This is a genomic window from Luteimonas sp. YGD11-2 (genome assembly GCF_004118975.1).
GTDB lineage: Bacteria > Pseudomonadota > Gammaproteobacteria > Xanthomonadales > Xanthomonadaceae > Luteimonas > Luteimonas muca.
Genome location: NZ_CP035376.1, coordinates 451,647 through 566,989 on the forward strand (window position 1 = coordinate 451,647; position 115,343 = coordinate 566,989).

At 70.4% G+C, this 115,343-nt stretch carries 91 protein-coding genes and 1 riboswitch (2 of these 92 cut by a window edge); of the genes, 56 read left to right on the forward strand and 35 right to left on the reverse strand.

Features of this window, described 5'->3' with window-relative positions:
- The 8 genes from ERL55_RS02075 to ERL55_RS02110 form a co-directional block, all read left to right on the forward strand.
- Window positions 1-275 carry the final stretch of an ABC transporter ATP-binding protein gene (locus tag ERL55_RS02075; protein ID WP_129137161.1) on the forward strand. Its footprint begins 637 nt before the window's first position, so the window shows 275 of its 912 coding nt (coding positions 638-912); its start codon lies beyond the left edge, outside the window; the stop codon is at window positions 273-275.
- Entirely contained in the window at window positions 275-1,051 is a 777-nt protein-coding gene (locus ERL55_RS02080) for an ABC transporter permease (protein WP_129134950.1), read from the forward strand. The genes ERL55_RS02075 and ERL55_RS02080 overlap by 1 nt, the downstream gene beginning before the upstream one ends.
- A 23-nt stretch (window positions 1,052-1,074) precedes the next feature.
- Window positions 1,075-2,913, forward strand: coding sequence for a CIA30 family protein (locus ERL55_RS02085; protein ID WP_129134951.1), 1,839 nt, complete (start codon window positions 1,075-1,077; stop codon window positions 2,911-2,913).
- Window positions 2,914-2,948: 35 nt separating this feature from the next.
- Window positions 2,949-4,160 (forward strand): sensor histidine kinase, encoded by a 1,212-nt coding sequence (locus ERL55_RS02090; protein WP_129134952.1) that lies wholly within the window; start codon window positions 2,949-2,951, stop codon window positions 4,158-4,160.
- Between the two features lie 72 nt (window positions 4,161-4,232).
- Entirely contained in the window at window positions 4,233-4,838 is a 606-nt protein-coding gene (locus tag ERL55_RS02095; protein WP_129134953.1) for a response regulator transcription factor, read from the forward strand.
- An 81-nt stretch (window positions 4,839-4,919) separates the two neighbouring features.
- Complete coding sequence (locus ERL55_RS02100) at window positions 4,920-5,135, forward strand: zinc-finger domain-containing protein (RefSeq protein ID WP_129134954.1); 216 nt, start codon at window positions 4,920-4,922, stop codon at window positions 5,133-5,135.
- 22 nt (window positions 5,136-5,157) lie between these two features.
- Window positions 5,158-6,273 carry a glycosyltransferase gene (locus tag ERL55_RS02105; protein WP_129137162.1) on the forward strand — a complete coding sequence of 372 codons (1,116 nt, stop codon included), beginning with the start codon at window positions 5,158-5,160 and terminating at the stop codon, window positions 6,271-6,273.
- Window positions 6,270-7,595 carry an O-antigen ligase family protein gene (locus ERL55_RS02110; protein WP_129134955.1) on the forward strand — a complete coding sequence of 442 codons (1,326 nt, stop codon included), beginning with the start codon at window positions 6,270-6,272 and terminating at the stop codon, window positions 7,593-7,595. The genes ERL55_RS02105 and ERL55_RS02110 overlap by 4 nt, the downstream gene beginning before the upstream one ends.
- A gap of 199 nt (window positions 7,596-7,794) precedes the next feature.
- Here ERL55_RS02110 and lpxL read toward each other — a convergent pair whose 3' ends face one another.
- Window positions 7,795-8,724 (reverse strand): LpxL/LpxP family Kdo(2)-lipid IV(A) lauroyl/palmitoleoyl acyltransferase, encoded by a 930-nt coding sequence (lpxL, locus tag ERL55_RS02115; RefSeq protein WP_129134956.1) that lies wholly within the window; start codon window positions 8,722-8,724, stop codon window positions 7,795-7,797.
- A 59-nt stretch (window positions 8,725-8,783) separates the two neighbouring features.
- Between lpxL and waaA the strand changes: the two genes are divergently transcribed.
- Complete coding sequence (gene waaA / locus ERL55_RS02120; protein ID WP_129134957.1) at window positions 8,784-10,139, forward strand: lipid IV(A) 3-deoxy-D-manno-octulosonic acid transferase; 1,356 nt, start codon at window positions 8,784-8,786, stop codon at window positions 10,137-10,139.
- 32 nt (window positions 10,140-10,171) lie between these two features.
- Here the strand turns inward: waaA and ERL55_RS02125 are convergent, their stop codons facing one another.
- The 3 genes from ERL55_RS02125 to ERL55_RS02135 all read right to left on the reverse strand — a co-directional run bounded on the left by ERL55_RS02125 (window position 10,172) and on the right by ERL55_RS02135 (window position 13,065).
- On the reverse strand, window positions 10,172-11,548 hold the full coding sequence (locus ERL55_RS02125) for a TolC family outer membrane protein (protein WP_129134958.1): 1,377 nt from the start codon (window positions 11,546-11,548) through the stop codon (window positions 10,172-10,174).
- A gap of 83 nt (window positions 11,549-11,631) precedes the next feature.
- Window positions 11,632-12,294, reverse strand: a complete 663-nt coding sequence (locus tag ERL55_RS02130; RefSeq protein WP_129134959.1) for a protein-L-isoaspartate O-methyltransferase — start codon at window positions 12,292-12,294, stop codon at window positions 11,632-11,634.
- A gap of 111 nt (window positions 12,295-12,405) precedes the next feature.
- Window positions 12,406-13,065: a TetR/AcrR family transcriptional regulator gene (locus tag ERL55_RS02135; RefSeq protein WP_129134960.1), complete on the reverse strand. Its 660-nt coding sequence runs from the start codon at window positions 13,063-13,065 to the stop codon at window positions 12,406-12,408.
- 69 nt (window positions 13,066-13,134) lie between these two features.
- Here ERL55_RS02135 and ERL55_RS02140 point away from each other — a divergent pair, with 69 nt between their 5' ends.
- Window positions 13,135-14,250, forward strand: coding sequence for an efflux RND transporter periplasmic adaptor subunit (locus tag ERL55_RS02140; protein ID WP_129134961.1), 1,116 nt, complete (start codon window positions 13,135-13,137; stop codon window positions 14,248-14,250).
- A 188-nt stretch (window positions 14,251-14,438) separates the two neighbouring features.
- Window positions 14,439-17,600, forward strand: coding sequence for an efflux RND transporter permease subunit (locus tag ERL55_RS02145; RefSeq protein WP_129134962.1), 3,162 nt, complete (start codon window positions 14,439-14,441; stop codon window positions 17,598-17,600).
- Window positions 17,601-17,705: 105 nt separating this feature from the next.
- Here the strand turns inward: ERL55_RS02145 and ERL55_RS02150 are convergent, their stop codons facing one another.
- Window positions 17,706-18,671 carry a homoserine kinase gene (locus ERL55_RS02150; protein ID WP_129134963.1) on the reverse strand — a complete coding sequence of 322 codons (966 nt, stop codon included), beginning with the start codon at window positions 18,669-18,671 and terminating at the stop codon, window positions 17,706-17,708.
- A gap of 209 nt (window positions 18,672-18,880) precedes the next feature.
- Window positions 18,881-18,980, forward strand: a riboswitch (TPP riboswitch).
- A 71-nt stretch (window positions 18,981-19,051) separates the two neighbouring features.
- Between ERL55_RS02150 and thiC the strand changes: the two genes are divergently transcribed.
- The 5 genes from thiC to ERL55_RS02175 all read left to right on the forward strand — a co-directional run bounded on the left by thiC (window position 19,052) and on the right by ERL55_RS02175 (window position 28,147).
- The gene (gene thiC / locus ERL55_RS02155; RefSeq protein WP_129134964.1) at window positions 19,052-20,929 is read left to right on the forward strand and encodes a phosphomethylpyrimidine synthase ThiC; all 1,878 of its coding nucleotides are present in this window, start codon (window positions 19,052-19,054) and stop codon (window positions 20,927-20,929) included.
- A gap of 116 nt (window positions 20,930-21,045) precedes the next feature.
- Entirely contained in the window at window positions 21,046-21,645 is a 600-nt protein-coding gene (locus ERL55_RS02160) for a DUF4136 domain-containing protein (protein ID WP_129134965.1), read from the forward strand.
- A gap of 154 nt (window positions 21,646-21,799) precedes the next feature.
- Window positions 21,800-24,121 carry a winged helix-turn-helix domain-containing protein gene (locus ERL55_RS02165; RefSeq protein ID WP_129134966.1) on the forward strand — a complete coding sequence of 774 codons (2,322 nt, stop codon included), beginning with the start codon at window positions 21,800-21,802 and terminating at the stop codon, window positions 24,119-24,121.
- 143 nt (window positions 24,122-24,264) lie between these two features.
- Window positions 24,265-25,092 (forward strand): AraC family transcriptional regulator, encoded by an 828-nt coding sequence (locus ERL55_RS02170; RefSeq protein ID WP_343132721.1) that lies wholly within the window; start codon window positions 24,265-24,267, stop codon window positions 25,090-25,092.
- Window positions 25,093-25,306: 214 nt separating this feature from the next.
- Window positions 25,307-28,147, forward strand: coding sequence for a TonB-dependent receptor (locus ERL55_RS02175; protein WP_129134968.1), 2,841 nt, complete (start codon window positions 25,307-25,309; stop codon window positions 28,145-28,147).
- 371 nt (window positions 28,148-28,518) lie between these two features.
- On the opposite strand, the gene ERL55_RS02180 is transcribed toward ERL55_RS02175, so the two are convergent.
- Both ERL55_RS02180 and ppa read right to left on the reverse strand, forming a co-directional pair.
- Window positions 28,519-29,646 (reverse strand): HDOD domain-containing protein, encoded by a 1,128-nt coding sequence (locus tag ERL55_RS02180; protein WP_164972095.1) that lies wholly within the window; start codon window positions 29,644-29,646, stop codon window positions 28,519-28,521.
- A gap of 123 nt (window positions 29,647-29,769) precedes the next feature.
- Window positions 29,770-30,306 carry an inorganic diphosphatase gene (gene ppa / locus ERL55_RS02185; protein WP_129134969.1) on the reverse strand — a complete coding sequence of 179 codons (537 nt, stop codon included), beginning with the start codon at window positions 30,304-30,306 and terminating at the stop codon, window positions 29,770-29,772.
- A gap of 189 nt (window positions 30,307-30,495) precedes the next feature.
- On the opposite strand from ppa, the gene ERL55_RS02190 reads away from it, so the two are divergent.
- Together ERL55_RS02190 and ERL55_RS02195 are read left to right on the forward strand one after the other, a co-directional pair.
- Window positions 30,496-32,034 (forward strand): M91 family zinc metallopeptidase, encoded by a 1,539-nt coding sequence (locus ERL55_RS02190; protein ID WP_129134970.1) that lies wholly within the window; start codon window positions 30,496-30,498, stop codon window positions 32,032-32,034.
- A 202-nt stretch (window positions 32,035-32,236) separates the two neighbouring features.
- Complete coding sequence (locus ERL55_RS02195; RefSeq protein WP_129134971.1) at window positions 32,237-32,776, forward strand: hypothetical protein; 540 nt, start codon at window positions 32,237-32,239, stop codon at window positions 32,774-32,776.
- Window positions 32,777-33,065: 289 nt separating this feature from the next.
- Here ERL55_RS02195 and ERL55_RS02200 read toward each other — a convergent pair whose 3' ends face one another.
- Complete coding sequence (locus ERL55_RS02200) at window positions 33,066-35,093, reverse strand: sodium-translocating pyrophosphatase (RefSeq protein ID WP_129134972.1); 2,028 nt, start codon at window positions 35,091-35,093, stop codon at window positions 33,066-33,068.
- Between the two features lie 194 nt (window positions 35,094-35,287).
- Between ERL55_RS02200 and ERL55_RS02205 the strand changes: the two genes are divergently transcribed.
- From ERL55_RS02205 to ERL55_RS02220, 4 genes are all read left to right on the forward strand, one after another.
- Window positions 35,288-35,794 (forward strand): hypothetical protein, encoded by a 507-nt coding sequence (locus ERL55_RS02205; protein WP_129134973.1) that lies wholly within the window; start codon window positions 35,288-35,290, stop codon window positions 35,792-35,794.
- A 157-nt stretch (window positions 35,795-35,951) separates the two neighbouring features.
- Window positions 35,952-36,884, forward strand: a complete 933-nt coding sequence (rimK, locus tag ERL55_RS02210; RefSeq protein ID WP_129134974.1) for a 30S ribosomal protein S6--L-glutamate ligase — start codon at window positions 35,952-35,954, stop codon at window positions 36,882-36,884.
- A gap of 292 nt (window positions 36,885-37,176) precedes the next feature.
- Window positions 37,177-37,860, forward strand: a complete 684-nt coding sequence (locus ERL55_RS02215) for a response regulator transcription factor (protein ID WP_129134975.1) — start codon at window positions 37,177-37,179, stop codon at window positions 37,858-37,860.
- A complete protein-coding gene (locus ERL55_RS02220; protein WP_129134976.1) occupies window positions 37,847-39,208 on the forward strand; it encodes a HAMP domain-containing sensor histidine kinase in 1,362 nt (453 codons plus the stop codon). Before ERL55_RS02215 ends, ERL55_RS02220 begins: the two co-directional genes overlap by 14 nt.
- A gap of 21 nt (window positions 39,209-39,229) precedes the next feature.
- On the opposite strand, the gene ERL55_RS02225 is transcribed toward ERL55_RS02220, so the two are convergent.
- The 4 genes from ERL55_RS02225 to ERL55_RS02240 form a co-directional block, all read right to left on the reverse strand.
- Window positions 39,230-39,871 (reverse strand): ABC-type transport auxiliary lipoprotein family protein, encoded by a 642-nt coding sequence (locus ERL55_RS02225; protein WP_241685872.1) that lies wholly within the window; start codon window positions 39,869-39,871, stop codon window positions 39,230-39,232.
- Window positions 39,872-40,085: 214 nt separating this feature from the next.
- Window positions 40,086-41,015 carry an MlaD family protein gene (locus ERL55_RS02230; RefSeq protein WP_129134978.1) on the reverse strand — a complete coding sequence of 310 codons (930 nt, stop codon included), beginning with the start codon at window positions 41,013-41,015 and terminating at the stop codon, window positions 40,086-40,088.
- Window positions 41,016-41,017: 2 nt separating this feature from the next.
- Entirely contained in the window at window positions 41,018-41,857 is an 840-nt protein-coding gene (locus ERL55_RS02235) for an ABC transporter ATP-binding protein (RefSeq protein WP_129134979.1), read from the reverse strand.
- The gene (locus ERL55_RS02240; RefSeq protein ID WP_129134980.1) at window positions 41,851-42,954 is read right to left on the reverse strand and encodes an MlaE family lipid ABC transporter permease subunit; all 1,104 of its coding nucleotides are present in this window, start codon (window positions 42,952-42,954) and stop codon (window positions 41,851-41,853) included. The genes ERL55_RS02235 and ERL55_RS02240 overlap by 7 nt, the downstream gene beginning before the upstream one ends.
- 127 nt (window positions 42,955-43,081) lie before the next feature.
- Between ERL55_RS02240 and ERL55_RS02245 the strand changes: the two genes are divergently transcribed.
- Entirely contained in the window at window positions 43,082-44,332 is a 1,251-nt protein-coding gene (locus ERL55_RS02245) for a threonine/serine exporter family protein (RefSeq protein ID WP_129134981.1), read from the forward strand.
- 102 nt (window positions 44,333-44,434) lie between these two features.
- On the opposite strand, the gene ERL55_RS02250 is transcribed toward ERL55_RS02245, so the two are convergent.
- From ERL55_RS02250 to ERL55_RS02260, 3 genes are all read right to left on the reverse strand, one after another.
- A complete protein-coding gene (locus ERL55_RS02250; RefSeq protein ID WP_129134982.1) occupies window positions 44,435-44,815 on the reverse strand; it encodes an H-NS histone family protein in 381 nt (126 codons plus the stop codon).
- Window positions 44,816-45,091: 276 nt separating this feature from the next.
- Window positions 45,092-46,792 carry a proline--tRNA ligase gene (locus tag ERL55_RS02255; protein WP_129134983.1) on the reverse strand — a complete coding sequence of 567 codons (1,701 nt, stop codon included), beginning with the start codon at window positions 46,790-46,792 and terminating at the stop codon, window positions 45,092-45,094.
- Between the two features lie 234 nt (window positions 46,793-47,026).
- Window positions 47,027-47,443: a DUF4124 domain-containing protein gene (locus ERL55_RS02260; protein ID WP_129134984.1), complete on the reverse strand. Its 417-nt coding sequence runs from the start codon at window positions 47,441-47,443 to the stop codon at window positions 47,027-47,029.
- 108 nt (window positions 47,444-47,551) lie between these two features.
- On the opposite strand from ERL55_RS02260, the gene pssA reads away from it, so the two are divergent.
- The 3 genes from pssA to rimI are packed head-to-tail and all read left to right on the forward strand — an operon-like array spanning window position 47,552 to window position 49,130.
- A complete protein-coding gene (gene pssA, locus ERL55_RS02265; protein ID WP_129134985.1) occupies window positions 47,552-48,334 on the forward strand; it encodes a CDP-diacylglycerol--serine O-phosphatidyltransferase in 783 nt (260 codons plus the stop codon).
- Window positions 48,331-48,651, forward strand: coding sequence for a hypothetical protein (locus tag ERL55_RS02270; RefSeq protein ID WP_129134986.1), 321 nt, complete (start codon window positions 48,331-48,333; stop codon window positions 48,649-48,651). Before pssA ends, ERL55_RS02270 begins: the two co-directional genes overlap by 4 nt.
- Before the next feature lie 44 nt (window positions 48,652-48,695).
- A complete protein-coding gene (gene rimI, locus ERL55_RS02275) occupies window positions 48,696-49,130 on the forward strand; it encodes a ribosomal protein S18-alanine N-acetyltransferase (RefSeq protein ID WP_129137164.1) in 435 nt (144 codons plus the stop codon).
- An 11-nt stretch (window positions 49,131-49,141) separates the two neighbouring features.
- Here the strand turns inward: rimI and lptG are convergent, their stop codons facing one another.
- Together lptG and lptF are read right to left on the reverse strand one after the other, a co-directional pair.
- Window positions 49,142-50,251, reverse strand: coding sequence for an LPS export ABC transporter permease LptG (lptG, locus tag ERL55_RS02280; RefSeq protein ID WP_129134987.1), 1,110 nt, complete (start codon window positions 50,249-50,251; stop codon window positions 49,142-49,144).
- Window positions 50,248-51,333 (reverse strand): LPS export ABC transporter permease LptF, encoded by a 1,086-nt coding sequence (gene lptF, locus ERL55_RS02285; RefSeq protein WP_129134988.1) that lies wholly within the window; start codon window positions 51,331-51,333, stop codon window positions 50,248-50,250. Before lptF ends, lptG begins: the two co-directional genes overlap by 4 nt.
- Window positions 51,334-51,505: 172 nt before the next feature.
- Between lptF and ERL55_RS02290 the strand changes: the two genes are divergently transcribed.
- The 3 genes from ERL55_RS02290 (at window position 51,506) to ERL55_RS02300 (ending at window position 56,424) form a co-directional block, all read left to right on the forward strand.
- Window positions 51,506-52,984 carry a leucyl aminopeptidase gene (locus ERL55_RS02290; protein WP_129134989.1) on the forward strand — a complete coding sequence of 493 codons (1,479 nt, stop codon included), beginning with the start codon at window positions 51,506-51,508 and terminating at the stop codon, window positions 52,982-52,984.
- Between the two features lie 67 nt (window positions 52,985-53,051).
- Window positions 53,052-53,474 carry a DNA polymerase III subunit chi gene (locus tag ERL55_RS02295; protein WP_129134990.1) on the forward strand — a complete coding sequence of 141 codons (423 nt, stop codon included), beginning with the start codon at window positions 53,052-53,054 and terminating at the stop codon, window positions 53,472-53,474.
- 118 nt (window positions 53,475-53,592) lie between these two features.
- On the forward strand, window positions 53,593-56,424 hold the full coding sequence (locus ERL55_RS02300) for a valine--tRNA ligase (RefSeq protein WP_129134991.1): 2,832 nt from the start codon (window positions 53,593-53,595) through the stop codon (window positions 56,422-56,424).
- 161 nt (window positions 56,425-56,585) lie between these two features.
- Here ERL55_RS02300 and ERL55_RS02305 read toward each other — a convergent pair whose 3' ends face one another.
- A complete protein-coding gene (locus tag ERL55_RS02305; RefSeq protein ID WP_129134992.1) occupies window positions 56,586-57,095 on the reverse strand; it encodes an RDD family protein in 510 nt (169 codons plus the stop codon).
- Between the two features lie 114 nt (window positions 57,096-57,209).
- On the opposite strand from ERL55_RS02305, the gene xerD reads away from it, so the two are divergent.
- The 5 genes from xerD (at window position 57,210) to ERL55_RS02335 (ending at window position 73,613) form a co-directional block, all read left to right on the forward strand.
- Complete coding sequence (gene xerD / locus ERL55_RS02310) at window positions 57,210-58,190, forward strand: site-specific tyrosine recombinase XerD (RefSeq protein ID WP_129134993.1); 981 nt, start codon at window positions 57,210-57,212, stop codon at window positions 58,188-58,190.
- Window positions 58,191-58,283: 93 nt separating this feature from the next.
- Window positions 58,284-59,102, forward strand: coding sequence for a DsbC family protein (locus ERL55_RS02315; protein ID WP_129137165.1), 819 nt, complete (start codon window positions 58,284-58,286; stop codon window positions 59,100-59,102).
- A gap of 130 nt (window positions 59,103-59,232) precedes the next feature.
- Window positions 59,233-63,192, forward strand: a complete 3,960-nt coding sequence (gene purL, locus ERL55_RS02320; protein WP_129134994.1) for a phosphoribosylformylglycinamidine synthase — start codon at window positions 59,233-59,235, stop codon at window positions 63,190-63,192.
- A gap of 505 nt (window positions 63,193-63,697) precedes the next feature.
- Window positions 63,698-71,617 carry an ESPR-type extended signal peptide-containing protein gene (locus ERL55_RS15010; protein WP_206733348.1) on the forward strand — a complete coding sequence of 2,640 codons (7,920 nt, stop codon included), beginning with the start codon at window positions 63,698-63,700 and terminating at the stop codon, window positions 71,615-71,617.
- Between the two features lie 124 nt (window positions 71,618-71,741).
- Entirely contained in the window at window positions 71,742-73,613 is a 1,872-nt protein-coding gene (locus tag ERL55_RS02335; protein WP_129134996.1) for a S8 family serine peptidase, read from the forward strand.
- Between the two features lie 126 nt (window positions 73,614-73,739).
- Here ERL55_RS02335 and ERL55_RS02340 read toward each other — a convergent pair whose 3' ends face one another.
- The gene (locus tag ERL55_RS02340; protein ID WP_129134997.1) at window positions 73,740-74,261 is read right to left on the reverse strand and encodes an adenine phosphoribosyltransferase; all 522 of its coding nucleotides are present in this window, start codon (window positions 74,259-74,261) and stop codon (window positions 73,740-73,742) included.
- A 131-nt stretch (window positions 74,262-74,392) separates the two neighbouring features.
- Between ERL55_RS02340 and ERL55_RS02345 the strand changes: the two genes are divergently transcribed.
- Window positions 74,393-74,758, forward strand: coding sequence for a glycine zipper 2TM domain-containing protein (locus tag ERL55_RS02345; RefSeq protein WP_129134998.1), 366 nt, complete (start codon window positions 74,393-74,395; stop codon window positions 74,756-74,758).
- A 94-nt stretch (window positions 74,759-74,852) separates the two neighbouring features.
- On the opposite strand, the gene ERL55_RS02350 is transcribed toward ERL55_RS02345, so the two are convergent.
- On the reverse strand, window positions 74,853-76,073 hold the full coding sequence (locus tag ERL55_RS02350; protein ID WP_129134999.1) for a PQQ-dependent sugar dehydrogenase: 1,221 nt from the start codon (window positions 76,071-76,073) through the stop codon (window positions 74,853-74,855).
- A gap of 365 nt (window positions 76,074-76,438) precedes the next feature.
- On the opposite strand from ERL55_RS02350, the gene ERL55_RS02355 reads away from it, so the two are divergent.
- The 3 genes from ERL55_RS02355 to ERL55_RS02365 all read left to right on the forward strand — a co-directional run bounded on the left by ERL55_RS02355 (window position 76,439) and on the right by ERL55_RS02365 (window position 78,216).
- Window positions 76,439-76,747 (forward strand): EF-hand domain-containing protein, encoded by a 309-nt coding sequence (locus ERL55_RS02355; RefSeq protein ID WP_129135000.1) that lies wholly within the window; start codon window positions 76,439-76,441, stop codon window positions 76,745-76,747.
- A 113-nt stretch (window positions 76,748-76,860) separates the two neighbouring features.
- Window positions 76,861-77,625, forward strand: a complete 765-nt coding sequence (locus ERL55_RS02360) for an HAD family hydrolase (RefSeq protein WP_129135001.1) — start codon at window positions 76,861-76,863, stop codon at window positions 77,623-77,625.
- 177 nt (window positions 77,626-77,802) lie between these two features.
- The gene (locus ERL55_RS02365) at window positions 77,803-78,216 is read left to right on the forward strand and encodes a hypothetical protein (protein WP_129135002.1); all 414 of its coding nucleotides are present in this window, start codon (window positions 77,803-77,805) and stop codon (window positions 78,214-78,216) included.
- A 23-nt stretch (window positions 78,217-78,239) separates the two neighbouring features.
- Here the strand turns inward: ERL55_RS02365 and ERL55_RS02370 are convergent, their stop codons facing one another.
- Entirely contained in the window at window positions 78,240-78,437 is a 198-nt protein-coding gene (locus tag ERL55_RS02370; RefSeq protein WP_129135003.1) for a hypothetical protein, read from the reverse strand.
- Window positions 78,438-78,549: 112 nt separating this feature from the next.
- Between ERL55_RS02370 and ERL55_RS02375 the strand changes: the two genes are divergently transcribed.
- A complete protein-coding gene (locus ERL55_RS02375) occupies window positions 78,550-78,957 on the forward strand; it encodes a copper resistance protein NlpE N-terminal domain-containing protein (protein ID WP_129135004.1) in 408 nt (135 codons plus the stop codon).
- Complete coding sequence (locus tag ERL55_RS02380; RefSeq protein WP_129135005.1) at window positions 78,954-79,466, forward strand: hypothetical protein; 513 nt, start codon at window positions 78,954-78,956, stop codon at window positions 79,464-79,466. The genes ERL55_RS02375 and ERL55_RS02380 overlap by 4 nt, the downstream gene beginning before the upstream one ends.
- A 42-nt stretch (window positions 79,467-79,508) precedes the next feature.
- On the opposite strand, the gene purH is transcribed toward ERL55_RS02380, so the two are convergent.
- The 4 genes from purH to prmA all read right to left on the reverse strand — a co-directional run bounded on the left by purH (window position 79,509) and on the right by prmA (window position 83,752).
- Window positions 79,509-81,095 carry a bifunctional phosphoribosylaminoimidazolecarboxamide formyltransferase/IMP cyclohydrolase gene (purH, locus tag ERL55_RS02385; RefSeq protein WP_129135006.1) on the reverse strand — a complete coding sequence of 529 codons (1,587 nt, stop codon included), beginning with the start codon at window positions 81,093-81,095 and terminating at the stop codon, window positions 79,509-79,511.
- A gap of 100 nt (window positions 81,096-81,195) precedes the next feature.
- The gene (gene fis, locus ERL55_RS02390) at window positions 81,196-81,477 is read right to left on the reverse strand and encodes a DNA-binding transcriptional regulator Fis (RefSeq protein WP_129135007.1); all 282 of its coding nucleotides are present in this window, start codon (window positions 81,475-81,477) and stop codon (window positions 81,196-81,198) included.
- 113 nt (window positions 81,478-81,590) lie between these two features.
- Window positions 81,591-82,796 carry a DUF3426 domain-containing protein gene (locus ERL55_RS02395; protein ID WP_129135008.1) on the reverse strand — a complete coding sequence of 402 codons (1,206 nt, stop codon included), beginning with the start codon at window positions 82,794-82,796 and terminating at the stop codon, window positions 81,591-81,593.
- Between the two features lie 32 nt (window positions 82,797-82,828).
- Complete coding sequence (gene prmA, locus ERL55_RS02400; protein WP_129135009.1) at window positions 82,829-83,752, reverse strand: 50S ribosomal protein L11 methyltransferase; 924 nt, start codon at window positions 83,750-83,752, stop codon at window positions 82,829-82,831.
- A 138-nt stretch (window positions 83,753-83,890) separates the two neighbouring features.
- Between prmA and ERL55_RS02405 the strand changes: the two genes are divergently transcribed.
- Together ERL55_RS02405 and ERL55_RS02410 are read left to right on the forward strand one after the other, a co-directional pair.
- Window positions 83,891-84,934: a hypothetical protein gene (locus ERL55_RS02405; RefSeq protein WP_241685812.1), complete on the forward strand. Its 1,044-nt coding sequence runs from the start codon at window positions 83,891-83,893 to the stop codon at window positions 84,932-84,934.
- Entirely contained in the window at window positions 84,931-85,380 is a 450-nt protein-coding gene (locus tag ERL55_RS02410) for a hypothetical protein (RefSeq protein ID WP_343132717.1), read from the forward strand. Before ERL55_RS02405 ends, ERL55_RS02410 begins: the two co-directional genes overlap by 4 nt.
- Window positions 85,381-85,457: 77 nt before the next feature.
- Here the strand turns inward: ERL55_RS02410 and accC are convergent, their stop codons facing one another.
- From accC to cutA, 6 genes are all read right to left on the reverse strand, one after another.
- Window positions 85,458-86,825: an acetyl-CoA carboxylase biotin carboxylase subunit gene (gene accC / locus ERL55_RS02415; RefSeq protein WP_129135010.1), complete on the reverse strand. Its 1,368-nt coding sequence runs from the start codon at window positions 86,823-86,825 to the stop codon at window positions 85,458-85,460.
- Between the two features lie 6 nt (window positions 86,826-86,831).
- Complete coding sequence (gene accB / locus ERL55_RS02420; protein WP_129135011.1) at window positions 86,832-87,326, reverse strand: acetyl-CoA carboxylase biotin carboxyl carrier protein; 495 nt, start codon at window positions 87,324-87,326, stop codon at window positions 86,832-86,834.
- Between the two features lie 54 nt (window positions 87,327-87,380).
- The gene (gene aroQ, locus ERL55_RS02425) at window positions 87,381-87,824 is read right to left on the reverse strand and encodes a type II 3-dehydroquinate dehydratase (RefSeq protein ID WP_129137168.1); all 444 of its coding nucleotides are present in this window, start codon (window positions 87,822-87,824) and stop codon (window positions 87,381-87,383) included.
- Between the two features lie 132 nt (window positions 87,825-87,956).
- Window positions 87,957-88,550: a TlpA disulfide reductase family protein gene (locus ERL55_RS02430; protein ID WP_129135012.1), complete on the reverse strand. Its 594-nt coding sequence runs from the start codon at window positions 88,548-88,550 to the stop codon at window positions 87,957-87,959.
- Window positions 88,547-90,877: a protein-disulfide reductase DsbD gene (locus ERL55_RS02435; RefSeq protein WP_129135013.1), complete on the reverse strand. Its 2,331-nt coding sequence runs from the start codon at window positions 90,875-90,877 to the stop codon at window positions 88,547-88,549. Before ERL55_RS02435 ends, ERL55_RS02430 begins: the two co-directional genes overlap by 4 nt.
- A complete protein-coding gene (gene cutA, locus ERL55_RS02440) occupies window positions 90,877-91,212 on the reverse strand; it encodes a divalent-cation tolerance protein CutA (RefSeq protein ID WP_129137169.1) in 336 nt (111 codons plus the stop codon). Before cutA ends, ERL55_RS02435 begins: the two co-directional genes overlap by 1 nt.
- A gap of 131 nt (window positions 91,213-91,343) precedes the next feature.
- Here cutA and ERL55_RS02445 point away from each other — a divergent pair, with 131 nt between their 5' ends.
- The 8 genes from ERL55_RS02445 to glnE all read left to right on the forward strand — a co-directional run bounded on the left by ERL55_RS02445 (window position 91,344) and on the right by glnE (window position 102,181).
- The gene (locus ERL55_RS02445; RefSeq protein ID WP_129135014.1) at window positions 91,344-91,832 is read left to right on the forward strand and encodes an acyloxyacyl hydrolase; all 489 of its coding nucleotides are present in this window, start codon (window positions 91,344-91,346) and stop codon (window positions 91,830-91,832) included.
- A gap of 203 nt (window positions 91,833-92,035) precedes the next feature.
- Complete coding sequence (gene groES / locus ERL55_RS02450) at window positions 92,036-92,326, forward strand: co-chaperone GroES (RefSeq protein WP_129135015.1); 291 nt, start codon at window positions 92,036-92,038, stop codon at window positions 92,324-92,326.
- Between the two features lie 59 nt (window positions 92,327-92,385).
- Window positions 92,386-94,026 carry a chaperonin GroEL gene (gene groL, locus ERL55_RS02455; protein WP_129135016.1) on the forward strand — a complete coding sequence of 547 codons (1,641 nt, stop codon included), beginning with the start codon at window positions 92,386-92,388 and terminating at the stop codon, window positions 94,024-94,026.
- 154 nt (window positions 94,027-94,180) lie between these two features.
- Window positions 94,181-95,095 carry a DUF808 domain-containing protein gene (locus ERL55_RS02460; protein WP_129135017.1) on the forward strand — a complete coding sequence of 305 codons (915 nt, stop codon included), beginning with the start codon at window positions 94,181-94,183 and terminating at the stop codon, window positions 95,093-95,095.
- A 54-nt stretch (window positions 95,096-95,149) separates the two neighbouring features.
- On the forward strand, window positions 95,150-95,764 hold the full coding sequence (locus ERL55_RS02465; protein ID WP_129135018.1) for a DUF6445 family protein: 615 nt from the start codon (window positions 95,150-95,152) through the stop codon (window positions 95,762-95,764).
- A gap of 56 nt (window positions 95,765-95,820) precedes the next feature.
- Window positions 95,821-96,927, forward strand: coding sequence for a UDP-N-acetylglucosamine--N-acetylmuramyl-(pentapeptide) pyrophosphoryl-undecaprenol N-acetylglucosamine transferase (locus ERL55_RS02470; protein ID WP_129135019.1), 1,107 nt, complete (start codon window positions 95,821-95,823; stop codon window positions 96,925-96,927).
- Entirely contained in the window at window positions 96,924-98,546 is a 1,623-nt protein-coding gene (locus tag ERL55_RS02475) for an NAD(P)/FAD-dependent oxidoreductase (RefSeq protein ID WP_241685813.1), read from the forward strand. Before ERL55_RS02470 ends, ERL55_RS02475 begins: the two co-directional genes overlap by 4 nt.
- Window positions 98,547-99,340: 794 nt before the next feature.
- Complete coding sequence (gene glnE, locus ERL55_RS02480) at window positions 99,341-102,181, forward strand: bifunctional [glutamate--ammonia ligase]-adenylyl-L-tyrosine phosphorylase/[glutamate--ammonia-ligase] adenylyltransferase (protein ID WP_129135020.1); 2,841 nt, start codon at window positions 99,341-99,343, stop codon at window positions 102,179-102,181.
- A 10-nt stretch (window positions 102,182-102,191) separates the two neighbouring features.
- Here glnE and ERL55_RS02485 read toward each other — a convergent pair whose 3' ends face one another.
- The gene (locus tag ERL55_RS02485; protein ID WP_241685814.1) at window positions 102,192-102,575 is read right to left on the reverse strand and encodes a TfoX/Sxy family protein; all 384 of its coding nucleotides are present in this window, start codon (window positions 102,573-102,575) and stop codon (window positions 102,192-102,194) included.
- Window positions 102,572-103,054 (reverse strand): GAF domain-containing protein, encoded by a 483-nt coding sequence (locus ERL55_RS02490; protein ID WP_129135021.1) that lies wholly within the window; start codon window positions 103,052-103,054, stop codon window positions 102,572-102,574. The genes ERL55_RS02485 and ERL55_RS02490 overlap by 4 nt, the downstream gene beginning before the upstream one ends.
- Before the next feature lie 48 nt (window positions 103,055-103,102).
- Between ERL55_RS02490 and bioD the strand changes: the two genes are divergently transcribed.
- From bioD to ERL55_RS02505, 3 genes are all read left to right on the forward strand, one after another.
- A complete protein-coding gene (bioD, locus tag ERL55_RS02495) occupies window positions 103,103-103,846 on the forward strand; it encodes a dethiobiotin synthase (RefSeq protein WP_129135022.1) in 744 nt (247 codons plus the stop codon).
- Between the two features lie 263 nt (window positions 103,847-104,109).
- A complete protein-coding gene (locus tag ERL55_RS02500; RefSeq protein WP_129135023.1) occupies window positions 104,110-105,417 on the forward strand; it encodes an efflux RND transporter periplasmic adaptor subunit in 1,308 nt (435 codons plus the stop codon).
- 6 nt (window positions 105,418-105,423) lie between these two features.
- Window positions 105,424-108,594 (forward strand): multidrug efflux RND transporter permease subunit, encoded by a 3,171-nt coding sequence (locus ERL55_RS02505; RefSeq protein WP_129135024.1) that lies wholly within the window; start codon window positions 105,424-105,426, stop codon window positions 108,592-108,594.
- Between the two features lie 664 nt (window positions 108,595-109,258).
- On the opposite strand, the gene ERL55_RS02510 is transcribed toward ERL55_RS02505, so the two are convergent.
- Together ERL55_RS02510 and queD are read right to left on the reverse strand one after the other, a co-directional pair.
- The gene (locus ERL55_RS02510; protein WP_129135025.1) at window positions 109,259-109,657 is read right to left on the reverse strand and encodes a phasin family protein; all 399 of its coding nucleotides are present in this window, start codon (window positions 109,655-109,657) and stop codon (window positions 109,259-109,261) included.
- Between the two features lie 158 nt (window positions 109,658-109,815).
- Window positions 109,816-110,169: a 6-carboxytetrahydropterin synthase QueD gene (queD, locus tag ERL55_RS02515; RefSeq protein ID WP_129135026.1), complete on the reverse strand. Its 354-nt coding sequence runs from the start codon at window positions 110,167-110,169 to the stop codon at window positions 109,816-109,818.
- Between the two features lie 229 nt (window positions 110,170-110,398).
- Here queD and acnD point away from each other — a divergent pair, with 229 nt between their 5' ends.
- The 3 genes from acnD to ERL55_RS02530 form a co-directional block, all read left to right on the forward strand.
- A complete protein-coding gene (gene acnD / locus ERL55_RS02520) occupies window positions 110,399-113,008 on the forward strand; it encodes a Fe/S-dependent 2-methylisocitrate dehydratase AcnD (protein WP_129135027.1) in 2,610 nt (869 codons plus the stop codon).
- Window positions 113,009-113,034: 26 nt separating this feature from the next.
- The gene (prpF, locus tag ERL55_RS02525; RefSeq protein ID WP_129135028.1) at window positions 113,035-114,249 is read left to right on the forward strand and encodes a 2-methylaconitate cis-trans isomerase PrpF; all 1,215 of its coding nucleotides are present in this window, start codon (window positions 113,035-113,037) and stop codon (window positions 114,247-114,249) included.
- Between the two features lie 457 nt (window positions 114,250-114,706).
- On the forward strand, window positions 114,707-115,343 hold the 5' portion of the coding sequence (locus tag ERL55_RS02530) for a glycosyltransferase (protein WP_241685874.1). Its footprint extends 494 nt past the window's final position; 637 of the gene's 1,131 nt are visible here — the first part of the coding sequence; the start codon lies at window positions 114,707-114,709; its stop codon lies off the right edge, out of view.

The window sequence follows — 115,343 nt, forward strand, 5'->3', positions numbered from 1 at the left end:
CCAAGGGCACCATCGCGCAGGTACGCGCGCTGGTCGGTGGGCGGCGCATCCGCTGCATCACCACGCTGGATCCGGAAACCGTGGCCGGCTGGCCGCAGGTGCGCGAGGTGCGGGTCCGCAAGGGCCGGCTGGAGCTGGTGGCCGCTGCCGCCGAAGCGGTGGTGCGGCGCCTGCTCGAAGCCGACCCCGCGCTCGAGGATCTCGAAGTCACCCGCGCCGGCCTGGCCGAAGCCTTCGTCGAACTCACCCGTCCGTCCGTCCGCGAGGCCGCCTGATGAGCACCATTGCCACGTCCACCGCCAGAACCGGCGCCGCACGCGCATCGGCGCTGCGCGCCTGCATGATCGAGATCCGCTGCGAACTGCTCAGGCTGCTGCGCGAGCCGGCATATGTGCTGCCGGCGGTGCTGTTCCCGGTGCTGTTCTACGTGCTGTTCGGCGTGCTGCTGTCGGGGATGGGCGCGCCCCCTGCGTTCCTGCTCGCCGGCTACGGCGTGTTCGGCACCATCGGCGCGACCCTGTTCGGCATCGGCGTGGGGGTGGCCAACGAACGCGAGCAGGGGTTGCTGCGCCTGCGCCGTGCGCTGCCGGCGCACGCGGGTGGATGGCTGCTTGCCAAGATGGTGGCGGCGATGGCGTTCGCGCTGGCGATCAGCCTGCTGCTGGCGCTGGTTGGCAGCACCCTGGGTGGCGTGTCGCTGCCGGCATCCGGATGGGCACTGCTGCTGGTGGTCAACCTGCTGGGGGTGCTGCCGTTCGCGGCCCTGGGCCTGTTGATCGGCAGCCTGTTCGGCGGCAATGCCGCGATCGCCGTGGTCAACGTGCTGTTCCTTCCGATGGTGTTCCTGTCCGGGCTGTGGCTGCCGCTGTCGATGCTGCCGGACTTCTTCGCGCGGCTGGCGCCGGTGTGGCCGGCCTGGCACCTGGGCCAGATCGCCTTCAAGGTGGTCGGCCACGACAGCGGCGGGGCGCTGTGGCTGCATGTGCTCGCCCTGCTGGTCCCGGCCGCGGTATTCACCCACTTCGCCCTGCGCCGGCTGTCGCCGCGCTGACCTGCAACCTCTGGAGAACGCTGATGAAACGATGGATCGACATGGTGGCTGCAGGCGCGCTGGTGGCGACGGTTGCGGCATCGGTGCTGTTGCTGGCGCCGGCCACCGGCCGCAGCCCGGCCACGCAGCAGCCGCGCCCGCCGGATGCCGGCGTCGCCATCCGCGGCGCACGGGTGTTCGACGGCGAGCGCGACCTCGGCGTCGCCACGGTGCTGGTGCGCGACGGCCGCATCCAGCAGCTGGGTGCCGAGCTGCAGGTGCCGGAGGGCTACGAGGTCGTCGACGGTAGCGGTGGGACATTGCTGCCGGGTCTGATCGATGCCCATGTGCATGCCTGGGGCGATGCCCAGCGCGATGCCGCGCGCTTCGGCGTCACCACCGCGTTCGACATGCATGGCATGCCGGAACGCGCGCAGGCGTTGCGTGCGCAGCGCGAATCACTGGCCGCGACCGGGCAGGCCGACCTCTGGGCCGCGGGCTATGCGATCACGGCGCCGCAGGGCCACGGCACCCAGTACGGCTTCCCGGTGCCCACCGTGGATGCATCGACCGATATCGACGCCTTTATCGGCGAGCGCGTCGGCGAGGGCGCGGACTTCATCAAGCTGATCGTCGAGGACCTCTCGGCATACGCGATCGAACGCCGCCTGCCGACGCTCACCGCGCCGCAGGTCAGCGCTGCGATCGCGGCCGCGCATGGCCACGGGCGCATGGCGGTGGTGCACGTCTCCACGCTGGCCGATGCCCGCCATGCCATCGATGCCGGCGCCGACGGGCTGGTGCACCTGTTCGCCGACGTCGAGGCGGATGCGCAGCTGGTCGCCGCGATGCGCGACCGCGATGCGTTCGTGGTGCCGACGCTGTCGGTGCTGGCCTCGGTGGCCGGTGCCGGCGAGGGCGGGGCGCTCGCTGCCGACACCCGTGTCGGCGCCCTGCTGACCGCCGAACAGCGCTCGACACTGGATGCGCGGATGCATGCGGGCGAAGCGGATCCGGCGGTGCTGGCGCGCGCGCTGGAAAGCGTGCGGCGCCTGCATGCCGCCGGCGTCGACATCCTCGCCGGTACCGATGCGCCCAATCCCGGCACCGCGCACGGTGCCAGCCTGCACGGTGAGCTGGCACTGCTGGTGCGTGCCGGGCTGAGTCCGTCTCAGGCGCTGTCGGCGGCCACCGCGGTGCCGGCACGTCGTTTCGGCCTGAGCGATCGCGGGCGCATCGCACCGGGTCTGCGCGCCGACCTGGTGCTGGTGGATGGCGACCCGCTCGCCGACATCACCGCCACGCGTGCGATCGCCGCGGTGTGGAAGAACGGCCACCGTGTCGAACGCGATGCGGCCGCCGGTGCCGTGGCCTCCGCAGCACCGGCGCAGACGCTGGTCGGCGACTTCGATGGCGACGTGCTCGCCGCGGCGTTCGGCAGCTGGCAGCCCAGCACCGACCGCATGGCCGGCGGCAACTCCGACGTCGCCCACGAACTGGTGCTAGGCGGCGCACAGGGGACGGCCGGTGCACTGCGCATCCACGGCGAGGTCCGCCCCGGCTTCGCGTTCCCGTGGGCGGGGATGACCTGGCTGCCGGCCGCCGAGCCGATGCAGCCAGTCGACATGTCAGCGCGCGAGGCGCTGGTGTTCCACGTGCGCGGCGACGGCCGCCGTTACAGCGCGATGCTGTTCTCGGGCCCCAGCATGCAGGGCATGCCCAGTACGCAGACCTTTGTCGCCGGGCCGGAGTGGACCGAGGTCCGGCTGCCGCTTGCGGATTTCCCCGGTGCCGATCCCGCACTGCTGCGCGCGGTGGCGTTCACCGCCGGGCAACCGGCCGGTCGATTCGAGTTCTTCCTCGACGAGGTCGAGCTGCGCTGATAAACGTTGCGTCGAGCACGGCCGGAAGTCCCCGCATGTCCACGTTGCGATCGAAATGGTTCACCCCGGCTGCCGATTCGGTGATGGCCTATACGCTGCGCCGCGGCCGGCCGGCATGGTCGGAAGCGGTGCACGTGCTGTGGTCGGCGTGGGTGTTCGTGACCCCGGCCTTCTCGCCGCAGGGTTACGACGCGCGCTGGTGGCTGCTCACGCTGCTGTCCTATCCGCTTTTCCTGGCCCTGTACGCCCGCGTGCTGCTGGCACCGGCGCGCATCGCGTGGCGATCCGCGCTGGGCATGGTCGCGCTGTGCCTGGTGTTGCTGCCCTGGTACCCCTCGGGCATGAGCTACTTCGTGTTCGGCTGCGTGTTCCTGCTGGCGTCGCGCAAGCGCGCTTCGTGGATGGAGGCGGCCGGGCTGCTGCTGCTCAACCTGGTGTTCCTCGGCTGGGCGGCGCTGCTCGGTTATCCGTGGCAGGCGATGGTGTGGATGCCGGTCGTGACCCTGATCGTCGGCCTGGTGGTGCATGTCGAGCGCGTCAACGAAGCGCGCGACGCCGCCCTGCAGCTGTCGCAGGACGAGGTGCGCCGGCTGGCCGCGACCGCCGAGCGCGAACGCATCGGCCGCGACCTGCACGACCTGCTCGGCCACACGCTGTCGATGGTGGCCCTGAAGTCCGACCTCGCCGCGCGCCTGGTGGACCGCGACCCGGCCGCGGCACGGCGCGAGATCGAGGAGGTCGCGCGTGGTGCGCGCGAGGCACTGGGACAGGTACGACGGGCGGTCAGCGGCATCCGCGCCGCCGGGCTTGCCGCGGAACTCGCATCGGCGCGGCTGCTGCTGGAGGCCGATGGCGTGGCCTTCGACTACAGCCTGGATACCGACATGGCGCAGGCGATCCTGTCGCCGCTGGTCGAGACCACGCTGGCGCTGACCGTGCGCGAGGCGGCCACCAACGTCCAGCGCCATGCCCGCGCGTCGCATGCGCGGGCGACGTTCGCGATCGAGGACGGACACGCGGTGCTGTGCATCGAGGACGACGGCCGCGGTGGTGCGCTGAAAGCCGGCAACGGGCTGGCCGGCATGCGCGAGCGCGTGCAGGCGGTCGGCGGCCGCCTGGTGGTGGATGGCAGCAGCGGTTGCCGGATCCAGGCACGGGTTCCGTTGGCGCAGCCACCGGCAGAGGCGATTCCGACGGCGCAGGGCGAGCCGGCGCGGTCGCCGCCGGGGCCGCACGCGGCGGTGTAGCCGCGCGGCCGACGGATCCACCACGGACACGACGTTCTACACTGCACCGCGTACGTGTCGCCGGTGCCCGCCATGCCCATCCGCATCCTGCTCGCCGAGGACCAGGCCCTGTTGCGCGGCGCGCTTGCCGCGCTGCTGCGCATGGAGCCCGACTTCGAGGTGGTGGCCGAATGCGCGGACGGCGAATCGGCCTGGGTGGAACTGCAGCGCCACCGCCCCGATGTGCTGGTGACCGATATCGAGATGCCGGGCCTGACCGGCCTGGAGCTCGCCGCACGGGTGCAGCGCCAGGAATTGCCGGTACGGGTAGTGATCGTCACCACGTTCGCGCGTGCCGGCTACCTGCGCCGCGCGCTGGATGCGGGCGTGGCCGGCTACCTGCTCAAGGACGCGCCGGCCAGCGAGCTCGCGCAGGCGTTGCGCCAGGTGCACCGCGGCGGCCGCGCGATCGACCCGCAGCTGGCGCTGGAGGCGTGGTCGGAGCCGGATCCGCTCGGCGAACGCGAACGCCAGGCGTTGCGGCTGGCCGGGGAGGGCCTGTCGGCCGGCGAGATCGCGTCGCGGATGCACCTGTCCGCCGGCACGGTGCGCAACTACCTGTCCGAGGCGATCGGCAAGCTCGGCGTCGGCAACCGCATCGAGGCGTACCGGCTGGCGCGGCAGAAGGGCTGGCTGTAGGCCCGCGCGGGCGAACCGGGCGCGACCGGCGATGCGCGCCGCGGTAGACTGGGCGCCGGTTCCGTCGTCGATGCCGCCATCATGTCCGCAGCCCACGCCCCGACAGGGCAACCTCTTCCCGAGCAGGCCAACGCCGAGCGCCGTTACGAAGTCAGCCGCAGCGAGCTGCCGCTGAGCTGCCCGATGCCGGCGATGGGCGTGTGGGATTCGCATCCGCGCGTCTACCTGCCGATCGAGTCGGAAGGCGGCAAGGCGGACTGCCCGTATTGCGGCGCGCACTTCGTCCTCGTCGACTGACCGCGGCGTGCCGTCCGGCCCGATGCGCCGGCTGACCGTGGTCCAGCTGCTGCCGGCGCTCAATGCCGGTGGCGTCGAACGTTCCACGCTGGAGATCGCCCGCGCGCTGGTGGCCGCGGGCCACCGTGCGGTGGTGGTGTCGGCCGGTGGCCGGCTGGTACCGGCGCTCGAGGCGTCGGGTGCGGAGCACATCACCCTCGATATCGGCCGCAAGTCGCTGCTGACCCTGCGCCATGCGCGCGGCCTGCGGCGGCTGTTCGCCGACCTGCGGCCGGACATCGTCCACGCCCGCTCGCGGTTGCCGGCATGGCTGGGCTGGCGCGCGTTGCAGGCAATGCCGGTCGCCGCGCGAGCCCGTTTCGTGACCACCGTGCACGGGCTGAACTCGCCGTCGCGCTACAGCGCGGTGATGACGCGCGGCGAGCGGGTGATCTGCGTGTCGGAGACGGTGCGCCGCTATGTGCTGGCGCACTATCCGGCCACCGATCCGGCCATCCTGCGGGTGATCCCGCGCGGCATCGACCCGGCGGCGTTTCCGCGCCGCGCCTGGCCCGACGCCGACGCGCGGGCAGCGGTCGCGCGCGAGCATCCGGCACTGGCCGGCGGCGGGCCGTTGCTGCTGCTGCCGGGGCGCGGTACCCGGCTGAAGGGCCATGGCGATGCCATCGAGCTGCTGCGCCGGCTGCGTGGCAGCGGCAGCGACGCGCGCCTGTGGATGCCCGGTGCACGCGAGCCGGGGCGCGAGCGATACGTCGAGGAACTCGAACAGGCGGCGGCTGCTGCCGGCGTCGGCGGTGCGCTGGTGCTCACCGCACCCACAGATGCCATCGCCAGCGCCTATGCCGCGTCCGACCTGGTCCTGCAGCTGTCGCGCAAGCCCGAGGCCTTCGGCCGCACGGTGCTGGAGGCGCTGTCGGTCGGGCGTCCGGTGCTGGGCTGGGCGCATGGCGGTGTCGGCGATCTGCTGGGCACGTTGCTGCCCGCCGGCGCGGTGTCGCCCTTCGACGCGGACGCGCTCGCGCGCGCCGCCACCACCCTGCTCGACCCGGCCGCCCGCCCGCCGATTGCTACGATGCCCGACACGCTCGCGGCCATGCAGGCCGCCACGCTCGCCGTCTATTCCGAACTCTGCCCATGACCGACGCCGTCACCGATTCCCGACCCGACACCACCGATACCCCGGGCTGGCGCTGGGCGCCGCACTGGGTGCTGGCCTTCGTGGCCCTGTGGCCGATGCCGGGCTATGCGGAAGGGGTGATGGTGCTGGGCGCGCTGATCGCCATCGGCCGCCTGCTGATGGCGCGCTTCCGCGGGGGCAAGGCCCTGCTGAGCGTGCAGGCCTGGGCACTGACCACGGTGCTGTTCGCGGCGTACTGGCTGCCGGAGGTGTTCTCGGTGGTGGGTGCGGTGGATCCCGCACGCAGCATGCGCGAGGCGCTGGTGGACATCCGCTACCTGCCGTTCCTGTGGCTGGTCGCGGCCGCGGTGGCCGATACGCGTGGGCTGCGCATCACCCTCACCGGGATGGCGGTGATCGTCGCCGTGTGGACGCTCGATGCGTTGGCCGAGGGCCTGTTCGGCACCAGCCCGCTGTTCTGGGGCCTGGACGCGGCCAAGCAGCTGGTCAGCTCGCGGCCGATGTGCAGTGCCGAGGACGTGGCCGCGGTCGACCGCCTGAGCGGCGTGCTCGGCCCCTGCAATCTCAAGATCGGCGTGGTGCTGGCCAGCCTGTCGCCGTTCCTGCTGTACGTCGCCGGTCGGCGCTTCGGCGCGACCGGGTGGATCGTGACCGCCGCGGCGGTGGGCGTGGTGATCGTGCTGGCCGGTGCGCGTGCGGCCTGGATCACCTACACCCTGGTGCTGGTGTTCTCGGGCTGGAAGCTGCTGGGCTGGAAGCGGCTGCTGCTGGTGCTGGCGGCCGGCGCGGCCACGCTGGTGGTACTGGCCGCGGTCTCGCCGCAGGTCCGCGACCGCGTCGAGCGCACCTCGCACCTGCTGACCGCCGACGAGTCGGGCGTCGACATGGCGCTGTCGGGACGCGCGCGCATCTGGCAGGCGGCGGTGTGCATGGTGCGCGAGTCGCCGGTGAACGGCGTCGGCGTGCGCGGCTTCCGCCGTGCCTTCGACGATTGCGATGCGGCATCGGGCACCACGGCGGCCTGGGGCAAGGGGCCGGCGCTGCATGCGCACCAGATCGTCCTCGAGGTCGGTGCGGAGACCGGCATCCTCGGGCTGCTGCTGTGGCTGGCCGGTGCGGCGATGGCATGGCGGGCCTGGCGGTATGCCGACGCTGCGGCGCGGGAACGCGCGCGTCCGGCGATGCTGGCGCTGGCGGTCACCGTGTTCCCGCTCAACACCCATCTGGCGTTCTATTCCACGTTCTGGGGTGGCCTTACCCTGCTCCTGGCCGCCCTGTATGCCGGCAGCCTGCTGGCACGGCCGCAGGGCGACCCGGCCTAGCGTCGCCAGCGGTGTGTCAGGCGCCGTTCGAGCGCGCCAGCGCCCAACGCGCCACGGCACGGATGCGGAGAAGATCTCGCGAGCGCTCCTGCAGCGCGCGAACACTGCGGAAGCGGCCTCGGGCCTCGGGCCTCGGGGGGCCCGGCGTGAAGCGCGGCCAGGGCGCCTCATGCGTGCAACAGCAGGTACCCGCCGGCGCCTAGCCCGCGTCCCGATACACGTCGCTGCCATCCGGCTGCCGCTTGAAGCGGCGGTGGATCCACAGGTACTGCGCGGGTGCCGTTCGCGCCATCGCCTCGATGCCGGCCATCACCCGCGCGGTGTCGGCGTGCGGATCGGCGGACGGGAAATCCGCAAGCGCCGGCGACAGCCGCAACGTATAGCCACCATCCGCGCGGCGCTCGTGCTGGAACAGCACCACCGCCGCGCCGGCCATGCGCGCGAGCTGGTGGGTGGAGGTCAGGCTGTGCGCGGGCTGGCCGAAGAACGGCACGTACACCGCATCGCCGCGGCTGGGGTCCTGGTCGGGCGCATACCAGAGCACGCCGCCGCGCTTGAGGTGACGCACGCTGCCGCGCAGGTCGTGCTTGGTGAACATCGCCTCGGCATAGCGCAGGCGGCCGCGCCGCACCGCCCATTCCATGGCGCCGGCGGCATGCGGCCGGTACATGCCGGCGAGTGGCACGTGGTCGCACAGCAGGCGCCCGCAGATCTCCAGCGTGGTGAAGTGGCCGGACACCAGCAGCACGCCGCGGCCATCGGCGCGCGCCGCCTGCAGGTGCTCGAGGCCCTCGATGACCACGTCGCGCCGCATCGGCGCGACGGTGCCCCACCACGCGCGGGCGAACTCGAAGAAGCCGGTGCCGAGCGCATGGAAGTGCGCACGCAGCAACGTAGCGCGCGCGTCGTCGTCGAGCGCGGGGAAGCACAGTTGGAGGTTGCGCCGGGCGATTCCGCGGCGACTGCCCAGCGCCACCCGTAGCAGGTCGCCCAGCAGGCGGCCGAGCGCGCGCTGCAGTGGCCACGGCAGGCGCGCGGCGAGCGCGGCGAGGCCGATGCCGAGCCATGCCGGCCACTGTCGGGGGCCCAGCGGCGGACGCGCGTCGGCGCTGGAGGATGGAGCAGCCATCGCGCCATTCTACGACGGCCCGCCGGCGCGGCCGCGGCGCGCAGGTATCCTTGCACGCTATGTCCGTCGACCGCACCGAGCGCATCCTGCGCGTCCTGTATTCCGCGCTGCTCTGCGTGCTGGTGCCGGTCACGGTCTACCACCTGATCTGGCGCGGCTTCCGCCAGGCCGAATACCTGCACCGCTGGAGCGAGCGCTACGCGGTGTACGCCACGCCGCCGCTGGCGGGCACGCTGTGGGTGCACGCGGTGTCGGTGGGTGAGGTCAACGCCGCCGCGCCGCTGATCGACGCGCTGCTGCGCGAGCACCCGCACCAGCGCCTGCTGGTCACCACCATCACCCCCACCGGCTCGGCACGGGTGCGTGCGCTGTGGGGCGACCGTGTCGAGCACGTCTACCTGCCCTACGACCTCGGTGGCATGGTGCGCCGGTTCCTCGATCACTACCGGCCGCAGCTCGGCCTGATCGTGGAGACCGAGCTGTGGCCGAACCTGCTGTTCGCCTGCCGCGACCACGGCATCCCGGTGTATGTGGTCAACGCGCGGCTGTCGGCGCGGTCGCTGCGTGGCTACCGGTTGCTGCGGCCGCTGGTCGGGCGTGCGCTGCGCACACTGGGTGGGGTGGCCGCGCAGTCGGCGGATGACGGCCGCCGCTTCGTCCACCTCGGCGCCCGTGCCGACCAGGTCAGCGTGACCGGCAACCTGAAGTTCGAGATGTTCGTCGACCCGGCCTGGGCGGAATTCGCCGGCGACTTCCGCCAGCGCGTGGGTGCGCGACCGGCCTGGATCGCCGCCAGTACGCATCCGGAGGAGGAGGCGGTCGTGGTGGCACTGCACGCGCGCCTGCGCGAGCGCTGGCCGGACCTGCTGCTGCTGTGGGCGCCGCGCCATCCTGAGCGCTTCCGCGCGGCGGTGCAGGCCGCGATCGACGCCGGCTTCGCCACCGCGACGCGCACGCTCACCCGCTGGCCGGATGCAGGCGATGCCGTGTTCGTCATCGACACCCTGGGCGAACTGATGCGCTATTACGGCTGCGCGAAGGTGGCGTTCGTCGGCGGCAGCCTGCAGGACATCGGTGGCCACAACCTGCTCGAGCCCGCGGCCACCGGCACCGCGATCGTCACCGGCCCGCACCTGCACAACTTCGCCGACATCGCCCGCCAGCTCGGCCGTGCCGGCGCGGTGCGGGTGGAACAGGATGCAGCCGGCGTCGGCAATGCCCTCGAAGCGCTGCTCGACGACGCCGCGGCGCGCACCGCGATGGCATCCGCGGCACGCACCCTGGTGGAGGAGGGTCGCGGCGCGCTGCGGCGCACGCTGGAACTGGTGGCCGACGACCTTGCAGCGCTGGATGTGCCGCCGGCACCACTCGGCCCGCCGCGGCCAGCGGCCCGGATACGCAAAGGCCCCCGGTAACGGGGGCCCTGCGGTGTCGCGCGACGCGGCGGTTACTGCTGCGAGCTGTTGATCGGCGCGGTGGGGGCGGTGGTGGGGCTCTCGGCTTCGACGGTCAGCAGGCGGTTGATGTCCTGCAGGTCGTCGATGTCCAGGGTGCCCACGGCTTGTTCCAGCAGCAGCCGGTTCTGCAGGAAGTTGTAGCGTGCCAGCGCGAACTGCTGCTCGGCCTGGAACAGGGTCTGCTGGTTGATCAGCACGTCGACCACGGTGCGGGTGCCGACTTCAAGGCCCACCTGCGACGCGTCGTAGGCGCTGCGCGCCGACAGCACCGCCAGCCGGCGGGCCTCGACCTCGGCGACACCGGCCACCACGGTCTGGTAGGCGTTGCGGGCATTGCGCTCGAGCGCGCGGCGGGTCTGGGTCAGCTGGTCCTCGGCGATGTCGCGGCGGGCGATCGCCTCGCGCACGCCGGACTGGGTCGCGCCGCCGTTGAAGATCGGCACGGTCAGGGTCAGGCCAACGCTATGGCCCTCGTTGCGGCGGGCGCCGGTCGGGTTCTCGGGATCGCTCACGCCGGCGAGCTCGCCCCAGTACGCCTGGTTGTTGTAGCCGGCGCCCAGCGACAGCCGCGGCAGATGGCCGGAACGGGCGCCGGTGACGCCGATCTCGGCCGCACGCACCGCGTATTCGGCGGCGCGCAGCGACGGGTTCTGCGCGATCGCCGCGTTGACCCAGCTCTCGGCGTCGCCACCGGCCGGGACCTCCGGCTGGAAGTCCTCGGGCAGCGCGCGCAGGTTGCGCACCGGCGTGCCGGTGATCTCGGCCAGCGCCTGGTAGGCATCCTCCAGCGAATTGCGGCTCAGGATCACCTGGGCGCGGGCGGCGTCGTACTGCGCGCGCGCCTCGTGCACGTCGGTGATCGGCGCCAGGCCGACTTCCAGCCGGCGGCTGGCGAAGTCGAACTGCTTCTGCAGCGCCTCTTCGGCGGCTTCGGCGGCGGCCAGGGTCTCGATCGCGACCAGCACGTTGAAGTAGGCCGCCGAGGTGCGGGTGATCAGGTTCTGGTTCGCGGCCTGCAGGTCGAAGCCGGCGGCGGTGTCGAGCTGGCGCTGCGCGCGCAGGTTGGAGATCTGGCCGAGGTCGAACACGGTCTGGTTGAGGCTGGCGCCGATGCTGCGCGAGCGCTGGTCGCCGTCGGTACCGGCCACGTAGCGACGCGAAAGATCCACGCTGCCGCCGATCTGCGGCAGCAGTTGCGCGCGTGCCTGCACCGCGCCCTCGCGCGAGATGTCGCGCTGCGACTCCGCGATCGACAGCTGCGGATCGCCGGCGCGTGCCAGTTCATAGGTCTGCACCAGGTCCTGGGCGAACGCCGAGGCGGGCAGCAGGACGAGGGACAGGGCAAGGGCAAGGGGGCGGCGCAGCATGGGAGTTCCTTGGCGTCAGTGGAGGGCCGGCGCCTTCGGGCGCCGGCGCTGCAGTCCGCGCCGGTGTGGCGCAGGCTGCTGGATCAGAACTGGAATTCGGCCACCGGCTCGGTGCCGGCGAGGTAGTCCAGTTCGGTTTCGAACAACGATTCGATACGCGGCGCGTTGACGTCCTCGCCCTGGCGATGGACCAGCACGGCCTCCATCACCGGCGCGCGGCCGCGCACGATGAACATGCGACCACCCGGACGCAGCCACTCGATGAAACGTGACGGCACCTGGTCGACGGCCGCGTTGACGCAGATCGCATCGAAGCGGCGCTCGCTGTTCCAGGCGAAGGCGTCGGCATGGATCACGTCGATGTTGGCGAGGCCGGCCTCGCGCACCCGCGCCTGCGCGGCGACGGCGAGGTCGGCATGGCGCTCGAGCGAGATGACGTCACGGCCGAGCTGGCCCAGGCAGGCGGAAACATAGCCGCTGCCGGTGCCGATCTCGAGCACGTCCTCGCCGGGCTGCAGCAGCAGTGCCTGCAGCGCACGCCCGGCGACCACCGGCTTGAGCATGCGCTCGCCGTGCGCCAGCGGAATCTCGAAGTCGGCATAGGCCACCGACTGCCACGGCGCCGGCACGAACAGCTCGCGCGGCATCGCGGCGAGCACGTCGAGCACCCGGCGGTCGAGCACGTCCCAGGGACGGACCTGCTGTTCGACCATGGCGGCGCGGGCGGAGGCGTAATCGATCGTCATCTCAGGGGCTCTGGAGCGCGGGGACCGCGCATTTTAGCGGTTGCGGGTGGTGGAAGGAGGATCGCCGCGGGTGGACGGGGCACCGAGTGCCGGAAGTCACCACGACCGGCGTCACGGCCGGGTGCCGTATGCGCGCAGGAACATGTCGACCGCCGAGGCGACATGTGCCTCGCACTCGTCGCGCTCGGCGTCGCCGGTCACCCCGAACACCATCCGCTGGTACAGCTCGCCACGCAGCAGCGCGAAGAACTGTTCGGCGGCGCGTGGAACGTCGTCGATGGCGAGGTCGCCGGCGGCCATCCGGCGCTCGAGCAGCGCGGTGAACTTGTCCTGCACCCGCTGCGGGCCGCTTTCCCAGAACAGCCGCGCCATGCGCTTCTCGACCATCTGCGCCGAACACAGCAGGCGGTGGCCGGAAATCGCCTGCGGGGCGCTGATCATGGCGAAGTACGCGCGGCCCACGGCCAGCAGGCGCTGGCGCAGCGGCACCGCGGGGTCGGGGTTGAAGGCCGAGGTCGGCAGCTGCTTCTCGCAGTAGGCGCGCACGGCTTCGGCGAACAACGCATCCTTGTCGCCGAAGTGGCTGTAGACGGTGAGCTTGGACACGCCGGCGTCGGCGGCGATCTGGTCCATGCTGGTGCCTTCATAGCCGTGCTCCACGAACAGCGATTCGGCGGCGTGGAGGATCGCCGCGCGCTTGTTCATGTCCTTGGGGCGGCCGGGGCTGGCGGGGGTCTTCACCGCCGGCGGGCTGGAAGCGGATTGGGGCATCGGATAAATACTAGACCAATCGGTTCGGTATTTATACTCTACGCGCCAGTTCATTAATGGCGGCGGCCGATGGGTTCGCGATACCTGCGGTGTTCGATGGTGCTGGTGCTGGTGCTGTCCGGATGCCGGTCCGAAGTGCCGCCGGAGCCGCCGCGCCCGGTGCTGGTGGATACCGCACCGGCGCAGGCCGGCGCTGGGGCCCTGGCACTCGCCGGCGAGATCCGTGCGCGCGAGGAAGCGGCATTGTCGTTCCGCGTCGGTGGCCAGCTGGTGCGGCGGCTGGTCGATGCCGGTGACCGCGTGCACGCCGGCCAGGTGCTGGCCGAACTCGATCCCGCGGACCTCGCCCAGCAGGCCCGGGCGACGCGTGCGCAGGCCGCCGCGGCGGAAGCCGAACTCGCGCGTGCGCGCTCCGAACATGCGCGCTACCAGGCGCTGGCGGCCGGGCAGCTGGTCAGCCGCTCCGCGCTGGAGGCGCAGGCCACCGCCCTGCGTGCCGCGGAGGAACAGGCGCGTGCCGCCCGGGCGCAGGCGGCGGTGGCGGGCAACCAGTCCGGCTATGCGCAGCTGCGGGCGCCCGCCGATGGGGTGATCGCCACGCGCGAGGCCGAGGCCGGGCAGGTGGTGGCCGCCGGTCAGACCATCTACCGTTTCGCCGGCGACGGTGCACGCGAAGTCGCGATCGCGCTGCCCGAGGCACGCGCCAGTGCATTCGTCATCGGCCAGCCGGTCGAAGTGGAGTTGTGGGCGCGACCCGGTGTGCGGATGGCCGGCCGCATCCGCGAGATCTCGCCGGCGGCCGATCCGCAGTCGCGCACCTATGCCGCGCGGGTCGAGCTGGACGCCTCCGCGGGCGAGGTGTCGCTGGGCCAGAGCGCGCGGGTGCATCTGGCCGCGGGCGACGCGGGCCACCGCAGCGTGCCGCTTTCGGCGGTGCAGCGGGGCGAGGACGGCAGCCCGCGGGTGTGGATCGCTGCGGATGGCGTTGCGCGACCGGTCGCGGTGACCCTCGGCGGGTACGGCGAATCGCGCGTGGCGGTGTTGTCCGGCCTGCCCGACGACGCGCTGGTGATCGCCGCCGGTGGTCATCTGCTGCGCGACGGCCAGCCCGTCGTCCCAGTGGATCGCGACAACGCCCCCGTGGAACCGGTCCAGCCGAAGCCAGCGACGGACGCCGCGCCGTGACCCCACCCACACCACTCCCGCATGGCACGACCGCTGCTCTCCCGCCCGCGGGGGAGGGCATGGGGTGGGGGCACCGTGGCTCCGTCCGCGATTGCGCGCACTCCGCTGTCTCCCGTTGCCACGCATTGATGGGGTGGTGGACGCGATGACTCCTTCTCCCACCTGCCAGTGACGGGCCGGGCATCCCGATGAGCCGTTTCAACCTTTCCGAATGGGCGCTGGCCAACCGCGGGCTGGTGCTCTACGCGATGCTGGTCGTGGCCATCGTCGGCGCGTGGTCGTACATGCGCCTGGGCCAGTCCGAGGATCCGCCGTTCACCTTCAAGGCGATGGTGATCCGCACGGCGTGGCCGGGCGCGACCGCGGAGGAGGTCGCGCGGCAGGTCACCGAGCGCATCGAGAAGAAGCTGATGGAGACCGGCGACTACGAGTTCATCCGCTCGTACTCGCGGCCGGGCGAATCGCAGATCGTGTTCATGGCGCGCGACTCGATGCGTTCGCAGGAGATTCCCGCGCTCTGGTACCAGGTGCGCAAGAAGGTCGGCGACATCCGCGCGACGCTACCGGCCGATGTCATCGGCCCGTTCTTCAACGACGAGTTCGGCGACACCTTCGGCAACATCTATGCGCTGACCGGTGCCGGCTTCGACTACGCGGTGCTCAAGGACTATGCCGACCGGCTGCAGCTGCAACTGCAGCGCGTGCCCGACGTCGGCAAGGTCGAACTCATCGGCCTCCAGGACGAGAAGATCTGGATCGAGATCAGCAATACCCGGCTGGCGACGCTGGGCATTCCGCTGGCCGCGGTGCAGGACGCACTGGCGCAGCAGAACGCGGTGGCGCCCGCCGGCTTCTACGAGACCGGCAGCGAACGCGTGCAGCTGCGCGTGGATGGCGCCTTCGATTCGGTGGACGCGATCCGCGCATTCCCGATCCGCGCCGGCGACCGCACCATCCGCCTCGACGACGTGGCCACGGTGCGCCGCGGCTTTGCCGATCCGGCGGCGCCGCGGATGCGCTTCATGGGCGAGGACGCGATCGGCATCGCGGTGTCGATGCACGACGGCGGCGACATCCTGCGCCTCGGGCGCACGCTGGAAACGGAGTTCGCCCGGCTCGAACAGACGCTGCCGGCCGGCATGCAGCTCAGGCGCGTGGCCGACCAGCCGCAGGCGGTACGCGATTCGGTCGGCGAGTTCGTCAAGGTGCTCGCCGAGGCGGTGGTCATCGTGCTGCTGGTGAGCTTCGTGTCGCTCGGGTTCCGCACCGGGCTGGTGGTCGCGGTCTCGATCCCGCTGGTGCTGGCGATGACCTTCGCGGTGATGCACTACTTCGGCATCGGCCTGCACAAGATCTCGCTGGGCGCGCTGGTGCTGGCGCTGGGGCTGATGGTCGACGACGCGATCATCGCGGTGGAGATGATGGCCATCAGGATGGAACAGGGCTACAGCCGGTTGAAGGCCGCCGCGTTCGCGTGGACGAGCACCGCGTTCCCGATGCTCACCGGTACCCTGGTCACCGCTGCAGGCTTCCTGCCGATCGCCACGGCTGCATCGAGTACGGGCGAATACACCCGCTCGCTGTTCCAGGTGGTGACCATCGCGCTGGTGGTGTCGTGGATCGCGGCCGTGCTGTTCATCCCGTATCTCGGCGAGAAGATGCTGCCCGACCTCGCCAATCCGCAGCCGCCGAAGCCGGGCTCGCTGGCCGCGCGCGTGCGCGCCTGGCGCGAGCGCGCGGCGGACCGCCATCCGGCGTTCGCGGACATGCTGGCGCCGAAGCCGGTTGGCGCGCACGACCATGACCCCTACCAGCGCCCGTTCTACCGCCGCTTCCGGCGCTGGCTGGAGTGGTCGCTCAGCCACCGCTGGCTGGTGATCGGTGCGACCGCGGGCATGCTGGTCGCATCCATCCTGCTGTTCCGCTTCGTGCCGCAGCAGTTCTTCCCGGATTCCACCCGCCTGGAGCTGATGGTGGACCTGGAACTCGCCGAGGGCAGTTCGCTGCGTGCCACCCAGGCCCAGGCCGAGCGGCTGGAAGCGATGCTGGAAGGCCGACCCGGCATCGCCAACTACGTGGCCTATGTCGGCACCGGTTCACCGCGTTTCTACCTGCCGCTCGACCAGCAGCTGCCGCAGGCCAACTTCGCCCAGTTCGTGGTGATGACCACCGACCCGGATGCGCGCGAACAGGTGCGCAGCTGGCTGATCGACGACATCGCGCCGCGCTTCCCGGAACTGCAACTGCGCGTCACCCGGCTGGAAACCGGCCCGCCGGTGGGCTATCCGGTGCAGCTGCGCGTCTCGGGCGAGCACGTCGAACGCGTACGTGCGATCGCGCGGGAGGTGGCCGAGCGCGTGCGTGCCAATCCGCACACCACCAACGTCAACCTCGACTGGGACGAGCCCAGCAAGGTGGTGCGGCTGGTGATCGACCAGGACCGCGCCCGCGCGCTGGGCGTGAGCTCGCAGCAGGTCGCGCACTTCCTTTCCGGTTCGCTGTCGGGCCTGCGGGTGAGCGTGTATCGCGAAGGCAACGAGCTGGTCGAGATGCTGATGCGCGGCAGCGGCGACGAACGCGCCGACCTCGACATGCTGGGCAGCCTGGCGGTGCCGACACCGTCGGGACAGCCGGTGCCGGTGTCGCAGATCGCCACGCTCGAATACGGCTTCGAGGACGGCATCATCTGGCATCGCGATCGCCTGCCCACGGTCACCGTGCGCGCCGACATCCGCGATGCGACCACGCCACCGACGGTGGTCGCGCAGATCCTGCCGACCCTCGACGGCATCCGCGCGGAGCTGCCGCAGGGCTATCTGCTCGAGACCGGCGGCACACTGGAGGATTCCGAGCGCGGGCAGGAATCGATCAAGGCCGGCCTGCCGCTGTTCCTGTTCGTCGTGGTCACGTTGCTGATGATCCAGCTGCGCAGCCTGTCGCGCAGCCTGCTGGTGCTGCTGACCGCACCGCTGGGCCTCATCGGCGTCACCCTGTTCCTGCTGCTGTTCCGGGTGCCGTTCGGCTTCGTGGCGATGCTCGGAACGATCGCGCTGGCCGGCATGATCATGCGCAATTCGATCATCCTGGTGGACCAGATCGAGCAGGACATCGCCGCCGGCCACGAGCGCTGGGACGCGATCATCGATGCGACGGTGCGCCGCTTCCGCCCGATCGTTCTGACCGCGGCGGCCGCGATCCTTGCAATGATCCCGCTGTCGCGCAGCGTGTTCTTCGGGCCGATGGCGGTGGCGATCATGGGCGGCCTCACCGTGGCCACGGTGCTGACACTGATCTTCCTGCCGGCGCTGTACGCCGCGTGGTTCCGGGTGCCGGTGCCGGAGCGGCGTTGATACCGGCGACACGATGGTCGCGTCGCCCGCACAAGGCCTGAACCGTCATCCGGAGCCGCCGGATATGGCGCCGGCCACGGCTCCCACACACCCACGTGCTGCCTGCTAACCCCCGGTCCAGCTGCGGACCAGTTCCGCGCGTGGCCCGTTGACCGGCCCGACCCAGCCTTGGCTGTCGAGGCCGGCGTCGGCGAACGCGCCTCGCATCGCCTGCAGCGCGCGTGCCGCGTGGTCGCGGGTCGCGAACCAGCCGAACACGCTCGGGCCGGCACCGGACAGGCTGGCGCCCAGCGCGCCGTGATCCATCGCCGCGGCCTTGACCGCGGCGAAACCGGGCACCAGCGGCGCACGTCGCGGCTCGACCAGGATGTCCTGCAGGCCGGCGGCGATCAGCTCATGGTCGCCCCGTGCCAGTCCGGTCAGGAACAGCGCCAGGTGTGTGCCATGCCGGACCACCTGGGCAAGTGGGTAGGGCTGGGCGAGCACCGCGCGCGCGTGGCGCGTCTCCAGCACGAAATGCGGATGCACGACCGCGCACCACAGCTCGGGTGCGTCCAGCCGCAGCAGGCGGTCGGGGGTGGCCAGCGCGATGCCGCCGGTCAGCATCGGGCCGACGTTGTCGCCCTGCACGCTGTCGGTGGCGACCGCCTCGCCGGCGAGCGCATGCGGGTAGAGCGCCATGCGCGGCAGCGGTGCCTGCAGCAGCGCGTTGCCGGCAACCACGGCGGCAACCGCGGAGGCGGCGGAACCACCCAGCCCGGAACCGAGCGCGATCCCCTTGTGCAGCTCCAGTTCGAAACCATGCGCGGCGCCGGTCGCCTCCAGCAACGACAGCAGCGCGCGGCCCGCGGTATTGCGTGTGGCGTCCAGCGGCAGCGTGGACGCGCCATGGGCATCGCCATGGACCCCGGTGATGTGCACGCCCGGTGCCGGCACGCGCTGCACGATGGCGCGGTCGCCGGGGCCGTGGATGGTGTGGCCGAGCAGGTCGAAGCCGACGCCGATATTGCCGACGCCACCAGGCGAAAAGGCTTCGGCGTGCGTGGGTGCATGGGATGCGCTGGATGTCATGCGCACATTCTGAAGGTCACGGGGCGGGTCCGCAGCAGGACTGGCTCGGCGCGTGATACCACTGCGCAATCCGCAGGACCGCCGGCGCCAGCGCGACGGCCGTCGTGGTGTGATCCGTTCGGCGTCCCGGTTGCACACCGCGTTGCGGAAGGAGCGCCCTCGCATCCGTCCTGCGTGCTGGCCTTTGCGCGGTCGCCATGCTCCAATCGCCGCCGAAGCGGGGGTACCGGCGCCATGGCGCCGGTTGAGACAGACCCTTCGAACCTGATGCGGTTGATACCGCCGTAGGGAAGCTTCGCGCGACCTCCGTGCCGGGGGTCCGTGTGCTCCTGCTTCGTGCGTCCGCGATCGCGGCCATCCCTTCGAAGCAGGACCCCGCCATGAATGCAGCGTCATCCGAACTGGCCCGCCAGGCCGAACAACTGTCCGCCGACGTCGTGCGCCCGATCCCGGGCTCGCGCAAGATCCATGTGGCCGGCCCGTACGCCGACATCCGCGTGGCCATGCGCGAGGTCGTCCTCGAGCGCACTCCGACCCTGTTCGGCGGCGAGGACAACCCGCCGCTGGCCGTGTACGACACCTCCGGCCCGTACACCGATCCCGACGCGTCGATCGACCTCACGCGCGGATTGCCGCGACTGCGCGAGGGCTGGATCGCCGCGCGTGGCGACACGCTCGAATTGCCCGGCCCGAGCTCGGATTTCGGCCGCCGCCGCGAGACCGATCCGAAGCTCGATGCGATCCGCTTCGGCAACCGCCCGCGCCCGCGCCGCGCGCTGCCGGGTGCCAACGTGACGCAGATGCATTACGCGCGCCGCGGGATCGTCACTGCGGAAATGGAGTACATCGCCGTGCGCGAGAACCAGCGGCTGGACGTGCTCGCCGATGCGGGCCTGCGTGCGCAGCACCCGGGCGAGTCGTTCGGTGCGTCGATCCCGGCGCGCATCACCGCGGAGTTCGTGCGCGACGAGGTGGCACGCGGCCGCGCGATCATCCCCTGCAACATCAACCATCCGGAAAGCGAGCCGATGATCATCGGCCGCAACTTCCTGACCAAGGTCAACGCCAACATCGGCAACTCCGCGGTGTCCTCGGGCATCGCCGAGGAAGTGGAGAAGCTGGTCTGGGCGATCCGCTGGGGCGCGGACAACGTCATGGACCTGTCGACCGGAAAGCACATTCACGAAACCCGCGAGTGGATCATCCGCAATTCGCCGGTGCCGATCGGCACGGTGCCGATCTACCAGGCACTGGAGAAGGTCGACGGCCGCGCCGAGGAACTCACCTGGGAGCTCTTCCGCGACACCCTGATCGAGCAGGCGGAGCAGGGCGTGGACTATTTCACCATCCACGCCGGCGTGCGCCTGGCCCATGTGCCGCTGACTGCCAGGCGCGTGACCGGCATCGTCAGCCGCGGCGGCTCGATCATGGCCAAGTGGTGTCTGGCCCACCATCGCGAGAGCTTCCTCTACGAACGCTTCGAGGAGATCTGCGAAATCATGAAGGCCTATGACGTCGCCTTCAGCCTCGGCGACGGCCTGCGACCCGGGTCGATCGCCGATGCCAACGACGCCGCCCAGTTCGCCGAGCTCGAGACCCTGGGCGAACTGACGAGGATCGCGTGGTCGCACGACGTGCAGACCATGATCGAAGGGCCCGGCCATGTGCCGATGCAGCTGATCAGGGAGAACATGGACCGCCAGCTGGCCTGTTGCGGCGAGGCGCCGTTCTACACCCTCGGACCACTGACCACGGACATCGCGCCGGGCTACGACCACATCACCAGTGCCATTGGCGCCGCCCTGATCGGCTGGTACGGCACCGCGATGCTCTGCTATGTCACGCCGAAAGAGCACCTCGGCCTGCCCGACAGGCACGACGTGCGCGAAGGGCTGATGGCCTACCGCATCGCCGCGCATGCCGCCGATCTCGCCAAGGGCCACCCGGGCGCGCAGGCGCGCGACAACGCGCTGTCGAAGGCACGCTTCGAGTTCCGCTGGCAGGACCAGTTCAATCTCGGTCTGGACCCGGAGCGCGCCCGCGAGTACCACGACGCCACGCTGCCGAAGGACGCGCACAAGGCGGCGCACTTCTGCTCGATGTGTGGCCCGCAGTTCTGCTCGATGAAGATCACCCAGGACGTGCGCGACTATGCGGCTGCGCAGGGGGTCGATGCACAGGCTGCGCTCACCGCCGGCATGCAGGCGAAGGCCGACGAGTTCCGGGCCGCCGGCGGCGAGGTGTACCAGCCGGGCTGACGGCAAACCGGCGCTGAACGTCGCATGCCGCCGTCGCATGCAGTCGACGGCGGCACCGGTACGGTCATGCCACGGAGCGGCGTGGCCGCCCTGCCAGTCACCGAGGAGAACCTGCCATGCGTACCTCCCGTCGTCTCGCCGCCTGGCTCTTCGGCCTGTGCGCGCTCGCCCTGCTCGCCGGTTGCGCGACCGGCCCACGCGTCAGCACCGAAGCCGATCCGCGCGCCGACTTCTCGCAGTACCGGACGTGGGCCTTCTACACGCCGCTCGCGCTCGAAAGCCATGGCTATGAAACCGCGACCAGCGAAGTCGCGAAGGCGGCGATCCGGGCGCAGATGGAAAGCCGCGGCTACCGGTACCAGCCGCAGGACCCGGACATCTGGGTCAACGTCAACGCCTACCTGCAGCGTCGCACCGACGTCTCGACCACGCCCACCGTGGACTACGCCTACTACTACAGCTATCGCGGCCGCGGCTACGTCGCGGTGCCGTACTGGAACGAGCGTACCCACGTGCACCGCTATACCGAGGGCACGATGAACGTGGACATCGTCGATCGCCGGCAGAACCGTCTGGTCTGGGAGGGGATTGCGGTGGGTCGGGTCGGCCGGAACACGCCGGCCGAGCGCGACGCCCGGATCAACGCGACGCTTGCGGAGATCTTCGCGCGCTATCCGCATCGTGCGGGCATGGGTGCATCGTCTCTGCCGCAGTGACCTGGGTGGTGCGGCGGGTGTGCAGGTGAGGGCATAGCGGCTCACCGAACGCAAGTGTTGAATGTGCAGGATCGGTCCATTGACTTGCCAGCGTTCAGTCGCGCGGCGCGATCATCGCGGACCCCCGGAACAAGATTGAACGCAGTTGGATGTAGTGCGCCCTGTCGATCTCGATCGCTGGCGTGTGGGCGATGCCTCGGTCGATGCGCTCACGCGCGAGATCTCGATGCCGGGCGCACGCCGGGCGGTCCGCGTCACCCCCAAGGCGCTCGCGGTGCTGCGGGTGCTTGCAGCCCAGCCCGGGCAGGTGGTCACGCGCCGCGCGCTGTTGGACGAAGTCTGGTCGGAAACGATGCCGACCGACGACGTCCTGACCCAGGCGATCACGCAGCTGCGCAAGGCCTTCGGAAGCGGGCCCGGCGGCGCGGACGAGGGGCGCGCCTATATCGAGACCATCGCCAAGAGCGGCTACCGGCTGCTGCGCGATGTGACTGCAATCGGCGACGACGCCGTGGCCACCGATGTGGCCGCGGCCCCGACGCCGCATGCGCCGACAGACGCGGCCGCACCCACGGACGCCCGGCAGGAGCCGTCACCCGTCGCCGCCACGGCGCGGCACCATGCGGCGGGAGCGGCTCCTGTACGGCGCTGGTGGGCGGCGGTCGCGGTGACCTGTCTGACGCTTGCCGTGGTCGGCGCGATGTTCTGGTCGCACGCGCGTGACAACGATGGCCCGGAGGCGCCGGTGGGGTCGCAGGCCGCCCGCCTGATCACCTCCAGCATGGGGTTCAAGGGCTCGCCCTCGCTGTCACCCGACGGCCGCCAGGTGGCCTACGCCGCGGCCGATGGCATGGCGGGATCGACGGGCAGCGTGATCCTGGTGCAACCCACGCACAACGCACCGGCACGCGTGCTCGCACCGGCGCCCGCCGGTACGGCGGTGACCGACTCGGTGCCGCGCTGGTCACCCGACGGCCGCGACCTCGCCTTCCTGCGCCGTTCCGGCGGCAAGGCCTGCGCGGTGATGGTGGCCGACGTGCGCGGGAACGATGCACGCGAGGTGGCGCGGTGCGACGGCGCGCGGACGGTGAGTTTCGACTGGACCGCCGACGGCAGCGGCTTGCTGTTCGGCACCATGGACGGCGAGTTCGCGGCGCCCGGCCTGCGTGTGCTGGATCTGGGGTCCGGAGCCTGGCAGCCGCTCGCCTACGACCATGTGCCGGGCGCCATCGACCATGCGCCGCGGGTCTCGCCGGACGGCGCGTGGATCCTGTTCGCGCGCAACCCGCAGCTGGGCGACCTGTGGCGGGTGCCCGCAGCCGGCGGGCGCGCCGAGCAGCTGACCACGCTCAACAGCGAACTGCGCGGCTGGGCCTGGGCCGACGGCGGGCGCGTCGTATTCGGGCGGCGCGTCGACTCCGAGGTGCGGCTGTACGCGCTCGACCCGGTGAGCGGTGCGATCTCCGACCTGGGTTTCGACGACGCGCAGGCGCCTTCGATGGTGCCGGCCACCGGGGCGCTGGCGTTCGTGCGCCGCAACCTGCGGTTTGGCCTGTTCCGCATCGCCGTCGATGGATCGGGCGGCATCGACAAGCAGCGCCTGTTCGCGTCCAACGGGCGTGACAACACGCCGGCGGTATCGCCCGATGGCAGCCGCCTGGCGTTCGCGTCCGACCGTGCCGGCCCATACGAGCTGTGGCTGGCGGAGCTGGCCGATCCGTCAGCGGCGCCGGTGCCGGTGCCCGGGATCACCCCGATCGGCAGCCATGCACCCACCTGGTCGGTCGACGGCCGGCACCTGCTGGTGGCCGGTGCCACCGATCCCGTGGATCTCGGGGCCACCGCACTCTACGAAGTGGATGCCGCCAGCGGCGCCGTCCGCCGGCTCGAGGTGCCGGTGCGCAATCCGGTGCAGGCCCTGCGGCTGGATCCACGACAACTGGTGGTGGCCGCGCAGGCAGGCGATGGCACCTTGCAGCTCGCGCTGCTGATGGCCGACGAGCGCGGCTGGCGGCAGCTGCGTGCGCTGGACGACGTCTCGCATTTCCTGCACGACCCCGCGTCCGGGCGGCTCCTGTTCTCGCGACTGTCCGCCGACGGGCTGTGGGAGGCGTCGCTCGATCTGCGCCCGGACAGCGTGCGCCAGGTGGATCCGCATCACCCACGGCGTGTCCATTACCGCGGCTGGTCGCCCTCCGTGGGTGGCGCCATCGACTACGTGGTCGCCGCGCCGGGGTGCCGCACCCAGCTCAACCGCTTCGGCGGCTCCGATGGTTCGCGCCAGCTGTGCCTGAGCGTGGAGCGGCGTGCCGCCACCAGCGGCTTCAGCAGCAGCACGCGCGACGGCACGGTCTACCTGTCGATGGTGATCGACGACGGCATGGAAATCGGCTTCACCCACCTGCCGAAGCGGCGTCCGACATCGACACTCGGGATCGTCAACCTGTTGAAACCGAAGGGAAAACCGGTTTCGTAAGGGTTTCGGAAAAGCTTCCGCCCGATTTCGCACAGGATTCGGACGGATTTCCGGCAAGCCGCGGGCAGAGCCGGCACAAGGGAGGCTCCCCCACGCCGGATGCCTCCATGACCACGATCAATGACTGGGCCGACCGCGGCCGCATGCTGCAGATCGATCTTGACGATGCCACCGTTCCACGCCCGCACTGTATCGGCCTGTCACGGATGGGTGGCGCGCGCGTCGCCGCCGCGGCCTGCTCGGCCTGGGTGGTGTTGCGCGGGAACGCATGGGTGGAGTGCAAGGAAGGCCGCTTCCGCCTGCGCCGCGGCGAATGGATGGTGTTCGAACGCGATTCGGTGCCGGTCCTGCACACCGACGAGAGCAGCCTGGTCATCGGCGTCGTGCTGCGCGCCCCGGATCTGAAGCTGCTGGAGCAGGTTGCCGACACCGCGCTGTATCCCGGACGTGGCAGCCTCCCGGCCAGCGAGCTTCGCGTTGCGCTGCAGTTGTGGCGCGCGGCCCGTGCCGATGGCAACGCGGATGCGCTGCGGCCGGTGCTCCTGCATATCGCGCGTGCCCAGCGCGACCTCGCCACGCGGGTGCAGCTGTGCCCTGGCCGCTCGCGCAGCCGCAAGCGCCAGGTGTTCGGTCGCATGCAGCGTGCGCGCCTGTACCTCGAGGGCCACAACGACCGGGTGGTGCGCATCGGGGAACTGGCCGACCTCACCAACTTCTCGAGCTGGTACTTCTCCAAGGCGTTCCAGAGCCTGTACGAGGAGAGCCCGCAGGCGCTGTCGGCGCGCCTGCGTCTGGAGCGTGCGGCCGAACTGCTCACCTCGACGTCGATGACGGTGGGCGAGGTGGCCGCGTCGTGCGGATTCGACAACTGCTGCAGCTTCGCGCGCGCGTTCCGCGCCCGGCACGGCACCACCGCCACCGACTATCGCGCGCGCCATGCCGGATATCCGTCGGAGCAGGTCGCGGCCTGACGCGTCGCCGGCCTGCGTGTTCGCCATGCAGGTCGGGGCACTGGCAGGCCAGCCCGTCTGTATGGCGCATCGCGGATGTCGGCAGGGTGACAAATCGCGGATCGGACAGATTGCGCAAAGTCATACGGCCGCCGTCGCAAAGCAAGCGCCGACACACCGCCGTAACGTTCGGATGCGTCTTAACGCATCACTAATGCAATTCTGGAGAGAATTAATGAAAGCTCGCATTCCAGCGATGCGGCCGGGCCTGCTGCCTGCTGCCATCCTGACGGCGCTGCTGCCGGTCGCCGCCTCCGCGCAAGCGCAGGACGCCGCCGATGGGGCGACCACCCTCGACCGCATCTCGGTGACGGGCTCGCGCATCCGTGGCGTCGAGATCGAGAACCAGCAGCCGATCCTGACGGTCAGCCGCCAGGACATCGAGCGCAGCGGCCACACCTCGGTTGCCGACCTGCTGCAGAACATCCCGTCGGCGGGTTCGCCGGCGATCTCCCGCGCTGACGCCCTGGCGTCGGGCGAGAACGTCGGTGGCTACTACATCGACATCCGCAACCTCGGTGCCAACCGCACGCTGGTCCTGCTCAACGGCGTGCGCCTGGGCGCCACCACCGGCGGCTACCAGGACCTGAGCCAGATTCCGATGGCGGCGATCGAGCGCATCGACGTCCTCAAGGACGGCGCCTCGTCGATCTACGGCTCCGACGCGATCGCGGCCGTGGTCAACGTGATCACCCGCAAGCGCTTCGAAGGTGCGGAAGCCTCGATCCAGTACGGCCAGTACGGCCAGGGCGATGGTGCCGAAACCACCTATTCGGCGACCGTTGGCGTCGCCAACGACCGCAGCGGCATCACCGTCAGCGCCGAAGTGATGGAAGCCGATCCTGTCTACGGTGGCGACCGCTTCTTCAGCCGCTATGGCAACGCCGGTCCGGATTACCCCGGCTCGGGCTGGAGCCCGGTCAGCCAGTACGGCTCGTGGCAGCGCGGCAGCGAGTGGGTGACCCTGCGTCCGGGCGGTGACCCGTCCAATGCTGCGGACTTCGTTCCGCTGACCCCGGAGCAGTACGCCAACTCCAACGAGCAGATGCTGGTGTCGACCGGCATGAAGCGCGAGTCGGTGTTCTCCAACATCAACTACGACCTGACCGACCGCATCACGCTCAACGCGGACCTGCTGTTCAACAAGCGCACCACCGACCAGATGATCGCGGGTTACCCGTACCAGTCCGAGTCGCGTGCGATCAACACGCCGCTTTCGGCCGACAGCGCGTTCAACCCGACGGGCGAGCAGATCCAGTTCCGTCGTCGCCTGTGGGAAGTGCCGCGCACCACCACCAGCCAGCTCAAGACCACCCGTTTCTCCGGTGGCGTCAGCGGTTACTTCGACATCGCCGACAGGCCGTGGGACTGGGACGTCAACTACGCCTACAACCGCAATGAAGTGACCAAGACCGGTCATGGCGACGCCAGCCTGATCGCCACCCGGCAGGCGCTGGGTCCGTCCTACGTTGACGCCAATGGTGTCGCGCGCTGCGGCGTGGCTGGTGCCGAGAATCTCGGTCTGGAATCGTGCCGCCCGTGGAATCCGCTGCTGCCGTACGGCGTTGCAGGCCAGGGCTCGCTGGGCAACCAGGATGTGCAGGACTTCCTGTTCCCGTACTACACCGATACCGGCGAGACCAAGACCAAGATCCTCTCCGCCAACCTCAGCGGCTCGCTGTTCGAGCTGCCGGCGGGTGACCTGTCGATGGCAGTGGGCATCGAGCACCGCAAGGACGAAGGTCGCTTCGTTCCGGACGCGTTCGCGCAGAGCGGTCAGTACACCGGTCTCGCCGCCAGCACCACGCTGGGCGAGTACGAAGTCGACGAGGCCTACATCGAGTTCAACGTGCCGATCCTGTCGGACATGGCGTTCGCACGCGAGCTGACCGTCAACGTGGCTTCGCGCTACTCCGACTACAGCAACTTCGGCGACACCATCAACAGCAAGTTCAGCGTGCTGTGGCGTCCGAGCGACGCGCTGGCCGTGCGTGGTACGTGGGCCGAAGGCTTCCGCGCCCCGAGCATCGACAACCTGTATGGCGGCACCGGCGCCAGCTTCGAGCAATACACCGACCCGTGCTCGGTCGGCGTGCCGGGCAGCGTCAACGGCAATGCGGCGTGTAATGCGGCCGGCGTGCCGGTCGGTTACGTGCAGCTGGGCCAGGGCTACCAGGCTTGCACCTCGTGGCCGTGCCAGACCCCCGACCAGTTCATCTCGGGCTCCAATCCGAACCTCGGCCCGGAGACGTCGGAAAGCGTTACCGCCGGCATCGTGTACAGCCCGGAATTCGCTGACGGTCTCGACCTGAGCCTCGACTGGTACCGCTACGAGCTGGAGAACATCATCATCTCCGACAGCGTCAATCGCATCCTGCGCGATTGCTACGTCATCGGCGACTCCAGCCGCTGTGCCGGTATCACCCGTGCGGGCGACGGCCACATCAGCGCCATGTTCTACGGCCTGACCAACCTCGGCAGCATGGAAACCGAGGGCTGGGACTTCGGCGTGAAGTACCGCCTGCGCGACACCGCGTTCGGTGGATTCAACTTCAACTGGCAGACCACCTACACCAGCAAGTACGACCAGGCCGGCCAGAACGCGGATGGCGAAGACATCATGATCGGTTACGTCGGCGACCCCGGCATCTTCCGCGTGAAGTCGAACCTGAACGTGAACTGGGAAGTCAACGACGAGTGGAACATCGGCTGGACCACGCGTTACTACTCCGGCATCAACGACGGTTGCGTCGCGAACCGTCCGTGCTCGGATCCGGATCGTTACGCCTATGGCGAGACGGCCCCGCGTAACCAGCTCGGTTCGAACACCTTCCACGACTTCCAGGTGGCCTACACCGCACCGTGGAATGCGACCATCTCGGTCGGCGTGGACAACGTGTTCGAACGTGAGGCGCAGATCATGTACTCGGGCGGCAACGTGAGCACCGCGTTCCCGTACTACCCCGAGTTCGACATCGGCCGCTTCACCTACATGCGTTACGTGCAGCGCTTCTGATCCACGGATCGGAAACGTGCTGAAGGAGGGCGGGCCGCGAGGCCCGCCCTTTTTCTTTGGATCGGTGCAGGTCAGCCGCCATGCGGGATGCGGTACGCGGCAGTGCGCAGCCATCGCTGACTGCAATGGCGAACTTCGCTGGCGCCCGTGAGCGACGGTGTGCTTGCAACCCGGCGCCGGATGCGCCGCGCCGCAGCGGCGCGATCAATGCAGCTCAGCAGCAGCCACGCCGACGCGCTGAACACCAGCTGCCCGCAATCCAGACCGGCACGGCCGCAGGCAGCCGCACAGCGCGGTGCCCCCGCGGCGGACCGCCGGTTGCTGATCCGGTCGTGGAGGCGTGTACGCGGCGGGGGCCGCGGGGGGTACCGCTACGCAGGCTGCGGCGTGACGCCCATCAGCCGATCCGCCTGGGTGCGCCAGCCATCGAGGCGATCCAGCACGCCGGTGCGGCGCAGGTAATCCTCGTCGACGCCGACGCGTGCCACCAGCGAGGTGGCCACGTGCACGGCACCGGTCACCCAGAAGCTGCGCGTGCCGGCACGCGCTGGCGCGCGCTGGAACGCCACCGCCTCGATGATCGGCATCGGCAGGCCCCACAGGCCCAGCAGGTATGCCCCTGCTTCGGCATGGTCGAGCACATCGCCCTCGCCGGCGCCATCGTGTTCGCCCGCAGCGGCGTTGCGCGCGTCATGGACACCCGGCAGCAGCAGGCCGATGTCGGCCAGCAGCGCCGCGGTGGCGCCGAGCTCCGCACTCGATTCCGGCAGCAGCCGCCGAGCGAGCTGCGAGGCCAGCAGCGCACGCTGCTGCAGCGCGTGCCGGTCGACGCCGGTCTGTGCGCTCTGCCCGAACACTTCGCTGGCCAGCACCAGGTTGCGCAGGGTGCCGATGCCGAGCCGGGTAACGGCCATGCGCAGGTCGGTGATGCTGCGCCCCGCGGAAAAATACGCCGAGTTGCACAACTGCAGCACCTTGGCCGCGATTGCCGGGTCGCCGGAGATCAGTCGTGCGATCTCGGTCGCGCTGGTCTCGTCGTCGGCCTCGAGCGCGTGCATCAGCGCCAGGTAGGTGTGCGGCGGGGAGGGCAGCTGGTCGATGCGGCCGATGTGTTCGCGCAACCGCGGGTCGCCCAGCAGGTCGCGCAGTTCCTCGAGGCTGCCGATCGCTTCCAGCAGCACTTCCTCGCCCAGTGGCAGCGGCAGGAAGCGGTGGGCGAGCGACAACACGCGTGCCGGCGGTGGATCGCGGTCGCCGACCAGGGCGATGCGCGAGGTCTCCGGGCGCAGGGTGCGGATCTGCCCGAGGAGCGTTGCCGCGGGCATGTCGGGAAGCACCGGGGCGACCACCACGATGTCCTGTGGCAGGTCGGCGGCAAGCGAGGTGGCAGTGGCGCCGTCGCCGACGCACTGCACGTCCCAGCTTTCATCCATGCCGCCGACGAGATCGATCAGATCGGGCGGCAGGCTGTCTTCGCCGCCCACGAACAGGATGCGCAACTTCGGAACTCCCCTTGGCAACTGCGCGGACCCGACGGGCCCGCACGTGCGAAGGATGTTAACAACGCGACGGCAGTGGCCACCCGTGCCACAAGTCAAACTGTGACGGTGGCGCCGGAATGGTCAGGCCTGCTCGTTGGCACAGGCGCTGATGGCGTCCTCGAGGATCTTCTTCGCCTCGGCGGCATCGCCCCAGCCGTCGACCTTGACCCACTTGCCCTTCTCGAGATCCTTGTAGTGCTCGAAGAAGTGGCCGATGCGCTCCAGCCAGTGCGCCGACACCTTGTCGAGGTCATCGACGTGGGCATAGCCGGCGAACACCTTCTCCACCGGCACCGCGAGGATCTTCTCGTCGTTGCCGGCCTCGTCGGACATCTTCAGCACGCCGACCGGGCGGCAGCGGATCACCGAGCCGGGCACCAGCGGCAGCGGCAGGATCACCAGCACGTCGGCCGGGTCGCCATCGCCGCACATGGTGTGGGGCACGTAACCGTAGTTGCACGGGTAGCGCATCGGCGTGGACAGCACGCGGTCGACGAAGATCGCGCCACTGGCCTTGTCCACCTCGTACTTCACCGGCTCCGCATCCTTGGGGATTTCGATGATGACGTTGATCTCGTGCGGCGGGTTGTTGCCGGTGGTGACGCGCTGCAGTCCCATGTATCGACTCCGAAGGCGGACGTGGCGCGCGCCACGTCGGGTAGGGGAAACCGCGCATTCTACGCCGCCGGCTGTTGCGTCGCAGCAGAGCCTCGGGTCGACCCCACCTTGGGGTAGGCCCCAGCTTGGCCGGTCCCGTACTGGGGCGTATCCATATGCCCCACGCCCCCAGACGCAACGGATTCCGACATGACCCACCTCGACGCCGCCAGCCCTGCAGCCCTCCAGCCGACGCAGGGGTACTGGGACGGACAACAGGCGCAGGACGCCACCCAGAACCGTTTCAACGATGCACCGCTGCGCTCGACGGACGCGCCGGCCCAGGTGGCCGACCGCGCGGTCAACGTCGCCGACACCGCGATCCCGATCCAGGGCAACGACCGTGGGAGCAGCCTGCCCGGCCTGCAGACCCCGGATGGCAAGCGCATCACCAATTCCGAATTGCACGTGGGCGAGCAGGCCACCGTCACCCGCGAGCAGACCGTCGCCGACTACGGCATCACCAGTGACCAGGTGGTGTTCACCACGAGCACGGGCGAGGGCGACGACGACGTGCGTATCAGCCAGCGCGACGACGGCACCCTCGACGTCGAGGTCAATGGCGAGTCCTATGCCGTCCGCCTGACCGAGCGCCAGGAGCTGACCCTGCGCACCGGTGGCGGCAACGACACGATTACCGCCTCGCCCAATGTCACCGTGAACCTGGTGATCGATGCCGGCGCCGGCGACGACGTCATCCGCACCGGCATGGGCGACGACCGCATCTTCGGCGGCGACGGCAACGACACCATCGAGACCATCGGTGGCCGCAACGACATCGATGGCGGCAACGGCGATGACACCCTTATCGGCGGCAATGGCGACAACATCATCTTCGGTGGTGCCGGCAACGACGTGATCCGCGCAGGCAGCGGCTTCAACTTCATCGAAGGCGGCCTCGGCAATGACGAGATCTTCGGCGGCGCCGGCCAGAACATCCTCTCCGGTGGCCGTGGCGACGACGTCATCCATGTCGATGCAGCGGGACGCAGCTCGGCCTATGCAGGCCTCGGCAACGACACCATCAACGGTGCCGGTGCCAACGACCTCGTCTACACCGAGGTCGGCGACCTGGTGAACGCCGCCACCGGCGCCCGGCCGACCGTGGTCAACGTCGAGATCGACACCGGCGCCGGGCAGACCATCGCGGTCACGGGCTCCGAGCAGTTCCGCCAGCGCGTGGAATCCGAGCTGGACTTCCTGCGCAGTTCCGCCGCGGGCACGCAGATGCTCTCCGAGCTTGATGCCGCCGTGGAGAACAAGGGCAACCGGGTGACGATCCAGGAGCTGGCCAACGAACAGAACGGCTATGCCCAGACCTTTGGCCGCGGTGGGGCCGAGATCGTCAACGGCCGTGCCGGCGTGGGCGGTGACGTGACCATCGGCTACAACCCCTCGTTCCACATGGATGCCTTCCCGGCCCCCACCGTGGTGCTCTATCACGAGATGTCGCATGCCTATAACGGCGTCAACGGCACCTTCCAGCCGGGCAGCTACACCGGCTCCGGCCCTGATCGCGGCATCCGCAATGCCGAACGCCAGGCCGTGGGACTGGAGACCTCTGCTCCCGCCTTCGACTTCGATGGCGATCCGAGCACCCCACCCACCACCCACAACCCGATCCACCTGACCGAGAACGGCCTGCGCCGCGAGCTGGGCATGCCGGATCGTCCGAGCTACCGGCTGTAAGTGCAGCCGCCAGCACGTCCCGCTCCATGACCGGAGCTGCAGGCGGCCCGCATTGGCGGGCCGCCTGTCGTCCTTTAGGCTGCCCTGCATGAACACATCGCCGCGCCCCGCGCGAATCGTCTTCGCGACCGCCATCCTCGCCGCGCTGCCGCTGGTCGCGTGCGCACAGGCGCCCGTCGTCCCGCCCACCGGAACCGAATCCATGTCCGACTCCATCCAGCTGGCCCCCGTGGCCGACGGCCCCGTCCGCCTCGCTGCCGGCTTCGCCTACGAGCCGCGCAGCGGGACCGTGCGGGTGCGGTACCGCATCGAGAACACCGGCGCGCAGGCGGTGGCGGTGTTCGACCGCGGCCACCGGCACGCGGTCCTAATCGGCCGCCAGCAGTCCGGCGCGGTCGGCGAGCCGACCTTTGTCGAGGACCGTGCGGGTGAAGTGACGCTGCGCCATATCGCATTGCCGCTTCCCGATCCGGCGCCGACATCGCCGCCCAGCCCGATGGCCGCGCGCATCGACCCCGGCGCCAGCCTGGAAGGCGAGTTCGCCTATGCGCCACCGACCGACGCGGAACCGCGTCGCGTGCGCTGGTGCCTGGGCGTGGCGCCGTTCGACGCGGACCTGTTCGATATGCCGGAGGATTCCGCCGGCGTCAGCGTCTGGCGCGCGAGCTTCGACGTGGTCGACCGTCAGCAGCAGCTGTGCACGCCGTGGTACGACGTGGCGGCAGGCGCGTTCGAGCGTTGAAGGCGAGGGTTTGATCTGCAGCGTGGGATAGACCCTCGCGACGCGTGCCCCGGGCCAATGCCGCGCATGCTGCCCAGCTGCATCGGATATGCGGTGTAGAGGCGCCGCGGCCTGACCCCTTCCCCCGCGCGCGGGAGAAGGTGCCCCGCAGGGGCGGATGAGGGGGTTTCGCGCTTCCCCTCACCCCAATCCCTCTCCCGCAAGCGGGAGAGGGGCGTTGGTGCCGGACGGGAGGTGCTTCAGCGAGCGGCGTCGTGGCGGTTCGACGCCGGGGTCTTCGGCTTCGGTTCTATAGAAGCGGGACCATCAGCAGCGCCACGATGTTGATGATCTTGATCAGCGGGTTGATCGCCGGGCCGGCGGTGTCCTTGTAGGGATCGCCGACGGTGTCGCCGGTCACCGCGGCCTTGTGGGCTTCCGAGCCTTTGCCGCCGAAGTGGCCGTCCTCGATGTACTTCTTGGCGTTGTCCCAGGCGCCGCCACCGGTGGTCATCGAGATCGCCACGAACAGCCCGGTGACGATGGTGCCGATCAGCAGGCCGCCCAGCGCCCGCGGCCCCAGCAGCAGGCCGACCACGATCGGCACCGCCACCGGCAGCAGCGACGGCAGGATCATCTCCTTGATCGCGGACTTCGTCAGCATGTCGACCGCGCGCGAGTAGTCGGGCTTCGCGGTGCCCTGCATGATCCCCGGGATCTCGCGGAACTGCCGGCGCACCTCCTCCACCACGCTGCCGGCGGCGCGTCCGACCGCCTCCATCGCCATCGCGCCGAACAGGTACGGGATCAGGCCCCCGATCAGGAGGCCGATGATCACGTAGTGGTCGGACAGGTCGAACGCGAACGTCGTGCCCGGGCTGTTGGCCTGCAGGTTGTGGGTGTAATCGGCAAACAGCACCAGCGCGGCCAGCGCCGCCGATCCGATCGCATAGCCCTTGGTCACCGCCTTGGTGGTGTTGCCGACGGCGTCCAGCGGATCGGTGACTTCGCGCACTTCCGGCGGCAGCTCCGCCATCTCGGCAATGCCGCCGGCGTTGTCGGTGATCGGGCCGTAGGCGTCGAGCGCGACGATCATGCCCGCCATCGACAGCATTGCGGTGGCCGCGATCGCGATGCCGTAAAGGCCGGACAGCGCGAAGCACACCCAGATCGCGAGGCACACCGCGATCACCGGCCACGCGGTCGACTTCATCGAGATGCCGAGGCCCGCAATGATGTTGGTGCCGTGCCCGGTGGTCGAGGCCTGGGCGATGTGCTGCACCGGCCTGTACTGGGTGCCGGTGTAGTACTCGGTGATCCAGACGATCACGCCGGTCAGCACCAGGCCCACCAGCGCGCACCAGTACAGGTTGTCCGCGCCGTGGCTGTTGTCGGCCATCAGTTGCGTGGTGATCGGCCAGAACAGCACGGCCGCGATCACGCCGGAGACGATCACGCCCTTGTACAGCGCGCCCATGATCGAGCCGCCGGGCTTCACCTTGACGAAGAACGTGCCGACGATCGATGCCAGGATCGAGGCCCCTCCCAGCACCAGCGGATACAGCACGCCATTGGCGCCGACGGTATCGGCCATCAGGTAGCCCAGCAGCATCGTCGCGATCACGGTGACCGCATAGGTCTCGAACAGGTCCGCGGCCATGCCTGCGCAGTCGCCGACATTGTCACCGACGTTGTCGGCGATCACCGCCGGGTTGCGCGGGTCGTCCTCGGGAATACCGGCTTCCACCTTGCCGACGAGGTCGGCGCCGACGTCGGCGCCCTTGGTGAAGATGCCGCCACCCAGCCGCGCGAAGATCGAGATCAGCGAGCTGCCGAACGCCAGCCCCACCAGCGCGTGCAGCGCGGCCTCGCCGCCGATGCCGAAACGCGGCAGCAGCCACCAGTAGCCGGCCACGCCCAGCAGGCCCAGGCCCACCACCAGCATGCCGGTGATGGCACCACCGCGGAACGCGACATCCATGGCCGGGCCGATGCCACGCCGCGCGGCCTCCGCGGTGCGCACGTTGGCGCGCACCGAGACGTTCATGCCGATATAGCCGGCCGCCCCCGACAGCACCGCACCGAGCAGGAAGCCGACGCCGGTGGCCCAGCCCAGGAAGATGCCGACCAGCACGAACAGCACCACGCCGGCAACGGAGATCGTCAGGTACTGGCGGTTGAGGTAGGCGCGCGCGCCTTCCTGGATCGCGCCGGCGATCTCCTGCATCCGTTGGTTGCCGGCCGGCTGCCGGTTGATCCAGGCAGCGGAAACGATCCCGTAGAGAATCGCGATGACGGCGCAGGCCAGCGCCATCCACAAACCGTGTTGCTCGAGCATGTAACCCCTCCCAGAGTGGAATGCCTGGGACTGCCCGCACAGATGATGAGGACAGATCCCCTCGCACAGCGGTGATGCCGCCCGACTATGGCACAGCGGCATGGGGCGGTGTACGCGCCGTCGCGCCTGCCACGTGGAAGCACGATTCAGCGCCACCGTGACAGCCTGTGCCACCGCCCCCTGCGAGCCGCACCATGTCCCCCACCACCTGCCTCTCGCTTGCCCTGCTGCTGGCGGTGCCTGCCGCCGCCGCGCAACAGGCCCCGGAGATCTCCCGCGAGCCGGCGACGCCGCAGGCCGATGGCGCGGCGCATACCGTACGCACGATCCCGGAAGCCTGCGCCCGCATCGAGGGCGTGTTCACCGGCCAGGCGCAACCGCCTTACCGCTTCTCGGTCAAGCAGACCGCACCGCAATGCCAGCCACGCGCGCGGCTGGTCAACGCCGACGAGGTCGAACCCGATGCCGCGCAGGGCTGGCTGTACCACGACGAGGTCCGCATCCCCAGCGCCGCCTGCGAGGGCCTGGTGGCGGTGGCGCGGATCTGGCGCAAACCGGGCACCGATACCCTCGAACTCGATGCCCAGGGCCGCGCGCGCATCTATCTCGACGAGGCCCGCGCGGATGCCGAAGCCGGGCGCGCCCGCGACCCTGCGATGTACGCCGCGCAGCTGCGCGTGCAAGGCGACGGCTGCCGCTGAAAATCCTGCGGGGATCGGCCGCCAGGACTGCACCGCCCGGGTCGCTGCCACGCCGTGCAGGCGCGGCCATGAACCGCGTGCACGGCGCCGCGGCGACGGTCATCGTGCAACGTACCGCGGTGGGATATAACGGCCGCCCGAAAACCCGGCACGGTCGATGAAGCTCGCCATCCTCTCCCGCAACACGCGGCTGTATTCGACCCGTCGCCTCGTCGAGGCAGCGCGCACCCGCGGCCATACCGTGCGCGTGCTCGACCCGCTGCGCTGCTACCTGCGCATCGCCTGCGACGGTTTCGCGATGCACTACAAGGGCCGCCCGATCTCGGACTTCGATGCGGTGATCCCGCGCATCGGCGCGTCGGTCACCCGCTACGGCAACGCGGTGCTGCACCAGTTCGAGCTGATGGGCGCCTACACGCCGAACCCGTCCGCCGCGATCGGCGCCGCGCGCGACAAGCTGCGCGCGCACCAGATCCTCGCCGCGCAGGGCATCGGCCTGCCGGTCACCGTGTTCGGCGACAACCCCGACGACACCCACGACCTGTTGTCGATGCTCGGCCCGCCGCCGCACATCATCAAGCTCAACGAGGGCGCACAGGGCGCCGGGGTCATGCTTACCGAGAAGCCGTCGGCCTCGCGCAGCGTGATCGAAACCCTGCGCGGGCTGCAGGCGACCTTCCTGGTGCAGGAATTCATCGGCGAGGCGGCCGGCTGCGACCTGCGCTGCTTCGTGGTCGGCGACCGCGTGGTCGCGGCGATGCGGCGCGAGGCCCCGATCGGCGATTTCCGCTCCAACCTGCATCGTGGCGGCACCGGTACCGCCGACACCGCGTCCGCCGACGAGCAGGCGCTGGCGGTGCGCGCCGCGCAGGGGCTGGGGCTGCGCGTGGCCGGCGTCGACCTGATCCGCTCGGCCCGCGGCCCGCTGGTGCTCGAGGTCAACGCCTCGCCCGGCCTCGAGGGCATCGAGGGTGCAACCGGCGTCGACGTGGCCGGGCTGGTGGTCGAGCACGTCGCCGCGCATGTGGCCGCGCGTCCGGTGCGGGCGCCTCTCCGGCGCCGCCGTAACGCACGGGTATCGGTGGATTAACCGACCTGTAACCGGCGTCCGGCTATGGTCGCCACACATGGTCGGCAGCCGGACAACCGGCTCGGGCGATGGTCATCGGGGCGGTAACCTTTCGACCCAGGCGGCGTTCCCCCGCCTGGGTCTTTTTGTGTCCGGCTGCGGCGGCCATCACGAGGGCCGGGGTCCACGCGTCGGGACGTGTGCCAGAATCGGCGCTCATGTCGCGCGCCTCCCGGCGCCATGCCCGCAGCCGTTCACGGCACCGCCGTGACCTGCAGCCCAGTATGTCCGCCCCTCAACGCAACGGCCTCCCATGCGCATACTCGTGATCGAAGACAACCAGGACATCGCCGCCAACCTGGGCGACTACCTGGAGGATCGTGGCCATACCGTCGACTTCGCCGCCGATGGCGTGACCGGCCTGCACCTGGCGGTGGTGCACGACTTCGACGCGATCGTGCTCGACCTCAACCTGCCGGGCATGGACGGCCTCGAGGTCTGCCGCAAGCTGCGCAACGACGCGCGCAAGCAGACCCCGGTGCTGATGCTCACCGCGCGCGATTCGCTCGACAACAAGCTCGCCGGCTTCGATTCCGGTGCCGACGACTACCTGGTCAAGCCGTTCGCGCTGCAGGAGGTGGAAGTCCGCCTCAATGCGCTGTCGCGCCGCGGTCGCGGGGTGCAGACCCGCGTGCTGGAGGTCGGCGAGATCGAATACAACCTCGACACCCTCGAGGTGCGCCGGCTGGGCAAGCTGCTGCAGCTCAACCCGACCGCGCTCAAGATCCTGCAGGCGCTGATGGAGGCCTCGCCGGCGGTGGTTACCCGCCAGGACCTGGAAACCCGGGTGTGGGGCGAGGAGCTGCCCGATTCCGACTCGCTGCGCGTGCATATCCATGGCCTGCGCGCAGTGATCGACAAGCCGTTCGACACCCCGTACATCCAGACCCGCCACGGCATCGGGTACCGGATCGCCGCCCCCGATGGCGGCAGCTGACCGGCACGCCTCGACGGCGTCGCTGCGCGGGGCCCGCCGTTACCGGCGGCGCCTGCGCAGCCGCATCATCCTCTCGTTCCTGCTGCTCGGCCTCGGCCTGACCCTGCTGTTCGCGTTCGCCACCCAGTACGCCCGCAACCGGGTGGAGAACGCGCTGGTCGAGGACGTGATGAACCGCAACATCGACGAGTACGCGCACCTCTACTACAGCGACCCGACGCGCAACCCGGACCTGCCGGTACAGCAGATGCGCGGCTATGTGTTCACGCCCGACCGCATCGACCGCCTGCGCCGCGACTTCCCGGAATGGGTGGAGCTCGGCACCGGCATCCATACCCTGGGCGGCACCGACGAGCTGGGCCAGCCGTTCGCCTACAAGCTGGCGGTGCGCAAGACCGATGAGGAGTGGTTCTTCCTTGCCTACGACATGACCCAGACCATGCGCGGCGACGAACAGTTCCAGCGCGCCATCTACGGATCGGTGCTGGTGTTCTCGCTGCTGTCGCTGCTGGTGGGCTGGTGGGCGGCGTCGCGGGTGATGAGCCCGGTATCGGAACTCGCCCAGCGCCTGCGGCAGTCGGGCGGCACCGCGCAGCCGGTGCCGCTGGCATCGCATTTCCCCGACGACGAGGTCGGCCAGCTTGCCAGCGCGCTCGACGACTATTCCGCGCGCCTGACCGAGGTGGTGCAGCGCGACCGCGAGTTCAATGCCGACGTCAGCCATGAACTGCGCACGCCGCTGGCGGTGATCCGCGGTGCGGTGGAGCTGCTGCTGGCGCGGCCGGAACTCGACGACAAGACCCGTGCGCGGCTGCTGCGCATCCAGCGCGCCGAACAGCAGTGCACCGACCTCATCAGCGCGCTGCTGCTGCTGTCGCGCGCCGAGCGCGGGCACGGCAATACCGACATCGCGCGCGCGGCCGAGCAGCTGCTCGAAGCGCACCGCGCGCAGGTGGGCGGCAAGCCGCTGGAACTGCGGCTGGAAGGCGAGGGCGGCCTGGTCGTCGATGCGCCGGAAGCCGCGGTCGCGGTCGCGCTCGGCAACCTGATCGGCAATGCGGTGAAGTACACGCCGTCGGGCGAGGTGGTGGTGCGGGTGCTCGACGATGCGGTGCAGGTGATCGACAGCGGCCCGGGGCTGAGCGCAGAGGATGCGGCAAGGCTGTTCGAGCGCGGATACCGTGGCTCGCATGCGGAGCATTCGCAGGGCGGCGGCATCGGCCTGTCGATTGTTCGCCGCCTGTGCGACCTCTATGGCTGGAGCGTGCGGGTGGTGCCGGGAGCGACGCGCGGTGTGATCGCGACGCTGTCGTTCCGGCCCGATTCCAGCGATGCCGCCGTCGGCTGACGGCGACAGTGGCAGGCGCGGTCAGCGCTGCGTACGGGGCGCCACCACGGCAGGCGCGCGCACGTCGGCATCGCCGCTCACCAGCGTCCAGCCGGCAACGTCGTGGCCGAGTGCGGCCAGCGCCTCTTCGAACGCGGTGACCACGTTCTCCACCGCGGTGCCCGTCGCCGGCACGGTCTGCAGGAAGGTACGCGAGGCGACCACGCGCTGGTCGTGGTTGTGCAGCAGGCGCGCGCCGAGTTCGATGGTGGCCTGCGGAATGTCGCGTCCGGCGTAATCGGACTCGAAGCGACGCAGGTCCAGCACCAGCTTGTAGTCGGCGCGGATGCCCGCGCCCGAGGTTGCCACCGCGGGAATGCGGTCCGACGCCTCGAATGTTCGCAGCAGGGCCAGTTCCACCAGTTCGGTGGCCGGCTGCGCCCAGACCGATCCGGCGTAGACCTGCAGTTCCGACGGCGTGCGGCGCACCGAGATCCGCGGGCTGTCGACGACGCGCGGCGCCGTGGTCGGCACGATGGTCAGCTGCCAGTCCACCGCGGGCCACGCGGGATCGCTGCGGGTCTCCACCACCGGTGACCAGGTGGTCACCGGCTCGCGCGAACCGCCGCCGAGCAGGCTGCAGCCGGCGAGCAGGATGGGCAGAAGGCAGGCGGCGCAGAGGATCTGGAAGGCGCTTCTGGCGGGCGTGTTGCCCTCACCCCATCCTCCGCTCCGCGCCCCGGCCCTCGCGTCACCGCGAGGGCGTTCATCGACACGCGAGCCAATGGCTCGCAGGCATGCCTCTTCACCCCGCCTGCGGGAGAGGGGCGATGGTGCCGGGCGGGAGTCATTCCACTGGACACGGTGGGCTGATCCTGGGGCGCGGGCTCCCTGTTCTTCATTCATTGGGGTCGAACTCCTTGGGTGCGTCGCCGCCGAGCAGGAACCGGGTGGGGTTGCCGTTGAGGCGGTCGCTGATGCGGCGCAGGTCGCGGACCAGGCTGCGCAGCTCGGTGAGCGTCGGCCCCAGCTGCGACAGCCCGTCGTTGGCGAAGCTGTGGATGGCGGCGCGGTTCTCGTTGAGGATCGCGTCGGCGCCGCCGGTGGCGGAATCGAACTGCGCCAGCGAGTTGTTGAGGCGATCGACCATCCCCGGTAGCTCCTGCACCAGTTCGCGGTCGATGGTCTCCACCGCCTGGTTGGTGGTGGCGAGCGTCTGCTCCAGCTGGACGCTGGCCGCGCGCGCGGAGGCCAGCAGTTCACGGATGTCCTCGCGGCCGGCGGCGAGCGATCCGGTGGCCTGTTCGATATGGGTCAGCGTCTGCGAGATACGGGCGACGTTCTCCTCGCTCAGCACCTGGTCGAGGCGCTCGACCAGCCGGTTGGCCGTGTCGGAGATGTTCTGCAGCGCCGACGGCTCGGTGAGGATGATCGGGATCTCGCGGTCGGAGACGTCGACCAGCCGCGGCAGCTCCGGGCTGCCGCCGGTCAACTGGATGATCGGCGAGCCGGTCAGGCCGGTCATCGACATCCGCGCGCGGGTGTCGGTCCGCACCGGCGCACGTGCATCCAGGCGCAGGTGCGCGATCACCTGCCGCGGATCGTCCGGTGCCAGCTGCAGGCTCTGCACGCTGCCCACCGCGATGCCGTTGTACTGCACGCTGCTGCCTTCCGACATGCCGGTGACCGGCTCGTTGAAGACCACCGCGTAGTCCTGCCAGCTGCGGTCGGAGGCGTATTTCGCCGCCCATAGTGCGAACAGCAGGCCGAACGTCACCACCGCGATGGTGAAGGCGCCGATCAGGACGTAATTGGCTTTGGTTTCCATGCTCAGGCTTCCAGTGCGGGCGCGGTGGCGCCGTCGGCGGCGCGCGCCGCGCGTGCGCGGGGGCCGTGGAAATAGGATTGCACCCACGGGTGGTCGACGCGTTCGACTTCCGACAGCGGGCCGATCGCCAGCACCCTGCGGTCGGCCAGCACCGCGACGCGGTCGCAGATGGCGTAGAGGGTGTCGAGGTCGTGGGTGATGAGGAACACGGTCAGGCCCAGCGCTTCCTGCAGGGTGCGGATCAGCTCGTCGAACGCCGCCGCGCCGATCGGGTCCAGGCCGGCGGTGGGCTCGTCGAGGAACATCAGTGGCGGATCGAGCGCCAGCGCACGGGCCACGCCGGCGCGCTTGCGCATGCCACCCGACAGCTGCGACGGCAGCTTGTCGATGGCATCCGCCGGCAGGCCGGCAAGCTTCACCTTCAGCAGCGCCAGTTCGTAGCGCAGCGAAGGGCTGATGCCGGGGTAGTGCTCCTTCAGCGGCACCTCGACGTTCTCGCCCACCGTCAGCGACGAGAACAGCGCGCCGTCCTGGAACAGCACGCCGGTGTGGCGCTCGATATACGAGCGTCCGGCGGCGTCGGCGTCGATCGCATCGATGCCGAACACCTCGATGCTGCCCGCATCCGGTGTACGCAGGCCGAGGATGGTGCGCATCAGCACCGACTTGCCGGTGCCCGAGCCGCCGACCACGCCGAGGATCTCGCCGCGGCGGACGTCGAGGTCGAGGCCTTCGTGGACGACCTGCTTGCCGAACCGGTTTTCCAGCCCGCGCACGCGCACGATGATCCCGTCGTCGGCGTCCGGCGCGGTCGTGGCGTCGCGCTCGTTCGTGCTCACCATCCCAGCTCCATGAACCACAGCGCGGCGAGCGCATCGAGCACGATCACCAGCGCGATCGCCTGCACCACGCTCGACGTCGTGCGCTCGCCCACCGACTGTGCGGTGCCTTCCACCTGCAATCCTTCCAGGCAGCCGATCAGCGCGATCAGCAGGGCGAACACCGGCGCCTTCGACAGGCCCACCAGCATGTGCCGCAGCTCGAAGGTGTCCTGCATCCGCGAGAGATAGCCCTGCGGCGGGATCTCGAGGCTGAAGACGCCGACCGTCAGGCCGCCGGCGAGACCCGCCACCATCGCCAGGAAGGTCAGCAGCGGCAGCATCACCATGAGCGCGATCACCCGCGGCAGCACCAGCAGGTCGATCGGATCGAGGCCGAGGGTGCGGATCGCGTCCACTTCCTCGCGGCTGACCATCGCCCCGATCTGCGCGGTGAACGCGCTGGCGGTGCGGCCGGCGAGGATGATCGCCGTCAGCAGCACGCCGAACTCGCGCAGGAACGCGATGTTGACCAGCTCGACCACGAAGATCTGCGCACCGAACTCGGCAAGGATCGTCGAGCCGAGGAAAGCGATGACCGCGCCCACCAGGAACGACAGCAGCACCACCAGTGGCACCGCATCCAGCCCCACCTGTTCCATGTGCGCCACGGTGGGCGTGAGCCGGAAGCGCGACGGCTCCTTGATCAGGCGCATCAGCTTGATCAGGTTCTCGCCCAGGAAGCTGATCAGCGCCATGATCTCGCGGCCGTTGTCGACCATCGCGTAGCCGAGCCGGCCCAGCGCCGCGGCGAAGCCGTACTCCTTCTTCTTCGCCGGGCGGTCGTCGTGCACGTCCTCGATCGCCGCCACCAAGGCGCGGTGGTCGTCGCGGAAACGGAACTGCTCGAAATCGATGCCGCGCCGGTGGGCGAAGCGCAGCAGCTGCAGTACGCCCACCGAGTCGATGCGTTCGATATGCGTGGCGTCCACCTCGTGCGCGTCCTCGGGGGCCTCGCGCAACGCCTCGCCGATCTCGCCGGCATGGCTGAGCGTCCATCGCCCGCGCAGCACCATGCGGCCGTCGGGATCGGCGTCGAGGCTGGGCGCGGTGTCGATCATGCGGACGGAACGGGCATGCGGAGGGACGTGTCCGGGCGGCGCGGGCCGGTGCCGCATAGAGTACGCAATCGGGTCGTGAAGCTGTGCATCGCAGCAACGCACGCGCCGCGCGTGCGATCCTGTGGCGATGGATCGCCCGTCTCCGCACACCTACGGATATGCCGCCCGCATCGCCTTCGTGGTGGAGCTGGCCGAACACCTGCACGCCTACGGCACCACCGCACAGCGCCTGGAAGGCGCGGTCACCGACGTCTGCGAACAGCTGCAGCTGCACTGCGAGCCATGGGTGAACCCCACCGGCATGGTGCTGTCGTTCAACGACCCGCACCGGCCACCGGGCGACAGCGACACCACCCGGGTGATCCGTGCCGCGCCGGGTGATCTCGACCTGTCCAAGCTCAGCGAGGTGGACCGGATCACCGAGGAAGTCGTCGCCGGCCGCCTGGACCTGTCGGAAGGACATGCCGCGCTGCTGGCGCTGGACCTGCACAGGCCGGACTGGCGCGGCCGGCTGATCCATGTGCTGGCCTACGGCATGGTCGCTGCGGGCATCGCCGGGTTATGGCGGCTGCCATGGCTGGATATCGCCACCGCCTCGGCGATCGGCGTGCTGCTGGGCCAGCTCGATGCGGTGACCCGACGCAGCGTGCGCATGCGCGAATCCGCCGATGCGATCGCCGGCATGATCGCCGGCCTGGTGGCGATCGCGGTGGCCGGGTATGTCGCGCCGCTCAACCTCAATACCGTGATCATCGCGTCGCTGATCGTGATGCTGCCGGGCATGGCGCTGACCAACGCGGTCAACGAACTGACCAGCCAGCACCTGGTATCGGGAACGGTGCGGTTTGCCGGTGCGCTGACCACGGTGATGAAACTCACCGTCGGCACCATGATCGCGCTGACCGCGGCCCAGCTGGCGGGCGTGGAGCCGCAGGTGCGCGCCTGGCGTCCGCAGCCGGACTGGGTGGAGTGGGCCGCGATGCTGGTGGCCGCCTTCGCCTTCGCGGTGCTGTTCCGTGCCGCGCGCCGCGACTATCCACTGGTGATGGGTGCCGCGATCGGCGGCTACCTGATCTCCCGGTACGTGGGCCTGTCGCTGGGCGCGTCGGTGGGACTGTTCGCGTCCGCGCTGGTGGTCACCGCCGCCGGCAATGGCTACGCGCGCTGGGCCAACCGCCCCGGTGCGGTCATCCGCGTGCCCGGCATCATCATGCTGGTGCCGGGCAGCGCCAGCCTGCGTGGATTGATGAGCCTGTTCCAGCAACAGGACGTGGCCGTGGGGCAGGAGGCCATGCTCGGCGTGCTGAATATCATCCTGGCGCTGGTGGCCGGGCTGATGTTCGGAAACCTGCTGCTGCCATCGCGCAAAAGCCTGTAATCGGGCCAGCCTTCCGCGGTCTTCACCCGTGGACCGGCCGGGTCCGGGCCCATAAAGAAAACGCCGGCAATCGCCGGCGTTTTCGTCCGCTTCGCGGGTCCGTTACTGGATCAGGAAGTCCTCGATCTTCTTCCCGTTGGCAAGTTCCGCCGCCAGCCAGCGCGGATGCTTGCCGCGGCCCGTCCAGGTTTCATCCCGGTTGGCCGGATTGCGGTACTTCGGCGGCACCTTGCCGAGCTTGCGGCCAGCAGCGGACTTGCCGGCGGCCGCGGTCTTGCGCGTGCGCGGCGCGCTGCTGCCGGCGGTGCCACCGGTGCCGAACAGCTCGGCGACGGTGTATCCCTCGGTCTTCAGCAGCGCCTCCACCTTGCGGCGCACGCTCGCGGCGGGCTTGCGCTTCTGCAGGGTGGTCTTGCGCTTGCGCGCCTGGGCGATCAGTGATTCGAGTTCACGGGGAGAAAGGGTATTGAGGTCGATCGCCATGCGCTGCTCCGGAAATGGTTGTTGGAATGGGAGTCGTCCTGACAGTGTGCGCGGCGATGGTAAAGCAAGCAGGCACGGCGGGGAAACCCCGGTGCAACCCGGGTGGAATATGCGGCCGGAGGTTTCCGGAGGTAAGACGGAAAAACCGGCCGCGCCGGTTGTTCCCGTTTCCATCAGTCAGTGGCGGGCCGATGGGCAGCCCTGATGCGGTCGCGGCATATCCGGAGGTGCTGCGGAATACGCCCTGCAGACCCGCGTGGCCGCGCAGCCTCCGGACTATTCGCCCAGCCCCAGCCGTGCGCGCAGATTGCCGCGGTCCAGATGTTCCGCGTCGCCGCCACGCCGGGCGCGATATTCGAACGTGCCCGCCGCAAGCCCGCGCTCGGAGACCACCACCCGGTGCGGGATGCCGATCAGTTCCATGTCCGCGAACATCGGGCCGGGGCGCAGGCCGCGGTCGTCGAGTACCGCGTCCAGGCCCGCGGCACGCAGCTCGCGGTGCAGGGCCTCGGCGGCCTCGTCCACGTCGGGATTCTGCTTGGGATTGATGATGCACACCGCCACCTGCCACGGCGCCATCGGCTCGGGCCAGATGATGCCGGCATCGTCGTGGTTCTGTTCGATCGCCGCGGCCACGATGCGCGACACGCCGATGCCGTAGCAGCCCATCGCCGGCACCACCGCCTTGCCCTGTTCGTCGAGCACGCTGAAACCCATGGCCTCGGCATAACGGCGGCCGAGCTGGAAGACATGGCCGACCTCGATGCCGCGCGCGATGCGGATCTCGCCGCCATCCAGTGCGCGATCACCCTCGGCGACATTGCGCAGGTCCGCGACCAGGTCTGGCTCGGGCAGGTCGCGCCCCCAGTTGACACCGGCCAGGTGGAAACCGGGCTGGTTGGCACCGACAACGAAATCGGCCAATGCGGCGACCTCGCGATCGGCGACCACGCGGATCGCACGCGCAGGGGCCACCGGGCCCAGGAAACCCGGCTCGCTGCCGAGGTGATCGGCGATCTCGGCTTCCGTCGCCATGCGGTATTCGGCAAGCCCCGGCAGCTTGGCCAGCTTGATCTCGTTGATCGCGTGGTCACCGCGCATCAGCACGGCGACGAAACCGTCCTCGCCCATTACCGCCACCGTCCGCACGGTGCGCGCCAGCGGGATGCCCAGCAGTGCGGCCACGTCCTCGCAGGTTTTCTGGGTGGGGGTTTCAACCCGCCGCATGTCCTCCGCGGGCGCCGGCCGTGGCGCCGGCTCCGCGGCCCCGGCCAGTTCGACGTTGGCCGCGTAATCCGAGGCGGTGGAAAACGCGATCGCGTCCTCGCCGGAATCGGCCAGCACGTGGAATTCATGCGAGGCGCTGCCGCCGATCGCGCCGGTATCGGCCTCGACCGCGCGGAATTCCAGCTGCAGGCGGGTAAAGATACGCACGTAGGCGTCGTACATCCGCCGGTATTGCGCGGCCATGCCGGCATCGTCGATATCGAACGAATAGGCGTCCTTCATCAGGAACTCGCGCGCGCGCATCACCCCGAAACGCGGGCGGATCTCGTCGCGGAACTTGGTCTGGATCTGGAAGAAGGTGACCGGCAGCTGGCGATAGCTCGCCAGTTCCGAGCGCGCGAAGTCGGTGATGACTTCCTCGTGCGTGGGGCCGTAGCAGTACCAGGATTCCTTGCGGTCCTGGATTTTCAGCAGCTGGCCGCCGAATTTCTCCCAGCGCCCGGTTTCCTCCCAGAGTTCGCGCGGCTGTACCGACGGCATCAGCAGTTCCACCGCGCCCGCGGCCTCCATTTCCTCGCGCACCACCGCTTCCACCCGGCGCAACACGCGCAGTCCCAGCGGCGACCAGGTATAGAGGCCGGCGGCCAGCTTGCGGATCAGCCCGGCGCGCAGCATCAGCCGGTGGCTGGCGATCTCGGCGTCGGCGGGGGTTTCCTTGCTGGTATGGAGATGGAACTGCGACAGGCGCATGGCAGGCGTCGGGAATCAGGGGGCGGGCATTGTGCCACGCGACCTGCGCCGCGGCCGGAGGGCACGCGGGGGATGATTATCCGTGCCGGGCATCAGCGGCCGAGGCGGGAGCGCGCGGCGCCAGGCCGCTTCGCCCCGGCACGTCCATGGTCGACCACCCATTCGGCTGTCGAGAGCATCCCCTTCGCGGGGATGACGACCGGGAGGCTCGCGGGAATGGCGTCCGGGGATGCGTCAGCCGCAGTAGGCGCGCGCGGCGGCCTGGGCGAATTCCAGCTGCGCGGCGCGCTCGGCATCGTTGAGCGTACGCGGATTGCCACTGCCGTCGTCCTGCTGCACCGGGCCCGCGCCATTGAGCGCCTCGATATTGGCGCGCGCGGTGCGGCACTGTTCGGCGCGCGGATCATTCGTCGTGGCGGCGCTGGCGGTCGCGGTCGCTGCCGATGCGGCAGTGCTGGCCGGCTGCGCCGGGCTGGCGCCGGACTGGGTCACCCGGCGGTGGGTGTACTTCTCTCCCCCACTGGGCGGAGCTTCCGAATAATGGGTGACGCCACGCGCGTCCTTCCACTGGTAGATGTCCTGTGCGCCGGCGGCACCGGCCAGCAGCGCGGCGACAAGCCCGAGGGCGAGGCCGTTGAGCGGATGGCGCATGTGGAGCTCCTTGAGGGGTCGGTGACGTGCGCCGGATTGCAGCACCGCCCCGTCCCCGGCGCAAGCGGCACGCAGCGCGGGTGGCCCCGCAGCCGCTAGACTTGGGCGATGGATCACGATCGGGACCCCGCCGCCCCGCTGCCATCGCGCGGCCGCGGCATCTACCTGCTGCCCAACCTGTTCACCACGGGCGGGCTGTTCGCGGGTTTCTTCGCCATCATCGCCGCGTCGCAGGGGCGCTTCGGAGCCGCCTGCGTGGCGATCTTCGTTGCCGGCATCCTCGACGGCATCGACGGCCGGGTGGCGCGGCTGACCAATACCCAGAGCGAATTCGGCGTGCAGTACGACTCGCTTGCCGACCTGGTGAGCTTCGGCATGGCACCGGCGCTGGTGATGTATCACTGGGCGCTGATCGAGATGCGCATGGACGGGCCGACGCTGGGCAAGGTCGGCTGGCTGGCGGCGTTCCTGTATGCCGCGTGCGCGGCGTTGCGGCTGGCGCGCTTCAACAGCCAGGTCGGCACCGTCGACAAGCGCTGGTTCGTCGGCCTGGCGAGCCCGGCGGCTGCCGGTGTCATGGCGAGCTTCGTGTGGACCTGCCACGAGCTCGGGCTGCGTGGTATCGACCTGCGCTACCCGGCGCTGGCGGTCACCGTGGTGGCGGGCCTGGCGATGGTCAGCCGCATCCGCTATTCGAGCTTCAAGGGCGGCGGCACCGGCCCCAGGGCCGACCGCGTGCCGTTCGTGGCGCTGCCGATCGCGGTGGCGATCCTGATCGCGCTGTGGATCGACCCGCCCAAGACCCTGCTGGCGGCGAGCACGCTCTACCTGCTGTCCGGGCCTGTCCTGTGGCTGTGGCGCCGGCGTCGCAGCCCGACCGCCACGGCATGAACTGGGACGGCTTCCAGCGCGAAGCGCTTGCCGAGCTGGGTTACCGGCTCTATCGCCCGTTCGATGCATCGCAGCCGGTAGCGGTGGAAGAGGAGGTGGCTGTCGCTGCACCCGCCCCGGCGCCGGCACCGTCGGACCGCCCGCCAGCGCTGCATCCGCTGCACCTGGCGCTGTTGCGCGCCGTCGGCCGTAGTCCCGACGACCGCGACACCGCGCGCCTGTGCAGTGAGTGGCCGGCACCCGAGGCGCTGCGCACGCCGGCCGCCAAGCGCGCGCTGTGGCCGCGCCTGCGCGCATTGCGGGCACGCCGGCGGTGAACGCACCGGCGGCCGATCGTGTCGGTGCGCCGGCGCTGCGGCCGATGCGCGAGGACGATCTCGACGCGGTGATGGCGGTGGAACGGCGCGCCTATCCGTTCCCATGGACGCCCGGCATCTTCCGCGACTGCATCCGCGCCGGTTATCCCGCCTGGCTGCTGTACGAGGGCGCGCAGGTGATCGGCTACGCGGTGCTGAGCATCGCCGCGGGCGAGGCGCACCTGCTCAACCTCTGCGTCGACCCGTCCGCCCAGGGGCGCGGCCATGGCCGTCGCCTGCTGCAGACGGTGCTGCGGCTGGCGCAGGGACATGGCGCGCAACGGGTGTTCCTGGAAGTACGCCCGTCCAATCCGGCGGCGATCGCGCTCTACCACGCGCAGGGCTTCAACGAGATCGGCCGGCGCCCGCGCTATTACCCCACCGCCAATGGCCGCGAGGACGCGATCGTGATGGCGATGGAGCTGCTGGCCGACGGCTGAGCGGCGTGGGTCTAGCCGCTGCGGCGGCGGAACAGCAGGAACGAGATCGCCAGCATTGCCAGCGGCGGCACCATGTAGGCGATGCGGAAGTCGAACTGGTAGACGCTGGCCATGCGCACGAACTGGTTCTGCAGCAGCCAGAAGCCCAGTGCGAACACCACGCCGACGAACAGCCTCCGCCCCAGGCCGCCGCTGCGCAGGTTGCCGAACGCGAACGGGATGGCCGCCAGGCACAGCGCCAGCACGTTGAACGGATAGAACCAGCGCCCCCAGTAGTGTTCCTCGTACTCCGAGGCATCGAGCGCATTGCGGTGGCGGTAGTCGATGCCGCGCTTGAGGTCGGCGGCGGTCTGGTAGCGCGGCCGCCACAGGTTGCCGGCGGTTGCCAGCGCCGCGGCATCGAGCTGCGAGGCCCAGGTTTCCTCCATCGCCTCGGTGCGGGTGACCGCGCGTTCCTCGAACCAGGTGCGCTCGACATCGCGCAGCAACCAGCCGTCGCCGGTGTGCTCGGCGATCTCGGCGCGCGCCACCGACACCAGACGGCCGTTTGCATCGAACTCGAACAGGCGCACATCGCCGAGTTCGAGCCACTGGCGGCCGCCCTCGTCGCGCTGCTGGCCGACCTGGGCGTTGAGGAAGGTATTGCCCTCTCGCGCCCACAGGCCGGAATAGCGCGCGACCACCATGTCGTTGGAACGCGCCGCGGCTTTCATCGCGTCGCCCGCGCGCTGCGCCCACGGCCCGAGCGTCTCGCCGTTGAGGATCATCAGCACGGTCAGCACCGCCAGCGGCGCGGCGGCGGCCAGGCTGATGCGCCGGCGCGACAGCCCGAGCGCACGCAACGCGGTCAGTTCCGAACTCGCCGCCAGCTGGCCCAGGCCCATCAGCGTGCCGATCACCGCGGCGGTGGGGAACATCATGTAGGCGCGCCGCGGCACCGTGTACAGCACGTAGGTCAGTGCCGACACCGCGCCATACTGGCCCTCGCCGATATTGTCGATTTCCGACAGCAGGCCGCTGATGACCAGGTCCACGCCGACCAGGACCGCCCAGGTGAGCAGCACGGTGACGGTCACCACGCGGGCGACATAGAGCGTGTGGATGCGCGGAAGCAGGTTCATGCCGCGCGCCTCCGCGGACGCCGCAACCGGCCGTCACGCACATAGGCCCAGGACGCGAACGCGAGCAGCGGCAGCAGCAGCCACCACAGGCCCAGGCCCGGCGCGAGCTTGCCGTCGGCGATCCAGTCCTGCCCCAGCATCGTCAGGTTGATGGACACGAAATAGCCCAGGAAGGCCAGCATCGTGCGCCCGTAGCGCGATTGCCGTGGCGGGCTGCGCGCGAGCGGTACCGCGAGCAGGGCGAACGCAAGCGCCAGCAGTGGCGGCGCGATGCGGTAGTGCAGCTCCGCCTGCGCCTCCGGCCGGGCATCGCCGAACAGCGCCACGGTCGGGCTGGTGCCGGGATCGTCGTCGTCGCGCCGGCCTTCGGTTTCCGGCAGCTGCAGCTCGTTGCTGGCGAAGCGCATCATCCGGAAGTCCATGCCTTCGCGCAGCGGCCCTTCCACCCGGAAACCATCGCCGAGTTCGAGAAAGCGGTGGCCACCGTCCTCCAGGTGCAGGGTGCCGGTGGCCGCGGTGGTGACGTCCATGCGCTCCTCGTCCTGCTGGTAGACGAACACGCGCGCCATCTGGCTGCCGTCGTTGGACATGCCGCCCACGTACACCACGCCGCGACCGCCCGGCAGTTCCACGAAGCGTCCTGCTTCCAGGCCCGCCAGCAGCAGGCTGCGGTTGCCCTCGGCGATCATCCGCTGCGAGTAGTCGCGCGCCCACGGCCCCAGCCACAGCGAGCACAGGCCGATCACGGTGATCATCGGCACCACCAGCATCAGCACCGGGCGCAGCAGCCGCTTCGGGCCGACGCCGGTGGCGGTGAGTACCGGCATTTCCGAATCGCGGTACAGCCGGCCCACCGACAGCAGCAGGCCGATCATCAGCCCCAGCGGCAGGATCAGCGGCAGGTAGTTGAGCACCTGCAGGCCGAGCTGCGACAGCATCATCCCCGCCGGCACGCGGCCCCGGGCGATATCGCCAAGGACGTCGGCGAACACGCCGCCAAGGCTGACGACCATCAGCACCACGAGCACCGCGAAGGTGGCCTGGGTGAATTCGCGGAAGAGGTAGGTATCGAGCTTCGGCATCGTCTGGCGGGTTGCTTTAGACTACGGGGTCCATTCCGGGCGCTTTTTTCATGCGGGCCGGCCGCCAGGCCACCGGTCCTCGGCTGCGGTCAAGCGCTCCATTGTAGGGAATGCGGATAAAGAACGTGCCGAGTGCGCGGCCGGCCCCCACAACCCCCACGGAATCTCCTTGATGACCCTCGAATTCACCCTGAACCAGCAAGCGCCCACTGGCGTCGAGACCGGCTGCGTGGTGGTCGGCGTGTTCGCCGGCAAGCAGCTGTCGCCGGCCGCCCAGGCGATCGACGCCGCATCCGGCGGGCGCCTCACCCGGCTCATCGAGCGCGGCGACATCACCGGCAAGCCCGGCCAGACCGCGCTGCTGCATGACCTCGACGGCGTCGCTGCCCCGCGCGTGCTGGTCGTGGGCCTGGGCGAGGCGGACAAGTTCGCTACGCCGCAGTACCTCAAGGCCGTCGCCGACGCGGTGCGCGCGCTGCGCACCGGTCCGGTCGACAGCGCCCTGCTGACCCTCACCGAGCTCGACGTGCCCGGCCATGACACCGCGTGGCGCGTGCGCCAGGCCGTGGTCGCCGCCGGCCACGCCGCCTACCGTTACACCGCGACCCTGGGCGCGAAGAACCGCAAGCGCGAGGAAACCGGCCTGAAGGCGCTGGCGATCGCCGGTGACGACGCGGCCGCGCTCGCGCAGGGGCGTGCCATCGCCAACGGCGTGGAGTTCGCCCGCGAGCTCGGCAACCTGCCGCCCAATATCTGCACGCCGGCCTATCTCGCCGAGCAGGCGCAGGCATTCGCGGCACGCTTCGACAGGGCCGCCTGCACCGTGCTCGAGCGCGAGCAGATGGAGGAGCTCGGCATGGGCTCGCTGCTGGCGGTGGCCCGCGGCTCGGCCAACACCCCGCGGCTGATCGTGCTGGAGTGGAACAACGGCGGCGACGCGAAGCCCTACGTGCTGGTCGGCAAGGGCATCACCTTCGACACCGGCGGCGTGAACCTCAAGACCCAGGGCGGCATCGAGGAAATGAAGTTCGACATGTGCGGTGCGGCCACCGTGCTCGGCACGTTCGTGTCGGCGGTCGGCATGGAGCTGCCGATCAACCTGCGCGTGGTGGTGCCTGCGGTCGAGAACGCCATCGACGGCAACAGCTACCGCCCCTCCGACATCATCACCAGCATGTCCGGCAAGACCATCGAGGTCGGCAACACCGACGCCGAGGGCCGCCTGATCCTGTGCGACGCGCTGACCTACGCGCAGCGCTTCGAGCCGCAGGCGCTGGTCGACGTGGCCACGCTGACCGGTGCCTGCATGATCGCGCTGGGCACCCAGGCCAGCGGCCTGATGAGCAAGCACGACGACCTCGCCAACGAGCTGCTCGCCGCCGGCGAGCAGGTCTTCGACCGCGCCTGGCGCCTGCCGCTGTGGGACGAATACCAGGGCATGCTCGATTCCGCGTTCGCCGACGTCTACAACATCGGCGGCCGCTGGGGCGGGGCGATCACCGCCGGCTGCTTCCTCTCGCGCTTCACCGAAGGCCAGCGCTGGGCGCATATCGACATCGCCGGCAGCGGCAGCGACAGCGGCAAGATGGGCATGGCCACCGGCCGCCCGGTCGGGCTGCTGTCGCAGTGGCTGATGGACCAGGCCGCCTGAGGGCAGCGGAGCGGAACGGCAGGTTCGCTCGCGCCGTTCCGCTCCGGCTCCCACGCCCGGCTTCCCGATGCCACGCGCCGACTTCTACCTCATCGCCAGGCCGCGCTTCCGCGACGACCCGTTGCGGCTGGTCGCCGAGCTCGCACGCAAGGCCTACGACAGCGGCCAGTGGACGCTGGTGCTGGCACGCGACCAGGCCCAGGCCGAGGCGATCGACGACCAGCTCTGGGACATGGGCGACGACGTCTTCATCCCGCACCAGATCGCCGGTGACGAGGAGGACGACGAGTGCCCGGTCCTGATCGCCACGCCGGAGTTCGACCCGCCGCTGCGCGCGCTGGTGATCAACCTGCGCGATGCCGCGGTGCCCGACGGCTTCGAGCGCGTGCTCGAGGTGGTGCCGGCCGATCCGGCCGCGCGCGAGCCGCTGCGCGAACGCTGGAAGCAGTACCGCGCGCGCGGCATCGAGCCTGCCAAGCACGACATGTAAGTCATCCCACCGGTTGTGCCGGGAAGGCGTCCTGCGGGCCCGCCGTTCCGTGTTCCCCGGCCCAGTCCCCGGCGCCTTCCCCAGCGGGGAAGGCGGTCACCATCGCGAACCGCCAGCCATGACCGACCAGCTCCCCTCCAGCTACGACCCCCGCGCCTTCGAGTCCCGCCTGTACGCGGAGTGGGAAGCCTCCGGCGTGTTCGCGCCGCAGGGCGACGGCCCGGCCTACTCGATCCTGCTGCCGCCGCCCAACGTCACCGGCACCCTGCACATGGGCCACGCGTTCCAGCACACGCTGCAGGATGCGCTGGTCCGCTACCACCGCATGCGCGGTTACCGGACCCTGTGGCAGGTCGGCAGCGACCATGCGGGCATCGCGACCGAGATGGTGGTCGGGCGCAACCTCGCGATCGCCGGTGAGGGCGAGACCCGCGACTCGCTGGGCCGCGAGCGGTTCATCGAAAAGGTCTGGGAGTGGAAGGCGCAGTCGGGCGACACCATCGAGCGGCAGATGCGCCGGCTTGGCGCGTCGGGCGACTGGTCGCGCAAGGTGTTCACGATGGACGAGGCGCCGTCGGCCGCGGTGGTCGAGGCGTTCGTGCGCCTGCACGAGGAAGGCCTGATCTACCGCGGCAAGCGCCTGGTCAACTGGGATCCGGTCCTGCAGACCGCGGTGTCCGACCTCGAGGTGGTGAGCGAGGAGGAGGACGGCTTCCTGTGGTCGATCCGCTATCCGCTGGCCGACGGCGCGAGCTACGAGCATGTCGAGCACGATGCCGACGGCAACGAGACCCTGCGCGAGACCCGCGATTACCTGGTCGTCGCCACCACGCGCCCGGAAACCATGCTCGGCGATACCGCGGTGATGGTGCATCCGGAGGATCGGCGCTACGCCGGCCTGATCGGCAGGGCCGTGCAGCTGCCGTTGACCGGCCGCCGGATCCCGGTGATCGCCGACGACTACGTCGACCGCGCGTTCGGCACCGGCGTGGTCAAGGTCACCCCGGCGCACGACTTCAATGATTACGCCGTGGGCCAGCGCCATGGCCTGCCGATGATCAACCTGTTCACCGATACGGCCACCGTCAACGACAGTGCGCCGGAGGCCTACCGTGGCCTCGACCGCTACGACGCGCGCAGGGCGGTGCTGGCCGACCTCGAGTCCGCCGGCCTGCTGGTGGAAACCAGGCCGCACCGGCTGCAGGTGCCGCGTGGCGACCGCAGCGGCCAGGTCATCGAGCCCTACCTCACCGACCAGTGGTTCGTGCGCATGGACGACATGGGCCGGCGCGGCCTGCAACTGGTAGAGGACGGGTCGGTGCGTTTCGTGCCGCCGAACTGGATCAATACCTACCGCCACTGGCTTGGCAACATCCAGGACTGGACCATCAGCCGCCAGCTCTGGTGGGGCCACCGCATCCCCGCGTGGTTCGACGATGCCGGCAACGTGCATGTCGGGCGCGACGAGGCCGACGCGCGCGCGCGCAGCGGCCTGGGCGGCGACGTCGCGCTGCGCCAGGACCCGGACGTGCTCGAGACGTGGTTCTCGTCGGCGCTGTGGCCGTTCAGCACCATGGGCTGGCCGGACGAGGCCGTCATGCGCGAGCGCGGGTTCGCCGACTACCTGCCGTCGAGCGTGCTGGTCACCGGCTTCGACATCATCTTCTTCTGGGTGGCGCGGATGATCATGGTCACCGACCGCCTGACCGGGCAGGTGCCGTTCCGCGACGTCTACATCACCGGTCTGGTCCGCGACAAGGACGGCCAGAAGATGTCGAAGTCGAAGGGCAACATCCTCGACCCCATCGACATCATCGACGGCATCGCCCTCGACGACCTCGTCGCCAAGCGCACCGGCGGGCTGATGCAGCCGCAGATGGCGGCGAAGATCGAGAAGGCGACACGCAAGGAATTCCCCGAGGGCATCAGCGCGCATGGCGCGGATGCGCTGCGTTTCACCATGGCCGCGCTGGCCGGCCCGGGCCGCGACATCAAGTTCGACCTCGGCCGCGCCGAGGGCTACAAGAACTTCTGCAACAAGCTGTGGAACGCGACGCGCTTCGTGCTGATGAACACCGAAGGCGCGCGTTTCGCAGGTGTGCCGCAGCCGCGCACCGATGCCGAACGCTGGATTCTCGCGCAGCTGGCGCAGACCAGCGCGCAGGCCGCCGAGCATTTCGCCGCCTACCGCTTCGACCTGCTGGCGCAGACGCTGTACGAGTTCGCCTGGAACGAGGTCTGCGACTGGTTCCTCGAACTCGCCAAGCCGGCACTCAATGGCGACGATGCCGAGGCCGCGCGCAGCACCCGCCACACCCTGCTGTACGTGCTCGAAGCGCTGCTGCGGCTGCTGCATCCGCTGACCCCGTTCGTCAGCGAGGAACTGTGGCGGCAGGTGGCGCCGCGGCTGGGCATCGGCGCGGCGACGATCTCGCTGCAGGCCTATCCGCAGGCCGGCGACATCGACGCCGCGGCGTATGCGCAGGCCGCAGGGGACATCGAATGGCTCAAGCAGATGGTGTCGGCGCTGCGTCGCGTACGCAGCGAGCTGGGCGTGCCGCCGGCACGGCACGTCCCGTTGCTGGTGCAGGGCAGCGGTGCGCAGGAGGCCGCGCGCCTCGAGCGCTTCGGCGCGTCGCTGCAGTTCCTGCTGCGGCTGGAGCGCATCGATCGCGTCGAAGGCGATCCACCGCCGTCGGCAACCGCGGTGGTCGGCGAGCTGCGCCTGTTCGTGCCGCTGGAAGGTCTGGTCGATCTCGATGCCGAGCGCGTGCGCCTCGACAAGGAGCTCAAGCGCGTCGAAACCGAGATCGCCAAGTGCAACGGCAAGCTCGGCAGCGCCACCTTTGTCGCCAACGCGCCGGCCGCGGTGGTGGAGCAGGAACGCCAGCGCCTGGCCGACTGGACCATGCAACGCGACGGGCTCGCGGCACAACGCGCACGCCTCTGAAGGTTTCTCTGCCGCGGGCCTGCGCGAATGCACGAGGGCGACGGCGGTGTGTCCGTGGCACTCCGGTCGGTGCGCGTCGTCGCGGGCCGTGACGCAACGAGGCGGCCGCACCCGCCTCGATGTTCCCGCTTATCCGCGGACCTGCTACTCGCTTATCCGTTCTATCGCATTCCATCCGCGTCGATCCGCGGCAGGCCGCCTCGGCGCTTGGGCTCGCGCAGCAGCCGGGTGCCGCTGGCGCGGTCGTGCCAGGTCAGGCCATCGCGGTCGAACCACGCCCACCAGAAGCCCAGGCCGCCGGCCAGCAACGACAGCGTTCCGACCACATAACGTCGCCACAGTGCTGGCGCCTGCGCCGGGCCGCCTTCGAGCGCGACCAGCCGCAGCCGCCACGGCCGCATCCCGAGTGTCTGCCCGCCGCGGCGCCAGCTGGCGACCGCATAGAGCCCGGCCACGGTCCAGCAGCAGGCCCACAGCAGCCACTGCAGCGCGCCCAGCGGTGCGATGTTCTCGCGCGGATCGTGCTGGCCGATCACCGTGTGCCCGAGCGCGAACACGAAGCCGAGCGCGAACCACATCGCAAGCACCGGCCACAGGTCATAGAACAGTGCGGCGAGGCGCCAGCCGATCCAGGGGCGCGGGCGTGCGGCAGGGCCAGCGTGTTGATCCATTGCGAAAGGATACCGTCAGCGCGAATGCGGTTGCTGTCGCGGAGGGACGTGGAGCATGGGGTGCGCTGGCCGGAACCCCGCGGCAAAGTACGCTTCACCCGCTAACCTCGTGCCATGCCCACGCCCGCCGACCGCCGCCAGGCCTCGATGTCGCTGCCGCCACTGGCCGATGCCGATGCGCAGGCCATCGACCGCTGCCTCGATGCGGTGTGGGCCGAGCGTGGGCTCGCGCGCAGCACCCTGGAGAGCTACCGCAGCGACCTCGTGCTGCTGGCGCGCTGGCTGGATGGCCGTGGCGGTGGCCTGCCCCGGGCCGGGCGCGCCGACCTGCTCGATTACCTCGCATGGCGCGCCCGCCACGGTTTCACCGCGCGCAGCAATGCGCGGCTGCTGTCGGCCTTGCGGACCTTCTTCATCAGCCAGGTCGCGCGCGGCGAACGCAGCGACGACCCGACCGCCCTGCTCGAAGCCCCCATGCAGGGGCGCCTGCTGCCGAAGGCGCTGACCGAAGGCCAGATCGAGGCGCTGCTGGCGGCGCCCGACACCGACGACGTGGAAGGCCTGCGCGATCGCGCCATGCTCGAACTCATGTACGCCTGCGGATTGCGGGTAAGCGAGCTGGTCGGGCTGGTCGCCAATGGCGTGAACCTCCGCCAGGGCGTGCTGCGGGTGACCGGCAAGGGCAGCCGCGACCGCCTGGTGCCGCTGGGCGAGGAAGCCCAGCACTGGCTTGAGCAGTACCTCGCACGCGCGCGTCCGCAGCTGGCCGCGCGCGGTTCCGGGGGCGCGCCCACGGGCCGCGCATTGCCGGCGGATGGCGTGCTGTTCCTGGCCCGCGGCGGGCAGCCGCTGACGCGGCAGCGGTTCTGGTCGATGGTCAAGGCCTACGCCGCGGTCGCGGGCATCGACCCGGCACGGGTCAGCCCTCACGCACTGCGCCACAGCTTCGCCACCCATCTGTTGAACCACGGCGCCGACCTGCGTGCTTTGCAGATGCTGCTCGGCCACAGTTCGCTGTCGACCACGCAGATCTACACCCTCGTCGCGCGCGAACAGCTCAAGCGCCTGCACGCCCGCCACCATCCACGCGCCTGAGCGCTCAGCGGGCGTCCGGGTGGCGCATGCGACAATCCGGCCACCTTCGAGACCGCCTCCGCGCGCGGTCGGATCCGCACGATGACCCCAGCCATGAAGCTGTTGCTGCCTGCGATGCTGATCGCGTCGTTCAGCCTGACCGCCTGCGCGCAGGCGCCCGCACCCGCCGCCGGCGAGGGCGCCGCCAACGGGACGCCGCCGGCGTCCGGACCCGATGTCGACCCGGCCAGTGCCGATGGCCGCGCGGTCGATGCGATCCGCAGCATCAATCCGCGCGTCGAGGTCGATGCCGTGGGTGCGGCGCCGATCGACGGCTTCCGCGAGGTGATCGTCAGCGGCCAGGTGCTGTATGTCAGCGATGACGGCCGCTACCTGCTGCAGGGCAGCCTGTTCGACATCGAGCAGCGGCGCGATCTCAGCGAGGTCGGGCTGGCGAAGGTGCGCCGCACGCTGCTGGCCGAAGTTCCGGAGAGCGACCGCATCGTGTTCGGCCCGCCGGCGCCGACCTACACCGTCACCGTCTTCACCGACGTCGAATGCGGGTATTGCCGCAAGCTCCACCAGGAGATCGACGAATACAACCGCCAGGGCATCGCGATCCAGTACCTCGCATTCCCGCGCATGGGACCGTCGAGCGAGGACTTCCGCACGATGGAGGCGGTCTGGTGCGCGGAGGACCGCAAGCAGGCGCTGACCGACGCCAAGTCGGGCAAGACCGTGCCGTCGCGCCGCTGCACCAATCCGGTGGCGATGCATTACGAACTCGGCCAGCGCATCGGCCTGAGCGGCACTCCGCTGATCATTGCCGAGGACGGCACCCAGCTCCCGGGCTACATGCCACCGACGGCGCTGCGCGCGGCGCTGGATGACCTGGCGAAGAACGCCGATGGTGCCGTTGCGGCTGATGGCTGAGGCCAGCCATCGGCCGCAGGCCGCAGGTTGACCGCGGGCTGAGCGAGCGGCGGTGGGGCTGGAGTGCAGGGGCCGGGCCTGCGGCACCGCGTCCGCTACAATAGCGGGCCCGTCCCACCAGCTGCCGGACATGATCGTCCTCGAGGGCCTGCCGGCCCTGTCAGCGTTCCGACTGGAGCGCCTCCAAGCCCGCCTGCTCACCGCTGCCCCGGACCTGCGCCTGCTGGGCGCATGGCATGTCTACTGGGTCGATCCCGAGCCGGGCGCGATCCCGGATCCGGCGGCCCTGCAGCGCATCCTGCAGGCGCGCGACGGTGTCGAACCGCTGGCCGAAGGCGCGGTCTCGCGTTTCGTCGCCCCGCGGCTGGGCACCATCTCGCCCTGGGCGAGCAAGACCACCGAGCTCCTGCAGGGTGCCGGCCTGCCGGTGCACCGTGTCGAGCGCGGCATGCGGCTGGATTTCGCCGGCTGGCGCGACGCCGGGGCGGCCGCGATCGAGCGCCTGCTGCACGATCCGATGACGCAGTCGCTGCTGGCCGGCCACGACGAGGCTGCCGGCCTGTTCGCGGTGCCGGCACGCGGCGCGCTCGAACGCATTCCGCTTGGCGAACTCGATGCCGCCAACGACCGGCTCGGCCTGGCCCTGGCCGAGGACGAGATCGCCTACCTGCGCGAGCGCTATGCCCAGCTCGGCCGCGACCCGTCCGATGTCGAGTTGATGATGTTCGCGCAGGCGAACTCCGAACACTGCCGGCACAAGATCTTCAATGCCAGCTGGACCGTCGACGGCGAGGCGCAGCCGAAGTCGCTGTTCGCGATGATCCGCCACACCCACGCGCAGACGCCGGCGTACACGCTGACCGCCTACAGCGACAACGCCGCGGTGGTGGAAGGTTTCCCCGCGCGCCGCTTCCGACCCGATCCGCAGACGCAGGAATACCGCGCCGAGTCGCTGGCCGGCAGCGCGTTCTGCATCAAGGTCGAAACCCACAACCACCCCACCGCGATCTCGCCGTTCCCGGGCGCCTCCACCGGCGCCGGTGGCGAGATCCGCGACGAGGGTGCCACCGGCCGCGGTGGCAAGCCGAAGGCCGGACTGGCCGGGTTCTCGGTGTCGCACCTGCGCATCCCGACCCTGCCGCAGGACTGGGAACAGCCGCGCGCGCTCAATCCGCGCCTGGCGCCAGCGCTCGAGATCATGCTCGACGGCCCGCTGGGTGCCGCCGCGTTCAACAACGAGTTCGGCCGCCCCAACCTCACCGGTTATTTCCGCAGCTTTGAACTCGCGCAGCCCGATGCCGGGATCACCTGGGCCTACGACAAGCCGATCATGCTGGCCGGGGGCTTGGGTGCGATCGACCGCAACCAGGTGACCAAGCTGCCGCTGCGGCCGGGTTCGGCGGTGGTGGTGCTGGGCGGGCCGGCGATGCTGATCGGGCTGGGCGGTGGCGCCGCCAGTTCGGTCGCCGGCGGCAGCAGCGACGAGGCGCTGGATTTCGCCAGCGTGCAGCGCGAGAACCCGGAAATGGAGCGCCGCTGCCAGGAGGTCATCGACCGCTGCGTGGCGCTCGGCGAACGCAACCCGATCCTGTCGATCCACGATGTCGGCGCCGGCGGGCTGTCCAATGCGATTCCGGAACTGCTGCACGACTCCGGCGTGGGTGGGGTCATCGACCTCGACCGCGTGCCCAGTGACGATCCGTCGCTGTCGCCGATGCAGCTGTGGAGCAATGAATCGCAGGAACGCTACGTGCTGGGCATCGCGCCCGAACGCGTGGAGGAGTTCGCCGCGCTGTGCGAGCGCGAGCGCTGCCCGTTCGCGGTCGTCGGCCACGCCACCGCCGAGGAACGTCTGGTGGTCGGTTACGGCGCCACCGTGGATTCGGTTTACGGCGACGCCGCGTCCGCGGTGCCCGGTCAGCAGGCACAGCCTACCGGCGTTCGCGAAGGCGCGGACCTGTGGTCCGCCAACCCCTCCGCTCACCCCATCGACCTGCCGATGGACGTGCTGTTCGGCAAGGCGCCGAAGATGCACCGCGATGTGGAACGCCCGGCGACGGCGCGCTGGCCGGTGCTCAACGGCCGCACGCTCGATCTGCACGACGCCGGCCTCAGGGTGCTTGCGCACCCGACCGTTGCTTCCAAGCAGTTCCTGATCACCATCGGCGACCGCTATGTCGGCGGCCTCACCGTACGCGACCAGCTGGTCGGCCCGTGGCAGATGCCGGTCGCGGACTGCGCGATCACCCTGGCCGGCTACGACGGCCATGCCGGCGAGGCGATGGCGATCGGCGAACGCACGCCGCTGGCGCTGATCGATCCTGCAGCCGCCGCGCGCATGGCGGTCGGCGAGGCGATCACCAACCTGTGTGCCGCGCCGGTCGCCTCGCTGGAGCAGGTCAAGCTGTCGGCGAACTGGATGGCCGCGGCCGGCCATGACGGCGAGGACGCGCGGTTGTTCGATGCGGTGCGCGCGGTCGGCATGGAGCTGTGTCCGTCGCTCGACCTGTCGATTCCGGTCGGCAAGGATTCGCTGTCGATGCAGGCGCAGTGGCAGGGCGAGGAGGGCGCGCACAAGGCGGTCTCGCCGGTCTCACTGGTGGTCAGCGCATTCGCGCCGGTGGCCGACGTGCGCCGCCAGCTCACTCCGTTGCTGTCGGGCCGCCGCGATACCGAGCTGTGGCTGATCGGTCTCGGCGGTGGTCGCCAGCGCCTTGGCGGGTCGATCCTGTCGCAGTGCCACGGCGCCTTCGGCGGCGCCTGCCCGGATCTCGACCAGCCCGAGCGGCTGCGCGCATTCTTCGAACTGGTGCGCGACGCCCGCGAACAGGATCTTCTGCTCGCCTACCACGACCGTTCCGACGGCGGCGCCTTCGCCGCGCTGTGCGAGATGGCGTTCTGCTCGCATGCGGGTCTGGACATCGATCTCGCCGGCTGGGGCGAGGACCGCATCGACGACGTGTTCCGGGTGCTGTTCAACGAGGAACTTGGCGCCGTGGTCGAGATCGCGGCGGGCGACCGCGCCGAGTTCGCCGACCTGGTTTCGCGCCACGGGCTGGTGGAGTGCGCGCAGCGCATCGCGCGGCCGACGACGGCGCCGACCATCCGCGTGCTGGACGACGGCGACATCCTCGCCGAGTGGCGGTGGGAGGCATTGTTCGATGCGTGGTGGTCGGTGAGCCATGCGCTGCAGCGCCTGCGCGACAACCCCGAATGCGCCGACGAGGAGCGTGCTGCCGCGCGGCGGTTTGACGACCCCGGCCTCAAGCCGGTGCTCGGATTCGACCCGGCCGACGACATCGCTGCGCCGTACATCGCGCGCGGCGTGCGGCCGCGGGTGGCGATCCTGCGCGAGCAGGGCGTCAACAGCCAGACCGAGATGGCGGTCGGCTTCGACCGTGCCGGCTTCAGCGCGATCGACGTGCACATGAGCGACCTGGTCGCCGGTCGCGTGCAGCTGGGCGACTTCCAGGGCCTCGTCGCCTGCGGCGGCTTCAGCTATGGCGACGTGCTCGGTGCCGGCCGTGGCTGGGCCACCTCGATCCTGGAGCGCAACGACCTGCGCGATGCATTCGCCGCGTTCTTCGCACGCGAGGGCACGTTCTCGCTGGGCGTGTGCAACGGCTGCCAGATGATGTCCCAGCTCAGGGACATCATCCCCGGTGCCACGCACTGGCCGCGCTTCCTGCGCAACCGCAGCGAGCAGTTCGAGGCGCGCCTCGGGCTGCTCGGCGTGGAGGCGACGCCGTCGCTGCTGTTGCAGGGCATGGAAGGTTCGCGCATCCCGGTGGCCATCGCCCACGGCGAGGGTCGGGCCCGCTTCGACAGCGATGCCGATGCCGGCCAGGCCGTGGTGGCGCTGCGCTACCTCGACAACACCGGCGCGCCGGCGGCGATGTACCCGGCCAATCCCAACGGCTCGCCGGACGCGATCGCGGGCCTGACCAGTGTGGACGGCCGCGCCACCATCCTGATGCCGCATCCCGAGCGCACGCTGCGCACGCTCAACTTCAGCTGGCACCCGGCCGACTGGCCTGACGATTCGCCCTGGCTGCGGATGTTCCGCAACGCCCGCCGCGCGGTCGGCTGACCACGCGGCAGCGGGCCGGCCGCAGGTCAGGCCGGATCCCCTCCAAGCCCGCCGCAAGGCGGGCTTTTTCGTGCCGGCGGGAAAGAAGCGCCCGGTTCCTCGCGTGTCTATGCCGGTGTTCGTCCGTCTGACCTCGGGCGTGGCGCGTCGGGTCAGGTGGCTGCATGTGTGACCCGCAGCCAGTTGCCCGTAGTGACGTAGTTCCGTCGCGTCATGGCGACATCGGCCGGTCTCGTGCTGCCACGCGGTCATATTCGTGACGAATGTCGTCACATCCAGTGCCTTCATGGCTGTTCCGCGTCACGGCTTGACTCCCTGCGTCACCGGGTCGCAGTATCGAGCGTCAACAGGCCGTTGAGGGGGAGTTCAGCTTTGCATGCAGGCCGTGCACCCGTGCACGGCGGACATGCCAGCTGTCCGGCCTTGGCAGATCGTCTGCCTCTTCCTCGATTTCCAACCTGCGCGCTCTGCGCGTGGCGTCCACCACTCTCGAAGGAACGCATCGATGAACCGCATCTACCGCAAGGTCTGGAACAAGTCGCTGAACCAGCTGGTCGTGGCATCGGAGCTCGCCTCGGGCGACAGCGCCGGTGTACGGGCAGCCGATGTCGTGCTGCGCGGATACGGCATGCGGGCAGCGACCCTCGGCCTTGCGCTGGCCGGTGCATTGTTGGCGCCGGCGGCGATGGGCCAGTCGGTTTCAGTGGGCGAGAACCGCAACTGCCTGGTGCTCGATACCAGCCTGCTGGCGCGCTGCGCCGCGGCCGGGTCCGCGGATGCGAGCGGGCAGAACGCGGTCGCGATCGGCAGCCAGGCGAGGGCGAGCGGCGCGCAGGCAGTGGCGATCGGACGTGCCGCACAGGCCACCGGCGCCAACACCGTGGCACTGGGTGCGTCGTCGCAGGCCACCGCCACCAGCGCGACGTCGGTCGGCGCCAACAGCCGCGCGACCGCCACCAACGCCACCGCGCTGGGTGCGGGCGCGAATGCGCAGCAGACCGGCGCCACCGCGCTGGGCTCGAACGCGCGCGCAGGCGCACAGCAGAGCACCGCGGTCGGCTTCAACGCGCAGACGCTGGCGACCGGCGGTGTTGCGGTCGGCCGCGCGGCGATCGTGCAGGGCAGTGCGGAGAACGCGGTGGCGCTGGGTCACGGTGCGATCGCCAGCCAGGCCAATACGGTGTCCGTGGGCAATGGCACCGGTGCCGGTGGTGCGCCGGCGACGCGGCGGATCGTCAACGTGTCCGCCGGCACTGCCGACACCGACGCGGTGAACGTCGCCCAGCTCAATGCGGTGGCGGACGTCGCCGAGGAGACCAGCCAGTACTTCCAGGCCACCGGCGAAGGCCAGGCCTGGGCAGAGGGCGAGGAGTCGGTGGCCGCCGGCGCGGATGCGCTTGCGGAAGGCGACTATTCGACCGCGGTCGGTTCGACCGCGCAGGCACAGGGTGACGAGTCGTCCGCCTTCGGCAGCGGCGCGTACGCAATGGACATCGGCGCCACCGCGATCGGCTTCAACAGCGTGGGCGCGGGCATCGATTCGGTGGCGCTGGGCGCGTTTGCCGAAGCCTGGGGTGAAACCAGCACCGCACTGGGCACCGCGGCCTACGCGGGCGAAATCGGCGCGACCGCGACCGGTGCGTCGGCCACCGCCGACGGCGCCTATGCCACCGCCACCGGCACCGAGGCCACGGCCTCCGGCACCCAGGCCACCGCCAGCGGCTTCCGTTCCGAGGCCACGGCCGATGGTTCGTCGGCCTACGGCAGCTACGCCACCGCCACCAGTTTCGGCGCCACCGCGCTGGGCTACGGCGCGGAAGCCTCGGCCGATACCAGCACGGCCGTCGGTTTTGGTGCACTGGCCTCGAACTTCGACGCCACCGCGGTCGGCGCCAACGCGATCGCCAGCGGCGACAACTCCGTCGCGGTGGGCGGTGCGTTCTTCGGCCTGATCCCGACCGAAGCCGCGGGCGACTTCTCCACCGCCGTGGGTGGCGCTGCCTTTGCCGGCGGCTTCAACTCCACCGCGCTGGGCAACTTCGCTTCGGCCGAAGGCGACAGCAGCCTGGCGCTGGGTTCCGACAGCGTCGCCGCCGCCGACAGCAGCGTGGCACTCGGCCAGGGCTCCGTGGCTGATCGCGACGACACGGTGTCGGTCGGTTCGGCCGGTGCCGAGCGCCAGATCACCAATGTCGCGGCGGGTACCGAGGGCACCGACGCGGTGAACCTCGACCAGCTGGAGGACGCCACCGCCGACACCCGTTACTTCCGCGCCACCGGCGACGGCGAAGCCTTCGCGCTGGGCGAGGACGCCACCGCTGCCGGTTCGGATGCCTACGCCGAGGCCGACTACAGCACCGCGGTCGGTGCCGGCAGCAGTGCGCTTGGCGAGGGCGCGTCCGCGTTCGGCACCGGTGCACTGGCGGGCGGGCAGTTCTCCACCGCGTCCGGTTATGGCGCGGTGGCCGAGGCGACCTCCAGCACCGCCGTCGGCGGCACGCTGTACTACGTCGATCCGGCCACCGGCGAGGTCCTGCTCGACCAGGCCACGTCGGCCACCGGTGATGGTGCATCGGCACTGGGTGCCGGGGCGCAGGCGTCAGGCGCGTTCGCCACGGCCACTGGCGCCGCGGCCGTCGCCAGCAACACCCAGGCCACCGCCACCGGTTACAACAGCCAGGCCACCGGCCTGGCAGCCACCGCCAATGGCGGCTTCACCGAGGCCACCGGTGATTTCGCGACCGCCCTGGGCTATGGCGCCGCGGCCACCAACACCCGCACCACCGCGGTCGGCATCAGCGCCTCGGCTTCCGGCCTCAACGCCACCGCGCTGGGCAACACCGCCACCGCCAGCGGCAGTGCCAGTCTCGCGGCAGGTAGCACGGCGACCGCCAGCGGGCTCAACAGCACCGCGATGGGCGGTTCCGCGCGAGCCACCGCCGACAACACCACATCGCTGGGCCAGTTCGCCTGGGCCACCTCGGCAGGTTCCACCGCGATCGGCCGCGACACGTTCGCCTATGGCGGCATCAATGCCACCGCGATCGGCGTGAGTGCCTGGGCCAACGGCCAGAGCAGCGTGGCGCTGGGCGCCGGTTCGCGCGCCACCGAGGCCAACGTGGTTTCGGTCGGCAACGGCACCGGTGCCAGCGGGCATCCGGCAACGCGCCGGATCATCAATGTCGCGGATGGCATCGATGCCAACGACGCCGTCAACATGGGCCAGCTCGAGGCGGTGGCCGACGTCGCCGAAGGCACGTCGCGCTACTTCAAGGCCAGTGGGGAGGGCGAGGCGTTCGTGACCGGCGACGAAGCCGTCGCGGCGGGTTCGAACGCAGCCGCCGATGGCGACTACAGCACCGCGGTGGGTTCCTCCGCGCTCGCGCTGGAGCAGGGCGCCTCGGCGTTCGGCAGCGGCGCGTTCGCACTCGAAACCAACGCCACCGCGGTCGGCTTCAATGCCAGCGCCTCGGCGGCCAATGCACTGGCGCTGGGCGCACGCGCCGAGGCGGCGGGCGAATACTCGATCGCGCTGGGCGCCGAGAGCCTGGCGTCGGGTGAGCTGTCGACCGCCACCGGTGCAGGCGCGGTTGCCACGGGCGACGGCAGCCTGGCCTCGGGTGCGCTGGCCGACGCCTCGGGCATCGAAGCCACTGCGGTGGGCTTCTTCGCCGATGCCTCCGGCGAGGTGGCGACCGCGGTCGGTGCGGAAAGCGTCGCCAGCGGCGAATCCTCGGCCGCGTTCGGCTTCCTTGCACAGGCGACCGAGGACTACACCACCGCGGTCGGCGGTTATGCGACCGCATCGGGTTTCAACAGCACTGCGCTCGGCAACTTCAGCGAGGCGTCCGGCTCGGGCAGCCTGGCGGTCGGCTCCGACAGCGTGGCGGCCGGTGACACCAGCACCGCGGTCGGCCAGGGTGCACAGGCGACCGGCGCCAACTCGGTCGCCGTGGGTGGAGCCGGCTTCTTCGGCCTGCTGCCCACGGAGGCCTCGGGCGACTTCTCGACCGCCATCGGCGGGGCGGCCTATGCGGCCGGCTTCAACTCGACGGTGGTCGGCAACTTTGCCGAAGGCCTCGGCGACAACACCGTGGTGCTCGGCTCGGATGCCGTGGCAACCGCCGAGGGCTCCGTCGCGCTCGGCCAGGGTTCGCTCGCCGACCGCGACAACAGTGTCTCGGTGGGCTCCGACGGGGCCGAGCGTCAGATCACCAACGTGGCGGCGGGGACCGAGACCACCGACGCGGTGAACCTCGGCCAGCTCGAAGAGGCCACTGCCGACACCCGCTATTTCCGCGCCACCGGCGATGGCGAGGCGTTCGCCGAAGGCGCGGACGCCACCGCCGCGGGGTCCAATGCGCTGGCCGAAGCCGACTATTCCACCGCGCTGGGCTCGAGCAGCAGCGCCTATGGCGTGGGCTCGACCGCAGTGGGCAGCGGCGCGACGGCGTGGGGCACCTACGCCTACGCCTCGGGCTACAACGCGGTGGCAGAAGGCGATTCCAGCACTGCGCTCGGCGGCTGGCTGTACTACGAGGACGAGGCCGGCAACGTGGTGCTCGACCAGGCCACCGCGGCGACCGGCTTCGGCGCCTCGGCGTTGGGGGCGGGCGCGCAGGCCAGCGGCTTCCTCGCCACCGCCGTGGGCGCCGGTGCGGATGCCGTGGGCGGGCAGGCGATCGCGGCCGGCTACAGCAGTTCGGCGGCGGGCGACTACGGCTCGGCCTTCGGTGGCTTCAGCGAGGCCACCGGCTACCAGTCCACCGCGCTCGGCTACGGCGCCGCCGCGGCCAGCGATTACTCGACCGCGGTCGGTGTCGCCGCCAGCGCGTCCGGCATCAGCAGCGTGGCGGTGGGCGAATACAGCGTCGCCACCGGCGATGAGAGCGTGGCGGTCGGCGGCACCACCTTCTTCGGCCTCATCCCCGCGCAGGCCTCCGGCACCGGTGCCGCCGCATTCGGCGCCGGCGCATGGGCCACGGAGGACTACGCGACCGCGGTCGGCTGGAATGCCTGGGCGGATGCGACCAGCGCAACCGCCATCGGCGAGAGCGCGTTTGCACTTGCCGACAACAGCGTGGCCCTGGGCGCCGGGTCGGAAGCCGATCGCGCCGACACGGTTTCGGTGGGCAGCGCCGGCAACGAGCGCCAGATCACCAATGTCGCGGCGGGTACCGAGGACACCGATGCGGTGAACGTCGCCCAGCTCAACGAGGTGGCGGACGTCGCCGAGGAGACCAGTCGTTACTTCAAGGCCACCGGCGAGGGCGAAGCCTGGGTGACCGGTGAGGAAGCCCTCGCCGCCGGTTCCGACGCAGCCGCTGACGGTGATTACGCGACCGCGGTGGGTTCCGCGGCGCTGGCCCAGGCCGACGGCGCGTCGGCCTTCGGCAGCGGGGCATTCGCGCTGGAAGCGGGTGCCACCGCGATCGGCTTCAACAGCGTGGGCGCCGGCACAGATTCGGTGGCGCTGGGCGCATTCGCCGAAGCCTGGGGTGAGTCCAGCACCGCACTGGGCACCGCGGCCTACGCCGGCGGGATCGGTGCCACGGCGACCGGTGCCTCCGCGACGGCCGACGGCGCCTACGCCACCGCCAGCGGCAGCGAGGCCACCGCCTCCGGTACCCAGGCCACCGCCAGCGGCTTCCGCTCCGAGGCCACGGCCGATGGTGCGTCGTCCTACGGCAGCTACGCCACCGCCACCGGTTTCGGCGCCACCGCACTCGGCTATGGCGCCGAGGCCTCGGCCGATACCAGCACCGCGGTGGGCTTTGGCGCACTGGCGTCGAACTTCGACGCCACCGCGGTCGGTTCCAACGCGATCGCCAGCGGCGACAACAGCGTCGCCGTCGGTGGTGCGTTCTTCGGCCTGATCCCGACCGAAGCCGCGGGCGATTTCTCCACCGCCGTGGGTGGCGCTGCCTTTGCCGGCGGCTTCAACTCCACCGCGCTGGGCAACTTCTCTTCGGCCGAAGGCGACAGCAGCCTGGCGCTGGGTTCCGACAGTGTCGCGGCCGCCGACAGCAGCGTGGCGCTCGGCCAGGGCTCCGTGGCTGATCGCGACGACACGGTGTCGGTCGGTTCGGCCGGTGCCGAACGCCAGATCACCAACGTCGCCGCCGGCACCGAGGGCACCGACGCGGTGAACCTCGACCAGCTGCAGGAAGCCACCGCCGACACCCGTTACTTCCGCGCCACCGGCGACGGCGAAGCCTTCGCGCTGGGCGAGGACGCCACCGCGGCAGGTTCGGATGCCTACGCCGAGGCCGACTACAGCACCGCGGTCGGTGCCGGCAGCAGTGCATTCGGGGCCGGTTCCTCGGCAGTCGGCAGCGGCGCGACGGCATTGGGCGACAACGCAGTGGCCGTCGGCATGAACAGCAGTGCGGCGACCGGTTCGGTCGCGGTCGGTGGCATGGGCCAGGCCTACGACCAGTTCAACTCGCCGATCACCGACGACGAGGGCAATCCCGAGCTCGTCGCGGCCCAGGCCGGGGTGGATGCTGCCGCCGTGGGTGCCGGCGCGCTGGCCACTGGAGCTAGTGCTTCCGCGTTCGGCAGCGGTGCCCAGGCATTGGGGGGCAACAGCACCGCCAACGGCTTCAAGTCGCGCGCAACGGGTGAGTGGAGTACGGCCGTCGGCAGCAATGCATGGGCCAGCGGTGGCGACGCCACTGCGACTGGCGCCTACGCGTGGGCCACCGCCAATGGCGCAACTGCCTTCGGCACCTCGGCCTGGGCCACCGCCGCCAACGCGTCCGCCTTTGGCTACGGTGCCTGGGCGGCAGACGGCGGTGCCACGGCGCTGGGTATGGATACCTGGGCGGATGGCATCAGCGCCATCGCGATCGGACGCGGCGCACTCGCCACGGAAAACTATTCGATGGCGCTCGGTGCAACGAGCCTGGCCGACGGCACCAACGCGGTCGCACTTGGCCGCGGCACGCTCAGCCTGGCTGACAACGCGATAGCGCAGGGCTGGCGCGCCACTGTGGACCGCGATGCCATCAACAGTGTCGCGATCGGAGCGAACGCGTTTGCGGCTGCGGCAGATAGCGTCGCCCTCGGCGCAGGCTCGCTGGCCGATCGTGCCGGCACCATCTCCATCGGTGCGGCCCAGGCATGGACTGACGAATACGGTGTAGTCCACCAGCCGGTCGACCGCCAGATCGCCAACGTCGCGGAGGGCACGGAAGACACGGACGCCGTCAATGTCGCGCAGCTCAATTCGGTTGCCGAAAGCGCGGTCCGCTACGACGACGAGTCGCGTTCGGTCATCACCCTGGACGGCAACAACGGCACGCGGCTGACCAACCTCGCCGCAGGCGCCGTGACGTCCGGCAGCAGGGACGCCATCACCGGTGGACAGCTCTTCGGCGCGATGTCGAGCACTGCGGAAGCGCTCGGCGGCGGCGCAGGCGTGACGGCGTTCGGAAGCCTCGTCGCACCGGTCTACACCGTTCAGGGGGGCAACTACTACAGCGTCGGTGACGCGATCGGCGCACTCGATGCCGAGATCGGCTCGCTGACGAACCGGATGTCGTGGGCGGAGCAGGACATCGCGGGCGTCGCTGCCGCGACCTCGGCATTGCAGTCGGACGTCGCTTCCCTGCAGACATCGCAGGACGCCGCCGTGCAGGACGGGGCTGGTGCAGGCGACGCCGTATCACCGGATGCGTCCGCATCGGTGACCGGCGACACCGGCATCGCGATGGTGGACGACGGCCCGGTTTCGACCGACGCTGATTCCGAAGAAACGCCCGCAGTGGGAACGGCAACCGTATCCGGCGGGCCCCGGACGATGTCGGCCGGTGGTCCGGTGCAGGTGGGCGGTGCACAGGCCGCTGCGCCGGGGGGCAGCCAGCTCACCGCTCCGGTGAGTTCGGCGGGCACCGCGATCGGTGAAGGCGCGGTGGCATCGGGCAACAACTCGGTCGCGCTGGGCGACGGTTCGGTTGCCACCCGCGCCAACACCGTCTCGGTCGGCAGCACCGGCAACGAACGGCAGGTCACCAACGTGGCGGCCGGTACGGCTGATACCGACGCGGCCAACGTGGGCCAGGTGCGCAGCACCGCAACCCAGACGCTGGGCTCGGCGAATGCCTATACGGACGCGAAGTTCGCCGCATGGGACGACAACTTCGAGGCGTACCGCGGCGACGTGGAGCGTCGCTTCGACGATGTCGACCGTCGCATGGACCGCCAGGGCGCGATGAACGCCGCGATGCTCAACATGGCCACCAGCGCCGCGGGCGTGCGCACGCAGAACCGCGTCGGTGTCGGTGTCGGTTTCCAGAGTGGTGAGAGCGCACTGTCAATCGGCTACCAGCGTGCGATCAGCGAGCGCGCGACGGTCACCGTCGGTGGCGCCTTCAGCGGTGACGAGAAGTCGGTGGGCATCGGCGCGGGCTTCGGCTGGTGATGGACGTGGGGTGTCCGGCCCGCCGGCCGGCCGCCCGGCCTCACAGGGGTTTCCACGCGGTTCGCGGCGGCGCGACGACGGACCGCACAAGTGCAGCACCCAACTCAAGAGAGGCAGGAACGAGATGAAGCAGAGCAAGATCAGCATGGCGGTCGCCGCAGCGATCCTCGTCGGCAGCGTTGGCATGGGCGTGTCCGCCGCGGACCGCATTTCCGGCACCCGCGTGAGCGAGCCGTCGACCGCACCCGCCGTCGCCACCACGGGTGATCGCTTCGTGGTCAAGTACCGCGATACCGCCGCGCGCTCGCAGGCCGCGGCGCTCAAGAACGCGCTGGGCCGCTCCGGCCTCGACCGCCCGCTGCAGGCCACCGCCAACGCCACCGCGCGTGCGGGGGTGTCCGCGCAGGTGCTGCGCCGCACAGCAGCACCCGGCTGGCACGTGGTCACCACCTCGCGGCCGCTGAGCGCGTCGGAGTCTGCGACCTTCCTGCGCGAACTGGCGGCCGACCCGGCCGTGGTCTCTGCGGAACCGGACCTGCTGTACCGGCACATGGGCACGATGGGCCCGGCCGCGGCGCCGAACGATCCGAACTACGCGCAGTACCAGTGGAACTTCAACAATCCCGCAGGTGGCGTTGGCGCCGAGGAGGCCTGGGAGATCTCCACCGGCGAGGGCGTCGTGGTGGCGGTGCTCGACACCGGCATCGTGCAGGGGACGCTGGACCTGCAGAACAACGTGATCCCGGGTTACGACATGATCAGCGACGCGCGCGTGTCGCGTCGGGCCGAGAACGGTCGCGTTCCAGGCGGCTGGGACCTTGGTGACTGGGAGGAGGAGAACTACTGCGTCGCGCTCGGCGCACCGCCGCACGGGCCGGCATCGAGTTCCTGGCACGGTAGTCATGTCGCCGGCACCATCGCCCAGGAGACCAATAACGGGACGGGCCTTGCCGGCATTGCGCATGGTGCGCAGGTGATGCCGATCCGCGTGCTTGGTTCCTGCGGTGGCTTCGGCAGCGATATCTCCGACGGCATGCTGTGGGCCGCCGGCATCAGCGTGCCCGGGCTCCCGGACAACCCGAATCCGGCCGAAGTGCTCAATATGAGCCTGGGCAGCGGCGGACAGACCACGTGCCCGGGGCTTTACCAGGATGCGATCAACCAGGTCAACGCTGCCGGTTCGATCATCGTCGTCGCGGCGGGCAACGCCAATGGCAACGCCGCCAACTACACGATGTCGGCCTGCAACGGGGTGATCAGCGTCGGTGCGACCCGCATCACCGGCGGCAAGGCCTCCTACTCCAACTACGGCGCGCGCGTGGACATCTCGGCGCCGGGTGGCGGTGGTTCGGCCGACGGCAACCCGAACGGCTACGTCTGGCAGGTGACCAACGGCGGTGCCCAGAGCCCCGAACCGGGCAACTGGATCCTGCGCGGTTCCGCCGGTACCTCGATGGCGTCGCCGCACGTGGCCGCGGCCGCGGCGATGGTGCAGTCGGTCGTGGACGAGCCGCTGGACTGGCAGGCGATGCGCGACCTGCTTGCCGACACCGCCCGCCCGTTCCCGGTGGCGATCCCGGCCTCCACCCCGATGGGTGCGGGCATTCTCGACCTGCCGGCGCTGCTGGAACAGGCCACCGAGGAGCCCTGCGATCCGGCCGTCGAGGAATGCGGCCCGGAAGCGACCACGATCCAGAACAAGGTGCCGGTTTCGGGCCTGAGCGGCACCGCGGGTTCCGAGGTGCTGTACGCGATCGAGGTTCCGGCAGGCATCACCGGTCCGCTCAGCATCAGCACGAGCGGGGGCAGCGGCGACGTCTCGCTGTACGTCAGCTTCGACGAAGAGCCGTCCGCAGGCGACGCCGACTGGAGCTCCACGCGTCCGGGCAACAGCGAGACGGTGCGCATCCCCTCGCCGCAGGCCGGCACGTACTACATCAAGCTGGTCGGCGTGCGTGCCTACAGCAACGTGACGCTGCAGGCCCGCCACAACTGAGTCCGCAAAGCGGTATGGAAAAGCCCCGGCTGGTGCCGGGGCTTTTTTTGTGGTTCCTCTCCGGAAAAAAGAAGAACCCTCTTTCAGCTGCGGCGGGCAGTCCTGGACCGGCCGCGCATCACCCGCTCAGAAACGCAGCGCGGCGTGCAGCGCGATGCCCGCATGCGGCCAGCGTGCCCGGGCGGCCAGCGCTTCGAGTTCAACAAGCACGCCGACGCCGACCAGTTCCACGTCGAGCCGTTGCAGCAGCCGCGCGCCGGCAATCAGGGTGCCGCCAGTGGCGAGCACGTCGTCGACCAGCAGCACGCGCTGACCGGGGCGCAACGCGTCGACGTGGATCTCCAGCCGGTCGCGTCCGTATTCCAGCGCGTAATCCTCGTGCAGCGTGCGCGCCGGCAGCTTGCCGGGCTTGCGGATCGGCACGAAACCGGCGCCCAGTGAGAGCGCAAGCGCACTGCCGATGATGAAGCCGCGCGATTCGATGCCGGCGACCGCATCGATGCCGGCTGCGTGCCACGGCGCGGCCATCGCATCGATCGCGGCGGCGAAGCCGCGCGCATCGGCAAGCAGCGGGGTGATGTCGCTGAAACGGATCCCGGGCCGCGGAAAATCGGTGACCTCGCGGATCAGGTGGTGCCAGTCGTGCATGGGTTTTCTCCGGACGGCGATGCATGATAGCCACGCGGCGGGTTAAGGCCGCAGCCATGTTCGGGCTCCCGTTTCACTGCCTGTTTGCGGCGGCGTACGCACCATCGCGTCACCCCATCGCGGAGAACGACATGAACAAGTTCCGCAGCTTTGCCGGTGCGGCCGTGCTGTCGCTGGCAGCGTTCGGCACCGTGCACGCGCAGACCTACGGCCCGCAGGACGAAGGCCGGCGCTTCAATGACGGCAGCCGCGTCGTCTGCGAGGACGTCGAAGTGCAACGCGCAGGCAGTGATCCCAACCGCGTTGCCGGTACTGCCGCGGGTGCGGTGATCGGTGGCCTGGTTGGCAACCAGATCGGCAGCGGCAGTGGCCGCAAGATCGCAACCGTCGGCGGTGCCGTTGCCGGTGGCGCGATCGGCCGCAACGTGCAGGGCAACCAGCAGGAAGCCCGTGGCGAGCGCGTCGTCGAACAGCGCTGCCGACGCGTCCACAACTGACGTCCCGCTATATCCCGCGGCAAAGCAGAAGGGCCCGCAATGCGGGCCCTTCTGACGCTCCAGCTATACGCGACGTTACCGCCGCACGTGCGCGTCAGGGGCGTGCTGTCCCGGCGTCGGTCGCCGGCACCAGCCGGAACATCCGGCCGCTGGAACCACGGCCACCATCCTCGAGCAGCCATAGCGCACCATCCGGGCCCTGCTCGACTTCGCGGATGCGGGTCTGCATCGGATAGCGCTCGACTTCGCGCGCGCTGTCGCCATCGAAGGCCACCCGCACCAGTGCCTGCGACGACAGGCCACCGATGAATCCGTCGCCGCGCCAGTCCGCGAACCGGTCCCCGTCGTAGATGACGAAGCCCGCGGGGGAAATCACCGGCGTCCACACCACGGCGGGCGCGTTGAACTCGGGCCGCGTGGCATGGTCCGGAATCGGCCGGCCGTCGTAATGCTCGCCGTCGGACACCAGCGGATAACCGTAGTTGGCCCCGCGCTCGATGAGGTTGAGTTCGTCGCCGTTCTTCGGGCCCATTTCGTGCACCCACAGCCTGCCGTCGCCGTCGAAGGCCAGGCCCAGCGGGTTGCGATGGCCCAGCGACCACACCTGCGCGGCCACGCCACCCTGGTCGGCGAAGGGGTTGTCGGCGGGCACGCTGCCGTCGTCGTGCAGGCGGATGACCTTGCCCAGGTTGGAGGCCATGTCCTGCGAGGGATCGAACTTCTGGCGCTCGCCCGAGGTGATCCACAGCATGCCGTCGCCATCAAAAGCGATGCGATACGCGTAGTGGCCCTGCCCGGAGACCTTCGGGACCTGTCGCCAGATCACCGCGAGGTCCTGCAGCTCGCCACCGTCGCCATCGATCCGCAGCCGCGCGCGGGCGACCACGCCGCCCGCGCCACCATCGCCGGCTTCGGCATAGCTGATGTAGACCAGCCCGTTGTCGGCATAGCCCGGGTGCAGCACCACGTCGCCCAGTCCGCCCTGGCCACCGTAGGCGACTTCGGGCACGCCGGAGATGTCGCTGCCGCGGCCGCTGGCCGGATCGAACAGCTTCAGCGTGCCGGGCTTCTCGGTGACCAGCAGGCGGCCGTCGGGCAGGAAGGTCATCGCCCAGGGTTCCTTGAACTGCGCCACTTCCTCGGTCACGAACGGACGGCCATCGGCCGCGGGCAGCGCGATCGTGCGCGTCGGGGTGCCCGTGGCCGGAGCAGTGTCGGCCTGCGTGGGAGCAGTGGTGTCGGCACGGGCGTTGGTGTCCGCGCTGCAGGCGGCAAGTGCGGCGATGCAGGCGGCAGCAAGCAGGTGTCGGGTCATGGGAGCGTCCGGCTGGAAAGAAGCAGAAGGGTAGCGCGTACAAAAGCCCGGCAGGAATGTGTGCAGGTGCACCCACGGCGTCCACCCGCGCGTAAACGTTGTGTTGGATTCACGCTGGCGGCCGCCGGGGCCGTCCGGTCGGATCCCGGCGTTTCCACGTCGATCCCCTGATGGGATGCGACTCCGGCGCCGCACGCCAGCCGTGTCACACGTCGCGCCTAATCCATCGCCTCGCGCCTGCGGTTAAGCGCATGTGGACGATGCGGTTGCAGCGGTGCACGCGTTCATCGCGGCGTCGCCAGAGTGCGGCGCGTGGACGGCGGGCAACACAGTCGCCGACCACATCCAACCCCGAAGGAGCCCCGATGGACACCAATCGCAAACCGTTCGCCCTCCTGCTCGCCGCCGGCGCAGTGCTCACCATGCCGCTGGCCTTTGCGCAGGACACCACCACCTCCGCCGGCGCGCAGACCGGCGCATCCGGCAACCAGCTCACCTGGGCCGACCTCGACACCAATGGCGACGGCAACCTCAGCCGTGACGAGGCCACGGCGCATTCCGCACTCGCGGCGGTGTTCGACCAGGCCGATGGCGACGGCGATGGGCAGCTGACCGCCGACGAGTACCGCACGTTCGCGGCGGCCCAGGGCGCGGGCCCGACCGGCGACGAATAACGCCCGACGCGGGCAATCGCCCTGCCATCCACGCGACGAAGGCGGCTGCGGCCGCCTTCGTCGCGTCCGTGTCGCGCATGTGCGTGTTCCGGTCCAGCTCCTACAATCCGCGGATGCACGACACATCCCCCACCGACGCCACCAACGCCCGCGGGATCCACCTGGTCGGCTTCGATGCCGACGACACCCTGTGGCGCAGCGAGGACTACTTCGCCGCCGCGCAGGGCGAGTTCGAGCGCATCGTCGGCGGCTATATCGACCTCGACAACGCACGTGCACGCCAGCGCCTGCTGGCGATCGAGAAGGGCAACCTCGCGCTGTTCGGCTATGGCGTCAAAGGCATGGCCCTGTCGATGATCGAGGCTGCGGTCGACATCACCGCGCAACGCATCAGCGCGACTGACCTGCACCGGATCGTGTCGATCGCCAAGGACATGCTGCGCCACCCGGTGGAACTGCTGCCCGACGTGCGCGAGGCGGTGGAAGCCGTTGCCCGCGAACATGCGGTCGTACTGATCACCAAGGGCGACCTGTTCCACCAGGAAGCAAAGGTGCGCCAGTCGGGGCTTGCCGACCTGTTCGGCCGCATCGAGATCGTCAGCGAGAAGGATGACGCCACCTATCACCGTGTGCTCGGTGAATTCGGTCTCGGCCCGGCGCAGTTCTGCATGGTCGGCAATTCCCTGCGTTCCGATATCGCGCCGGTGCTGAGGCTGGGTGGCTGGGCGGTGCACGTGCCCTATCACCTGACCTGGGAGCACGAACGCGAAGCCGACATCGATCCGGCGGTGCAGGCGCGCTGGCGCGAACTGGGGGGCATCGGCGGCCTGCCCGCAGCGGTGCGCGGCCTGCATGAGCTCGCGTGCGAGCAGCACTGAGCCTCGTGCAACGCGCCCTTTGCAGTGCGATGCACGGTCGGGAATGCGTTGTAAGCGGTTACGTCTGAACCGATCGGCGTCGCAGGCGTCGGGTCCAGTTCCTGTTCACCGAGTGCAAGGCAGCTTGGACCTGCGCGCCGCGGCGGTCGTGGCGCGATCGCACCCAAGGAGCAGCTCATGCCCGTTATTGCCCGCTGGATCGCACCACTGGCCCTCGCATTCGGCCTGGGTGCCGCCTCGCTGATGCCGGCGCCGGCACGTGCCAGTGATGACCTCGTGCGCGTGATCGTCGATGCCGCCGACGTCATCCTGCGTGGAGGCACCCCACATTACCGCCATGGCGGCTACGACGACCGGCTGATCGTCGAACGCGACCGGTACGGCCGCCCGGTGTACTACCGCCACGCCCCACGCAATGCCCACGTGGTGCATTACCGTGGCCGCCACCCGGTTCACGGCATACCGCCGGGGCACCGCAACAACGTCCGCCACGCGCCGTCGCGCAACGTGCGTTGTGACAGCCGTGGTCGTTGCACCGCGCAGTACTACGACCCGCGTTACGACCGCAAGACGCGGGGCCGTCGCTGGTAGGACGCACCGGCGCTGCCGGGCCGTCATTCGGCCCGGTGGTGGTGATCCTCGACCGCCGGCGCCACGCGCAGGCTGGCCTCGACACCGGCGCCGACCTGCTCGCTCAGCTGATGCAGCACGATCGCGTATCCGACCCCGGCGAGCAGCAGTGCCGACGCGCCGATGGTCCAGCGGCGCAGGCGGGGGCGGATGGGGGCGGATGGGGATTCGGTGCTGGCCATGACTCGTACTCCGGGTGCTGCCGCCGCTTCGCGACATGCACCGCAAGCGTAGGCAGCGCCACGTCTCGGCGGCGTGCACGCCACGGGCGTACGCGTGCGGCACAATCGCCGCATGCGTAATCCAACGGGCATCGTCGCGGGACCGGCCATCCTTCTGCTGCTGTCGGCATGCGGATCGCCGTCGCCGGAGCCACCTGTACAGGCGGAACGCATGGAATGGCAGGGCATGCAGCACTGCGCCGACTGCGATGCCATCGATACCGTGCTGGTGCTGTCGCACGGAGACGGCGAGCAACGGTTCGAAATGATCGAGACCTATCTGCTCGACGGCGGCGGTGAACCCTTCGCCGATGCCGGCGCATGGCGGTACGACGACACCCTGGTCCGCCTGCAGGGCGACGACGGCAGCCTGCGCACCTACCTGCTGCTGGGCGACGGCCGCCTGCAGTCGCGACAGGCCGATGGTCGCGCCGAGCGCGCAGCGCATGAACTGCAGCCGGTGGCCGGAGTGACGCAATGAACATGATCCAGCGCTTCCTTGTGGCGTCCGCAATGCTGCCGTTGCTGCTGGCCCTGATGCCCGCTGCCCTGGCGCAGGATTCGGCCACAGCGGAGGCCGCCGAGGAGAGTGCATCCGTGCAGCCGGTCGCTGCCGGCCCCGCCACCGGCGACACCTGGATCGATGCCCGGCTGCTGGATATCGACCACTACGCCGCGCGCCACCGCGATGCCTTCATCGATGAGCTGGTGCGTTACCACGGGGCGCCGCGTGCGCTGGCCGCGGAACTGCTCGCACGCGAGGATGCGTGGTCCGCGGGAGAGCTGTATTTCGCCTGCGCGCTCGGCCAGGTGTCCGGACGTCCCTGCCGTACCGTGGTCACCCTGCGCGAGCGCGCGCCGGCGCAGCCCTGGTCGGAGATCGCCGGCCAGGTGGGCGCCGCACCGGGGACTGCGCCCTTCCAGCGCCTGCGCACGGAAATCGCCGCAAGCTATCGCCGCTGGGCGCGCCCCTTGCCGGACGCCGACTGACCGGTTCTGTCGCCGGCACTGCCTGCTTGACCCCGATGCCGCTCAGTGGCGGAAGTGGCGCACGCCGGTAAAGACCATCGCGATGCCGTGCTCGTCGGCGGCGGCGATCACCTCGCCGTCGCGCATCGAACCGCCCGGCTGGATCACCGCGCTGATGCCGCATTCCGCGGCGGCATCGATGCCGTCACGGAACGGGAAGAACGCATCGCTGGCCATGACCGAACCCTCGACCTGCAGCCCGGCGTCCGCCGCCTTGATGCCGGCGATGCGCGCGGAGTACACCCGGCTCATCTGACCGGCGCCGACGCCGATGGTGCGCTTGTCCTTCGCATAGACGATCGCATTGGACTTCACGAACTTCGCCACCTTCCACGCGAACAGCAGGTCGGCGAACTGTGCCTCGGTGGGCGCGGCCTTCGTCACCACGGTGAGTTCGTCGCGCGTCACCACGCGGTCGTCCACGGTCTGCAGCAACAGGCCGGAGCCGATGCGCTTCGTGTCGATGAAGCCCGGTGCCGCCGCGGCCATCGGGATCTTCAGCACGCGCACGTTGGCTTTCTTCCGCGCGTACTCGAGGGCGCCGTCGTCGTAGTCCGGGGCGATCAGCACCTCGACGAACTGGCGGTCGAGGATGGCCTTCGTGGTGGCGGCATCGAGGGTGCGGTTGAACGCGATGATGCCGCCGAACGCGCTGGTCGGATCGGTGGCGTAGGCGAGCTCGTAGGCGTCGCCGCAGGCCACGCCTACCGCCACGCCACAGGGATTGGCGTGCTTGACGATCACGCAGGCCGGCGCATCGAACTGGCGCACGCATTCCCAGGCCGCGTCCGAATCGGCGATGTTGTTGTAGCTGAGTTCCTTGCCCTGCAGCTGGCGGAAGGTGGCCAGCGAACCCGGCGCCGGATGCAGGTCGCGGTAGAACGCCGCCTGCTGGTGCGGGTTCTCGCCGTAGCGCAGGTCCATGACCTTGATGAAATTGCCGTTGGCCTGCGCCGCGAACGGGGTGCGCGTCGGCACCGCGGCCGCGGCGTCGGTGACCGCGGACAGGTAGTTGCTGATCGCGGCGTCGTACTGGGCGACCCGGTTGAACGCCGCCACCGACAGCTCGAACCGCTTCGCCGCCGACAGGCAACCGTCGTTGGCGGCAAGCTCGGCGAGCAGGCCGGGATACTGGTCGGGCGAGGTCGCCACCGCCACGCGGGCGAAGTTCTTCGCCGCCGAGCGCAGCATCGCCGGGCCGCCGATGTCGATGTTCTCGACCGCCTCGGCCAGCGTGCAGTCGGCGCGCGCGGTGACCTCCTCGAACGGATAGAGGTTCAGCACCAGCAGGTCGATCGGGGCGATGCCGTGCTCGGCCATCACCGCATCGTCGGTGCCGGCGCGGCCGAGCAGCGCGCCGTGCACCATCGGGTGCAGGGTCTTGACGCGGCCGTCCATCATTTCCGGAAAGCCGGTGACCTCCGCCACGTCCCTGACCTCGAGCCCCGCGTCGCGGATCGCCTTTGCGGTGCCGCCGGTGGACAGCAGTTCGACGCCGCGCGCGGCGAGCGCGCGCGCCAGCTCGACCAGGCCGGTCTTGTCGGAAACGGACAGCAGGGCCCGGCGCACGGGCAGGAGATCGACGGACATCGCGGGGATCTGCAGGCGAAAACGGGCGGCCATTGTACCGGTGGCGTCCGGGTGCCCGCGGTGCCCGCGGTGCGCGCGCGCTTCGTCCGCGGATGCGGCTTCAGTCGCCGACGGTAAGGCCGTAGTCGCGCAGCTTCTTGCGCAGCGTCGCGCGGTGGATGCCCAGCATCGCCGCGGCGCGGCTCTGGTTGCCCTCGCAGTGGTTCAGCACCTCGACGAACAGCGGGATCTCCAGTTCGCGCAGCGCGACCTCGTAGAGGTTGTCGGTACCGCTGCCGTTGAGATCGCCGATATAGCGCCGCACGGAATTGGCGACGTGCTCGCGCAACGGCGTGCGCTGACCAGCGCGATTGGACGGTTCTGGGCGATCGGCGGTGTTCAAGGCGGTTTCCGCAACTGCGACGGCGCCGTCGGCAGCCCCTGCCTCCCCACGGCAGCGGACCCGCGACGGGGCCAGCGAGTCTAGCGCGCCGCTCGGCCCGAAGTCCAAACCGCTCAGCCGAAGGTGAAGTTGAACGCCACCGTGTGCGGGGACGGCTCCACCACGTCGATCCGGAACGCGGCGGCGGCGCCGGGGGCCAGAATGTCGGCGGCATCGGTCGGCCGGTATTCGCCGGGTGCGAACCAGCGCGCGCCGAGCGGACGGCCGTCGACATCGGACAGGGTCAGCAGCAGCATCGGCCACGCCTGCGGGTAGGCGGCATCGTTGCGCAGCGTGGCGCTGACCTGCAGCACGCCGGATTGCGCGGGATGCGGACGCACGTCGCGCTGCACGAGAACGATCGCATCCGGCGCATGCCACGGTGGCAGCGTGCAGCGCGCCAGCGTGCATGCGGCCGCGACCCACGGCCGCCAGGTGGCGTCGCCGGCAAGACGGACGCGATCGGCAAGCAGCAGCTGCAGCACCAGCAGCACCGTGAGGGCGGGGATCGCGATACGCAGCACGCGGCGTTCGCGCGGCGACAGGGCGTGGGCGGCCGGCGATGCCGTGCGCAGGAAGCTGGGTGCCGGGCGTACGCCCGCAGCAGGTTGCGCGGATGGCGGCGCAGCGGGCGCACCGGTGGCTGCGGGCGCCGGCGCGATCGCGGGCGCCTGCGGGGCAGGCGACGATGTCGATGTCGATGTCGATGCCGCCGGCGCTGTTGCCTCCGCGACAGGCGTGTCGACATCCGCCACGGCGGACGGCGCCGGCTGCGTCGGTGGCGGCGCGGTCGCTGGTGGTGGCCGGGTGCCCGCAGCGGCCGTCGGCCGCGCTGTGGCGGGCGCCGGTGGCGCGTCGTCGCCGGGTGCCTCGTCGTCCTGATGTGGGGAGGGGTTCGCGGCTGCGTCGGTCGCGCGCCCGGCTGCATCATCGCGAGGGGGTGCGGCGGTTTCCGCAGGTTCGAACCCTGGCGACGATGGCGGCACCAGTGCCGCGCTGGGTGGCGGTTCGTGCAGCGGGATAAAACGCACCGCGGGCTTGGGACCCGGCGCGGGCGGCGTCGCCGGCATCATCGGCGCGGTCGGGGCGGCGAGCCCCGGCGGATCGGCCAGCAGCGGCGGTGGTGCGACGGCCACCGGATCGGTGGCCGTGGGCACCGTCACCTGCCGTGCCTGCATATCGCGCAGGCCGAAGTCGCAGCGTGGGCACTGCAGCGGCGGCAGGTCGGTCACCAGGTCGGTGGCGACCAGCGCATTGCAGTTCGGACAGTTGATGAACATGACGGACCGCGATCCCCCCGGAGCCGCCCTATTCAATCACGGCGACGCACTCCGTCGATGCGAACCCAGTCACCTTCGTGGGTGACGGCCAGCGACTCGAACCACGGCCGGTAGCGACGCAACAGCTCCTCCTGCTGGCCATCGAGGATGCCCGACAGCGCCAGCCTCCCGCCCGCTTCCACCCGCTCGGCGATCGGCTCCGCCAGTGCATCCAGCGCACTGGCGAGGATGTTGGCGACCACCACCGGGAACTGCCCGGCGGGTGCCGCCTGCGGGTTGGCGACCTCGAGCTGCGCGCCCACCGCGTTGCGGTCGGCGTTGTCGCGGCTGGCCAGCAGCGCCTGCGGATCGTTGTCGATGCCGAGCGCGGCGACGGCACCGAGCTTGAGTGCGGCGAGTGCGAGGATGCCGCTGCCGCAGCCGTAGTCGAGCACCCGGCGCCCGCGCAGTTCACCGGCGGCGGCGAGGCCATCCAGCCACTGCAAACACAGCGAGGTGGTCGGATGGGTGCCGGAACCGAAGGCGAGCCCGGGGTCGAGCCGCACCACCGCGGCATCGGCGCCCTCGGCCTCGGCCGGCAGCGGAGCGTTCCACGGCACGATCCAGGTGCGCGCGCCGAAACGCAGCGGCACGTACTGGTCCATCCACGCGCGCTCCCAGTCCTGGTCCTCGACGGTGCGGAAGGACGCCCGGCTCCAGTCGAGCACCGGATCGAACGCCTCCAGTGCCGCCAGCAGCACCAGCGGGTCGGCGTCGTGCGCGAACAGGGCGTTCAACACCAGCGAGCGCCACAGCGGCGTCTCGCCGACGCCCGGCTCGAGGATCGCGCGCTCGTTGCCGGTCTCGGCATCGGCGTCGAGCAGGGTGACCGCCAGCGCCCCGACATCGTCGAGCGCGCGCTCGTAGCGCGGCTGTTCGTCCTCGGTGCAGGGCAGGGTGAGTTCGAGGTACGGCATGGCGGGGGACCGGCAGGGGGCCGGGCATCTTGGGCCCCGGGCCGGGCAGGGTAAACCCCGGCGCGCCCGCGGCGATGGCGTACCATGCCGCCACGCCGGGCGCGTCGACGCCGCGCGGTCGTGACGACGGAGGCTTGCATGCGGCAGTTCGCCGCGCTGGTGGATTCCCTGTTCTCCGGGCGCGGCGCGGCACCCGTCGCCGGGCTGGCGCGGGCGCTGATGCTGGCCGTGCTGGCGGCGTTGCTGGTTGCCGGGCTGGCGCGGATGCGTGATGGCGAGGCCGCGTCGGCGGTTGTCGTGGACACCGGCGAAGCGCCCATGATGCCGGGCGGAGCCAGCGCTCCACGTCCGGTGCCGGCCGTGCGCGATCAGCCGGCCCCTGTGCAGGCGACACGGCCGGTCCCCACGGCTTCCGTGCATCGCCCGCTGGCCGCCCGCCGCGCCGATGCCCTGGCCGCCGCCTTCGAACGCGCGCCCGACCTTTATGCGCTGTCGCGTGACCTCGCGCCCGCGGTGATGGCGGGCGACGCCGACGCGTTGTGGGTCAACAGCCGCATCCACGACTACTGCGCGGGCTATGCCGCGTCGCCGGCCGGATATGCACGCGACACCGGCGTGCTTGCGCGGCTCGATGGCCGGCGTGCTGCCGCACTGCGCGCGGCGCGCGAGCGCGTCGCGCAGCGTTGCGGCCGTTTCGCGCCTGTCGATGCGTTGACCGTGGCCGGCGTCATCCGCCAGCGCGAGGACGCGGCGCTGGCCGGCCATCTCGCCGCCGAGGCCAGCCTGCTGGCGCTGGAGGTTCCGCTCGATGACAGCCCGGAATACCTGCGCGACCTGGTCGAGCGGGTGCACCGGTCCGGTGATGCCGAGGCGTTCGCCGCGCTTTCGCCCGGGATGGGCGTCGCGGCCAGTGGCCGGACGGCATTCGCCGGCCTGGTGGCCGGTACCCCGTTGGCCGAACTGGCCTGGCAGCTGGCGGCGTGCCGCCAGGGGCTCGACTGCGGGCCGCGGTCGGCGCTGATGACGCAGTACTGCGCCAGCGGAGGCATCTGCGCGCGCGATGCCACGCAGGATTTCGAGGGTTTCGTATACGACGCCGCAATTCCGCGACAGGGGGCGGAAGAGCTCGAGGACATGGTGGACGCCCTGTTGCAGGGTGCGTCCGGGAGGCTGGAGCAATGAACAGACACACGGGCAGCCGCGCACCGCGCCGGGTGCGGCGATGGGTATGGGTGACGGTGTTCGCCGCCTATTCGGTCACCGCGGCCGGGGTGATGATCGACGCGCTTGCCGACAACTACCGCGAGCTGTCGCAGGTGGCGTCGACCTCCATCGAGTCGCCGGAACACACGCGCAGCCTGGGTGCGACGCAGCTGGCGGCGGCGTATCGCGCGCAGAGCGGGGCGCCGTTCGCCACCCTGCCGCCCGGCAGCATGTTCCGGGTGGTGTGGCCCGACGGCTCCAGCGAATACGTGATGGTGGTGAGCCGGTCGTCCGGCACCGGCATCCGGCCGATTCCCGGTACCCAGCGGCCGGCGCCCGAGGATGTTGCCGCGACCGGCCGGCTGCAGCTGTTGCCCGCCTCGGCCGGCGAGGTGCGTGCCGTGCAGGGCCGCGTGCGCAACTGAGCCGCCGATGCCGACCGCGCAGCCCGCGCGCGGTCGGCATGCGGGTGCAACCGCGGCGCCCGGGCCGCGGTGCCGGCTCAGCCGATCGTCAGCGACTTGTCGCGACGCTCGGCCAGGCGCTTCTCCAGGTAGTGGATGTTCTGCCCACCGGCCTGGAAGCCCTTGTCGCGCATGATCCGCGCCTGCAGCGGGATGTTGGTGCGGATGCCGTCGATGACCATCTCGGAGAGCGCCACGCGCATCCGGCAGATCGCCTGCTCGCGGTCGGCGCCATGCACGATCAGCTTGCCGATCATCGAATCGTAGTTCGACGGCACGCGGTAGCCCTCGTAGACATGCGAATCGACGCGCACGCCCGGGCCGCCCGGGGCGTGGAAATGCTGGATCAGGCCGGGTGACGGCAGGAACGTCTCCGGATCCTCGGCATTGATGCGGCACTCGATCGCGTGCCCGGTCAGCACCACGTCCTCCTGGCGGATCGACAGCTTCTGCCCGGCGGCGATCATCAGCTGCTCGCGGATCAGGTCGATGCCGGTGACCATCTCGGTGACCGGGTGTTCGACCTGGATCCGGGTGTTCATTTCGATGAAGTAGAAGCGGCCGTTCTCGTACAGGAACTCGAACGTGCCGGCACCGCGATAGCCGATGCGGATGCAGGCCTCGGTGCACACCCGGCCGATCTCCGCGCGCTGTTCTTCGGTGATGCCCGGCGCCGGCGCTTCCTCGACCACCTTCTGGTGGCGGCGCTGCATCGAGCAGTCGCGCTCGCCGAGATGGATGGCATTGCCCTGGCCATCGGCCAGTACCTGGATCTCCACATGGCGCGGGTTCTCGAGGAACTTCTCCATGTAGACCATGTCGTTGCCGAACGCGGCCTTGGCTTCCTGCTTGGTGGTGGCAATGGCATTCGCCAGCGCGGCCTCGGTATGCACCACGCGCATGCCGCGCCCGCCGCCGCCGCCGGCCGCCTTGACGATCACCGGGTAGCCGATCTCGCGGGCAACCCGGATGTTGGTGGCGGCATCGTCACCCAGCGGCCCGCCGGAGCCGGGCACGCAGGGCACGCCGGCCTCCTTCATCGCGCGGATCGCCTCGACCTTGTCGCCCATCAGGCGGATGGTCTCGGCCTTCGGGCCGATGAAGATGAAACCGGACTGCTCGACGCGCTCGGCGAAGTCGGCGTTCTCCGACAGGAAGCCGTAGCCGGGATGGATGGCCTGGGCGTCGGTGACCTCGGCGGCGGCGATGATCGCCGGCATGTCGAGATAGCTGCGGTTGGATGGTGGCGGGCCGATGCACACCGACTCGTCGGCCATGGCCACGTGCTTGAGGTTGCGGTCGACGGTGGAATGCACCGCGACAGTACGGATGCCCAGCGAGTGGCACGCGCGCAGGATGCGCAGCGCGATCTCGCCGCGGTTGGCGATGACGACTTTATCGAGCATGCCCGCTCACCCGATCACGAACAGCGGCTGGTCGAATTCCACCGGCTGGCCGTTCTCGCACAGGATCGCCAGCACGGTGCCCGATGCATCGGCCTCGATCGGGTTGAACATCTTCATCGCCTCGATGATGCCCAGCGTCTCGCCGGCCTTGACCTGCTGGCCGACGGTGACGAACGGCGGCTTGTCCGGCGACGGCGACGCGTAATAGGTGCCGACCATCGGCGACAGCACCCGGTGGCCTTCGGGCATCGCCGGACCGGCGCCGGCGGTGTCCGCGCTGCGGCCGCCACCGGTGGCGGCATCGACCGGCGACGCCATCGGCATCACCGGCTCGGCGGCGCGGGCCGGTTGCGGCGCGGCATGCACAGGCGCGTAGGTCATCGGGGTGCCGGTCGGGTTGCGCGACAGCCGCACCGACTCCTCGCCTTCCTTGATCTCGATTTCGGCGAGGTTCGACTCCTCGAGCAGGTCGATGAGCTTCTTGATCTTTCGCAGGTCCATGGAGGCCTCGTGGTTGCGGGCCCGGGCGGGCCGGGCATCAGGATGGGAAACGGGTCAGGCCGACGCCAGGTGCTTGAGCGCGGCGTCCAGTGCATAGCGGTAGCTGTCGGCGCCGAAGCCGCAGACCACGCCGACGGCGCGATCGCTGAAATAGCTGTGCTGGCGGAACGGCTCGCGCGCATGCGGGTTGGACAGGTGGATCTCGATGTAGGGAATCGCCACCGCCAGCAGCGCATCGCGCAGTGCCACCGAGGTGTGGGTGAACGCGGCCGGGTTGATCAGTACGAAGGCGGTGCCGTCGTGTGCGGCTGCCTGCACGCGGTCCACCAGGGCGTGCTCGGCGTTCGACTGCAGGCTGTCGAGCGTGTGGCCGGCGGTTTCCGCGCGCTCGCGCAGGTCGGCGTCGATCGCGGCCAGCGTGGTGCTGCCATAGACCCCGGGCTCGCGGGTTCCGAGCAGGTTGAGATTGGGGCCGTGGAGGAGCAGCAGGGTCGCCATGCAGCGCGCCGGGATGACAAGGCGCGCAGTCTGCTGCATGGGGGCGATGGTGTCCAGTTCGCCGAACTTGCCCGAAGTTGAACGTTTGTTTGAATCAGCGACCAGTCGCGGGCGTATGGTGGCGCCGGCTGCTCAGTGGCGCGCCCAGGCATCGATCTCGCCATGCTCGAACGGGCCGATGCGGGCCTTGAGCAGGCGGCCATCGGCGGAGATCAGCACCGAATACGGCAACACCCCGCGCGGATTGCCGAGCCGCACCCCGGCGTCGGTCGGCCCGGGCACGTCGAGGGCCTGCGGGTAATCGACCGGGATGCGCTCAAGGAATGCGCGCACCGCGTCGGCATCGTCGAGCGCGATGCCGAGTACCTGCGTGCCGTCGGCGCCCTGGCTGCGTGCGTAGCGGTCGAGTTCCGGCATCTCCTCGATGCACGGCGCGCACCAGCTCGCCCACAGGTTGACCAGCAGCGGCTGGCCGGCGAAATCGGCAGGCAGCGCGTAGGCATCGCCGTCGAGCGCGGGCACGGTGAACGCGGGCACCGGCTCGCCACGACGTGCGGTGGCGACGCCCTCGGGCGCCGCAGGTGCCGCCGCCTGCAGTGCGGCCTGCGCCATGCGCTGCCCGGGTTCGGTGCGCAGCAGCGGGCCGGGGCCGGAACCGAGCAGTGCCGCGCCCAGCCCGAGCAGGCCGGCGGCCAGCGCGACGCCGATGACCACGCCGGTCCTCATCGCGCACCACCCGCGGCCGCGCGGGCCACCGCGGCCAGGGTGGCGCTCTCCGTCAGCAGCGTCGGCAGCACTTCGCCGGGGCCGCCATCGGCCGGGTAGGCCACGTACAGCGGCACGCCCACGGCGCGGTGCTGGTCGAGGAACGCGGTGATCGCGGCGTCGGTATGGGTCCAGTCGCCGACCATGTAGACCGTGCCGGTTGCCGCCAGCGCGTCGCGGAACGGCTCGCGCGACAGCACCCGGCGCTCGTTGGCCTTGCAGGTCACGCACCAGTCGGCGGTCATGTTGACGAACACCGGTGTTCCCGCCGCACGCAGCGTGGCCAGCCGCTCGGCGGAATACGCGACGGCGCCGGAGTCGTCGGCGGCGTCGGCAGGCGCCGGCGGCGCGAAGCGCTCCACGCCCGCCACCGGCCACAGCGCTGCCAGCGCCAGCAGCAGCGCCAGCGCGGGCGCGGCACGTCCGCCGGTCCAGCGCTGGCGCTCGAACCACCACAGCGCCAGCGCCAGCAGCGCCAGCCCGGCGATCACCAGCGCCATCGCATCGACGCCACGCTGGCGGCCCAGCACCCACACCAGCCACACCGCGGTGAGATACATCGGGAAGGCCATCGCCTGCTTCAGCGTCTCCATCCACGGCCCCGGGCGCGGCAGGCGGTCGGCAAGCGCCGGCACGAACCCGACCAGCAGGAACGGCAGCGCCAACCCCAGCCCCAGCGCCAGGAACACCCCGAGCGCGGCCACGCCGGAACTTGCGAACGCGAACGCCAGCGCGCCCCCCATGAACGGCGCAATGCAGGGGCTGGCGACCACGCAGGCGAGCACGCCGGTGAAGAAGTCACCGGCCGGTCCGGTGCGACTGCCCAGCGACTGCGCGACCCCACCGATGCTGCCGCCCAGCGTGAACACGCCGGAAAGCGCCAGCCCGACCGCGAACACCAGATAGGCCAGCGCGGCGACGAACCACGGCTGCTGCAGCTGGAAGCCCCAGCCCAGCGCCTGCCCGGTGGCGCGCAGCCCGAGCGCCAGCAGGCCCACCGCGGCGAACGCCACCAGCACGCCGGCGGTGTACCAGAGCGCATGCCGCCGCGCGCTGGCCCGGCTGCCGCCGCTCGACGCCAGCCCGACCACCTTCAGGGACAGGATCGGCAGCACGCAGGGCATCAGGTTGAGCAGCAGCCCGCCCAGCAGCGCCAGCAGCAGGGCACCGGCGAGGCTGCCACCAGCGCGTGCCGGGGTCGCGACGGTACCTGCCTCCGCCGCCTCCGTTGCCGCAGCCGCAGCCGTCGGCGCCGGCGGTGTTTCGCGAATGGCGTTGTCGGGGTCGCCGGCCGCGTCGTCATCCGCAGCCGAGGCGGGCGCCGGCTCGTCACCGGGCAGGGGCGGTGCGGTCGTGGCCTCGCCGGGTGCGGACCACGTCCCCGACGCCGGCACCGCGATTTCCACGGTGCGGGTCATCGGCGGATAGCAGATGCCGTCGGCCTGGCAACCCTGGAAGGTCGCGGTCAGCGCGACCGTGGTGGCATCGCCATGCAGGCGCTGCAGCGGCAGCGCGACCTCGACGGGGTCGAAATAGACCACCACGTTGCCGAAGTGCTCGTCGTGGTGATCGACGCCGGCCGGCCACCGGGGGCTGCCGGCGGTGATGCCCTCGCCGCGCACGGTGAATCCGCTGCGGTCGCGATACAGGTAATAGCCGGGCGCCGGCACGAAGCGCAGCAGCAGGCGGTCGCCGCCGTCGGCGATCGCATCGAAGCCGAAGGCCTGGGCCTCGGGCAGCGGCAGCGCCTGCGGGCGCAGCGCGTCGGCAACGCCGCGTGACGCAGTGCCGGCACCGAGCAGGCTGCGCCCGAGCGCGGCAAAGCCGGCGCGGCCGCTGGCGGTGGGGCCGGCGGGCAGGGCCACGCTGACCTCGCGGGTCTGCGGCGGATAGCAGATGCCGGCATCGGCGCAGCCCTGGAAACGGACCCGCACCACGACCTGCTCGCGCCCGTCCGCGGCGTTGCCGGGCAGGGCTGCGCGCATGCGCCCACGGTAGGTCTCGACCTCGCCGAAGAACTCGTCGACGTGGCGCTTGCCGTCGGGCAGCTGCAGGCCGTCCGCGGGGAAGCCTTCGGCTTCGGCGCCCATGCGGTGGCGATAGAGGTAGTAGCCCTCGGCGATGGTCCAGTCGAATTCGATGCGCTCGCGGTCCGGCGCGTGCACGCGCAGCGCGAAGGCCTCGTCCACCGGCAGGAGGTCGTCCATGTCGACCGCTGCCTGCGCGCCGCCCGCCACGACTGCGAGCGCGCCCAGCGCGAGTGCGCGCCACCAGACCGCGATACCCATCAGGATGCCGGCCCCGCGGTCCCGCGCACGATCCAGTCGAGATAGGCGGGCAGGCCGTCGACCAGGTCGCAGGCGACCAGTTCCGGCACTTCGTACGGGTGCAGCGCGCACAACCGCTCGCGTAGAGCGGCGAACGCCGCCCGGGTGGTCTTGATCAGCAACTGCACTTCCTCGCCACGCTCGACACGGCCCTCCCAGCGATAGACCGACCGCGCACCCGGCAGCAGCGTCACGCAGGCCGCCAGGCCCTCGCCCACGAGGGCGTCGGCGATGCGGTCGGCGGTGGCACGATCCGGGCAGGTGGACAGGCAGAGCAGGACGGACACGGCAGGCAGGCGCAACGGGTGGGCCGCATAGGGTAGCCCACGCCCATGCGCCGCCCGCTTAAGCACGGCGCGCCCGTCGCCGCGCGCTCACGACGGCAGGATCTACAATCTGCACTCCCCGGTTCACTAATCCCCCGCCCATGTCCAGGATCCGCCTTCCGGCGCTGTGCGCCATCGCGATGGCAGCTGCCGCCGTGTTTCCCGCCGCCGCGCAATCCCAGTTCGAGCTCAGTGCCGGCGCGTCGTGGACGCGCGACAACGAGGTCACCCCGGTCATCGCCGCGGCGTGGCTGCCGGAGCTGCGTGGCCTCGACAACGCACTGCTGCGTTGGGAACTGGGTGTGATCCACGTGCCCGGCCGCGACGACACCGCGTACGACCTGGAGGACGACGTCACCGTCGGCCACGCCGGCCTGCGTTACGACCGCACCGACAACGGACTGACGCTGGGCTTCGGCATCGGCGTGCAGAGTGGCTACACCGACGCGCTGTCGGGCGACCCGCAGTTCGTCAGCACCATCGGCTGGCGCTGGGAGCGCTTCTCGGTGCTGGCGCGGCATATCTCCAACGCCAGCATCCACCAGCCCAACGACGGCGAGACGATGGTGGTGGCGGCCTGGCGCTTCTGAGCCGGGTCCAGGCCCGCGTCCGTCCACGGCCGGGGGCGACGGAAATTTCCATCGGGCCCCTTGAAAGGCCCTGAACGGCCCCCAACTTCTGGTCCGTGCCCGGCTTGCCGGGTCTTTGCCGCCCGCGGCCTTGGCACTCTCCGAGTGCGAGTGCTAAGATCGCCGCCATTCTTCAACCCAATCAATCACTTAAGAGGATTGACATGAGCAATATCAAGCCGCTGTACGACCGCGTGGTCATCAAGCGTACCGAGGAAGAGAAAGTCTCGGCCGGTGGCATCGTGATTCCGGATTCGGCCACCGAAAAGCCGATCAAGGGCGAGGTCGTCGCCGTGGGCGAGGGCAAGGTGCTCGACAACGGCAACCTGCGGGCGCCGAAGGTGAAGGCCGGCGACCAGGTGCTGTTCGGCAAGTACAGCGGCACCGAGGTCAAGCTCGACGGCACCGACTATCTGGTGGTGAAGGAAGACGACATCTTCGCGATCCTCGGCTGATCGCGGCGCTTCTTTCCACTCCCACGAATTCCACCCAAGACATTCAGAGGTAAAGAGTCATGGCTGCCAAGGAAATCCGCTTCGGCGAAGACGCGCGCTCCAAGATGCTGCGCGGTGTGAACACGCTTGCCAACGCCGTCAAGGCGACCCTCGGCCCGAAGGGCCGCAACGTCGTGCTCGAGAAGAGCTTCGGCTCGCCGACGATCACCAAGGACGGCGTGTCCGTCGCCAAGGAGATCGAGCTCGCCGACAAGTTCGAGAACATGGGCGCGCAGATGGTCAAGGAAGTCGCCTCGCGCACTTCCGACAACGCCGGTGACGGCACCACCACCGCCACCGTGCTGGCCCAGGCGCTGATCCGCGAGGGTTCCAAGGCGGTCGCCGCCGGCATGAACCCGATGGACCTCAAGCGCGGCATCGACCAGGCCGTCAAGGCCGCCGTCGAAGAGCTGAAGAAGCTCTCCAAGCCCACCGCCGACGACAAGGCGATCGCCCAGGTCGGCACGATCTCGGCCAACTCCGACGAAGTCATCGGCAACATCATTGCCGAGGCGATGAAGAAGGTCGGCAAGGAAGGCGTGATCACCGTCGAGGAAGGTTCGGGCCTGGACAACGAGCTCGACGTGGTCGAGGGCATGCAGTTCGACCGCGGCTACCTGTCGCCGTACTTCATCAACAACCAGCAGTCGATGTCGGCCGAGCTGGACGACCCCTTCATCCTGCTGCACGACAAGAAGATCTCCAACGTGCGTGACCTGCTGCCCGTGCTCGAGGGCGTGGCCAAGGCCGGCAAGCCGCTGCTGATCGTCGCCGAGGAAGTCGAGGGCGAAGCGCTGGCGACCCTGGTGGTCAACACCATCCGCGGCATCGTCAAGGTCTGCGCCGTCAAGGCCCCGGGCTTCGGCGACCGTCGCAAGGCGATGCTGGAAGACATGGCCGTGCTCACCGGCGGCACCGTGATCTCCGAGGAAGTCGGCCTGTCGCTCGAGAAGGCGACCATCAACGACCTCGGTCGCGCCAAGAAGATCCAGGTCACCAAGGAAAACACCACCATCATCGACGGCGCCGGCGAAACCGGTGGCATCGAGGCCCGCATCAAGCAGATCAAGGCGCAGATCGAGGAGACCTCCTCGGACTACGACCGCGAGAAGCTGCAGGAGCGCGTGGCCAAGCTGGCCGGCGGCGTTGCGGTGATCAAGGTCGGCGCTGCCACCGAGGTCGAGATGAAGGAAAAGAAGGCGCGCGTCGAAGACGCCCTGCACGCCACCCGTGCAGCGGTCGAGGAAGGCGTGGTCCCGGGCGGCGGCGTGGCCCTGCTGCGTGCCAAGGCGGCGATCGAGAACCTGCGTGGCGCCAACGAAGACCAGAACCACGGCATCGTGATCGCCCTGCGTGCGATGGAAGCACCGCTGCGCGAGATCGTCACCAACGCCGGTGAAGAGCCCTCCGTGATCGTCAACAAGGTCAAGGACGGTTCGGGCAACTTCGGCTACAACGCCGCCAACGGCGAGTTCGGCGACATGGTCGAGTTCGGCATCCTGGACCCGACCAAGGTCACCCGCACCGCGCTGCAGAACGCGGCGTCGATCGCCGGCCTGATGATCACCACCGAGGCGATGGTGGCGGAGCTTCCGAAGAAGGAAGAGCCGGCGATGCCGGGCGGCGGTGGCATGGGCGGCATGGGCGGCATGGATTTCTGATCCAGCGCCACCGCGTCACCTGCAACACGGAAAACCCCGCCGCGAGGCGGGGTTTTTCCTTGTGGCGACCGGCCGCCCCGTGCACGGCCCGACGTCATTTCCGGCATCACGCACGGGTGACACAATCCGCGCCCACGACCTCGCGGATACACCCATGGCCGGCGCCTCGCTGCTCACCCTGCTCGACGATATCGCCACCCTGCTCGACGACGTCGCGCTGCTGACCAAGGCCGCCACCAAGCGGACCGCGGGGGTGCTCGGCGACGACCTCGCCCTCAATGCACAGCAGGTGGCCGGGGTGCGTGCCAGCCGCGAACTGCCGGTGGTGTGGGCGGTGTTCAAAGGCTCGCTGCTCAACAAGCTGATCCTGGTGCCGGCGGCGTTGCTGATCAGCCAGTTCCTGCCGTGGCTGGTGGTGCCGCTGATGATGGTCGGCGGCGCCTACCTCTGTTACGAGGGCTTCGAAAAGGTCGTGCACAAGCTGTTCCATCGCGACGATCGCCCGGACCCCGAGGCGCGCGTGCAGGCGGTGCTCGAAGCCGAAGAGACGCCGCAGGAGATCGAGAAGCAGAAGATCCGCGGCGCGATCCGCACCGATTTCATCCTGTCGGCCGAGATCATCGTGCTGTCGCTGGGAGTGGTGGCCGGCGCGTCGTTGCTGACCCGCTCGGTGACGCTGTCGGTGGTGGCGCTGGCGGTGACCATCGGCGTGTACGGCCTGGTGGCGGCGATCGTGAAGATGGACGACGCCGGACTGTGGATGAGCCAGCGGGGCGGCGTGCTGGTGCCGGCGACCGGGCGTGCACTGGTGTATGCGGCGCCGTGGCTGATGAAGGCGCTGGGCATCCTCGGCACGATCGCGATGTTCCTGGTCGGCGGCGGCATCTTCGTGCACAACGTCGACCTGCTGCATCGCCTGCTGGAGACCGCCGAACATGCCGGCCTGCCAGGGTTCGCCGCCGATGCGCTGGCAAGCCTGGTGGTCGGCCTGGTTGTCGGTGCGCTCGTGCTCGCTGCGGTGTGGCTGTTCGGGCGCATGCGTGGCCGGCCGGCGGCACCGGCGCACTGAGGGCGGGCAGGAGGTCCACTTGCACCCGCGTGCAGGGGTTCCCAGACTGCGCGGATGAGCACTTCACTGATCGTCGTCGACGACTTCCTCGCCACCCAGGATGCCCTGCGCCTGCGCGAGGCGGGCCTGCGCCTGACCTATCCACCGCAGCAGGGCGCGTTCCCGGGCCGCAACTCGCAGGAACGCTTGCACCTGCCGCAGCTCGACCAGGCCGTCTCGCGGCTGGCCGGCGAGCCGCTGCGCGCGATCGATCCGCCGGAATCGCACTGCAAGTTCCGCATCACCCTCGCCGACGACGTCGGCACCGGGCGCGTGCACATCGACCAGGGTGCATGGTGGTCGGGAATCCTCTATCTCAGTCGGCCGGAGGACTGCCGCGGCGGCACCGAGTTCTATCGCCATGTCGAGACCGGCACCGAACAGGCGCCGATGACCCAGGAGGGCATCGAGGCGATGGGCTACCGCACCGGCGCCGAACTGCACGACGCGATCATCGGCCGCGACAGCAACGACATGTCGCGCTGGGAGATGACCATGCGGGTGCCGATGCGCTTCAACCGCCTGGTGCTGCTGCGGCCGTGGTTCTGGCACACCGCGGGCGAGGCCTTCGGCGACAGCCTCGAGAACGGGCGCTTCGTCTACCTGATGTTCTTCACGCCCGTGCGCTGAAGGCCGGGCGGCGTGGCGTCCATAATCGCGGCCCCGCAGCGGATACGGACAGCACCTTGAAACATGTCATCGCGATGGCCGCCGGCGGTACCGGTGGCCACCTGTTCCCGGCCGAGGCCCTCGCACGTGAACTGGTCGCGCGCGGACACGGCGCGGTGATCTACACCGACGCGCGCGGCGCGCGCTACACGCACGCACTCGAAGGCCTGCCGCATGTGGTGCTGCCCGCGCGCAGCCTCGCGGGGGGCATCGGCGGCAAGCTTGCCGCCGCCACCACCATCCTCGGCGCGGCCTGGCGTGCGCGCGGCGATCTGCGGCGTCGTGGCGCGCAGGCCATGGTCGGTTTCGGCGGTTACCCGAGTTTCGCGCCGGCACTCGGCGCGCGTGCCTGCGGGCTGCCCCTGCTGCTGCACGAGCAGGGCACGCGACTGTCGCTGGCCAACCGGCAACTGCTGCGTTTCGCCTCCGGGGTGGCCAAGTCGTTCGGCGATACCGGCGGTCTTGCCGGCGTGCCCGCCGATCGCGTGGTCGAGACCGGCAATCCGGTGCGCCAGGCGATCCTCGATGCGCGCGCGCCGTATCCGCCACTGCCGGCCGACGGCCCGCTGCGGCTGCTGGTGGTCGGCGGCAGCCAGAGCGCGGCCGTATTCGGGCGCGTGGTGCCACCGGCGCTGCGCGCGCTGCCGGAAGCGCTGCGCACGCGGCTGCGGCTGTCGCTGCAGGTGGCGGGTGACGACGCCGCGGCGATCGCAGGCAGCCTCGCCGACGGCGGCATCGACGCCGAGGTGCGGCCGTTCTTCGAGGACATGGGCGCGCGCCTGCGCGATGCGCACCTGGTGGTCACCCGTGCCGGCGCCACCACCATCGCCGACCTGCTGGCGATCGGTCGCCCGGCGATCTTCGTGCCGATCCCGCAGGGCGGCTCGGCTGACGAGCAGCTGCGCAATGCGCGCACGCTCGAACAGCTGGGTGCCGGCTGGTGCATGCCGGAACCGGAACTCGATGCGGCTGCGCTGGCGGCGCGGCTGCAGGCGCTGTTCGCGTCGACCGAAGCATTGCCGCAGGCCGCGGCCCGCGCGGCTGCAGCAGGGCGGCCGGACGCCGCCGCGCGGCTGGCGGATGCGGTGCTGGCGCTGGTCGCGCGTGGGGGGCGCGCCGCGTGAGCGCAGCGGCCGTCCACGATGTGCTGATCATCGGTGGCGGCCACAACGGGCTGGTCTGTGCCGCCTACCTGGCCGCCGCCGGGCTCGACGTGCGGGTGCTCGAGCGCCGCGGCATCGTCGGCGGCGCCGCGGTGACCGAGGAGTTCCATCCCGGCTTCCGCAATTCGACCTGCAGCTACACCGTGAGCCTGCTCGATCCCGCGGTGATCCGCGAGCTGCGCCTGGCCGAACACGGGCTGCGCGTGGTCGAGCGCCCGTTCTCGAACTTCCTGCCGCTGCCGGACGGACACGCGTTCCGGCTCGGCGGCGGGCTGACCGCCGCCGAGGGCGCACGCCATTCGGCGCGCGATGTCGAACGCCTGGTCGCCTACGAAGCGATGCTCGGCCGCGTGGTCGCGGTGCTGCGCCAGCTGATGCGGCGCACCCCGCCCAACCCCGGCGATGGCATGGGCGTGGCCGATTGGCTGGCATCGTGGCAGGTGGTGCGCCAGCTGCGCGGGCTGGACCTTGCCACCCGGCGCGACCTGCTGGCGCTGTTCACGAAATCCGCCGGTGACCTGCTCGACGGCTGGTTCGAGTGCGAGCCGCTCAAGGCCGCGCTCGGCTGGGATTCGATCGTCGGCAACTTCGCCAGCCCGTACACGCCGGGGTCGGCCTACGTGCTGCTCCACCACGTGTTCGGCGAGGTCAACGGCCGGCAGGGCGCATGGGGGCATGCGATCGGCGGGATGGGTGCGATCACCCAGGCGATGGCGCGCGAGTGCGAGGCCCGCGGCGTGTGCCTTGAGACCGGCGCCGAAGTCGCCGAGGTGCTGGTCGCCGACGGTCGCGCACGCGGCGTGCTGCTGGCCGATGGCCGCGAACTGCACGCGCGGCGCGCGGTGGTGGCCAACGTCAATCCGAAGCTGCTGTACCAGCGGCTGGTGCCGCGCAGTGCGCTCGATGACGACACCGCGCAGCGCATCGACGGCTACCGCTGCGGGTCGGGCACCTTCCGCATGAACGTGGCGCTTGCGGAGCTGCCGGACTTCACCTGCGCGCCCGGCACCGCGCTGCAACCGCACCACCAGAGCGGGATCCTGGTCGGGCCGTCGCTGGGCTACTTCGAGCGTGCGTATTTCGATGCGCGCTCGAAGGCGCACAACCCCGGCTGGGCGCGCGAACCGGTGGTGGAGCTGGTGATCGCATCGACGCTCGACGACAGCCTGGCGCCACCCGGGCAGCACGTGGCGAGCCTGTTCTGCCAGCACGTCAATCCGGAGGTCGACGGCGGCTGGGACACCCACCGCGACACCGTCGCGGAACTGATGATCGATACCGTCGATCGCGTCGCGCCCAACTTCCGCCGCAGCGTGCTCGGCTGGAGCGCGCTGTCGCCGCTGGACCTGGAGCGCGAGTTCGGCCTGGTCGGCGGCGATATCTTCCACGGCGCGCTCGGCCTCGACCAGCTGTTCTCGGCGCGCCCGCTGCTGGGCCAGGCGGACTACCGGGGCGCAGTGCCGGCGCTGTATCTCTGCGGCTCCGGCACGCACCCGGGTGGCGGTGTGACCGGACTACCGGGTCGCAACGCTGCCCGCGAACTGCTGCGCGACCTGCGCCGCACCCCGCGCCCGGCCTGATCCTCCGGAAGCGATTACAGGGGCGGTGGTGCGCCGCCATACGCAGGTGTCTGTTTTTTCTTGATTTTTGTACTTGCAAGTATCGTTTTGCAGTGCAGCGTGCATCCGGGATAACACTTCGTTCACGATGGCCCCGCACCCGACGTGGGGGAGGGAGCAAAGCCCGCTACCGGTTTTCCGGCAGCGGGCTTTTTTTTGCTTCGTTCTGACCGCCGCGTGCGCAAAAGGGGTCCGGGCGGCCCGCCGCGGCCACAGGGGGATGCCCAGCCGGATATCTCCGCGTCCTGCTACCACATCCGGCCGCCGGCCATCCATGGCCGGCTCTGGACATCCCCCTGCGTCCGCGGCGGGCACCGAGCTGGCGTCGCGTCCGGGCGAAAAAATCAAGACCAAGGGCAGGTGCGAGCGCGTGTTCGGTTGCACGCGATTCCAAGGGCAGCGGCTGCTCGCCGGCCGGGCCCGCAGTACGAGCGACTCCACGGCAACGCTCCTGCTCTTCGTGCCAATGCCCGCGAACGCCAGAGTCCGTCGCGTGGACCGGGGTGTGCGCACAGCCGGCCATGGATGGCCGGCGGCCGGCCGTGGTAGCTGGATGCGGACTCCGGCCGGGTGCGCACGCCCCCGGTCCGCGCGACGGGCGGCGCAGGATCACAACGGAGCAACGCCTGCGCGCACGAACAATCCAATTTGCGCCCAATCCGGAGAACAGCGTTTCGTTCATTGGGCCCACTGAGCGACAGGCGCTCACCGGGATCCCGGGATACGCCGCGCCGGGCGGATGCCACAATCGGCGGATGCCCGTTCCGCCTGCACCTACCGACGACCCGCTGCAGCTGATCGCCGCGCGTGCGATCGAGCGCCTCGATCGCGCAGGCGCCCTGGCCGATGGCGAGGGTGCCTGCGCGGACCCGGCGTTCCGCGCCGCCCTGTCGCGGGTCGCCATCGCCAGCGACTTCGCGGTCGACACCTTCGAGCGGCAGCCCGGCCTGCTGCGGCGGCTGGCGCACGACGCCGGCGCCACCCCGCTGCCGGAACCCGATCTCCCGATCGGCGGCCGTGACGACTGGGCCCGTGCACTGCGGCGCTGGCGCGCCGCCGAATCCACGCGGCTGGTCTGGCGCGACGTGCTCGACCTCGACGATGTCGATGCCACCCTCGCCGGCACCACGCACCTCGCCGAGCGCTGCCTGCAACTGGCGCACGATGCGCTGGAGGCCGAGTTCATCGCCCGCCATGGCATGGTCCGCGACGCCGCGGGCGAGCCCGTGCGGCTGGTGGTGTTCGCGCTCGGCAAGCTCGGCGGCGGCGAACTCAACTTCAGTTCCGACGTCGACCTGGTCTATGCCTATCCACACGAGGGTGAGAGCGACGGGCCGCGTCCGCTGGCCGCGGAAACCTGGTGCATGCGGCTGGGCCAGGCGCTGGCGAAGCTGCTCGACGAGGTCACCGTCGACGGCTTCTGCCACCGCGTCGACCTGCGGTTGCGTCCGTTCGGAGGTGCCGGGCGGCTGGCGCTGAGCTTCGGCGCGATGGAGCATTACTTCCAGCGCGAGGGGCGCGACTGGGAACGCTACGCCTGGCAGAAAGCGCGCCCCGTGGCCGGCGACATCGCGGCGGGTGAGGCCTTCCTGTCCGAACTGCGGCCGTTCGTGTACCGCCGCTACCTCGACTTCGGCGCGCTCGACGGCCTGCGCGGAATGAAGGCGGCGATCAGCGCGGAAGTCGCGCGCAAGGAACTCGCCGACGACATCAAGCGCGGCCGTGGCGGCATCCGCGAGATCGAGTTCTTCGCCCAGGTGTTGCAGCTCATCCACGGCGGACGCGATGCCAGCCTGCGCGGGCGGCGCCTGCAGCAGTCGCTGCACGCCTTGGCCGCCGCGCGCCACGTCCCCGCCGAAACGGCGCAGGCGCTGCTGGACGCCTACTGCTGGCTGCGCCGGCTGGAGAACCGCCTGCAGATGCTGCGCGACGCCCAGGTGCACGCGCTGCCATCGGAGCCGCTGGACCGCGAACGTGTCGCCGCGGGCCTCGGCCTGTCCTGGGACGCGCTGGCGCAGACCCTGGCCGACCACCGCCAGGTGGTGGCGACGACCTTCGACGCACTGCTGCATCGCGAACAGGCGCCGCAGGCCACCGACTGCGACCTGGCCGGCTACTGGCGCGCGCTGCCCGACGGTGGCGCCGCGGCGCAGCTGGAGGCGGCCGGTTTCGGTGACGCGCCGGCGGTGGACGCCGCACTGCGCGACTTCGCCCGCTCGCCCGGCGTGCGCGACCTGCCCGATATCGCCCGCACCCGCCTGGAGCGGGTGATGCCGGTGCTGCTGCAGGCCAGCGCACCCGCCGACCGGCCGCTGGAGGCGATCCGCCGCCTGCTGGCGCTGCTGCACAACGTGCTGCGCCGGTCGAGTTATCTGGCACTGCTCGACGAGCAGCCCGGCGCGCTGGCGCGGCTGGTCGACCTGATGACCCGCAGCGCGTTCCTGGCCGAGCGGGTGGCGATGCATCCGCTGCTGCTCGACGAGCTGCTCGATGCGCGCATCGAGGGCCCGCTGCCCGGCCGCGCGCAGCTGCATGCCGCCTGCCAGGCGGCGCTGGCCCGCGACGATGTCGAGGCGGCGCTGTACGCCTTGAATGAGGTGCGGCAGACGCTGAGCTTCCGCATCGCGCTGGCGATGCTCGATGGCCGCCAGGGCGCGCAGGACAGTGCACGCCAGCTGGCGTGGCTGGCCGATGGCGTGGTCGCCGCGGTGCTGGAGCTGGCACGCCGTGGCATGCACGACAGCCACGGCCGCATCGATGGCGCCACCTTCGCGGTGCTCGGTTACGGCAGCCTCGGCGGCGAGGAGCTGGGCGTCGGTTCCGATCTCGACCTGGTGTTCCTGTACGACGCACCGCCCTCGGCGCAGTCGGACGGCCCGCGGCCGCTGGATGCGATCCGCTGGCATGCGCGGCTGGCGCAGAAGATCGTCGCGCTGCTGGGCACCGTCACCGGCGCGGGCCGGCTGTACGAGGTCGACATCCGCCTGCGGCCCGATGGCGCCAGCGGCCTGCTGGTGTCGTCGCTCGGCAGCTACGACGACTACCAGCGCGAGCGGGCGTGGACCTGGGAACACCAGGCGCTGGTGCGCGCGCGTGCGGTGGCCGGCGATGCGTCGCTGGTCGCGGAGTTCGAACGCGTGCGCGCGGCGGCGCTGGGGCGGCTGCGCGAGGCCGATGCGCTGCGCGACGACATCGTGTCGATGCGCCAGCGCATGCGCGCCGAGCTCGACCGCAGCCGCGATGGCGTGTTCGACCTCAAGCAGGGCGAGGGCGGCCTGGTCGACCTCGAGTTCCTGGTGCAGTACCTGGTGTTGCGCGAGGCGCACGCGGTGCCCGCGCTGCTGCTGCCGCGGGCCACGCCGGCGCTGCTCGACGCGCTGTGCGGTGCCGGCATGCTGGCTGACGACACCTGCAGGGGCCTGCGCGAGGCGCATGCGACGCTGCTCGGCCTCGGCCTCGCCCAGACGCTCGATCGCCGGCCGCGGCTGGTGCCCGACAGCCGCCGCCTGCAGGACGCCCGCGCCAGCGTGCGCGCCGCCGGGGCGGCGCTGCTGGGGATCGATCCGCTGTCGGGGACGGCTGCGGCCACGCCGTAGCCGTCGCGGGTCAGTCGCGGCCGGGTTCGTCCCGCCAGCCGGGACCGGCGTCGTCGGCGCTTCCGTCACCGTGATCGTGACGGGTGGTGGTGACCGGGCCTGCGGCCGGACGCCTGGGATCGGGCAGCTCGGCGATCGCCGCCTGCGCTTCACCGAGCTGCTGGCGCCGCGCTTCCGGGACCTCCTGCCAGTGGCAGTCCTGCAGCGCGCCTTCCAGCGCGTACAGCAGGTTCATGCTCGGCCGGAAGCCGGCGCGGCGCACGCGCATGTACGCGTCCACCGGGCCCGCGGCCGCGAGGTCCTCGCGGGTGTGCAGCCCGACCTGCCGCAGCCAGGCCGACGATTTCGGGCCGATGTTGCGCAGCCCCGGATCGCGCGACCGGCCGCCGCTCACCGCAGCGATTCCATGAAGATCGCGGCCACGGCTTCCAGCCCGGCCTGGTCCTCGGCATCGAAGCGCGCCGGCTGCGGGCTGTCGATGTCGAACACGCCGACCAGCCGCTCGCCATCGGCCAGCGGGACCACCAGTTCCGAGCGCGACGCCGCATCGCAGGCGATGTGGCCGGGAAACGCATGCACGTCATCGATGCGCTGGGTGGTGCGGGTGCGCGCCGCGGCACCACAGACGCCGCGGTCGAGCGGGATGCGCACGCAGGCGGGCTGTCCCTGGAAGGGCCCGACCACCAGCTCGGTGCCGTCGAAGAAGTAGAAGCCCACCCAGTTGAGGTCCGGCAGCGCGTGATAGACCAGCGCCGACAGGTTGGCGGCATTGGCGACGCGGTCGCGCTCGCCGTGCAGCAGGGCGCGGGCCTGTTCGGCCAGCTGGGCGTATTGCTGCGGCTTGTCGCCGCTTAGACTTTGCGATGTGAACATGCGCCGCAGTCTACCGCGGCGACCGCACCGGTTGACGGAGGACAGCGCATGGCGGAGAGCAGGCAGGCCGGGACGACGGCCACCCCCGGCGTGCTGGTCACCGGCACCGATACGGGGGTCGGCAAGAGCCTGTGCAGCGTGGCGCTGCTGCATGCGCTGCGCGCGCGGGGCCTGCGCGCGGTGGGCATGAAGCCGGTGGCCGCCGGCTGCGAGCCGACCGGCGACGGCCTGCGCAACGAGGATGCGCTGGCGTTGCAGGAGGCCAGCACGTCGCGCCCGCGGTATGCCGACGTCAACCCGTGGGCGCTGCCGGAACCGACCGCGCCGCAGCTTGCCGCGCGTGCGGCCGGGGTGCGGGTGGAGCTGGCGCCGGTGCTGGCCGCGCACGCACGCCTGGCGGCTGGCGCCGACATCGTGGTGGTGGAGGGCGCCGGTGGCTGGCTGTCGCCACTGGGCGACGGCATCGAGCATGCCGACCTGGCGCGCGCGCTGCAGCTGCCGGTGCTGCTGGTGGTCGGCCTGCGGCTGGGATGCCTCAACCATGCACGCCTGAGCGCGCGGACGGTGATCGCCGACGGCTGCCGGCTGTTGGGCTGGGTCGGCAGTGCCGTCGACCCGCGGTTCGAGCACCGCGACGGCTATCTGGACCTGCTGCGTGCCGCGCTGCCGGCGCCCTGCCTCGGCGTGCTGCCATATGCGCCGGACGCCGGGCCGGCGTCGCAGGGCGTGCACCTGGCCGCGGCCGCGGCTGCCATCGCCGGCACCGGCAGGCCGCGCGTCGGGGCCGGTTAGGGCGCCCGGGGCCGCGCCGCCGGCGTGGCCCGCCGCGGCTGCCGCTTGCGTTCTGTCCGCGGTGCCGGCGAGGTCCCCCGCCGCGTGACAGCTGGCCTTTCGGGGCCGGGTGCACCCGGCCAGCACCATGGTGCATGCGGAATCGGCCGACATTTCTGGTGACTTCCGGCACGCGACTGCTTAGACTTTTTTTCCTGTACTCACTGGTATAGCAATAGGCGCCCGCCCGGGTGCCGGTTATCCCTTTTCCACGGAGCTCCCCCATGTCGATGCGTCCGCGCCTGATCGCGCTTGCCGCCAGTGCCCTCCTGCTTGCCGCCTGCGGTGGCGAACAGGAACAGCAGGCGCCACCGCCGCCCGAGGTCGGAGTGATCACGGTACAGCCGTCGACGGTGGCGATGACCAAGGACATGGTCGGGCGGCTGGCGCCGTTCCGCAGTGCCGACGTGCGCGCCCGCGTGCCGGGGGTGGTGCAGCGCCGCGTCTACGAGGAAGGCAGCGACGTGCGCGAGGGCGATGTGCTGTTCGTGATCGACCCGGCACCGTTCCAGGCCGACCTCAGCGCCGCCCAGGCCGCGCTGGCGCAGGCCGAGGCCAACGCCGCCAACGCCCGCTCGATGGCCGAGCGCGCGCGTCGGCTGGCACCGGAGAACTTCATCTCGCGCTCCGACCTCGACAACGCGCTGGCCGCCGAACGCAGCGCGACCGCGGCGGTGCAGGCGGCGCGCGCGTCGACGGAGTCCGCGCGCATCAACCTCGGCTACGCGACCGTGCGCGCGCCGATTTCCGGCCGTGCCGGCAAGCAGCAGGTCACCGAGGGTGCGCTGGTCGGGCAGGGTACGGCCACGCTTCTCACCACCGTCGACCAGATCGATCCGCTGTACGTGAACTTCTCGCTCAGCCTGGCCGAGCTCGAGGACCTGCGGAGTCGCCAGCTGCAGAGCGATGGCGCGGTGGCGGTGGAAGTGCTGCTGCAGGACGGCAGCGTGTATCCGCACGCCGGTGAGGTGGATTTCTCCGGTGACGTGGTCGACCCCGCCACCGGCGCGGTGTCGCTGCGCGCCACGCTGCCCAACCCCGACCGCCGCCTGCTGCCCGGCGCCTACGTCACCCTCAAGGCGACGATGGGCCAGCAGTCCGGCCTGTACCTGGTGCCGCAGAGCGCGCTGCAGCGTGATCCGGCCGGCGGTTACCTGATGGTGGTCGGCCAGGACGGCATGGTCGCGCGCCGCGACGTCACCGTGGACCGCGCGCAGGACGGCCAGTGGGTGGTGAGCCAGGGCCTGTCGCCCGGCGACCAGGTGATCGTCTCCGGCCTGCAGCGCGTGCGCGCGGATGCGCCCGCGGTGGCGGTGCCGTGGCAGCCGGCCGCAGCGGGCCGGGGCCCGGCCGCACCCACCGCCGAAGGCGACGCCGCAGCCGCCCCTGCCGCTGCCGGCGAGGCGGGTGCCGCAGGTGCCGACGGACAGACGGGCGCTGACGGCGCTGCCGCCGTGCCGCCGGATGCGCAGGGCGACGCCGCCGGGGCCGCGGCACGCGAGGCCGCAGCACCGGCCGACACCCAGGACTGATCCGCCATGCCCAAGTTCTTCATCAACCACCCGGTCTTCGCCTGGGTCATCTCGATCCTGATCTCGCTCTCGGGCCTGATCGCCGTGCTCAACATGGGCGTGGAGTCCTACCCGAACGTGGCGCCGCCGCAGGTGACCGTCGGCGCGACCTACCCCGGTGCCGATGCGCAGACCACCGAACAGGCGGTCACCCAGGTCATCGAGCAGCAGCTGACCGGCATCGACAACCTGCTGTATTTCAGCTCCAGCTCGAGCTCGTCCGGCCGCGCCAGCATCACCCTGACCTTCCAGACCGGTACCGACCCCGACATCGCCCAGGTGCAGGTGCAGAACAAGGTGGCACTGGCCACCCCGCGCCTGCCCACCCAGGTGACCCAGCAGGGCGTGGTGGTGGCCAAGGCCAACGCCGGCTTCCTGATGGTGGTGGCGCTGCGTTCGTCCAATCCCGCCATCGACCGCAACGCGCTCAACAACATGATCGGCGCCAACGTGCTCGAGCAGATCGCGCGCGTGCCGGGCGTGGGCAGCACCCAGCAGTTCGGTTCCGAGTACGCCATGAACATCTGGCTCAACCCGGAGCGGCTGCAGGGCTTCGGGATGTCGGCCAGCGAGGTGCTGGCCGCGGTGCGCGCGCAGAACGTGCAGTTCGCCGCCGGCTCGCTCGGCGCCGACCCGGCCCCGGAGGGCCAGGGCTTCACCGCCACGGTCTCTGCGGAAGGCCGCTTCGCCTCGCCGGAGGAGTTCGAGAACATCATCCTGCGCGCCGATGCCGACGGATCCACGGTGCGGCTGCGCGACGTCGCCCGGCTCGAGGTCGGCGCCTCCGGCTACGGCTTCGACACCCGCTTCAACGGCGTGCCGACCGGTGCCTTTGCGATCCAGCTGCTGCCCGGTGCCAATGCGCTGACCGTCGCCGACGCGGTGACCGCGCGCATGGACGAGCTGTCGGCGAGCTTCCCCGAAGGCGTGGAGTGGTTCAGCCCGTTCGACAGCACCACCTTCGTCACCATGTCGATCCAGGAAGTGCTGGTCACCCTGCTCGAGGCGGTGGTGCTGGTGTTCCTGGTGATGCTGCTGTTCCTGCAGAACCTGCGCGCCACCATCATCCCGACGCTGGTGATCCCGGTGGCGCTGCTGGGCACCTTCCTCGGCCTGTCGCTGATCGGCTTCACCGTCAACCAGCTGACGCTGTTCGCGATGGTCTTGTCGATCGGCATCGTGGTCGACGACGCGATCATCGTCATCGAGAACGTCGAACGCATCATGGCGGAGGAACACCTGCCAGCGCGCGAGGCGACCATCAAGGCGATGGACCAGATCACCGGCGCGGTGGTGGCGATCACCGTGGTGCTGGCGGCGGTGTTCATCCCCAGCGCGCTGCAGGGCGGCGCCTCGGGCGAGATCTACAAGCAGTTCGCACTCACCATCGCCATCTCGATGGGCTTCTCGGCGTTCCTCGCGCTGGGCTTCACGCCGGCGCTGTGCGCGACGTTCCTCAAGCAGCACGAGCCCGGGGAGAAGAAGCAGAACGTCGTGTTCCGCACCTTCAACCGCTACTACGAGAAGACCAGCGGCGTGTACGTGCGCCACATCTCCAGCGCGGTGCGGCATGCGCCGAAGTGGATGCTGGTGTTCGTGGTGATCGTCGCGGTCACCGGGCTGCTGTTCGCCCGCCTGCCGTCGAGCTTCGTGCCCGAGGAGGACCAGGGCTATGCGATGGCGATCGTGCAGCTGCCGCCCGGCGCCACGCTGCAGCGTACCCAGGCGGTGTTCGAGGATGTCCGCGCGACGCTCGAACAGCTGCCGGGCTACGAAAGCATGATGCAGGTCGCCGGTTTCAGCTTCGTCGGACAGGGCGAGAACGTCGGCATGGCCTTCATCAAGCTCACCGACTGGGCGGAGCGCGAGGGCACGGTCAATGACTTCCTGCAGGAGGCCAATGGCGCGCTGTACGGCATCCGCGACGCGCAGATCTTCGTGGTCAACCTGCCCACGATCCAGGGCCTGGGCCAGTTCGGCGGCTTCGACATGTACCTGCAGGACCGCGCCGGTGCCGGCCGCGAGGCGCTGCAGGCTGCGCGCAACCAGCTGCTGGGCGCCGCCGCGCAGCAGCCCGACCTGCTGCAGGGCGTGCGCCCGAACACGCTGGAGGACGCACCGCAGCTCAGGCTCACGGTCGACCGCGTGCAGGCCGAGGCGATGGGCCTGTCGGTGGGGGACATCTACAACGCCATCCAGCTGATGCTGGCCCCGGTGTACGTCAACGACTACTTCTCGGAAGGCCGCATCCGCCGCGTCAACATGCGCGCGGATGCCCCGTACCGCACCGACCCGGGTTCGCTCAACCGCTTCTATACCCCGGCCGCGCAGCCGGGCGAGGACGGCGACCGCGCGATGATCCCGCTGTCGAACGTGGTCGATGCGCAGTGGGTCACCAGCACGCCATCGCTGACCCGCTACAACGGCTACGCCGCGGTCAACATCGTCGGCTCCGCCGCTCCGGGGCGCAGTTCCGGCGAGGCGATGCAGGCGATGGAGGACCTGGTCGCGAACGAACTGCCGCCGGGCTTCGGTGCCGACTGGGCGGGCATGTCGTACCAGGAGATCATCGCCGGCAACACCGCGACGCTGCTGCTGGTGCTGTCGGTGGTGGTGGTGTTCCTGGCGCTGGCCGCGCTCTACGAGAGCTGGTCGATCCCGGTGGCGGTGCTGCTGATCGTGCCGCTGGGCATCCTCGGCGCGGTGGTGTTCACCATGCTGCGGCCCGGGCTGTCGAACGACATCTTCTTCAAGATTGGCATGATCACGGTGATCGGCCTGGCGGCGAAGAACGCGATCCTGATCGTCGAGTTCGCGGTGCAGCAGCTGGTGGAAGGCAGGAAGCTGGGCGAGGCGGTGATCGAGGCGGCGCGCCTGCGCTTCCGCCCGATCCTGATGACCTCGTTCGCCTTCATCATGGGCGTGACGCCGATGGCGCTGTCGACCGGCGCCGGCGCCAACGCACGTCACGCACTGGGCACCGGCGTGATCGGCGGCATGCTGTTCGCGACCTTCCTCGGCCTGCTGTTCATCCCGCTGTTCTTCGTGATCGTGCGACGGGTGCTGGGCGACAGGCTCGACCAGCCGTCGCGCTCGGTGCAGGCCCAGCACCACGCGGATTCCAGCGCCGTCGGCTGACGGCTCGGGTCGGCCAGACGAAAGCCCCGCCAATGGCGGGGCTTTTTTCTGGGTCATCTTCAGATTGCGGAGCGACGGTATACGGTTGGAATGTTTGTGCGTCCGTGGGTGGCTTCGTTGTGGCTCGCGCTGCCCGTCGCGTGCACCGGGGGGTGTGCTCCCCCGGCCGGAGTCCGCGTCCAGCTACCACGGCCGGCCGCCGGCCATCCATGGCCGGCTGTCCGCACACCCCCCGGTGCACGCGACGGGCTCAGGCGGTCGCCGGCTCCGGCACGAATGTCAGGAGCGGTTGCCGCCGAAGTCGCCTGCTTGCGGCTCGACCGATCTTCGCCGTTGATTTCCGCTGTTGCCTCCGCCCCGACGCGACGACAGGTCGGGGCCCGCCGCGGACGCAGGGGGATGTCCAGAGCCGGCCATGGATGGCCGGCGGCCGGATGTGGTAGCAGGACGCGGAGATATCCGGCTGGACATCCCCCTGCGTCCGTGGTGGGCCTCCCGGATTCCTGCGGGGGACACCGCCTTTCTGATCGTTCGCTGATTACCGGGCGCGGGAGCCTGCACGGCGATGCGCATTGCACGGTCCTGCACAAACAGAAAGACCCGGCCGCTGGGCGGCCGGGTCTTCAGTGTCACGCGACCGGCAGACTTCGCCGGTCTGGCCTGATCAGGCCCGGGCCGACTTGCCGGCCTGGCGGGCGGCGGTCTGCACGGTGGCCTGCGCCTGCGCGGTGGCCGAGTCCAGCTGGCCCTTGGCGATCTGGCCGATGGCCTCATTGGCCTGCACGGTGCGCGCCATGGCCTCCTGGCTGGCGCCGATCGCGCGCTCGACGTTCTCGCGGGCGACCTGCACGCCCTTCGGCCACAGGTTGCGCATCGCGTCCGGGTCACGGGCTTCCACCAGCTCGTTCCAGAAGGCGAACGCCGCGCGGGTATTGGTCTCGAGCGTGCTCAGCTGCAGGCCGAAGACGTTCTCGAAGTTCTGCAGCGCCAGCTGGTTGACCTGGGCCGCGGTGTCCGCGTACTGGCGGGTGGCGTTGGTGAACTGCTCATTGATCGTGTTCATGATCGACATCCTGCTGTTGCCGGCAGGGGCGCCGGTTTGTGCAGTGCACCATACCGCGACCTATGTTGCATTGCAACATGGAAGGTGATCGGGGGCGATGGCTGTTCAACCGCCGGATAGCTCGCCCCGCGGCCAGGGCGGCGAAGTGCCGGTGCCGGTCAGCCGCGGTAGCGGCAGCCCGACGTGCAGGTCTCGTGCACCACGACCTCGCTCAACAGCGGCAGCCGCGGCTTCAGCCGGTCCCAGATCCACAGCGCGAGTCGCTCGCTCGTGGGGTTCTCGAGCCCCTCGATCTCGTTGAGGTAATGGTGGTCGAGCTGGTCGTACAGCGGGCGGAATGCCGCCTTGAGGTCGGCGAAGTCCATGATCCAGCCGCTGTCGACGCCCGGTTCGCCGCTCACGTGGATCTCGATGCGGAACGAATGCCCGTGCAGGCGCGCGCACTTGTGCCCTTCGGGCACGTTCGGCAGGCGGTGGGCCGCCTCCACGGTGAAGACCTTGAAGATATCCATGCGGGCGCGGTGTCGGACGGCGCGGCAGGATACCGCGGCCGCGTAGTCCGCGCCGGCTTCGTCCGGACGCGTTTCAAGGGCGTGCATCGCCGCATGGTCGCCGGCGGTTGTGGCTGCGCGGGCTAAAATCACCGCGTCCACCTGTCATCGGCGCCGCGGCGCGCCCCGGTTCGTGCCGGGCGTGCCGCATGCGCGCCTGCAGGGTCCGCCTTACGGAGTCGCCGTCGCCATGAACAACCCCTATCGCAAGCCGCTTCCCGGCACCCCGCTCGCCTGGTTCGATGCCCGCGCTGCGGTCGAGGAGATCCAGCCGGGCGCCTGGGCCGGGCTGCCCTACACCGCGCGCGTGCATGCCGAGAACCTGGTGCGTCGTGCCGATCCGGCAGAACTGCGCGACTACCTCGTGCAGCTCATCGAGCGCCGCCGCGACCTCGATTTCCCGTGGTGGCCGGTGCGCGTGGTGTGCCACGACATCCTCGGCCAGACCGCGCTGGTGGACCTCGCCGGCCTGCGCGATGCGATCGCCGAGCAGGGCGGGGACCCGGCGCAGGTCAATCCGGTGGTGCCGGTGCAGCTGATCGTCGACCACTCGCTCGCCGTGGAATGCGGTGGCTTCGACCCGGATGCCTTCACCCGCAACCGCGATATCGAGGACCGCCGCAACGCCGACCGCTTCGACTTCATCGAGTGGACCCGGCATGCATTCCGCAACGTGGAGGTGATTCCGCCGGGCAACGGGATCATGCACCAGATCAATCTGGAGAAGATGTCGCCGGTGGTGTACGTGCGCGACGGCGTCGCTTTCCCGGACACCTGTGTCGGCACCGACAGCCACACCCCGCATGTCGATGCGCTCGGCGTGATCGCGATCGGCGTCGGCGGGCTGGAAGCCGAGAACGTCATGCTCGGCCGTGCCTCGTGGATGCGCCTGCCCGACATCGTCGGCGTCGAGCTCACCGGCCGTCCGGCCGAGGGCATCACCGCCACCGACGTGGTGCTGGCGCTGACCGAATTCCTGCGCGCCCAGCGGGTGGTCGGCGCGTATCTCGAGTTCTTCGGCGAGGGCGCATCCGCGCTCACCATCGGCGACCGCGCGACGATCTCCAACATGTGCCCGGAGTACGGCGCCACCGCGGCGATGTTCTACATCGACGACCAGACCCTGGACTACCTGCGCCTGACCGGCCGCGAGGACCAGCAGGTCGCACTGGTCGAAACCTATGCCAGGACCGCCGGCCTGTGGGCCGACGACCTGCGCGAGGTGCGCTACGAGCGCGTGCTGCGTTTCGACCTGTCGAGCGTGGTGCGCAACATGGCCGGGCCGTCGAACCCGCATCGCCGGCTGCCGACCTCGGAGCTGGCCGCGCGTGGCATCTCCACCGACCTGACCACCGCGCGCGAGCAGGAAGCCCAGGGCCTGATGCCCGACGGCGCGGTGATCATCGCCGCCATCACCAGCTGCACCAATACCTCGAACCCGCGCAACGTGATTGCCGCGGGCCTCCTGGCGCGCAACGCCAACGCACGCGGACTCACCCGCAAGCCGTGGGTCAAGACCTCGCTGGCGCCGGGTTCCAAGGCGGTGGAGCTGTACCTGCAGGAAAGCGGGCTGCTGCCGGAACTGGAATCGCTCGGCTTCGGCATCGTCGGCTTCGCCTGCACCACCTGCAACGGCATGAGCGGTGCGCTCGACCCGGCGATCCAGCAGGAGATCATCGACCGTGACCTGTATGCGACCGCGGTGCTGTCGGGCAACCGCAACTTCGACGGCCGCATCCATCCCTATGCCAAGCAGGCGTTCCTGGCTTCGCCGCCACTGGTGATCGCGTATGCGATCGCCGGCACCGTGCGTTTCGACATCGAGAAGGACGTGCTGGGCCTCGATGCCGACGGCCGGCCGGTGACGCTCAAGGACCTGTGGCCCAGCGACGCCGAGATCGACGCGGTGGTCAAGGCCAGCGTCAAGCCGGAACAGTTCCGCGCCGTCTACGGGCCGATGTTCAAGCTGCAGGTCGACAGCGGGCCGAAGGTGCCGCCGCTGTACGACTGGCGCCCGATGTCGACCTACATCCGCCGCCCGCCGTACTGGGAGGGCGCACTCGCCGGCGAGCGCACGCTGACCGGCATGCGTCCGCTGGCGGTGCTGGGCGACAACATCACCACCGACCATCTGTCCCCGTCCAACGCCATCCTGCGCAACAGCGCCGCCGGTGAGTACCTGGCGTCGATGGGCGTGCCGGAGGAGGACTTCAACTCCTACGCCACCCACCGCGGCGACCACCTCACCGCGCAGCGCGCCACGTTCGCCAACCCCAAGCTCATCAACGAAATGGCGGTCGTGGACGGTGCGGTGAAGCAGGGCTCGCTGGCGCGGCTGGAGCCGGAGGGCGAGGTCATGCGCATGTGGGAGGTCATCGAGACCTACATGCAGCGCAAGCAGCCGCTGGTGATCATCGCCGGTGCCGATTACGGCCAGGGCTCGTCACGCGACTGGGCGGCCAAGGGCGTGCGCCTGGCGGGCGTGGAAGCGATCGTGGCCGAAGGTTTCGAGCGCATCCACCGCACCAACCTGGTCGGCATGGGCGTGCTGCCGCTGGAGTTCAAGCCGGGCACCACGCGGCTGACGCTGGGCATCGACGGCAGCGAGACCTTCGACGTCGTCGGCACCCGCGCCCCGGGCGCCACCCTGACCCTGGTGATCCACCGCCGCAGCGGCGAGACCCTCGAGGTGCCGGTGACCTGCCGCCTGGATTCCGACGAGGACGTCGAGGTCTACGAGGCCGGTGGCGTGCTGCAGCGCTTCGCGCAGGACTTCCTTGCCGCGACGAAGGCGGCCTGAAGGCGCGCAACCAACGAGACCACACGATGACGCATGCATCCCGACTCCCCCCGCCCCAGTTGCGCATTCCCGCCACCTACATGCGCGGCGGCACCTCCAAGGGCGTGTTCTTCCGCCTCGCGGATCTGCCCGACGCCGCGCGCGTGCCGGGGCCGGCGCGCGATGCGCTGCTGATGCGGGTGATCGGCTCGCCCGATCCCTACGGCAAGCACACCGACGGCATGGGCGGGGCGACCTCGTCGACCAGCAAGTGCGTGATCATCGCGAAGTCGTCGAAGCCCGACCATGACGTCGACTACCTCTACGGCCAGGTCTCGATCGACACCGCGTTCGTCGACTGGTCCGGCAACTGCGGCAACCTCAGCACCGCGGTGGGGCCGTTCGCGATCGTCAACGGCTTCGTCGATCCCGCGCGCATTCCCCATGATGGCGTGGTCGCGGTGCGGATCTGGCAGGCCAATATCGGCAAGACCATCATCTGCAACGTGCCGGTCGCCAACGGCGAGGTGCAGGAGACCGGCGATTTCGAGCTCGACGGCGTGACCTTTCCCGCCGCCGAGATCGTGCTGGAATTCATCGACCCGTCCGACGAGGGCGAAGGCGAGGGCGGCGGCGCGCTGTTTCCCACCGGCAACGTGGTGGACACGCTGGACGTGCCCGGGCTCGGCCCGCTGCAGGCGACGATGATCACCGCCGGCATCCCCACCGTGTTCGTCAACGCCGCCGACATCGGCTACACCGGCACCGAGCTGCAGCCGGCAATCAACGGCGATGCCGATGCACTGGTACGGCTGGAGGCGATCCGGGTCGCCGGCGCACTGCGCATGGGGCTGATCAGCGACCCCCGCGAGGCGGCCAATCGCCAGCACACGCCGAAGGTCGCCTTCGTCGCGCCGCCGGCGGACTACGTGGCGTCGAGCGGCAAGCGCATCGCCGCGGCCGACATCGACCTCAACGTGCGGGCGATGTCGATGGGCAAGCTGCACCACGCGATGATGGGCACCTGTGCGGTTGCCATCGCCACCGCGGCAACGGTGCCGGGCACGCTCGTCAACCTGGCGGCCGGAGGCGGCGAACGCGCGGCCGTGCGCTTCGGTCACCCCTCCGGCGCGTTGCGCGTGGGCGCCGAAGCCGCCTGCGCGGACGGCCAGTGGCAGGTGACCCGCGCGGTGATGAGCCGCAGCGCCCGGGTGCTGATGGAGGGCATGGTGCGGGTGCCGATGGGGCCCGTGGAGGCCTGACCGGGCGTCGGCATCGCCGCATCGCCGGCAATGCGGCGGTCCGTCGGCATCGCCGGGTGGCCGCTGCTGTCCGCGCCGATCCGGACCTGGTGCCGGCTCTGCGCACTCCGGTCGTGGCCGGGGGCCGCCGCACGCGCGGCGGAACGGGGTGGCGATCGCGGCCAGCATGGCCGGCCTGTGCCACCGCTGGCTTTCCGGCGCGACGTTCAGCTGCCTGAATTTTCCTTGTCCGGACCTTCACCCTGCCGCGAGGCCTTCGGGCGGAACACTCGGTTCCCCCCAGGAGACAACCGACATGGCAAGGGCATTCGAAGGACCACAGACGACGCGCACATCGGCCAGGCTCGACAGTGGCCAGGGCATGTACACCCATGCCACGGCCGGCCGGGGCGGGGGTGCCGTGGTTTCCCAGCCCGCGCCACGTGCCGCCCCCGACCGGGGCCGGAATTTCCCGTTGATGGTGCACTGCCACCTGCGCTGGGATTTCGTGTGGCAGCGGCCGCAGCAGCTGTTCTCACGGCTGGCCGCACACCACGCGGTGCTGTTCGTCGAGGATCCGATGCCCGGCGAGGGCGACGCCCATCTGGACGTCAGCGAGCCCTATGCCAACGTGGTGCGGCTGGTGCCGCGCCTGCCCCACGACGCACCCGCCGATACCGATGCGCAGTGGCGGTTGCTGCTGCCGCTGATCGAGCAGGCGCTGCAGCGCCATCCGTTGCTGGCCGGCCGTTTCGCCAACCCCGTGCAGTGGTTCTATTCGCCGATGAGCGCGCCGGTGCTGCTGGGCCGCTTTGGCGCGCGCGGCACCGTGTACGACTGCATGGACGAACTCGCGAACTTCCGCTTCGCGCCGCCCGACATCGCCGCACGCGAGCGCTATCTGCTGTCGCGCGCGGACATTGTGTTCACCGGCGGTTACCAGCTGTACGAAGCCAAGGCGCGCCACCACCCCACCGTGTACTTCCACGGCTGCGGCGTGGACGTGGGCCACTTCGGCCGCGCGCGGCTTGCCTCCACGCAGGTGCCGGATGCGGTCGCCGACCTGCCCGGACCGATCCTCGGCTACGTGGGCGTCATCGACGAGCGGCTGGACT

Coding starts and splice junctions, on each gene's coding strand:
- ERL55_RS02245 (WP_129134981.1), top strand. CDS start 43,082: ATGGATCGCCCGTCTCCGCACACCTACGGATATGCCGCCCGCATCGCC.
- ERL55_RS02445 (WP_129135014.1), top strand. CDS start 91,344: ATGTCCAGGATCCGCCTTCCGGCGCTGTGCGCCATCGCGATGGCAGCT.
- ERL55_RS02370 (WP_129135003.1), bottom strand. CDS start 78,437: ATGGCCAGCACCGAATCCCCATCCGCCCCCATCCGCCCCCGCCTGCGC.
- ERL55_RS02220 (WP_129134976.1), top strand. CDS start 37,847: ATGGCGGCAGCTGACCGGCACGCCTCGACGGCGTCGCTGCGCGGGGCC.
- ERL55_RS02355 (WP_129135000.1), top strand. CDS start 76,439: ATGGACACCAATCGCAAACCGTTCGCCCTCCTGCTCGCCGCCGGCGCA.
- lptF (WP_129134988.1), bottom strand. CDS start 51,333: ATGCCGAAGCTCGATACCTACCTCTTCCGCGAATTCACCCAGGCCACC.
- ERL55_RS02405 (WP_241685812.1), top strand. CDS start 83,891: ATGCGGCAGTTCGCCGCGCTGGTGGATTCCCTGTTCTCCGGGCGCGGC.
- ERL55_RS02160 (WP_129134965.1), top strand. CDS start 21,046: ATGCGTACCTCCCGTCGTCTCGCCGCCTGGCTCTTCGGCCTGTGCGCG.
- ERL55_RS02395 (WP_129135008.1), bottom strand. CDS start 82,796: ATGTTCATCAACTGTCCGAACTGCAATGCGCTGGTCGCCACCGACCTG.
- ERL55_RS02255 (WP_129134983.1), bottom strand. CDS start 46,792: ATGCGCCTGTCGCAGTTCCATCTCCATACCAGCAAGGAAACCCCCGCC.
- ERL55_RS02345 (WP_129134998.1), top strand. CDS start 74,393: ATGAACAAGTTCCGCAGCTTTGCCGGTGCGGCCGTGCTGTCGCTGGCA.
- ERL55_RS02460 (WP_129135017.1), top strand. CDS start 94,181: ATGGCCGGCGCCTCGCTGCTCACCCTGCTCGACGATATCGCCACCCTG.
- ERL55_RS02175 (WP_129134968.1), top strand. CDS start 25,307: ATGAAAGCTCGCATTCCAGCGATGCGGCCGGGCCTGCTGCCTGCTGCC.
- purH (WP_129135006.1), bottom strand. CDS start 81,095: ATGTCCGTCGATCTCCTGCCCGTGCGCCGGGCCCTGCTGTCCGTTTCC.
- accC (WP_129135010.1), bottom strand. CDS start 86,825: ATGCTCGATAAAGTCGTCATCGCCAACCGCGGCGAGATCGCGCTGCGC.
- ERL55_RS02305 (WP_129134992.1), bottom strand. CDS start 57,095: ATGGATCAACACGCTGGCCCTGCCGCACGCCCGCGCCCCTGGATCGGC.
- ERL55_RS02205 (WP_129134973.1), top strand. CDS start 35,288: ATGTCCCCCACCACCTGCCTCTCGCTTGCCCTGCTGCTGGCGGTGCCT.
- ERL55_RS02130 (WP_129134959.1), bottom strand. CDS start 12,294: ATGACGATCGATTACGCCTCCGCCCGCGCCGCCATGGTCGAACAGCAG.
- acnD (WP_129135027.1), top strand. CDS start 110,399: ATGAACAACCCCTATCGCAAGCCGCTTCCCGGCACCCCGCTCGCCTGG.
- queD (WP_129135026.1), bottom strand. CDS start 110,169: ATGGATATCTTCAAGGTCTTCACCGTGGAGGCGGCCCACCGCCTGCCG.
- ERL55_RS02465 (WP_129135018.1), top strand. CDS start 95,150: ATGAGCACTTCACTGATCGTCGTCGACGACTTCCTCGCCACCCAGGAT.
- ERL55_RS02360 (WP_129135001.1), top strand. CDS start 76,861: ATGCACGACACATCCCCCACCGACGCCACCAACGCCCGCGGGATCCAC.
- ERL55_RS02200 (WP_129134972.1), bottom strand. CDS start 35,093: ATGCTCGAGCAACACGGTTTGTGGATGGCGCTGGCCTGCGCCGTCATC.
- lptG (WP_129134987.1), bottom strand. CDS start 50,251: ATGAACCTGCTTCCGCGCATCCACACGCTCTATGTCGCCCGCGTGGTG.
- ERL55_RS02250 (WP_129134982.1), bottom strand. CDS start 44,815: ATGGCGATCGACCTCAATACCCTTTCTCCCCGTGAACTCGAATCACTG.
- ERL55_RS02105 (WP_129137162.1), top strand. CDS start 5,158: ATGCGCCGGCTGACCGTGGTCCAGCTGCTGCCGGCGCTCAATGCCGGT.
- ERL55_RS02510 (WP_129135025.1), bottom strand. CDS start 109,657: ATGAACACGATCAATGAGCAGTTCACCAACGCCACCCGCCAGTACGCG.
- glnE (WP_129135020.1), top strand. CDS start 99,341: ATGCCCGTTCCGCCTGCACCTACCGACGACCCGCTGCAGCTGATCGCC.
- ERL55_RS02150 (WP_129134963.1), bottom strand. CDS start 18,671: ATGACATCCAGCGCATCCCATGCACCCACGCACGCCGAAGCCTTTTCG.
- purL (WP_129134994.1), top strand. CDS start 59,233: ATGATCGTCCTCGAGGGCCTGCCGGCCCTGTCAGCGTTCCGACTGGAG.
- ERL55_RS02085 (WP_129134951.1), top strand. CDS start 1,075: ATGAAACGATGGATCGACATGGTGGCTGCAGGCGCGCTGGTGGCGACG.
- aroQ (WP_129137168.1), bottom strand. CDS start 87,824: ATGGCGACCCTGCTGCTCCTCCACGGCCCCAATCTCAACCTGCTCGGA.
- ERL55_RS02235 (WP_129134979.1), bottom strand. CDS start 41,857: ATGGTGAGCACGAACGAGCGCGACGCCACGACCGCGCCGGACGCCGAC.
- ERL55_RS02215 (WP_129134975.1), top strand. CDS start 37,177: ATGCGCATACTCGTGATCGAAGACAACCAGGACATCGCCGCCAACCTG.
- waaA (WP_129134957.1), top strand. CDS start 8,784: ATGTCCGTCGACCGCACCGAGCGCATCCTGCGCGTCCTGTATTCCGCG.
- groL (WP_129135016.1), top strand. CDS start 92,386: ATGGCTGCCAAGGAAATCCGCTTCGGCGAAGACGCGCGCTCCAAGATG.
- ERL55_RS02300 (WP_129134991.1), top strand. CDS start 53,593: ATGACCGACCAGCTCCCCTCCAGCTACGACCCCCGCGCCTTCGAGTCC.
- ERL55_RS02295 (WP_129134990.1), top strand. CDS start 53,052: ATGCCACGCGCCGACTTCTACCTCATCGCCAGGCCGCGCTTCCGCGAC.
- ERL55_RS02080 (WP_129134950.1), top strand. CDS start 275: ATGAGCACCATTGCCACGTCCACCGCCAGAACCGGCGCCGCACGCGCA.
- ERL55_RS02095 (WP_129134953.1), top strand. CDS start 4,233: ATGCCCATCCGCATCCTGCTCGCCGAGGACCAGGCCCTGTTGCGCGGC.
- ERL55_RS02240 (WP_129134980.1), bottom strand. CDS start 42,954: ATGATCGACACCGCGCCCAGCCTCGACGCCGATCCCGACGGCCGCATG.
- ERL55_RS02350 (WP_129134999.1), bottom strand. CDS start 76,073: ATGACCCGACACCTGCTTGCTGCCGCCTGCATCGCCGCACTTGCCGCC.
- ERL55_RS02490 (WP_129135021.1), bottom strand. CDS start 103,054: ATGTTCACATCGCAAAGTCTAAGCGGCGACAAGCCGCAGCAATACGCC.
- ERL55_RS02145 (WP_129134962.1), top strand. CDS start 14,439: ATGAGCCGTTTCAACCTTTCCGAATGGGCGCTGGCCAACCGCGGGCTG.
- groES (WP_129135015.1), top strand. CDS start 92,036: ATGAGCAATATCAAGCCGCTGTACGACCGCGTGGTCATCAAGCGTACC.
- ERL55_RS02135 (WP_129134960.1), bottom strand. CDS start 13,065: ATGCCCCAATCCGCTTCCAGCCCGCCGGCGGTGAAGACCCCCGCCAGC.
- ERL55_RS02505 (WP_129135024.1), top strand. CDS start 105,424: ATGCCCAAGTTCTTCATCAACCACCCGGTCTTCGCCTGGGTCATCTCG.
- rimK (WP_129134974.1), top strand. CDS start 35,952: ATGAAGCTCGCCATCCTCTCCCGCAACACGCGGCTGTATTCGACCCGT.
- lpxL (WP_129134956.1), bottom strand. CDS start 8,724: ATGGCTGCTCCATCCTCCAGCGCCGACGCGCGTCCGCCGCTGGGCCCC.
- ERL55_RS02270 (WP_129134986.1), top strand. CDS start 48,331: ATGAACTGGGACGGCTTCCAGCGCGAAGCGCTTGCCGAGCTGGGTTAC.
- ERL55_RS02195 (WP_129134971.1), top strand. CDS start 32,237: ATGTCCGACTCCATCCAGCTGGCCCCCGTGGCCGACGGCCCCGTCCGC.
- ERL55_RS02380 (WP_129135005.1), top strand. CDS start 78,954: ATGAACATGATCCAGCGCTTCCTTGTGGCGTCCGCAATGCTGCCGTTG.
- ppa (WP_129134969.1), bottom strand. CDS start 30,306: ATGGGACTGCAGCGCGTCACCACCGGCAACAACCCGCCGCACGAGATC.
- ERL55_RS15010 (WP_206733348.1), top strand. CDS start 63,698: ATGAACCGCATCTACCGCAAGGTCTGGAACAAGTCGCTGAACCAGCTG.
- ERL55_RS02430 (WP_129135012.1), bottom strand. CDS start 88,550: ATGAGGACCGGCGTGGTCATCGGCGTCGCGCTGGCCGCCGGCCTGCTC.
- ERL55_RS02500 (WP_129135023.1), top strand. CDS start 104,110: ATGTCGATGCGTCCGCGCCTGATCGCGCTTGCCGCCAGTGCCCTCCTG.
- bioD (WP_129135022.1), top strand. CDS start 103,103: ATGGCGGAGAGCAGGCAGGCCGGGACGACGGCCACCCCCGGCGTGCTG.
- prmA (WP_129135009.1), bottom strand. CDS start 83,752: ATGCCGTACCTCGAACTCACCCTGCCCTGCACCGAGGACGAACAGCCG.
- ERL55_RS02290 (WP_129134989.1), top strand. CDS start 51,506: ATGACCCTCGAATTCACCCTGAACCAGCAAGCGCCCACTGGCGTCGAG.
- ERL55_RS02315 (WP_129137165.1), top strand. CDS start 58,284: ATGAAGCTGTTGCTGCCTGCGATGCTGATCGCGTCGTTCAGCCTGACC.
- xerD (WP_129134993.1), top strand. CDS start 57,210: ATGCCCACGCCCGCCGACCGCCGCCAGGCCTCGATGTCGCTGCCGCCA.
- ERL55_RS02090 (WP_129134952.1), top strand. CDS start 2,949: ATGTCCACGTTGCGATCGAAATGGTTCACCCCGGCTGCCGATTCGGTG.
- pssA (WP_129134985.1), top strand. CDS start 47,552: ATGGATCACGATCGGGACCCCGCCGCCCCGCTGCCATCGCGCGGCCGC.
- ERL55_RS02365 (WP_129135002.1), top strand. CDS start 77,803: ATGCCCGTTATTGCCCGCTGGATCGCACCACTGGCCCTCGCATTCGGC.
- ERL55_RS02375 (WP_129135004.1), top strand. CDS start 78,550: ATGCGTAATCCAACGGGCATCGTCGCGGGACCGGCCATCCTTCTGCTG.
- rimI (WP_129137164.1), top strand. CDS start 48,696: ATGCGCGAGGACGATCTCGACGCGGTGATGGCGGTGGAACGGCGCGCC.
- ERL55_RS02260 (WP_129134984.1), bottom strand. CDS start 47,443: ATGCGCCATCCGCTCAACGGCCTCGCCCTCGGGCTTGTCGCCGCGCTG.
- ERL55_RS02110 (WP_129134955.1), top strand. CDS start 6,270: ATGACCGACGCCGTCACCGATTCCCGACCCGACACCACCGATACCCCG.
- prpF (WP_129135028.1), top strand. CDS start 113,035: ATGACGCATGCATCCCGACTCCCCCCGCCCCAGTTGCGCATTCCCGCC.
- ERL55_RS02435 (WP_129135013.1), bottom strand. CDS start 90,877: ATGGGTATCGCGGTCTGGTGGCGCGCACTCGCGCTGGGCGCGCTCGCA.
- ERL55_RS02410 (WP_343132717.1), top strand. CDS start 84,931: ATGAACAGACACACGGGCAGCCGCGCACCGCGCCGGGTGCGGCGATGG.
- ERL55_RS02125 (WP_129134958.1), bottom strand. CDS start 11,548: ATGCTGCGCCGCCCCCTTGCCCTTGCCCTGTCCCTCGTCCTGCTGCCC.
- ERL55_RS02140 (WP_129134961.1), top strand. CDS start 13,135: ATGGGTTCGCGATACCTGCGGTGTTCGATGGTGCTGGTGCTGGTGCTG.
- ERL55_RS02100 (WP_129134954.1), top strand. CDS start 4,920: ATGTCCGCAGCCCACGCCCCGACAGGGCAACCTCTTCCCGAGCAGGCC.
- ERL55_RS02170 (WP_343132721.1), top strand. CDS start 24,265: ATGCTGCAGATCGATCTTGACGATGCCACCGTTCCACGCCCGCACTGT.
- ERL55_RS02335 (WP_129134996.1), top strand. CDS start 71,742: ATGAAGCAGAGCAAGATCAGCATGGCGGTCGCCGCAGCGATCCTCGTC.
- ERL55_RS02190 (WP_129134970.1), top strand. CDS start 30,496: ATGACCCACCTCGACGCCGCCAGCCCTGCAGCCCTCCAGCCGACGCAG.
- accB (WP_129135011.1), bottom strand. CDS start 87,326: ATGGACCTGCGAAAGATCAAGAAGCTCATCGACCTGCTCGAGGAGTCG.
- thiC (WP_129134964.1), top strand. CDS start 19,052: ATGAATGCAGCGTCATCCGAACTGGCCCGCCAGGCCGAACAACTGTCC.
- ERL55_RS02230 (WP_129134978.1), bottom strand. CDS start 41,015: ATGGAAACCAAAGCCAATTACGTCCTGATCGGCGCCTTCACCATCGCG.
- ERL55_RS02340 (WP_129134997.1), bottom strand. CDS start 74,261: ATGCACGACTGGCACCACCTGATCCGCGAGGTCACCGATTTTCCGCGG.